The sequence below is a fragment of the Coprococcus sp. BIOML-A2 genome (assembly GCF_009875795.1).
GTDB classification, from domain to species: domain Bacteria; phylum Bacillota; class Clostridia; order Lachnospirales; family Lachnospiraceae; genus Coprococcus; species Coprococcus aceti.
Genome location: NZ_WWSI01000003.1, coordinates 115,343 through 230,685 on the forward strand (window position 1 = coordinate 115,343; position 115,343 = coordinate 230,685).

Annotated in this window: 91 protein-coding genes and 3 tRNA genes (2 of these 94 running past the window's edge); 9 read left to right on the plus strand and 85 right to left on the minus strand. The window is 44.6% G+C overall.

Annotation, left to right across the window (positions count from 1 at the left end):
• On the minus strand, positions 1-1,044 hold the 5' portion of the coding sequence (locus tag GT575_RS07535) for a DAK2 domain-containing protein (RefSeq protein WP_161171812.1). Its footprint begins 648 nt before the window's first position; only the first 1,044 of its 1,692 coding nucleotides appear in the window; the start codon lies at positions 1,042-1,044; the stop codon falls past the left edge of the window.
• Between the two features lie 18 nt (positions 1,045-1,062).
• The gene (locus GT575_RS07540; RefSeq protein WP_015534873.1) at positions 1,063-1,422 is read right to left on the minus strand and encodes an Asp23/Gls24 family envelope stress response protein; all 360 of its coding nucleotides are present in this window, start codon (positions 1,420-1,422) and stop codon (positions 1,063-1,065) included.
• A 224-nt stretch (positions 1,423-1,646) separates the two neighbouring features.
• Between GT575_RS07540 and rpmB the strand changes: the two genes are divergently transcribed.
• On the plus strand, positions 1,647-1,832 hold the full coding sequence (rpmB, locus tag GT575_RS07545) for a 50S ribosomal protein L28 (RefSeq protein WP_015534872.1): 186 nt from the start codon (positions 1,647-1,649) through the stop codon (positions 1,830-1,832).
• Between the two features lie 320 nt (positions 1,833-2,152).
• Here the strand turns inward: rpmB and GT575_RS07550 are convergent, their stop codons facing one another.
• The 6 genes from GT575_RS07550 to GT575_RS07575 form a co-directional block, all read right to left on the minus strand.
• Positions 2,153-2,569 (minus strand): GerW family sporulation protein, encoded by a 417-nt coding sequence (locus GT575_RS07550; protein WP_015534871.1) that lies wholly within the window; start codon positions 2,567-2,569, stop codon positions 2,153-2,155.
• Between the two features lies 1 nt (position 2,570).
• Positions 2,571-3,467, minus strand: coding sequence for a DUF2953 domain-containing protein (locus GT575_RS07555; protein WP_117549020.1), 897 nt, complete (start codon positions 3,465-3,467; stop codon positions 2,571-2,573).
• A gap of 32 nt (positions 3,468-3,499) precedes the next feature.
• Positions 3,500-3,823: a hypothetical protein gene (locus GT575_RS07560; protein ID WP_015534869.1), complete on the minus strand. Its 324-nt coding sequence runs from the start codon at positions 3,821-3,823 to the stop codon at positions 3,500-3,502.
• 24 nt (positions 3,824-3,847) lie between these two features.
• Positions 3,848-5,275 (minus strand): hypothetical protein, encoded by a 1,428-nt coding sequence (locus tag GT575_RS07565; RefSeq protein ID WP_055273441.1) that lies wholly within the window; start codon positions 5,273-5,275, stop codon positions 3,848-3,850.
• 47 nt (positions 5,276-5,322) lie between these two features.
• Positions 5,323-6,168: a hypothetical protein gene (locus GT575_RS07570; RefSeq protein WP_022216549.1), complete on the minus strand. Its 846-nt coding sequence runs from the start codon at positions 6,166-6,168 to the stop codon at positions 5,323-5,325.
• A gap of 173 nt (positions 6,169-6,341) precedes the next feature.
• Positions 6,342-6,677 carry a LysM peptidoglycan-binding domain-containing protein gene (locus GT575_RS07575; protein WP_055144578.1) on the minus strand — a complete coding sequence of 112 codons (336 nt, stop codon included), beginning with the start codon at positions 6,675-6,677 and terminating at the stop codon, positions 6,342-6,344.
• 214 nt (positions 6,678-6,891) lie between these two features.
• Here GT575_RS07575 and GT575_RS07580 point away from each other — a divergent pair, with 214 nt between their 5' ends.
• Positions 6,892-11,112, plus strand: a complete 4,221-nt coding sequence (locus tag GT575_RS07580; RefSeq protein WP_161171813.1) for a 2-hydroxyacyl-CoA dehydratase — start codon at positions 6,892-6,894, stop codon at positions 11,110-11,112.
• Positions 11,113-11,217: 105 nt separating this feature from the next.
• On the opposite strand, the gene GT575_RS07585 is transcribed toward GT575_RS07580, so the two are convergent.
• The 6 genes from GT575_RS07585 to GT575_RS07610 form a co-directional block, all read right to left on the minus strand.
• On the minus strand, positions 11,218-12,582 hold the full coding sequence (locus GT575_RS07585; protein ID WP_161171814.1) for an AAA family ATPase: 1,365 nt from the start codon (positions 12,580-12,582) through the stop codon (positions 11,218-11,220).
• 174 nt (positions 12,583-12,756) lie between these two features.
• Complete coding sequence (locus tag GT575_RS07590; RefSeq protein WP_161171815.1) at positions 12,757-14,355, minus strand: hypothetical protein; 1,599 nt, start codon at positions 14,353-14,355, stop codon at positions 12,757-12,759.
• Between the two features lie 3 nt (positions 14,356-14,358).
• Positions 14,359-15,468 (minus strand): hypothetical protein, encoded by a 1,110-nt coding sequence (locus tag GT575_RS07595; protein WP_161171816.1) that lies wholly within the window; start codon positions 15,466-15,468, stop codon positions 14,359-14,361.
• Between the two features lie 89 nt (positions 15,469-15,557).
• Positions 15,558-16,508 carry a DUF1848 domain-containing protein gene (locus GT575_RS07600; RefSeq protein ID WP_022216556.1) on the minus strand — a complete coding sequence of 317 codons (951 nt, stop codon included), beginning with the start codon at positions 16,506-16,508 and terminating at the stop codon, positions 15,558-15,560.
• On the minus strand, positions 16,505-18,124 hold the full coding sequence (locus tag GT575_RS07605; RefSeq protein ID WP_161171817.1) for a hypothetical protein: 1,620 nt from the start codon (positions 18,122-18,124) through the stop codon (positions 16,505-16,507). Before GT575_RS07605 ends, GT575_RS07600 begins: the two co-directional genes overlap by 4 nt.
• Before the next feature lie 102 nt (positions 18,125-18,226).
• Positions 18,227-19,276, minus strand: coding sequence for a hypothetical protein (locus tag GT575_RS07610; protein WP_161171818.1), 1,050 nt, complete (start codon positions 19,274-19,276; stop codon positions 18,227-18,229).
• Between the two features lie 387 nt (positions 19,277-19,663).
• Between GT575_RS07610 and GT575_RS07615 the strand changes: the two genes are divergently transcribed.
• Together GT575_RS07615 and GT575_RS07620 are read left to right on the plus strand one after the other, a co-directional pair.
• Complete coding sequence (locus GT575_RS07615; RefSeq protein WP_161171819.1) at positions 19,664-20,137, plus strand: RNA polymerase sigma factor; 474 nt, start codon at positions 19,664-19,666, stop codon at positions 20,135-20,137.
• A gap of 3 nt (positions 20,138-20,140) precedes the next feature.
• Positions 20,141-20,905: a hypothetical protein gene (locus tag GT575_RS07620; RefSeq protein WP_055273460.1), complete on the plus strand. Its 765-nt coding sequence runs from the start codon at positions 20,141-20,143 to the stop codon at positions 20,903-20,905.
• A gap of 243 nt (positions 20,906-21,148) precedes the next feature.
• Here the strand turns inward: GT575_RS07620 and hisF are convergent, their stop codons facing one another.
• The 36 genes from hisF to GT575_RS07800 all read right to left on the minus strand — a co-directional run bounded on the left by hisF (position 21,149) and on the right by GT575_RS07800 (position 66,099).
• Entirely contained in the window at positions 21,149-21,910 is a 762-nt protein-coding gene (gene hisF / locus GT575_RS07625) for an imidazole glycerol phosphate synthase subunit HisF (RefSeq protein WP_004851206.1), read from the minus strand.
• Positions 21,911-21,913: 3 nt separating this feature from the next.
• On the minus strand, positions 21,914-22,525 hold the full coding sequence (hisH, locus tag GT575_RS07630) for an imidazole glycerol phosphate synthase subunit HisH (RefSeq protein WP_117549448.1): 612 nt from the start codon (positions 22,523-22,525) through the stop codon (positions 21,914-21,916).
• A 79-nt stretch (positions 22,526-22,604) separates the two neighbouring features.
• The gene (locus GT575_RS07635) at positions 22,605-22,868 is read right to left on the minus strand and encodes a Txe/YoeB family addiction module toxin (RefSeq protein WP_022216562.1); all 264 of its coding nucleotides are present in this window, start codon (positions 22,866-22,868) and stop codon (positions 22,605-22,607) included.
• Positions 22,861-23,127: a type II toxin-antitoxin system Phd/YefM family antitoxin gene (locus GT575_RS07640; RefSeq protein WP_117549034.1), complete on the minus strand. Its 267-nt coding sequence runs from the start codon at positions 23,125-23,127 to the stop codon at positions 22,861-22,863. The genes GT575_RS07635 and GT575_RS07640 overlap by 8 nt, the downstream gene beginning before the upstream one ends.
• Before the next feature lie 130 nt (positions 23,128-23,257).
• On the minus strand, positions 23,258-25,534 hold the full coding sequence (locus GT575_RS07645) for a DNA gyrase/topoisomerase IV subunit A (RefSeq protein WP_117549035.1): 2,277 nt from the start codon (positions 25,532-25,534) through the stop codon (positions 23,258-23,260).
• A 63-nt stretch (positions 25,535-25,597) separates the two neighbouring features.
• Positions 25,598-27,499 (minus strand): DNA gyrase/topoisomerase IV subunit B, encoded by a 1,902-nt coding sequence (locus GT575_RS07650; RefSeq protein ID WP_055273466.1) that lies wholly within the window; start codon positions 27,497-27,499, stop codon positions 25,598-25,600.
• A 101-nt stretch (positions 27,500-27,600) separates the two neighbouring features.
• Complete coding sequence (locus GT575_RS07655; protein ID WP_161171820.1) at positions 27,601-29,211, minus strand: sensor histidine kinase; 1,611 nt, start codon at positions 29,209-29,211, stop codon at positions 27,601-27,603.
• Complete coding sequence (locus GT575_RS07660; RefSeq protein WP_022216567.1) at positions 29,211-29,888, minus strand: response regulator transcription factor; 678 nt, start codon at positions 29,886-29,888, stop codon at positions 29,211-29,213. Before GT575_RS07660 ends, GT575_RS07655 begins: the two co-directional genes overlap by 1 nt.
• 165 nt (positions 29,889-30,053) lie before the next feature.
• Entirely contained in the window at positions 30,054-30,698 is a 645-nt protein-coding gene (locus tag GT575_RS07665; RefSeq protein WP_055144623.1) for a hypothetical protein, read from the minus strand.
• Between the two features lie 138 nt (positions 30,699-30,836).
• On the minus strand, positions 30,837-31,562 hold the full coding sequence (gene trmD, locus GT575_RS07670) for a tRNA (guanosine(37)-N1)-methyltransferase TrmD (RefSeq protein ID WP_015534852.1): 726 nt from the start codon (positions 31,560-31,562) through the stop codon (positions 30,837-30,839).
• Between the two features lie 49 nt (positions 31,563-31,611).
• Positions 31,612-32,154 (minus strand): ribosome maturation factor RimM, encoded by a 543-nt coding sequence (rimM, locus tag GT575_RS07675; RefSeq protein WP_015534851.1) that lies wholly within the window; start codon positions 32,152-32,154, stop codon positions 31,612-31,614.
• 168 nt (positions 32,155-32,322) lie between these two features.
• The gene (locus GT575_RS07680) at positions 32,323-32,550 is read right to left on the minus strand and encodes a KH domain-containing protein (RefSeq protein ID WP_004851223.1); all 228 of its coding nucleotides are present in this window, start codon (positions 32,548-32,550) and stop codon (positions 32,323-32,325) included.
• A gap of 102 nt (positions 32,551-32,652) precedes the next feature.
• Positions 32,653-32,898 carry a 30S ribosomal protein S16 gene (rpsP, locus tag GT575_RS07685; protein WP_004851225.1) on the minus strand — a complete coding sequence of 82 codons (246 nt, stop codon included), beginning with the start codon at positions 32,896-32,898 and terminating at the stop codon, positions 32,653-32,655.
• 25 nt (positions 32,899-32,923) lie between these two features.
• The gene (gene ffh, locus GT575_RS07690) at positions 32,924-34,270 is read right to left on the minus strand and encodes a signal recognition particle protein (RefSeq protein WP_117549039.1); all 1,347 of its coding nucleotides are present in this window, start codon (positions 34,268-34,270) and stop codon (positions 32,924-32,926) included.
• Between the two features lie 30 nt (positions 34,271-34,300).
• On the minus strand, positions 34,301-34,657 hold the full coding sequence (ylxM, locus tag GT575_RS07695) for a YlxM family DNA-binding protein (protein ID WP_022059475.1): 357 nt from the start codon (positions 34,655-34,657) through the stop codon (positions 34,301-34,303).
• 199 nt (positions 34,658-34,856) lie between these two features.
• Positions 34,857-35,102 carry a hypothetical protein gene (locus GT575_RS07700; protein ID WP_330577036.1) on the minus strand — a complete coding sequence of 82 codons (246 nt, stop codon included), beginning with the start codon at positions 35,100-35,102 and terminating at the stop codon, positions 34,857-34,859.
• Between the two features lie 77 nt (positions 35,103-35,179).
• A complete protein-coding gene (locus GT575_RS07705) occupies positions 35,180-40,621 on the minus strand; it encodes a DUF4132 domain-containing protein (RefSeq protein ID WP_161171821.1) in 5,442 nt (1,813 codons plus the stop codon).
• A gap of 21 nt (positions 40,622-40,642) precedes the next feature.
• The gene (locus tag GT575_RS07710) at positions 40,643-41,056 is read right to left on the minus strand and encodes a hypothetical protein (RefSeq protein WP_161171822.1); all 414 of its coding nucleotides are present in this window, start codon (positions 41,054-41,056) and stop codon (positions 40,643-40,645) included.
• A gap of 112 nt (positions 41,057-41,168) precedes the next feature.
• Positions 41,169-44,549: a DEAD/DEAH box helicase family protein gene (locus tag GT575_RS07715; RefSeq protein WP_161171823.1), complete on the minus strand. Its 3,381-nt coding sequence runs from the start codon at positions 44,547-44,549 to the stop codon at positions 41,169-41,171.
• The gene (locus GT575_RS07720; protein ID WP_082419779.1) at positions 44,542-45,714 is read right to left on the minus strand and encodes a restriction endonuclease subunit S; all 1,173 of its coding nucleotides are present in this window, start codon (positions 45,712-45,714) and stop codon (positions 44,542-44,544) included. The genes GT575_RS07715 and GT575_RS07720 overlap by 8 nt, the downstream gene beginning before the upstream one ends.
• Before the next feature lie 357 nt (positions 45,715-46,071).
• Positions 46,072-47,040 carry a site-specific tyrosine recombinase/integron integrase gene (gene xerA / locus GT575_RS07725; protein WP_055222503.1) on the minus strand — a complete coding sequence of 323 codons (969 nt, stop codon included), beginning with the start codon at positions 47,038-47,040 and terminating at the stop codon, positions 46,072-46,074.
• Positions 47,041-47,137: 97 nt separating this feature from the next.
• Complete coding sequence (locus GT575_RS07730) at positions 47,138-48,232, minus strand: restriction endonuclease subunit S (RefSeq protein ID WP_070098464.1); 1,095 nt, start codon at positions 48,230-48,232, stop codon at positions 47,138-47,140.
• A 72-nt stretch (positions 48,233-48,304) separates the two neighbouring features.
• Positions 48,305-49,816, minus strand: a complete 1,512-nt coding sequence (locus GT575_RS07735) for a class I SAM-dependent DNA methyltransferase (RefSeq protein ID WP_161171825.1) — start codon at positions 49,814-49,816, stop codon at positions 48,305-48,307.
• Between the two features lie 162 nt (positions 49,817-49,978).
• The gene (locus GT575_RS07740) at positions 49,979-50,674 is read right to left on the minus strand and encodes a YczE/YyaS/YitT family protein (RefSeq protein WP_055273484.1); all 696 of its coding nucleotides are present in this window, start codon (positions 50,672-50,674) and stop codon (positions 49,979-49,981) included.
• Positions 50,671-51,132, minus strand: a complete 462-nt coding sequence (locus tag GT575_RS07745) for a MarR family winged helix-turn-helix transcriptional regulator (RefSeq protein WP_055273486.1) — start codon at positions 51,130-51,132, stop codon at positions 50,671-50,673. The genes GT575_RS07740 and GT575_RS07745 overlap by 4 nt, the downstream gene beginning before the upstream one ends.
• Positions 51,133-51,305: 173 nt before the next feature.
• Entirely contained in the window at positions 51,306-56,630 is a 5,325-nt protein-coding gene (locus tag GT575_RS07750) for a glycoside hydrolase family 9 protein (protein ID WP_161171826.1), read from the minus strand.
• Positions 56,631-56,764: 134 nt separating this feature from the next.
• Positions 56,765-57,736 (minus strand): bifunctional riboflavin kinase/FAD synthetase, encoded by a 972-nt coding sequence (locus GT575_RS07755; protein WP_055222495.1) that lies wholly within the window; start codon positions 57,734-57,736, stop codon positions 56,765-56,767.
• Positions 57,737-57,748: 12 nt separating this feature from the next.
• Entirely contained in the window at positions 57,749-58,651 is a 903-nt protein-coding gene (truB, locus tag GT575_RS07760) for a tRNA pseudouridine(55) synthase TruB (RefSeq protein WP_161171827.1), read from the minus strand.
• A gap of 84 nt (positions 58,652-58,735) precedes the next feature.
• A complete protein-coding gene (locus GT575_RS07765) occupies positions 58,736-59,683 on the minus strand; it encodes a DHH family phosphoesterase (protein WP_161171828.1) in 948 nt (315 codons plus the stop codon).
• A 33-nt stretch (positions 59,684-59,716) separates the two neighbouring features.
• Positions 59,717-60,130 carry a 30S ribosome-binding factor RbfA gene (gene rbfA, locus GT575_RS07770; protein WP_015534838.1) on the minus strand — a complete coding sequence of 138 codons (414 nt, stop codon included), beginning with the start codon at positions 60,128-60,130 and terminating at the stop codon, positions 59,717-59,719.
• Positions 60,131-60,138: 8 nt separating this feature from the next.
• Complete coding sequence (gene infB, locus GT575_RS07775) at positions 60,139-63,024, minus strand: translation initiation factor IF-2 (RefSeq protein ID WP_055222493.1); 2,886 nt, start codon at positions 63,022-63,024, stop codon at positions 60,139-60,141.
• Between the two features lie 3 nt (positions 63,025-63,027).
• Positions 63,028-63,357 carry a L7Ae/L30e/S12e/Gadd45 family ribosomal protein gene (locus tag GT575_RS07780; RefSeq protein WP_082418050.1) on the minus strand — a complete coding sequence of 110 codons (330 nt, stop codon included), beginning with the start codon at positions 63,355-63,357 and terminating at the stop codon, positions 63,028-63,030.
• Positions 63,341-63,610 carry an RNase P modulator RnpM gene (rnpM, locus tag GT575_RS07785; protein ID WP_055144672.1) on the minus strand — a complete coding sequence of 90 codons (270 nt, stop codon included), beginning with the start codon at positions 63,608-63,610 and terminating at the stop codon, positions 63,341-63,343. Before rnpM ends, GT575_RS07780 begins: the two co-directional genes overlap by 17 nt.
• A 49-nt stretch (positions 63,611-63,659) precedes the next feature.
• Entirely contained in the window at positions 63,660-64,841 is a 1,182-nt protein-coding gene (gene nusA / locus GT575_RS07790; RefSeq protein WP_055144675.1) for a transcription termination factor NusA, read from the minus strand.
• Between the two features lie 12 nt (positions 64,842-64,853).
• Complete coding sequence (rimP, locus tag GT575_RS07795; RefSeq protein WP_055144996.1) at positions 64,854-65,276, minus strand: ribosome maturation factor RimP; 423 nt, start codon at positions 65,274-65,276, stop codon at positions 64,854-64,856.
• A gap of 184 nt (positions 65,277-65,460) precedes the next feature.
• Positions 65,461-66,099, minus strand: a complete 639-nt coding sequence (locus GT575_RS07800; RefSeq protein ID WP_055280010.1) for a precorrin-2 dehydrogenase/sirohydrochlorin ferrochelatase family protein — start codon at positions 66,097-66,099, stop codon at positions 65,461-65,463.
• Between the two features lie 99 nt (positions 66,100-66,198).
• Between GT575_RS07800 and GT575_RS07805 the strand changes: the two genes are divergently transcribed.
• On the plus strand, positions 66,199-67,431 hold the full coding sequence (locus GT575_RS07805) for a peptidoglycan-binding domain-containing protein (RefSeq protein ID WP_015534835.1): 1,233 nt from the start codon (positions 66,199-66,201) through the stop codon (positions 67,429-67,431).
• Between the two features lie 66 nt (positions 67,432-67,497).
• On the opposite strand, the gene GT575_RS07810 is transcribed toward GT575_RS07805, so the two are convergent.
• The 13 genes from GT575_RS07810 to GT575_RS07870 all read right to left on the minus strand — a co-directional run bounded on the left by GT575_RS07810 (position 67,498) and on the right by GT575_RS07870 (position 81,705).
• Positions 67,498-67,569 (minus strand) — tRNA-Glu (locus tag GT575_RS07810).
• A 41-nt stretch (positions 67,570-67,610) separates the two neighbouring features.
• Positions 67,611-67,682 (minus strand) — tRNA-Glu (locus GT575_RS07815).
• Positions 67,683-67,723: 41 nt separating this feature from the next.
• Positions 67,724-67,795: transfer RNA gene (locus tag GT575_RS07820), tRNA-Glu, on the minus strand.
• A gap of 130 nt (positions 67,796-67,925) precedes the next feature.
• The gene (locus GT575_RS07825; protein WP_161171915.1) at positions 67,926-72,737 is read right to left on the minus strand and encodes a PolC-type DNA polymerase III; all 4,812 of its coding nucleotides are present in this window, start codon (positions 72,735-72,737) and stop codon (positions 67,926-67,928) included.
• Between the two features lie 47 nt (positions 72,738-72,784).
• Positions 72,785-73,834, minus strand: a complete 1,050-nt coding sequence (gene ispG, locus GT575_RS07830; protein ID WP_161171829.1) for a flavodoxin-dependent (E)-4-hydroxy-3-methylbut-2-enyl-diphosphate synthase — start codon at positions 73,832-73,834, stop codon at positions 72,785-72,787.
• A 58-nt stretch (positions 73,835-73,892) separates the two neighbouring features.
• Positions 73,893-74,990: a M50 family metallopeptidase gene (locus tag GT575_RS07835; RefSeq protein ID WP_055144682.1), complete on the minus strand. Its 1,098-nt coding sequence runs from the start codon at positions 74,988-74,990 to the stop codon at positions 73,893-73,895.
• Between the two features lies 1 nt (position 74,991).
• The gene (gene dxr / locus GT575_RS07840) at positions 74,992-76,134 is read right to left on the minus strand and encodes a 1-deoxy-D-xylulose-5-phosphate reductoisomerase (protein ID WP_117549061.1); all 1,143 of its coding nucleotides are present in this window, start codon (positions 76,132-76,134) and stop codon (positions 74,992-74,994) included.
• Positions 76,135-76,226: 92 nt separating this feature from the next.
• Positions 76,227-77,024, minus strand: coding sequence for a phosphatidate cytidylyltransferase (locus tag GT575_RS07845; protein WP_055224113.1), 798 nt, complete (start codon positions 77,022-77,024; stop codon positions 76,227-76,229).
• A gap of 21 nt (positions 77,025-77,045) precedes the next feature.
• The gene (locus tag GT575_RS07850) at positions 77,046-77,774 is read right to left on the minus strand and encodes an isoprenyl transferase (protein WP_055224115.1); all 729 of its coding nucleotides are present in this window, start codon (positions 77,772-77,774) and stop codon (positions 77,046-77,048) included.
• 45 nt (positions 77,775-77,819) lie between these two features.
• On the minus strand, positions 77,820-78,365 hold the full coding sequence (gene frr / locus GT575_RS07855; RefSeq protein ID WP_015534829.1) for a ribosome recycling factor: 546 nt from the start codon (positions 78,363-78,365) through the stop codon (positions 77,820-77,822).
• Positions 78,366-78,410: 45 nt separating this feature from the next.
• Positions 78,411-79,109, minus strand: coding sequence for a UMP kinase (gene pyrH, locus GT575_RS07860; RefSeq protein ID WP_055145001.1), 699 nt, complete (start codon positions 79,107-79,109; stop codon positions 78,411-78,413).
• Between the two features lie 250 nt (positions 79,110-79,359).
• A complete protein-coding gene (locus GT575_RS07865) occupies positions 79,360-80,772 on the minus strand; it encodes an LCP family protein (RefSeq protein ID WP_161171830.1) in 1,413 nt (470 codons plus the stop codon).
• Positions 80,773-80,892: 120 nt separating this feature from the next.
• Positions 80,893-81,705, minus strand: coding sequence for a Cof-type HAD-IIB family hydrolase (locus GT575_RS07870; protein WP_055224117.1), 813 nt, complete (start codon positions 81,703-81,705; stop codon positions 80,893-80,895).
• 122 nt (positions 81,706-81,827) lie between these two features.
• Between GT575_RS07870 and GT575_RS07875 the strand changes: the two genes are divergently transcribed.
• Positions 81,828-82,226 (plus strand): 23S rRNA (pseudouridine(1915)-N(3))-methyltransferase RlmH, encoded by a 399-nt coding sequence (locus GT575_RS07875; RefSeq protein WP_015534825.1) that lies wholly within the window; start codon positions 81,828-81,830, stop codon positions 82,224-82,226.
• Positions 82,227-82,232: 6 nt separating this feature from the next.
• Here GT575_RS07875 and GT575_RS07880 read toward each other — a convergent pair whose 3' ends face one another.
• Positions 82,233-82,688, minus strand: coding sequence for a 23S rRNA (pseudouridine(1915)-N(3))-methyltransferase RlmH (locus GT575_RS07880; protein WP_015534824.1), 456 nt, complete (start codon positions 82,686-82,688; stop codon positions 82,233-82,235).
• A 15-nt stretch (positions 82,689-82,703) separates the two neighbouring features.
• The gene (locus GT575_RS07885; RefSeq protein ID WP_055224119.1) at positions 82,704-84,152 is read right to left on the minus strand and encodes a hypothetical protein; all 1,449 of its coding nucleotides are present in this window, start codon (positions 84,150-84,152) and stop codon (positions 82,704-82,706) included.
• A 272-nt stretch (positions 84,153-84,424) separates the two neighbouring features.
• Between GT575_RS07885 and GT575_RS07890 the strand changes: the two genes are divergently transcribed.
• Positions 84,425-86,449, plus strand: coding sequence for a Na/Pi cotransporter family protein (locus tag GT575_RS07890; RefSeq protein ID WP_022216779.1), 2,025 nt, complete (start codon positions 84,425-84,427; stop codon positions 86,447-86,449).
• Positions 86,450-86,559: 110 nt separating this feature from the next.
• On the opposite strand, the gene GT575_RS07895 is transcribed toward GT575_RS07890, so the two are convergent.
• The 16 genes from GT575_RS07895 to glgA all read right to left on the minus strand — a co-directional run bounded on the left by GT575_RS07895 (position 86,560) and on the right by glgA (position 104,909).
• Positions 86,560-87,222: a thiamine diphosphokinase gene (locus tag GT575_RS07895; RefSeq protein ID WP_015534822.1), complete on the minus strand. Its 663-nt coding sequence runs from the start codon at positions 87,220-87,222 to the stop codon at positions 86,560-86,562.
• Between the two features lie 22 nt (positions 87,223-87,244).
• The gene (rpe, locus tag GT575_RS07900; protein WP_117549067.1) at positions 87,245-87,907 is read right to left on the minus strand and encodes a ribulose-phosphate 3-epimerase; all 663 of its coding nucleotides are present in this window, start codon (positions 87,905-87,907) and stop codon (positions 87,245-87,247) included.
• The gene (gene rsgA / locus GT575_RS07905) at positions 87,907-88,779 is read right to left on the minus strand and encodes a ribosome small subunit-dependent GTPase A (RefSeq protein WP_055224231.1); all 873 of its coding nucleotides are present in this window, start codon (positions 88,777-88,779) and stop codon (positions 87,907-87,909) included. The genes rpe and rsgA overlap by 1 nt, the downstream gene beginning before the upstream one ends.
• 14 nt (positions 88,780-88,793) lie before the next feature.
• On the minus strand, positions 88,794-91,004 hold the full coding sequence (gene pknB / locus GT575_RS07910; protein WP_161171831.1) for a Stk1 family PASTA domain-containing Ser/Thr kinase: 2,211 nt from the start codon (positions 91,002-91,004) through the stop codon (positions 88,794-88,796).
• Between the two features lie 6 nt (positions 91,005-91,010).
• On the minus strand, positions 91,011-91,745 hold the full coding sequence (locus GT575_RS07915) for a Stp1/IreP family PP2C-type Ser/Thr phosphatase (protein WP_015534819.1): 735 nt from the start codon (positions 91,743-91,745) through the stop codon (positions 91,011-91,013).
• An 83-nt stretch (positions 91,746-91,828) separates the two neighbouring features.
• Positions 91,829-92,905 (minus strand): 23S rRNA (adenine(2503)-C(2))-methyltransferase RlmN, encoded by a 1,077-nt coding sequence (rlmN, locus tag GT575_RS07920; protein ID WP_161171832.1) that lies wholly within the window; start codon positions 92,903-92,905, stop codon positions 91,829-91,831.
• Positions 92,906-92,935: 30 nt separating this feature from the next.
• Complete coding sequence (gene rsmB / locus GT575_RS07925; protein WP_161171833.1) at positions 92,936-94,273, minus strand: 16S rRNA (cytosine(967)-C(5))-methyltransferase RsmB; 1,338 nt, start codon at positions 94,271-94,273, stop codon at positions 92,936-92,938.
• A gap of 35 nt (positions 94,274-94,308) precedes the next feature.
• The gene (gene fmt, locus GT575_RS07930; RefSeq protein ID WP_022216784.1) at positions 94,309-95,235 is read right to left on the minus strand and encodes a methionyl-tRNA formyltransferase; all 927 of its coding nucleotides are present in this window, start codon (positions 95,233-95,235) and stop codon (positions 94,309-94,311) included.
• A 34-nt stretch (positions 95,236-95,269) separates the two neighbouring features.
• Positions 95,270-95,737 carry a peptide deformylase gene (gene def / locus GT575_RS07935; RefSeq protein WP_015534815.1) on the minus strand — a complete coding sequence of 156 codons (468 nt, stop codon included), beginning with the start codon at positions 95,735-95,737 and terminating at the stop codon, positions 95,270-95,272.
• A gap of 20 nt (positions 95,738-95,757) precedes the next feature.
• The gene (gene priA, locus GT575_RS07940) at positions 95,758-98,016 is read right to left on the minus strand and encodes a replication restart helicase PriA (protein ID WP_055224130.1); all 2,259 of its coding nucleotides are present in this window, start codon (positions 98,014-98,016) and stop codon (positions 95,758-95,760) included.
• A complete protein-coding gene (locus GT575_RS07945; RefSeq protein WP_161171834.1) occupies positions 97,985-99,538 on the minus strand; it encodes a UDP-N-acetylmuramoyl-L-alanyl-D-glutamate--2,6-diaminopimelate ligase in 1,554 nt (517 codons plus the stop codon). The genes priA and GT575_RS07945 overlap by 32 nt, the downstream gene beginning before the upstream one ends.
• Positions 99,539-99,675: 137 nt before the next feature.
• Positions 99,676-99,915, minus strand: a complete 240-nt coding sequence (gene rpoZ, locus GT575_RS07950; RefSeq protein WP_015534811.1) for a DNA-directed RNA polymerase subunit omega — start codon at positions 99,913-99,915, stop codon at positions 99,676-99,678.
• A gap of 77 nt (positions 99,916-99,992) precedes the next feature.
• Positions 99,993-100,631: a guanylate kinase gene (gmk, locus tag GT575_RS07955; RefSeq protein WP_015534810.1), complete on the minus strand. Its 639-nt coding sequence runs from the start codon at positions 100,629-100,631 to the stop codon at positions 99,993-99,995.
• 27 nt (positions 100,632-100,658) lie between these two features.
• Complete coding sequence (locus GT575_RS07960) at positions 100,659-101,537, minus strand: YicC/YloC family endoribonuclease (protein WP_015534809.1); 879 nt, start codon at positions 101,535-101,537, stop codon at positions 100,659-100,661.
• Positions 101,538-101,632: 95 nt separating this feature from the next.
• Complete coding sequence (locus GT575_RS07965) at positions 101,633-103,378, minus strand: Rqc2 family fibronectin-binding protein (RefSeq protein WP_117874328.1); 1,746 nt, start codon at positions 103,376-103,378, stop codon at positions 101,633-101,635.
• Between the two features lie 94 nt (positions 103,379-103,472).
• A complete protein-coding gene (gene glgA, locus GT575_RS07970) occupies positions 103,473-104,909 on the minus strand; it encodes a glycogen synthase GlgA (RefSeq protein ID WP_015534807.1) in 1,437 nt (478 codons plus the stop codon).
• Positions 104,910-105,091: 182 nt separating this feature from the next.
• Between glgA and GT575_RS07975 the strand changes: the two genes are divergently transcribed.
• Positions 105,092-105,589: a DUF5721 family protein gene (locus tag GT575_RS07975; RefSeq protein ID WP_055144706.1), complete on the plus strand. Its 498-nt coding sequence runs from the start codon at positions 105,092-105,094 to the stop codon at positions 105,587-105,589.
• A gap of 250 nt (positions 105,590-105,839) precedes the next feature.
• Positions 105,840-107,807 carry a molecular chaperone HtpG gene (gene htpG, locus GT575_RS07980; RefSeq protein ID WP_022216791.1) on the plus strand — a complete coding sequence of 656 codons (1,968 nt, stop codon included), beginning with the start codon at positions 105,840-105,842 and terminating at the stop codon, positions 107,805-107,807.
• Between the two features lie 122 nt (positions 107,808-107,929).
• Here the strand turns inward: htpG and GT575_RS07985 are convergent, their stop codons facing one another.
• From GT575_RS07985 to GT575_RS08000, 4 genes are all read right to left on the minus strand, one after another.
• Positions 107,930-108,802, minus strand: coding sequence for a methionyl aminopeptidase (locus tag GT575_RS07985; RefSeq protein ID WP_015534804.1), 873 nt, complete (start codon positions 108,800-108,802; stop codon positions 107,930-107,932).
• Positions 108,803-108,915: 113 nt separating this feature from the next.
• Positions 108,916-111,021 (minus strand): LTA synthase family protein, encoded by a 2,106-nt coding sequence (locus GT575_RS07990; RefSeq protein ID WP_161171835.1) that lies wholly within the window; start codon positions 111,019-111,021, stop codon positions 108,916-108,918.
• 113 nt (positions 111,022-111,134) lie between these two features.
• The gene (gene pyrE, locus GT575_RS07995; RefSeq protein ID WP_055224141.1) at positions 111,135-111,809 is read right to left on the minus strand and encodes an orotate phosphoribosyltransferase; all 675 of its coding nucleotides are present in this window, start codon (positions 111,807-111,809) and stop codon (positions 111,135-111,137) included.
• Between the two features lie 79 nt (positions 111,810-111,888).
• On the minus strand, positions 111,889-115,343 hold the 3' portion of the coding sequence (locus GT575_RS08000; RefSeq protein WP_161171836.1) for an EAL domain-containing protein. The gene runs 82 nt beyond the window's last position; the window shows 3,455 of its 3,537 coding nt (coding positions 83-3,537); its start codon lies off the right edge, out of view; the stop codon is at positions 111,889-111,891.

The window sequence follows — 115,343 nt, forward strand, 5'->3', positions numbered from 1 at the left end:
TCCATACTTCTTACGAGGCTCCTTATGCTCCTGCTTTCTGTGCTGCCTCTCTTCCTCCTGCTTCTCGGCCTCATCGCGCTCTGCCTGACCGATAACACGCTCATGATGCTCTATCCTCATGTTGTCTATCTTCATATTAGTAAGGTATCCAAGTGTAAGACCCTTTTCAAATGCCTGACCAGGATGGTTGGTATGCACATGTATCTTAACTATATCATCAAGAGATACACATACTATCGAGTCACCTATAGACTCGAGGAAGCTCTTCAGATCATCCTCCTCAGCCTCGCCATATGGCTTCTCAAGATTGATAATAAACTCTGTACAATATCCAAACTTTATATCCGCTGTGGATATGGAATCGTTGCCTGCGCCTGTGGATGTTCTTGCCACATTCACTGTTCCTGTGTTCTTGCTGAGTTCAACTGTAACTCTGCCCATGAGACAGTCGACAGCACCCTTGAGCACCACCATGAGTCCCTGTCCACCTGAATCGACCACGCCGGCTTCCTTCAGAACCGGAAGCATCTCAGGAGTGGAATCAAGAACGGCATCTCCATATTCAATAACCTCGTCACAGAACTGTGCAAGGGACATATCTGCATCAGCACACTCCCTTGCCTTGGACGCCACGCCCTTGGCAACTGTGAGAATCGTTCCCTCCTTAGGCTTCATGACAGCCTTATATGCAGTCTCCACAGCCTTCTGAAAAGCGTCTGCTATAACGTGAACATCTATGGTCCTTGCGTCCTGCACTTTCTTGCTGAAGCCTCTCAAAAGCTGTGACAAAATTACACCTGAGTTACCTCTGGCGCCTCTGAGCGAACCTGTGGACATGGCCTTTGCTATGGACTTCATATCATCAGGTGCCGCCTCAACCTCCTTCACTGCAGACAGGATTGTCAGCGTCATATTAGTTCCTGTATCTCCGTCAGGCACAGGGAACACATTAAGTTCATTGATATATTCCTTGTTCTTATCAAGATTATTGGCACCGGCAATAAATGCTTTCTTCAGTGCAAGCGCATCAATCGTATTACTCACTTTACTCTATCCTCCAAACTAATCAAGTACTTTAACATCTTCAACATAGACATTGATATGGCTGACCTTAAACGACGTAAAATCCTCTACCTTGTACTTTACCGACTGCATAAGATTGTCTGTGACAGCCTTTATACTAACGCCATAAGCAACAACTATGTGCAGCTCAATGACTATATCACCATTCTCATCAAAACGTACATTTACACCCTTAGAAACATTGTCTCTGCGGAGCTGCTTTACAATTCCGTCCTTGACACTGACTATTCCCATTCCTACTATTCCAAAACAGTCAAGGGCTGTAAGTCCTGCAACCTGTGCAACAACACTCTCATCTATACTTACTTTACCGTTATCGCTATTAATATATTCCTTCATACACGACTCCTTTCTAACAAAGTCACCAGTGTTCATCATATCTACCGACTTATAAACACAATTACTCATCAATTATAGCATAAATCTAATTTTATTCTATAGTATTTCTTCATTTCCAATAAAAAATAAATATTTTGCTTGCATATGGAAAAATAATCTGCTATTATATGTCTTGTTGTGAACTTAGGAAGAAAGTTAGTTTATTCATTGAAGGAGGTGCTATTATGGCAAAATGTTCAATTTGTGATAAAGGTGCTCATTTCGGTATCAAAGTGAGCCACTCTCATAGAAGAGCAAACAAGATGTGGAAGTCAAATGTTAAGTCTGTTAAGGCTGTAGTTGATGGTACACCAAAGAAGATCTATGTTTGTACATCTTGCTTAAGATCTGGTAAGGTCGAGCGTGCATAATATTTGCATAATATCACCGATTCAGTTCTGGTATAAATAAGAGTGATGGTCCTCAAGGATCATCACTCTTATTTTTTTATCTGCAGGAGAATATATAAGATAACAGCAATAATATAACGATTATGAGAAATTCCACAAATCCACTTATGAAATATCCTATAACCACTCCCACCGCTGTGAAGAAAAACGCAAATCCTGTGAATTTTTTCCAGATAAAAAATCACCACCATAATGATTTATTATCATTATATGTGGTGACTTTTTAATAATGCATTTCCCAACGCACTGAATCTTACTTATATTATATATTCTGATATTTATTATTCTGTGACAGATTCCTCTGACTGTGCGACATCATTTATCGCCTTGTCAACATTCTTCTCTTCCTCTGTCTTGTCCTTCTTGAACAGACCCACGATCTTATCTACGACCTCTGGGGCCATGTCTATGATCTTTGTTACGGCATCCTGGTTCTTGAGATTTACAAGTCTCGTATTTCCTCCTGAGACGACAAGAACAGCAGACGGGCTCATCTTTGCTCCGATTCCTCCGGCAGCTTTGTTGCCGTCCTGCTTATTGAACGCTCCGGCAGCCATACCAAAATTGACATCTACAAGAGGAATAATGATCGTGTCACCGACATACACAGGCTCTCCCACCACCGATTTCGATGATATAAAGCCATCCATTCCCTTAAACATAGAACCAAGTGTTCCCTCAATATTCATATTTGCCATATCAATTTCCTCCTGATATCTTTTTTAATCGAGCAATAGTTATCTTGACATTCTTGTTCCAGATCACCTTCAGCACGCTCCAGCCGATTGTTCCAAGTCTTATCCTGCCCTTCATGAACAGGTCTCCTTCCAGCCGGGCTTCAGAGAAATCCGGTGTTATATCTATATTATCATAGTATAGTGGGAAAAGCAGGCTCATATACCCCAGACGCTCACCTGTTGTTGCCGGGTCATCCGCACCATATATGATCTGCCCCTTAAGCTTTGTGGGCTTAAGATGCTTTAACACCTTTATCAGTTCAACCTTGAAAACTCTCATGGCTTCCTTTGTTCTGACATTGTGTACAAGCTTAGTATAGCCATCTTTTTTCTTTTTCAGACTGGCAAACTTCTCTGACAGATCTTTGAACTTCGATACAACCGTCTTTGCCATACTGTCTATCCTTCTGCCCAGCCTGATGAGCGGCCCCGGTACGGGCTCCTCAAATTCGCTGTCCTCAAGAAGAAACTGCCTGTCCTCCGGCTCCACCGATGGATAGTCTTCATATCCCGGACTGTCAGAAGCTTCTTCCTCTGTCTCAGCCCGACTGTATTCCCCGGGTTCAGAATATACCTCTTCTTCCGGCTCCGGTATGGCACTTTTTTCGCTGCCCATGATGGTTCCGCCAAACAGCCTCAGCCTGTACCGAAGGCCGTCCGAATCATACAAAACCTTAAAACACAGGACAAAACCAAGCCATCTGGCAGAGAACTTCGCAAATATGTCATCATCCTTCTTCACATACGCCCTGTATCTCACCGGCGCAAACAATACGAGAAGTGCAAGAAGCACTACCAGTCCCACCAGCGACAGGATAACTATGAGCAGTATCTTCAATATCAACCAAACAATATGCATGCTCCATCCCCTTAGACCCAGAGACTATCTGGTCACGATGCAAAAAATCTCTCCACATCAACATCCCCGGTCTTCTTATATATATCATCTATTATATCCCTGACAAGCAGTACAGCCTGGAATCTGCTTGGAGCTGCACCGACAATATGTATAGCATCGCCCATGTCAGTGTAGATCTTCTGCCTGAGTTCATTCAACTCATATATCTCCAGAATCCCATCTCCAAACAACGGAAGTGTGATAACGAACACTCCAGGCACATATTTTACTCTATGGAAGCGCCTTATTCCTCTGACCATCCTTATGATCTGCCGGTCCCGGGCTCCACCAACATAAAACTTATCATCAATGACCATATTCAATCACCTGTAATAAACAGTTTATTCTTCCATCATCTGCTTTATAACAATATAGTCCGCAAGAAGTTCACTTTTTTCCCTGCATCTCGAAAGAGATCCGTTTACATATTCCCTGATCTCATCAGTTGTGTTGAAGAAAACAGGTATGTTGGAGAGTATCTTTGCCATGATGGCTCTGTTGACTGTCATTGAGTTGGCAGCAAACAAATCTGCAAACTCATTTGTCAGCTTCTCCTTACATGCAGCTATATAATCAGTATCCACATTGAGTACGCCCATCACAGCTATATTGTCTATATCCACAAACATACTTCCCGAGAGAAGCTTATCCATAATCTCCAGATCTCTGTATGTATCCTGAAGCTCATTTGCGGCAATATCATCGGTGTAACCGGTTGAGATGTCATACACAGCGGACTCAAGCATTACCTTATGCTCTCCTGCCAGCTCCTGTTCTCCGACGATATCGTCAAGGAGTGCATATACATCCTCAAGATGCTCTCCGTCGTCAGCGACAGCCTTCTCTATGACAGTCATCGCTTTCTTACAGCTCTCAGATACGCCTTCCTTTGAATCCAGCGCAAGCATCATAACATAGAGATCGTTTACAAGCTCTATGATGAGCATATATTCAGTCACAACCGAATTCAGGAATGCTGCACTTCTGTCCAGCACATCAGTGAGCTTTCTGTAACCATCGTAATCAAGAGCAGTGTAATCACCGGCCTTTAAGACCTCAAGCGCCTCATGTAGTTCAGGGTACTCTGTCTCAAATCCCTCTGGAAGTCTTATGAGAGCAGTATTCTCGATCATCTCAATAAACTGGTCAAGAGACTCCTTCTCCACTCCATTATATATATCTAGCGTTTCTCCCAGAATGTCATAGAATCTGTTCTTTGTCATACGTATCGGGAGCTGTCCTATGATGGACTGCAGTTTGGAGTTGATGGCAACCTTGTCCTGATCTGCGAACACAAATCTGTATATCTCTTCTGCAAAGTCACTGACGCCCGCCTCATCGAGCTCCTTAAGCTCCTTCTGTATCTCCTCGTCAACATTCTCCGGATAACTGTATTCTTTCCTGTTTAAAATATACTCATACATCTCAAATGCATCCGTGTATGATGTGAGCACCTTCATCTTGGCTGTTATGGTGTTCCTGACATCCGAGATAAGCTTCATGTCAGCATCCTCGCACACCGTCTTATCTCCCACAACAAAGTCGCCTATCATCTTGTCGATCACAGCTTGGCACTGAGCGATATATGGATCATCAGGGACATCCCCATCCATATGCATGTCCTTGAGTGTCAGGTAATTCAAGGTGAATTTGTGGCATGCATATTCATAATTTGCTTTCGATGCCACCCCTGCAAACAGTGCAAGATTCCTGTCCAGATCCTTCTTTCTCTGTATATCGGTTATAAGCTTCTTCTCTTCATTATACATAATAAACTTCCTCTTTTATCTTCTTTATAAATCTTTGATCATATATCCTAGTTGTGTGTATGGGTAAACAGATGATCCTGACAATACTCCTTGTTACCTGTACACTTTGAGCAGTACCTGAACTGCAGATCAGGATAATCTTTGTCCGTTCTTCCACACACAACGCATCTGTGTCCGATATTCTCCTGTTTTGCTGTCCGCACCTGCCTGTTATAATTCCGCCGCCTCTTCATCTGCTTTGGCGAAAACTTTCTGAAGTTCTTCGTGCTCAGATAGAATATCACAAAGCTCACAAGTGACATGGCTATGTTCACTCTTCCCATAAATGTCTCATTGATGAAGTAATACGCTATAATGACGATATACAGTATCGAGAGATACTTCATCTTGATCGGTATGATCATGGCGTATAACACGCTCATGTCAGGATAGCATACCGCTATAGCAAGGAATATGGACATCAATATATAATATGTCGATGCATATGCGAAATAACCAGTCGAGCTCGCGTAATCATACCTTATGATATAGGTACAGAATATGTGTGCAAGCATTATACCGATCATGGTAAACAGCATGGAGCTGAACATGTACAGATTATAAAGGAATGTTCCGATAGTACGTTCCAGCAGAGATCCCAGACTGTAGTAAAATATCAGCATGATTATCGTGAATATATCGACACCGAATACCGGTGGTGTGATTATCCATGTGAAAAGTCTCCACACCTGTCCATGCATTACCGCCGCCGGATCAAGTGTCAACATGAACAGTATCTTTGGCTGGAACATGAACAACAGATATCCTATACCGTAGCCTATGATGAGGTATAATGTGAGGTTTCGAATGGAGTATCTGCCAAACTTCTTCTCGATCTTACTTATTATATTCATAGAAAAACTCCTGTCATACTTTTTTAAACTACACCTTTTGAATTATATAATATAAAAAATGAGTTTACAACAGTAGAATAATTAAGTTTTTCTAACCTGGCGGATAACAGCAAAATAGCTGCCAGCTATAAACCGGCAGCCAGGACAGATATCATACAGCCATGTGCATCCATCTACTTCTGAAAGTCCACATACTTTATCTCCATGTCCGCGGCAAGGGCCATCTTGTAGAGACCCGGATTGAATTTGAACAGATCATCCGGAGATACTCCGGTATTCTTAAGGACATCCTCAAATGTATCTCCATCCTGCACTGTATATATAAGAAAATCTTCCTCCATGATCACGGGAATACACACTTCATCCCCCGGCTGCATATTGTATACGTTGATGTACGGGTTTGCTGATATGATGTCGCTGAGCTTTACCTTGTATATCCTGGACAGCTTATACAGTGTGTCCCCTCTCTTCACTACATGGATAACTCCGTTACAGGTATCAAAATTCATAGCTTACCCCTGAAAGGCTTTTTTATAATATATTCACCTCCGATGATATAGTTACCTGCAAAAAACTTTTATTTTTACATTTTCTGGTAATGGTTAAGTTTTTATAAAGTCATTGTATTTTTTTAAACCCTACACTATAATAAAGTAGCTTTATCGGCAGAAATGTCGAAATCAAACACATTCAACACACAAAAGAAATTGGAAGGGTTGTTTTATGTACACATTAGGAATTGATATTGGATCAACAACAGTTAAGGTTGCTGTCCTTGACAAGGACAACAAGATACTTTTCTCCGATTACAAAAGACATTTTGCAAATATCAAAGAAACACTTAAAGATCTTGTACAGGAAGCAAAGGATGCCCTCGGCGAGAACGAGGTCAATCCATGTATAACCGGTTCAGGTGGACTGGCTCTCGCTCAGCTCATCGGTGTGCCATTTACACAGGAGGTAGTCTGTGTATCAGAGGCACTGCAGGACTATGCACCACAGACCGACGTTGCCATAGAGCTCGGCGGTGAGGATGCCAAGATCATATATTTTACAAACGGAATAGAGCAGCGTATGAATGGTGTCTGTGCCGGAGGTACAGGCTCATTCATCGACCAGATGGCTACACTTCTGCAGACCGATGCATCAGGTCTTAACGACTATGCAAAGGATTACGATACCATCTACCCTATCGCTGCAAGATGTGGTGTATTTGCCAAGACAGATATACAGCCACTCATCAACGAGGGAGCTACAAAGCCAAACCTGGCCGCTTCCATATTCCAGGCCGTTGTCAACCAGACTATATCCGGTCTTGCATGTGGTAAACCTATCAAGGGCAATGTTGCATTCCTGGGCGGTCCTCTTCACTTCCTCCCGGAGCTGAAGAATGCATTTATCAGAACTCTTAACCTGACAGGTGATGCCATCATAGATCCGGGACACTCACATCTGTTTGCAGCCGTAGGTGCCGCCATGAACTCCAAGCCTGAGGTATCCATGACACTTTCAGAGCTTATACATGCACTCTCACAGGAGCTCAACCTCTCCTCAGGTGTAGAGAGACTTGCGCCACTCTTTGAGAGCGATGAAGATTACGAGAAATTCAAGGCAGATCACAACAAGTACGCCGTAAAGCGCGGTGATCTCGCAACATATAAAGGAAACTGTTTCATCGGTGTCGATGCCGGTTCAACCACCACAAAGGTTGCACTTGTCGGTTCTGACGGTGAACTGCTCTACGACTTCTACAGCAGCAACAACGGAAGTCCACTTAACACCACCATCAGAGCTATAAAGGATATATACAGCAAGCTTCCTGAGGGCGCAGTGATCGCAGGCTCATGTTCTACTGGTTACGGTGAGGCTCTTATCAAGCAGGCTCTCTCTCTGGATTTCGGTGAGGTTGAGACAATAGCCCACTACACAGCCGCAGCATTCTTCGACCCTGAGGTCGACTGCATTCTTGATATCGGCGGTCAGGATATGAAGTGTATCAAGATCAAGAACGGCGTTGTAGATAACGTTATGCTGAACGAGGCCTGTTCATCAGGATGTGGATCATTCATAGAGACATTTGCGAAGTCACTGAACTATGACATAGCAGATTTTGCGCACATCGCCATCACAGCGAGAACACCTATAGACCTCGGTTCAAGATGTACCGTTTTCATGAATTCAAAGGTTAAGCAGGCGCAGAAGGAGGGCGCATCCGTGGCTGATATATCCGCCGGACTTGCCTACTCCGTCATCAAAAATGCCCTGCTCAAGGTTATAAAGCTCACGGATCCAAAGGATCTCGGAAAAAACATCGTGGTACAGGGTGGTACCTTCTACAACGATGCAGTTTTAAAGAGTTTTGAAGTCATATCAGGAAGAACAGCCATAAGACCTGACATCTCAGGTATCATGGGTGCTTTTGGTGCTGCCCTCATCGCTAGGAACAAGTACAAAGAGGGATTTGTCACGACTATGCTCCCTATCGAGGAGATAAGAAAGCTCACATATGAGAGCTCCATGACAAGATGTAAAGGATGTACAAACAACTGTCTCCTCACAATAAACAAATTCTCAAACGGCAAGAGGTTCATCACCGGAAACAGATGTGAGAAGGGTGTCGGTCTGAAGAAGAACGCAGACAACATTCCTAACCTCTTTGAATATAAGCTTGGAAGAATATTTGGCTATGAGTCACTTAAGCCTGAGGAGGCAAAGCGTGGCGTGATAGGTGTTCCTCGTGTACTCAACATGTACGAGAACTATCCTTTCTGGCACACATTCCTCACAAAGCTTGGATTCTCAGTTGTACTGTCTCCAAAGTCATCGAGAAACATATACAGCCTGGGTATCGAATCCATACCTAGTGAGTCAGAGTGTTACCCTGCCAAGATCTCACACGGACACGTTATGTGGCTGCTGAAAAATGGAATCAAGTCCATCTTCTACCCATGTGTACCATATGAAATGAACGAGACTCCTGAGGCAAACAATCACTACAACTGTCCTATCGTTGCTTCTTATGCAGAGAACATCAAGAACAACATGGAGGAACTCAAGGCTGACGACATAACATTCATCAGACCATTTGTGGCCCTGGACAACGAGGAAGCTCTCGTAAAACGTATGTACCGTGAGATGTCCAAGTACTATGATGTGACAATGGACGAGATTGGAAGCGCCATACATGCGGCGTACGCAGAGGCAGAGAAGGTCAAGGAGGATGTGCGTGCTAAGGGCGAAGAAACTCTCAGATACATTGATGAACACGATATGCTCGGCATAGTTCTGGCTGGTCGTCCATATCATCTGGACCCTGAGATCAACCATGGTCTCCCAGAGCTCATCAACTCATACAAGATTGCTGTATTTACCGAGGATTCAGTCGCACATCTTGGCAAGGTCGAGAGACCTCTTATTGTCTCCGACCAGTGGATGTACCACTCAAGACTGTACAAGGCAGCCAACTACGTCAAGACCTGTGACAACTTAGAGCTCATACAGCTCAACTCATTCGGCTGTGGTCTGGACGCTGTAACAACTGACTGTGTCAACGATATACTTACCAAGTCAGGCAAGATATACACTGTCCTCAAGATCGATGAGGTCAGCAACTTAGGTGCAGCAAGGATCAGAATCAGATCCCTCATAAGCGCGGTCAACTCAAGACATGAACAGCACTACAAGACATGTCCGTCAAGCAGTGCCATCAACAGAATAGAATTTACCAAGGAGATGAAGAAGGACTATACAGTTCTTGCACCTCAGATGTCTCCTATCCATTTCGATCTTCTTGCACCTGCATTCAAGTGCATGGGAATCAACATTGAGATCCTGCCGGATGCAACCAAGGAGACGATAGATGTTGGTCTGAAATATGTAAACAACGACGCATGTTATCCATCTCTGATCGTTGTCGGACAGATGATGAGCGCCATCACTTCAGGAAAGTACGATGTGAACAAGCTGGCTGTCATCATGAGCCAGACAGGAGGCGGATGCCGTGCAACAAACTATGTAGGATTTATCAGACGAGCCCTTTCCAAGGCAGGCTACGGTCAGATACCTGTAATAGCACTGTCTGCCCAGGGCTTTGAGAAGAACTCAGGCTTCAAGATAAACTACAAGGTAGTAAAACGTGCAATGCAGGCTCTGATATACGGTGATGTATTCATGAGATGTCTGTACAGGACAAGACCTTACGAGAAGGAAAAGGGTTCGGCAAATGCACTCCATGAGAAATGGAAGAAGGTTTGTCTGGAGAGCCTTACAAAGACCGGAAGCAACGCAGTATTCAAGAAGAATATACAGGGAATCGTCCACGACTTCGATACTCTTCCACTCCTTGATATCAAGAAGCCTAGAGTCGGAATTGTTGGAGAGATACTTGTAAAGTTCCTGCCATCAGCCAACAACCACTTAGTTGACCTGCTAGAAGCAGAGGGAGCAGAGGCTGTTATGCCAGATCTCCTGGACTTCTTCATGTACTGCTTCTACAACAACAATTACAACTATGAGTTCCTTGGCAAGACCAAGAAGGGAGCCATAGTCAGCAACACTGTTATAAAGGTTCTGGAATCCTTCAGAAAACCTGCAAGGGATGCTCTTGAAAAGAGTAAGCGATTCGAGGCTCCTGCCCATATCGAAAAGCTTGCCGCCTATGCAAGACCAATCGTATCCATAGGAAACCAGAACGGCGAGGGATGGTTCCTTACAGGTGAGATGATAGAGCTCATAAAGAGCGGTGCTCCGAACATCGTGTGCGCACAGCCATTTGCATGTCTTCCAAACCACATCGTGGGCAAGGGTGTTATCAAGCATCTGCGTGAGGCATATCCTGAGGCAAACATCGTGGCAGTCGACTATGATCCTGGTGCATCTGAGGTCAATCAGGTAAACAGAATCAAGCTCATGCTTGCAGCGGCAAATAAGAATATGAAGAAATAAAATATCTATATATAACAATTTAAACACATTAAAAAAGAACCTGAAGCAGTCAATATCTTACTGCTTCAGTTTTTTTTTATATTTTATTTATTTATGACTCAATGGTCAGGCTATGACATATTCCTTTCTGTCACAATTCTCGAAAAGCTCATAATCAAGTCTTCTCTGTATCTGTGAATGAATAAATCGAACTCCCATCCCATTCTCCGCAGCTTCCTTTGCCAGCTTATGTTTTGCTGTCTCTGACATCTTAAGCTTAACGCCATAGTAATCAGAAAGCTTTCTGACAGGACTTATTCTTTTGTCATTTAATATGGCGTAGAAGTCATCCTCAGTCATCTCCCTGAGCTGAACTATATTCCCTATGCGCCCCGCTATTTCACATCTCACATTTGCATACTGTACAAGATCTTCCTGAGTGAATGTACTCATGTATCCGTCAAATGACTCGTCAGACGATACTGCACCAAAACCTATAGCCCTGCTCTTATTCACAGCCACCGCCTTCGCTCTGACCATGGAATCGAAGGAACCCAGGAACACAAAACTTACATTTGATGTATCTATATCAAGAGCTGGTTCACTGTTCGACGGATTGCCATCAAAATGAACCATGTCCCCCTCCAGGACCTTCAGCAGTTCATTCTGGACTATGTAACTGTAATGCCTGTCGTCCGCATCCTCGAACATCTTGTCAGCCTCATCAAGGACAATGATAAGGTGGCCCATTTTATCCTGAGGCACCCCATCGAACAGATTTCTGACCTTTGTATTGCCCTTCCAGCCCGTGCCCGTCAGAGAGGTGGCATTGTGGATCACTATGTTCGGATATAGCTTTGCGAGCTGCCTGAATATCTCTGTCTTGCCACAGCCGGTAGGGCCTGCAAAGAGTACATTCTGCCTCCTGCCATTCACATGGTTCCAGAGGAGCATGGCAGCGGCGCGCTTTGCCTCCTTCTGGCCGTACACTCTGCGGTCAAGATATTCATATATCTTCGCCGGCGAGCTCAATATTCCTTTTGCATCAGTGCTTCTTTTATCAGACTGTGTCTTTGTTTTGGATGGATTATCGCTGTCTATCTCCTTGGAAGCAGCATATCCGGCTGTTCTTTCATTTCTATCCGCTGCTTTTGCATCACAGGGGATATGCTCTTTACTTGAACGCTCATAAGCACAAAGCAATGTCGCTGCCATGTCCTCCACGTCACTGTCGCTAAGTGTAAGATTCTCAAGTGCAGTAAAAAGCAGTTCACCAATCTGACCGCTTGGCCGATGCTGCCATACATCATTTAATTCATTTACTTTATCAAGCGCCTGGTAATACTCTTCGTCGGACATCTCATCAAAGTCCCCGGCCTTTGCTTTCTTTGTGAAATCTACTGCCGGATTTGCAATGCTTCTGTTTCTGTATCCATTTGATGTTGCTCTAAGTAATTCCTCGTAAAGTTCTCTCATATTGTCGATCTTCATATGCATTTTCTCCTTTCGTCTTGCTCCACGAAACAGCTCACTGTCTGTGCCACATGGGATATTCTTTATTTGATAAACACAGTATAACTACAGCAATATTTAAGCTCGTAAAATTTACGAAGAAAAGCCACCAATCTGTGCCAATACAGATTGATGGCCTATAAACCAATGCAGCTATTTTATTTTTGGGCTTTGAAATGTCATTCTCAGCCGTTTTTTTCTTTCTTTCTCCTCCTGTTCCCTGTCGAACGCTTCAAGCGTATCTCTTATATCTGACTCATCAACATCCCCATATAATGCAGAGTTTCCTGTCACTTCGCCAGATATATCTGCCACCTCTGCTTTTACATTGTCATAGCCTTTGAAATACTTAAGGAAAACCTCCGGACAGCCTGCCGGGGCATCCCCATTATACCGCCTGTACTCCTCCATAGAGTCAGCCTTATAATCATAATTTCTAAACCAACTCACCGCCTCTGACATACCAGGGAACACATTTTCATCAAAGGTGCCTTCCTGAAACGCCGAAAATTCAAATGCACTTCCGCCATCTGTTCCGTAGAAATATACCACGCCGAACTCACAGTTGCTGGCAAGTCTCACATCGGCATTCTCCGCAAACTGCCTTTTGCCTATTAGGAATATTCCGCCGCCTGTATCATTATCAATCCACATCGGCATAAAGACATTCTGATAAGCAGATGCTCTCTTATCCGAATTCAGTCTGTCGCGGACATTATCACACGCATTGTAATATTCATCCCATGTCGTATAACCGCCGGGGATTTCAACATAGCCTGTACCGCCAGAAAATGGATTATCCCCCACATATCTGAAATACGCATCCATTATGTCCATACTTTTATCCTTCTTGCGGGGCCTGCCTCCATTTGAAAAGCCTGCGTCATAAAGCAATGTATTCACATCAATGGTTAATATGTCTCTCTGCAGGTTCTCCGTGAGCTTATCAAGAAATTCTGTATCAAAGAACATATCCGCTGCCATGTCAAATCCTGCACGATCTGTCTTTCCAATCTGCCGCAGTTTTTCAAGCCTTACCGCAGCCCGCCCGCAGCCATCAAATACATCTTTCCCAAATGTTCTCTTACCAAATTCTATAAAATGCGACAGCGCTTTCTTGTCAGGAATATATTTGCTGCTTCCTGACCAGAATTCCAGCAATCTTCTGACGTATCCTGAGGCCGATATAATACCATAATAAAAATCCAGGTAAGACGACATGAGCTCCACATACGGATTCTTCTTCTCACCATCAAACTCGAATGAGTCGAGCAGTTCGGATGAGATATGTCTAAGACTCTCTATATCTGCATCTATACCTATAACTGACTCTGATGCCTGGCATTTGTCCATATACTTATCAAGCATCCTCAGTCTGCCTCCACACGACCTGTCCTCCGCATGCTTTACCGCTTCCAGCTCTGTTTCAAGTTCTGACCTCATCGCAAGTCTGGATGCTTCATCCAACCCCTCTGCCGCAAATGATATGCTGTCCAGCAGTTTCTGGAGGCTGTTTATCTTCTCCAATGAAGCTGAAAGGCTTTTATCAGAAAGCAGCGCTTTCACAAGGAAACGGACATACTTTTTTCTGCTTGCCGCAGTGTCTGCCAGACAGTAATATTCCTCCTTCAAGCAAAGTCTTAGATTGTTCTCTCTTTTAGTTTTTACATATCCGTATAAGAAAGAATTCTCCATATTCTCATGGTAATCACGTCCTATCCTGGCATAAAAATCTTCTCTGAAACCAGCCACTTCCTATGCCTCCTCCCGAAGCTTCTTTATCGCATCTATCTGCTTCTTTATACTGATGTATGCCCTTGCGCAATTATCTGCATCAGTATACAGAGTCATCCCACGTCTGCCAAGGAATACATCCAGCATGCCCTCCACCAGGATATCAAATATCGTAAGCGGATACCTGATATCCCTGGATTCATCCGTATAAAAAAGCTCACGGAGCTTCATATATCTGGCACAGAACCCTTCAGTGTCAGGAAATTCCTGCCTGAACCGCTTCTCGCTTTCATCCCATCTGACTGCCAGCTCATCGAAATATCTGTTAAGCTCTGCCATATCCGGATCTTCTTCAACATCCACATATTCACTAATAGCCTCTTCTATCTCTTCGTCGGTCATAGCATTATCTTCTGCCTCATCCAGAAACTCATCATACATCTGCATCTGTTCCTGACAGTACGTATCAAGTCCATCCTTCATGCTCTGGGTAAGGCTTTCTCCGATATCTTTCCCGGTAATCGACTCATATGCCATGCTTAATATTTCAAACAAACCAGATGCTCCTCTGACGCCAAAATAAGCCTCCCCCCAGAGCTCATCATATCTTTTCTCGATTGGTCTTACAGAAAACTCTCTCACTCTTTTTGCATGAAGGTAAAGCTGCTGAAATGAATCGGCATACGGTTCAGCATAGATCTGTTCAACCCACTCCATATCGCTTGTCATGAGCAGTATCATGCAATAGAGATAATCATGTATAAATTCTTTGAATCTTGTCGGCATACATGGAATTTTCTCTTCCGATGCTTTTTCTTCCGAAGCTTTTTCTTCTGTCGCTTTCATTTTGCAAAAGTCATCATCCGAAATCCCATTATCTTTTATCGTTTCGTCACTCTCTATCCACAGTCTGTTTCTTATACCATAGCTGTCCATGGATTTTACCAGCTCATTTACAAGCTTTTCCACAGCCGTAGCTTTTCCCATTTCTCCTCCTGCCAGAGCGCCTGACAGAAAAGCCGAAACCTTGTTGTCTCTTCCGCTTACAGCCTGATCCAGAGCCGATTCCAGCTCCCGAAACTTATTCTTGCGGAATTCTATATTTTTCCACTCTTTGTCCGATATTCTCAAAGCGATCACGACCTCTTCTTTCTATATAATAATAGGCAAATTCTCTATCAACCTAACTATTAAACTAATCTTTTGAAATGATTGCGAGATTAATCTACGTCATCAAACCTTAAGCTCATCTGCGTCTCCTTAAGGGATTTCACTTTGCGCTCTGTGATCTTGTCTAACTCACCAACAGTTCCGCACAGGAGAGGCGATCTTGGATCGTAGCATGCACAGTTTGATTTCACCGCAGCCTCAGAATAGTTGGCATAACAGTATCTGCAGCCGTTTAAACACGTGTTGTATGAGCCTATCTCCACGCTCTCCATACATCCACACTCCGGGCGCTGCACCTTATCCTTTGACACCTTTATATCACAGCCTATGATCTCCTCGATGAGCTTCTTATCTATGCAGCAGTTATGCTCAATTCCGCATTTTTCAAGGTCTATGACCTCCGCACATGTCGCAACCACCATACCGTGGCTCCTTGCTATGTCGGCGATGGTCTTTGCAAATGCCTCAAGCTCATCATGACTCATCTCATATCTGTCCACTGCTTCCATGTTCTTCTTGTTCTTGGCATATATGTCGACAAAGCTTATGACACACTTCTCAGTACATCCGTCAAGCGCCTCTGCGATCTGGGTAAATGCTTTTATGTGATACTCCGGCGTGTACTTGTGTGTTAATACGATAGGATCGTACCTCCATATGACGCGCTTTTTTCCAATCTTTGCCGAAAGCTGCCGGAAAGCCGGAATGAGCTTTTGCTTCTTATCCGGAAGATTAGCCTCCATGTCTTTGCCATATCCTGTCAGAGTAAACTGAAAGTAATATTTGTATGCCTCAAGCTCATCAAGTCTTGGAAGCATCGGTATCGGATTCTTTGTCCAGAACACAATGCAGTCCACCACATCCGGTGACAGATCAATCCTGCTTATCTGATGAGCGTTCATGGGATTCCTAACATACAGGAATCCCTCCTTTATTCTGTTGTAGAACCATTCCGAATAAAATGTCGGAATATCTGTTCTTCTGCTGGCACTAACTATCATAATTTTAAAATTCCCCTTGTATCTTCCATCGTTATCTGCTTCTTGATTCCTTCAAATTTGACATATCTTCCACAGATCATATTTGCAAATATCATTCTTCTCGCAAATGACTTGGCCATTATCCTGCCATCCTTGTCATAGAGTCCACAATTTTCGCCATTTGGAGTTATGCCATACCGCAGTCTTCCGTCAGCTTCCTCAAACTGCTCTATACAGCCATCGGCTATCAGTCCCTTAAAGATATTATCAATACTGAATACCTCCTGAAGCCCACGTACACTGTCAGGTACATATCCGGTCGTATCGGCAATAAGCTTGATAGCTTTTTCATGAACAGTCCACGGATACATATACATATTTTTTGCAAATTTATAAATATCCTGCGAGAATCCACTCCAGAATGTAAACCCTCTCATGGTTTCTTCAAGTATATCCAGGACTAGATTTTTATCGGTAAGTTCCCTGTTGTCAGCATTCCCTCTTGTTATCTTAAAAACCTGATAGCATATTCCATTTGTGCTGTCCATCGGATAATTGTGTATCTTATCACTGACATTTGTAAGCTCGTTCCATCTGTCTCTGTCGCATATCTTTTTACTGCCATAAAATATACTGTCAAATGAGTCATCATCGTCACGTCCAAAAAGCCATATCTTGTCCGGGGTATCCGGTGCCTCCACATAACTATGAAACTCGTCATATGTAAAATAACATCCTCTGTTACTCTCCGGGCTCTCACAGATTTCCAGATCGTGTCCATACCTCTGCTCACAGTGCATTGGCTGCAGCAACTCCACGTTCATTCCTCTCTCAATGAGACAGGTTCTAAGGTATGTTCCATAGCGGATATCATATGATTCATTCTGCTCTCTGCACACTCCATCGTCAGTTGGGACCTGTCTGTATGTGAATGCAACGTATACCGGCTTGTCCTTTATCCTTGAGTGTATTATGTGGGCAAATCTTGACATAGCCTGATATGTATTGTATAGCGACCTGTCCTCAACCTCATTGGGCACAGTGTGAATACATACCTCCTTCGTGGAATGAGGGAAGAAATAAATATCGCTTAGAGGTTCTCCTGGTCTGTTTTCCATATAACCCAGATACTCATTAAAGTCCGTGCATGATTTTATTTCATCCGCCGGCTCATGAAACAAATCTGGATGACCTGATCCTTTTTCATCATGTATACCAGATGTAATCTCATTGTATCTCACCATGTCCTGCTCCGGCATGTCAGCCGCTTCCGTGATCCTGTACGGCCAGCATACCGGGTCAATTCCGGTGTAATCAAGCTTACTTTCCGGTGCTTCGCCCAGCACTCTCGCTGCATAGGACATTCCCCAATAGTCAATACCTGTGCCACAGCCTATGCTTACCGCCTTTATACTTTCAGGGTTATTCATATCTGCAAATATATCTGCGTAGGCTCTTGAAAACTGGAATCCATATGCTCTTGCATACTTCATAACATATAATGCGGTTATATGCTCATCATCATAATCCGCAGTTCCCGAATCGAACATATCATGGAACTCTGTAACAAATCTGACTCTCTCCTCTTCGGAAAGTCCTTCTATGTAATTTTCTAATTCAGTATATACTCTTTTCATGTACTCTCTTAAATTTATAACCGACATGGCAGACTCCTTTCTCCTACATCATGTAAAGTATAATATATATTCACTTAATGTTTCAATAACATCATATAGTTATCATAGCCGGTTTTTTCTCTGTGCATTGAGATACGCAGTCTTCTCGGCTGCTTTTTCCAGATAAAGCTTCGATCTTTTTAGACTATCCATACTGCTGTATATCGACAGCCCATGATCCCACATGTACGTGTCAAGCATTCCCTCCACAGCTTTTCTCATCTGTGACAGATAACTATACGGCACCTCATAAGAATATATCATATCCAAAAAACTGGCAAAACAACTGCAAACCTTATCCGAATCTTCCATCTGGTCACACACAGAGACGATGGTTTTACTTTCATCCGCATCATGACCATCCTGTAAAAATCCCTCATCCACAAACTCGTCAGCATCCAGATTATCATATATCGGCTCCACAATATCAATATCATCAATATCGAAGTCATCCATATCACCCAAGTCTTCCACGTCCTCCATGTCCTCCATGTCATTCAGTTCTTCCATATCATTCGAATCCAAGTCTTCCAGCATTTCTTCTTCAATCTCCTGCATCCTTTTATAAACCTTATCGGACATCCAGTCAGGCTTATTGTCAGGATGCGAGTAGTCAAATGCAAACACACACCATGATATAATACCTGCATCACCTATCCAACCATCCACAATATACTCAAAAAGCAGCGTATCCTTATCATTATTTGATTCAAAATCAATACAGCCTGAGAGCAGATTATCAAATGAACCATTTGGAAGGTTATCCATCAGGAATCCGTATTGGGAAAAATCCAATAAAGACATTCTTATCGCAAGATACAGATACATTCTCACATATCTGCAAAAGCTCTTCTGTTCCGGGAGTGCATTTTCCGCTGTTATGTGCCCCAACCACATCTTGTACCTATATCCATATCGGTCCATGTCTTCCACGAGCTCTGTTATCAGCTTCTCCGCTTTTTTCTCATCAAATCTGCCATTCTCATCAGTCACCAGCGGTCTGATCAAATTACTTTTTCCACTTGCCTCACAGTCAAATTCCTTCATGAGCTTCCTGATATTTTCCTTATTATTTTTTAAGCTGCAATACTCTTTACAATTTTCAAATTTCATTTTCATGCCTCCTTGTTTTTGAACACCAGCCATGCAAAATTTGCCTTTATTGGTACTCACACATTGCTCTGCAATGTGTGATGTCGTCGATGCCATTTTAATATGTGACTTCGTCACATGGTCATCTCCTGGCAAATGGCAGGCGCTACATGTCAAGTTTTCATATAAAACTCGACACATCCTTTTTCTTATTATAGCTATGTAAATATTTGTCTCGTAATATTTACGACATGTTTTCAGATGATTATAAATGTTTGTGGATTTTTCCAAACCTGTGTGCTATTTTGATGTTCTGGATTGTTTTATATATGAGATCTCAAATGAGAGAATTGCGGAAATTCATTTCTCACGTATTCTCATATAAACAAACTACGGAGGTGATAAATCTTGAAACAGCAGCAGCTGCTGGAGTTATATGATACATACTCGAACAACGTATTCCGTCTCGCTATGAGCTTTTTAGGCAACACGGCGGACTCGGAGGACATTGTGCAGAGCGTATTTACAAAGCTAATAGAAAAGAAGCCCCACATATCAAAGGGAAAGGAGAAATCCTATCTTCTCACAATGACCGCAAACATGTGCAGGAATCATCTAAAATCCGCAGCGAACCGTCTAAGCAGCAGCTACGAGGAACTGAGCAGCGACTCTATCGTCAGCGGATTCAATATTGAAGAGCAATCCATGTACGAGGCTCTGGGGAAACTCCCTGACTCATACCGCACTGTTCTTTATCTGCACTACTATGAGGGATATACATTTGGAGAAATTGCAAAGATACTTCACCTGTCACCATCTGCAGTTTCAATGAGAGTATCCCGGGGACGAAAAGAATTAAAAGAAATATTGATGGAGGAATAACATATGACAAACAAAGACAAGATCAGCGATATTGATGATTTCCAAAACTCAAATACATATAACACGTCTGATGATTCTGATGACAGCAAATTTACAGACTTGTACACTAAAACTATGGATAATGTGACTATGTCCCAGGAAAACAAGGATGTTATACGCGCAAAGCTTGCTGAGCAGTCCCAGACTGGCAGATCTGGACGAAAGCTCATCCGCATAGGAAAGTATTCAGCCATTGCCGCCACTGTGTGCGCAGTCCTACTGTGCATCCCGGCGACAAGGACAACCGTCTCAGCAGCCATCGACTACATAAAGCAGACATTCCACCTGGCAAATGGCACCGAGGTGACATACGAGGAAAACAGCGAGGGAAACTCCATACAGTTCACAATATCTACAGATGATGTCAACGGTTACACGAAAGTTGAAAATGGTCGTCTCTACCTTGTTCTCGGAAATACAAAAAAAGATATCACCGACCAGTGCGGTCCTGACAAATATTTCCGTCATGAGATCAAGAATGCGGACGGCTCACACAGCGTCATCCTCATAGGCGGTACACCTGAGAGCTGCGGATGGGCAGAGCTCTTCTTTGACAAGAATGGGAAATATGTATTTAACAACATGAACGTTGAAGACTACAGCGACCCATGGCTTAATGACGCCCTGCATGCTGAGGGTGTTGACACAGGCAATCCTTACCTGGATGATGACCTTTCAGATACATCCGGCAGCGCCGCTGACGGAAATGCAACATATATCGAACAGTAATTTTTCCTAATAAGCCATATTAAAAAGCAAAAGATACAAAATTTTCCTAAACAAGCCTTTTTCGATCAAAAAGGGATAAATCATCAAATATTTACCTCATATTTCTCCCTTTTTGATAATTTAACCTTGTCTTAGGAAAATTTTGTATCTTTATTTCTTCTATCATATATATTTTTAGGAAAATAATCTCTGAATAGGTATCCATTCCGATCATTCTGTGTCGTGAGATTGATATAGAAATCGCTACAGTCTCATAGGGATTCCCTTATCCTGAAGGTATCTCTTCAGATCTCCTATCTCAAGCTCTTTATAGTGGAACAGCGAAGCCGCAAGAGCTGCATCAGCTCCGCCCTCTGTCAGGGCATCGTAGAAATGATCCTTAGTTCCTGCGCCGCCGGAAGCTATCACTGGAATATTCACATTGTCTGCTATGGTTCTGGTGAGTTCTATGTCATATCCCGCCTTTGTACCATCGCAGTCCATGCTGGTAAGCAATATCTCTCCCGCACCAAGCTCTGCGGCCTTCATGGCCCACTCAACTGCATCTATTCCACAGTCGATTCTGCCGCCGTGCTTGTATATGTTCCAGCCTGAACCATCATCACGTCTCTTGGCATCTATTGCTAAGACTACGCACTGGCTGCCAAACTTGTCAGCGGCATCAGCTATAAGCGTCGGATTGTCTATGGCTGCCGAGTTCACGGATATCTTGTCTGCGCCCTCACGGAGTATTGCCTTAAAGTCATCGACAGTTCTTATTCCGCCGCCGACTGTAAACGGAATGAAGATAGTCTCAGCAACTCTTCTTACCATGTCGACAACTATATTTCTCTGGTCTGATGAAGCTGTTATGTCAAGGAAAACAAGCTCATCAGCGCCCGCCTTGTCATACGCTGCACCGACGGCAACCGGATCCCCGGCATCTATAAGATTTACGAAATTTACGCCCTTTACAACTCGTCCGTTCTTCACATCAAGACAAGGTATTATTCTCTTTGTATGCATGTCCTACACCTCCAGCTCTATAAAATTCTTCAGTATCTTAAGTCCAACCTCTGAGCTCTTCTCAGGATGGAACTGACATGCAAATACATTGCCGTGCTCCACAGATGCATGAATCTGTGTTGAATAGAATGTGGACGCTGCCACATCCTCAGGATTCTTTGCCTTCAGATAATATGAATGAACAAAATAAACATATGGATTCTCAGGAAGCCCCTTAAAAAGTCTTGCCTTTGGATTTATCTCAAGGTTGTTCCATCCTATCTGTGGTATCTTAAGTCCCGGTGCATCCGGTATGCGGAGTATCTCACCATCAAGGATTCCAAGTCCTGTTGCCTCCGGCGACTCCTCGCTGGTCTTGAACAGAAGCTGAAGTCCAAGACATATCCCAAGAAACGGCTTGCCTGCATCCACAACATCATAGATGACATTCTCAAGGCCGTACTCCCTGATCTTTCCCATAGCGTCCCCAAAGCTTCCAACTCCAGGTAAGATAACCTTGTCACTCGCCATAATCACATCTCTGTCCCTTGTGATGACAGCCTCCTCGCCGAGATACTGGACTGCCTTCTCAACACTCTTTATGTTACCTGCGTCATAATCCAAAATTGAAATCATCTGTTTTGTCCTTTCATATCGAGTCTTTTCCATTATTGTACTCTTTCTTAATGTTGTCATAAGCCATATCTCACTTAGTCTATCTGTCACTATAATGATATTTGCAAGCAAGAATATATACATTAGTATCGTCAATCTTGTATATTATTCTGTCTTTATCATTTATTCGTCTACTCCAGAAGCCAGTCAGATTTCCAGTTAATGGTTCGGGTTTCCCAATGCCTTCATTTCCATTTCTGCATATATCTTCTATCAGACTATTTATTTTCTTTAGTGTCTTTCTGTCCTCCGTCTGCCAATAGACATAGTCTTTCCATCCATTATCAGTAAAGACTTTATTCATCGGCAGATACCTCCGTCAGATCATGAACAGCAAAATTTCCTTTCTCAAGCTGGGTCTTTGACTCCATAAGCCAGTCATAGTTTGCTTTGTTTCCCATCACATATACATTTTCCATCAGATTGTTATATGCCTCTTCTGAAAGCATAACAACATTTTTATTATCCTTACGGGTTACAATCATGGTTTCATAATCATCTGTAACTTTATCCATATACTTTTTCATATTGTCGCGTAAGTTTGTATAATTAACAGCTAACATAAGAACACCTCCTCAAATTCATGTACAGTTTTCTGTACTTATATTGTACTGTACAGAAAACCGTACGTCAAGTACCTGTATTATCTTATGCCTATGTTATAATAGATATTCTGCTCTCGCATGTAATTCTTTAGAACCTCAGCTTACTTCCCTTGCCGCCGCGCTTGCCCGGCTTAACTCTGGTAAAGATTATCTCGTTATCTCCAACCTTGAAGGTATCCTTTGTGCTTCCCACAAATACCGACTCAAGGACATCGTCACCCTCTAAGTTGATGAGCTTGACTCCCGCTGCGCCCTTGCCCTTCTCAGGAATCTCCGCTGCGTCAACTCTTATGTAATAGCCCTTCTCTGACTGTGCGATTATGAAGTCGCCCTCGGAGATTTTGCCGATATATATGATATCATCACCGACTTTTGAAGCATTTGCAGCACGCCTTGTGGTGTCAAATGCGGAGCCGTCAACAACCTTGGCAAGACCCTGCTTGCTGACGAACAGCAACTTGTCAGTCACAAAATGCTCTATGCAGTCCATGAACAGGATATTCTCGTCACCATTCATGTTGCAGAACTCGAACACCTGGATTCCCTTGTCGGCAAGACGTCCTATGAGGCTTCCTCCGCCCTTCTTGCTGGTGTTCTTCTTCGCCTGAAGCTTAATGATGTCTGCAACCTTGATCGTATACACCTGATTATTGTCAGCAAATACCGCTATCCTGTCAAGATTCTGACACTTAACCGCAAATCTGTAATCCTTCGTGATCTGGTCGATGTTCTTCTCGTATACATTTGCATCTACAACTTTGATGTAATAGAATCTGTCGAGAAGTACAGCCACATCTGTAGCCACGACCTCAGCCTTCTTCACAACAACAGTTCCATAGTTATGGATCTGAGTCCTTCTAGGTATGGCATACTTTGCCTTGATCTCAAGCATGTCATCTATCATCTGCTGCTTCATGGCATCCCTGGACTCCATAAGCCTTGTGTACTTCTTGATGAGCTTCTCAGCATCTGCCAGCTCTTTCTTTAAGGCATTGATCTCCAGACCAATGAGCTTCTGAAGTCTCATGGCAAGTATTGCATCCGCCTGCTTCTCTGTGAAGCACAAGAACTTTGCGTCCGCCTCTGAGCCCTTGAATCTGAACTTGATATTCGATGTATCACCGTGCATGAGGCACGCCTTGGCATCAGCAACCTTTGTACTTCCGCGGAGTATCTCTATGATCAGGTCTATGCAGTCAACCGCTGTGAGAAGTCCCATCTTGATCTCCCTGATCTCCTCCTGCTGTGCCAGAAGCTTTCTATACTTCGTGTCATACAGACCGTACTTGAAATCTGTGTATACCTTCAGTATCTTCTTGAGTCCCATGACCTCCGGCTTGCCGTTGTTGATGCAGTTGATATTCACGCCAAATGTATCCTCAAGGGCTGCCTTCTTATATAATATATTGATGATGTTCTGTATCTCCTCGTCAGAAGTTCCCTTCTTCACATCTATACACAGGCATTCACCGTTCTTGTCTCCTCTGTCCGCGATATCCACGACCGCTGGAAGCTCTCTGTTCCTGACAAGCTCTGCGACAGTATCAAGGAACTTGGCAGTGCCTCCGATCATTGTATATGGAAGCTCTGTGACACAGATACTCTTTCTTCCGTATCCGATATCCCTGACCTCTACCTTACCGCGCACCTTGATCTTGCCAAGTCCTGTGGCATACACATTATACAACTCCTCAGGTGTTGCATTGATGATTCCACCTGTGGCAAAATCCGGTCCCGGCATGAGCGCAAGCAGATCCTCAAGCTGTATCTCAGGATCATTCAGATATGCAACTGTGGCATCTATGACCTCACCGAGATTGTGTGTAGGAATATTTGTCGCCATACCTACTGCTATACCGGTTGAACCGCTCACCAGGATATTTGGCACCTGGAAAGGCAGGAAAGTCGGCTCTGTCTCCGTTCCGTCAAAGTTTGGTATGAACTGATCCTTGAAGAACGGAAGATCCTTCATGCACACATCCTCTGTGTACTTAGATATACGCGCCTCAGTGTATCGCATGGCAGCCGCACCGGAACCGTCCACCGCACCAAAGTTGCCGTGTGGATCAACAAGTGGTATCGGCAGCTTCCAGTTCTGTGCCATATTTACAAGTCCTTCATATATGGAACTGTCTCCGTGTGGATGATATTTACCCATTGTATCTCCGACTATTCTCGCACATTTTCTGTGTGGCTTGTCGGAGCCTGCAAGACCATCCAGTGAGTAAAGTATCCTTCTCTGGACAGGCTTTAATCCATCCCTTACATCCGGGAGCGCTCTCTCTGTTATAACCGACATGGAATAATCCACATAGGACTGTCCCATCTCGCTCTCATAATCTACATTTAATATCTTTTCCGACATGATCTATCCCTTTCATAATACAAACTGTGAAAACGCGCTGCTAAGCATTCCAAAATATCACTTTTATATATCTAGCACCGCATCCGCACTGTGTGTCTCTATGTACTCTCTTCTAGGCGCAACCTCAGTTCCCATGAGCGTCTGTGTGAGCTGATTTGCCTCAACACGGCTGTTCACTGATACCTGCTTTAAAAGTCTTGTCTCAGGGTTCATGGTCGTCTCATAGAGCTGGTCTGCATCCATCTCACCGAGTCCCTTGTATCTCTGGATCGTGAACTTGTTCGTGTGTGTCTTTCTGTACTTTGCAAGCTCATCATCTGAGTACAGATATTTGATGTTCTTGCCCTCGCCAACTCTGTAGAGAGGCGGAATAGCTATGTATATATGTCCCTCGCTGATAAGGTCAGGATAAAATCTATAAAAGAATGTAAGCAGAAGTGTCGCTATGTGGGCACCATCCACATCGGCATCAGTCATGATGATTATCTTGTCGTAATTCAGCTTGCTTATATCGAAATCATTGCCGTATCCCTGCATGAAGCCACAGCCAAATGCATTGATGAGTGCTTTGATCTCGGCATTCTCAAGCACCTTTGCAACAGGCTTCTTCTCCACGTTGAGTATCTTACCTCTAAGTGGAAGTATTGCCTGATACTTTCTGTTTCTCGCGGTCTTGGCTGAGCCTCCCGCCGAATCTCCCTCGACTATGAATATCTCGCATTTAGACGAATCTGAGGACTCCTGCTTTGCAAGCTTGCCATTTCCCTCAAATGAAAACTTGTTTATATTGATCTTGGACTTCTCAAGCGCCTTTCTCTTGGAGAGAGCCACCGCCCTGTCCACTATATCCTTCAGCACATCATAATTTCTGTCAAAATAAACTGTGAGCTGTTCCTTCACGATATCGTCGACGGCCTTTGACACGTCCGTGTTGGAAAGCTTTGTCTTAGTCTGTCCCTCGAACTGCGGATCCGGATGCTTCACGGATATGATAGCCTGCATGCCAGATCTTATATCTGCACCTGTCAGATTGGAATCCTTCTCTTTCAGAGTTCCAAGCTCATTTCTCGCATAATTATTGATAAGCTTGGCAAATGCTGACTTGAATCCTGTCACATGGGTTCCACCTTCAGGATTCGTGATATTGTTGGTAAATCCTATGATATTCTCCTCGCCGTCCTCCGTCATCAGAAATACGATATCTGCGGCGATTCCGTCCTTCTCCCCCGATATGGCGACAACCGGTGATGTATGTGTGAGTCCCTGGGATATATCCTCAACAAATGCTGCAAGTCCCCCTGGCTGATGGAACACTATAGGCTCCTCGCCATCCCTCTTGTTCTGGAATGTGATCGTAAGATTCGGATTCAGATATGCTGTCTCTTTAATCCTCTGCTTGATGGCGTCCGCCTTGAACTTTACTGTCTCAAATATTGTATCATCAGGATAGAGTGTTACCGTCGTACCTGTTCTCTTTTCCTTGAGTTTTGTCTTTGGAAGCATACCGTCAACAAGTTCAGTTGTCGGTATTCCCTTCTCGTATGTATCGTGATAAAGGTAGCCATCCCTGGCAACATCTACTATAAGCTTGTTAGACAGTGCATTTACAACTGCAGAACCTACTCCGTGAAGTCCGCCGCTTATCTTGTAGGTGGAGCTGTTAAACTTGCCACCTGCATGCAACACTGTGTATACAACACGCTCCGCAGGAATTCCCTCCTGCTCATGTATATCGACAGGAACGCCTCGTCCATCGTCAGACACGGTTGCCGAGCCATCCTCGTTGATGCTCACCCATATATTGTTGCAATACCCCGCCAGATGCTCATCCACCGAGTTGTCTATAAGCTCCTGTATGAGGTGGTTCAGTCCGCTTCGCCCTGTGTTGCCGATGTACATTCCCGGTCTCAGTCTTACCGGCTCAAGTCCCTTTAACACCTCAATGTTTTTTGCACTATATGACATAATCTTCTCCCATTTTATAAATATATTTGCAGATGCCAGAATCCAACAGAAAAAGGAAACCCTTAGAATTATAGCCTAAAAGTTTCCTCCTTGCAAAGTATTTATTGTTCTGACGTGTTATCTGCGCTATTCTCCGGTATCATTTCCGGTTCGCCATCATCCTGCTGTATGATATCAAGGTCGAAGTAGAATACCACTCCATTCTCCACATTGTAAACACCATAGTTCTTGTTGTGAGCCGCCATGGACGCCGCAACTATAGAAAGTCCAATACCGCTTCCACCATACTCTCTCGTCCTCGCTTTGTCCACCTTGTAGAACTTAATGAATACCTTATCAAGCTCATCGTCAGGAATGTTCGGTCCCTCATCATATACAAATACTCTCAAGTTGCCTGTGACGAGTCCATCCTCAGTCCTTCTCGGCTGATCATAGTCCTTATTCGCCGTCCACACTCTGACCTTGCCTCCATCGTTGCAGTAATGAAGTGCATTTGTAAAATAATTGGTGAATACCTGCTCTATCATGAACTCATCTGCATATACGTTGCACACATCATTCAGCTCATCCGCCAGCTCAACTTCCGCATGGTTCTGCTCCACCAGAATGGATGATGAATCCACTACATTCTTTATGAGTGCATCTATGTCAAATACCACAGGATGAACCCTGTCCACTCCAAATTCAAGCTCATTCAGATCAAGTAACTGTCTGACAAGCTTATTCATCTTGCCAGCTTCGTCCAGAATGACATCACAGTAAAACTCCTTGCTCTCATCATCCTCTATAACATTGTCCTTAAGGCCCTCGGCGTATCCCTGTATGAGTGCTATAGGAGTCTTGAGTTCATGGGACACATGGGACAGGAACTCCTTCCTCATCTCATCTATCTGTACCTTCTCATCAATATCCGTCTGCAGCTTAGCATTTGCCTGTTGAAGCTCTGTCAGCGTGTTCCTCAGCTGATATGACATCTCGTTCATACTGTCCGCCAGCTCACCAATCTCATCGTTGGATGCGTGATCCACCTTCACATCGAGATCAAGCTGTGCCATACGATTGGCAACCGACGCAAGATTCTTTATCGGCTTTGCAACCGCATTGCTTATAAAATAAACCATCACAAATCCAAGCAGTGCCACCACTGAGAACACCAATAAAAAGAACTTCAAAGATGTAACTATCGTTGAGTCCACACTGGAAATAGGTTTTCTGATGATGACAACAAAACCATTGTCAAGGAATCCGACAACGTCATAATAGCTGTTGCCTGTATTCCTGTCATTTGTGATCTGTATATCATATTTATCTGTCTTCTCAATCTGCTTTCTCTTTATCTTCGGATTGTCCGGATTCTTTCCACCGCTGTAATTAAAGTAGTCTGCTATAAATGACAGATTGTTATATACCGCGGCCTCCTCGTTCACCGTCGTGTACACATGCATATTCACACTGTCAAAGATAAATATCATCGCACCTGACTGATTGATCACATCATTCGCCAGCTCTTTACTGTCTATATCCTCATCCCGTCCGAACAGTTCATTGCAGGAATCGTATGTATCCAGCAGCATCTGTTCCATGCTGTGATAGAAATACTTCTTGATAAAAATCATGGTTATAGCACACGACATAACCACCATGATAAGTATGGTCGCAGCCAGAGACAACGTTATCTTGGTCCTGATCGATGTCCTTTTTGATTTCTTCATCACTCTACCTCGAATTTATAGCCCATTCCCCATATAGTCTTGATATATTCGCCCTTATCTCCCATCTTGCTTCTGAGCTTCTTGACATGCGTGTCTATGGTTCTGGCATCGCCAAAGTAATCATAGTTCCATACATTGTTGAGTATCTTTTCTCTCGACAATGCCACGCCCTTGTTCGTGATAAAATACTGAAGCAGCTCGAACTCCTTGAAGCTGAGCTCAACCGGCTTGCCATCTATCGTCACCACATGAGCCGACAGATTCATCTCAATACCTCCGGCTACAAGCTTCTCATCTGAAGCGGCATCCGTTGTTCTTCTGAGTATCGCTGCAACTCTGGCAACAAGTATCTTGGGACTGAACGGCTTCGTTATGTACTCATCTACTCCCAGATCAAAGCCCTGGAGCTCATCGCGCTCATCTGCCTTCGCGGTAAGCATGATAACCGGAACCTGTGAGAACTTTCTTATCTCCTTAAGAGTCTCCCATCCGTCCATCTTAGGCATCATGACATCAAGTATTACAAGAGATATATTCTTGTCATTCATGAATATATCCAGGGCCTGTTCACCATCTCCGGCCTCAAGAACCATATACCCCTCTCTTGTGAGGAAGTCCTTGACAAGCTTCCTCATTCTGCTCTCATCATCAACCATAAGAACCTTTATTGAATCCATATCGTACCTCCACATATAGAATAATATCCAATTTATCTCAATATAACATTGATATTTGTAAAAAATGTGAACTGAGCATATTTTTTACAGTATACCACAGCAAAAAAGCAGTGAACACACTCATGTATCCACTGCTTTTCAAAATATTCTTCTATATCTTAAATACTACTGCGCTGCCTCTGTTGTCTCAACCTCATCTGTCATGGCCTCGCTTGGATCTATAGCCTCTGTGTTGGCCTCTGTTGTGCTTCCTGCCTCACTGGTTGCAGTTGTTGCTATCTCGCCGTTCAACGTTACATTCTCCTTCTGGGCAAGTGCATATACCGCGTCATTGTATGCTGTATACTTGCTCTGGGCGTCTGAGAGAAGCTTCTGTGCCTCTGTCTGGATGTCCTTGTTCTTATCCTTAACAGCAGCCTCAACCTTCTGCATAGCCTCATACTGTGCATTCATGGCATCATAATACTGATCCTTGAGCGCCTTCACCTCGTCGGTCTTGACTTCTATAGCCTGTATGTCGTCAAGAAATGTCTTATAATTTGGAAGCAGATTGTCTGTCAAATCCTTGAGCAGAGCATCTGTATCAACAGCAGTTCCCTCAGCAAAATATGAGTTGAACTTCTTCATGATCTCCGCTTCCTCTGTATCCATCTTAGGGATATCCGTTCCAACAAACTTGATGAACTCATCCTTCACCTCTGATGCAGCCTCTGTGGTTGCCGTCGTCTCGTCTGCCTTCTTGTTTCCACATCCTGTAAATGAGAATGCAAGAACCATAGCCATCATAGTCATAAGTAATCTGCGTTTCATAATCTTTTGTCTCCTTGTTCTTCCTTGTATTTGTGTATGCCCTGCAGTCGCGTCTCCACAAGGTTATGGCAGAATTCGAATAACCTCGAATTCTGCCATCTCTTAGTATACCACCTTAAGACCACAGGTGGCAACCTGCTATTTTCTTCGTTTCTTTTTCTCCTTAGGAGGATTCTCGATCATATACTTCTCGTACATGTCCGGCCTATGCTCCTTCGTCCTGGTGATAGACTGTTCAAGTCGCCACTCATTTATGAGCTTATGGTTGCCCGAAAGCAGTACATCCGGGACCTTCTTCCCCATGAATTCAGGAGGTCTGGTATACTGCGGATACTCAAGCAGATTATTATAAAAAGTCTCTATCTCAGCACTGTCCTCGTTATTCAGAACCCCTGGAACAAGACGAGACACAGCATCCACGATAGCCATGGCTGGAAGTTCTCCGCCAGTCAGCACAAAATCGCCTATGGACATATAGTCATCGACTATCATCTCAAGGACCCTCTCATCTATTCCCTCGTAATGGCCACACAGAAGAACTATGTCCTCCTTCTCCGAGAGCTCCTGTGCAATACCCTGATTGAAGGTTCTTCCCTGCGGAGTCATATATATGACCCATGGTTTTCTGCCAAGCTTCTCCACCAGTGCCGTGTATGCATCATACACAGGCTGCGCCTGCATGACCATGCCTGCGCCTCCCCCATATGGGTAATCATCCACATGATTGTGTTTATCCTGGGTGTAATCTCTTATATTTATAGCTTCTATATGAAGTTTTCCCGACTCTATGGCCCTTCCCGTGATACTCGTTGAAAGTCCATTCATAACCATCTCGGGGAAAAGTGTCAAAATATAAAAATTCATAGTCCGCTCCTAGTATATGTTCATCATCTCACCAAACGTCTGTATGCGATCAATCCTCGTCATCTGAATCATCTGCTTCTACCATCTCAAATGTTCTGACCTTAACCTTCTTATTCTCTGTGTCAACATCGAACACGAAATCCGGTACTACAGGTATTAGGATCTCGCTGCCATCATCCTTCTTAACGACAAATACATCATTTGCCGGAGTCTCCAGCACGTCGTCAAGGATTCCTATGTGCTCGTCATTCTGATCATATACATCAGCGTCAAGGACATCACAGATGAAGAACTCTCCATCCATGAGAGGAACTGCATCCTCCCTGTCAACAAGTATGTCATAGTTCTTAAAACGCTCTATATCATTTATGTTATCGTATTCTTTGAACTTAAGAATAACCATATTTTTCAAAAATTTGCAAGATGTACAATTAACCTCCAAAGTCTCTCTGCCATTTGACAGATAGCACTTCTTCAAGGTCTTGAAACGATCATTGTCATCCGTTGTCGGATATACCTTAACCTCGCCCTTTATACCATGGCTTGAGGTTATCACTCCTACTCTGAGTCTGTCTTCTGTGTTGTGTTCCATGCTATCTCCTATATAAATATGGTAGCACGCTGAGGCGCGCGTAGGTCATCAGGCCTACGCCTGTGACATATAATATAAGGGGGAGTATAAACTCCCCCTCTTAACTCGGTAATAAAATCCTCTGTCATATGAAGATTAAGAAATACCACTTATCCTGCCTATGCAGTTCTACTTAATATCAACGACAACCTTCTTATCACCCTTTGAAGCAGCTGCCTTGACAACTGTACGGATGGATTTGGCTATTCTGCCCTGCTTGCCGATTACCTTACCCATGTCTTCTGGTGCAACTGTAAGGTCTATCTTTATTATGCCGTCTTCTTCAGTCTCGGTTACAGCTATCTGCTCAGGATGATCTACTAGGGACTTTGCAATGATTTCTACTAAATCTTTCATCTCTATACCTCCCAAATGGAACACCAGCCATGCAAAATCGACTTCGTCGATGGCTGGCGCTGCATATCAGCTTTTCATAGAAAAGCTGATACATCCGTAAAATTACTTCTCGATACCTGCCTGCTTTAATAACTTTGCAACTGACTCAGTTGGCTGTGCTCCAGTAGCTAACCACTTCTTAGCAGCCTCCTCGTCAATCTTTACTACTGATGGCTCCTGGTTAGGATCATATGTTCCGATCTCCTCGATGAATCTACCATCTCTTGGTGATCTTGAATCTGCTACGATCACTCTGTAGAAAGGATGCTTCTTATAACCCATTCTTCTTAATCTAATCTTTACTGCCATTGTTCTTGTTCCTCCTAAATATTAATTATCTTAAGCCAAAAGGCATTTTAAAACCACCGCGTCTTCTCTTTCCGCCCATCATGCCTGACATCTGCTTCATCATCTTCTTAGACTGTTCAAACTGTTTAAGGAAGCGATTCACATCTGCTATCTGGACACCTGCTCCATCTGCGATACGTTTCTTTCTTGACGGCGATATCGGATCCTGGAGTGAACGCTCTCTCGGTGTCATGGACTGAATGATTGCTTTTGGTGTTTTAGCAGCGTTCTCATCTATCTCAACATTCTTCATCTGACTTGCCATGCCTGGCATCATCGAAAGGATCTCCTGCATGCCACCCATCTGCTCGAGCTGAGCCATCTGATCAAGAAAATCGTTGAAATCAAAACTTGCTTTGCGGAACTTCTGTTCCATCTCCTTTGCCTTCTCCTCATCGATAGCCGACTGGGCTTTCTCTATGAGCGACTCAACATCACCCATGCCGAGGATTCGGCTTGCCATACGATCCGGATAAAATGGTTCCAGATCTGTAAGCTTTTCTCCCATACCTGAGTACAGGATCGGCTTGCCTGTGACTGCCTTGATCGACAGTGCGGCACCGCCTCTGGTATCACCATCCAGCTTTGTGAGGATGACACCATCTATACCTATCTTGTCATTGAACGTTGTCGCTACATTGACTGCATCCTGACCTGTCATGGAATCCACAGTCAGTATGGTGTAGGCAATGTCCAGATTCTCCTTTATCTCTGCAAGCTCGTTCATCATGTCCTCATCAACATGAAGACGTCCTGCGGTGTCAAGGAACACCAGATTGATATTGTTCTTGGCTGCATGCTGTACTGCCGCCTTCGCAATATCCAGTGGCTTGTTGTTGTCTCCCATGGCAAACACAGGAACTCCAACCTTCTCACCATTCACCTGCAGCTGCTTTATAGCCGCCGGTCTGTATACATCACATGCCACAAGAAGTGGCTTCTTGCCTTTGTTCTTGAACTGATACGCAAGCTTTGCCGCCGTGGTGGTCTTACCTGCTCCCTGAAGTCCACACATCATGATGATCGTGATCTCATTGGATGGTCTGAGCTTGATCTCTGTCATCTCAGAGCCCATGAGCTTATCCATCTCTTCCTTAACGATCTTGATGACCATGTGTCCAGGATTCAGACCCTTGAGAACTTCCTCTCCTACAGCTCTGTCACTCACCGACTTGACAAATGACTTGACAACTTTGAAGTTAACGTCGGCCTCAAGAAGTGCTCTTTTAACTTCCTTCATAGCCTCCTTGACATCATCTTCTGTAAGTACGCCCTTGCTTCTCAGCTTCTTAAATACGTTCTGCAGTTTATCTGATAAACTGTCAAATGCCATAGACATTCTCCCTTCTGATATTATCTATCATCAGAAATCTTCGAGTATCTTATCTGAATAATTCACTATATCTTCAATTCTGCCCGCAAGCCGTTCATCCGAGTTCATCGCCTTGAGCTCATCCGCACATTCCTTGATCTTCTGAACCTGTTCCTGTGCCTTCATGAACTTATGTACCAGCATAAGCTTCTCCTCATACTCCTCGAGAATCTTGTCACAGCGCCTTACCATATCATATACGCCCTGTCTGCTTATGTTGTTGAGTCTCGCTATCTCTGAGTAAGACATGTCATTGTTCACAACATCCTCGTACACGCTCTTCTGATGCTCTGTGAGCAGCTCACCATAAAAATCATATAACATAGACTGTCTGACTATCTTCTCCATAACAAACTCTCCGTAACGCACTTGCATGTAAAGTGTTTTTGCTTTACCATGGGCTATTCTAATACAGGCAGGGTAGGTTGTCAAGTGTTTTTTCTTGACAAAGTGAATTATATTTATATTTGTAGCAAATCCTCCGTCTTACAACACAAAACCCTGTATGTTTGTTATATCGCTACAGCGATAGTTTTACAAACTGTATTCAATATATCTTCTTCACATCATCCACCCGGTAAAGTCTCTTAAAATTCTCCAGATCCTTCTCCGACTGTATCACCATCACACCCACAAAGTTCCCGTCCTCTCTGCTCATGAATCCAGCTACCTGTTCTCCGGTGCAGATAGAACATCTGATGACAGCCTCGTGTTTTGCCTCATCATAGGGGAACAACTCTGCGTTACCCTTGTGTTTTAACTTTAATTTTGAAATAAATCTTTTTCCAGTCACTATATCCACCTCTATACATACCTTGCAAATAACTGACAAGATACATTCTGAACCATCATCTTATCATTGTGCTGACACTACGCCTCGATCTGTCCCAGTATATATGGATCCTTGATCTTATTGTCCTCGGCAAAGAACAGTATCTTCGTGAGCACCTCCGATGTCTTTGGATCGTCATCCACAAATGGCAGGAATATTCTGCCTCGCCTCTGCGAATGCACAGGAAGTACATTTATCATAGGGCCTGCCTCCTGATGCACCACTCCGCTTCCAAGGTGGACTGTGTAATTGGCACGCTTGCCCTCTATCACTGCATGGTTCTTTGTAAATGTGACATTTGTCAGTCTGAAAAGTGGCATGGTGAATTCTGCTATCGCCTTTCGCATCTCAACAGTTGAGTGTGAAGTCTCAGGATCCACGCCTCCGGCATGTGCCACGGAAACCGCCATGTCCACATCCCTCATGACCTCAGAGAATATGATATCCGGGATGTCCTTGATCCGCATCTCCTTGCCAGTCTTTCTATCAGAGAACACCACCCATTCGAGTGTCGGCGATTCTATATCTGCAGGTGAGAACCAGTCTGCAAGAGCGTAGATCTGCGCTACTATATTCTCCTTGTAGTACACCTTCTGAAGTCCATCCTCTATATCAGCCACCCAGTGTCTTGACTTCAGGCAGCCGAGTGTCTTCTTCGGCTGGATCTGATTGCCCGCGTATCTGAGAGAATGTTCCATGTTCATCTCCTCTTCGGTCTTCACATAGAGTTCTCTGAACACCTGCTTGAACGGCTGAACGATCTTGTTGTCAAATACATATTTCTGTATATCATGCCATTTGCCAGCCATGTACATGTGGAATGGATGTGCTACTGTGAGCTTTGTGTCATCTGACAGCTTTATATTTTCACCAAACACATTCAATCCATCCTCAGTCGCAAATCCCAACACAACATTCTTGCTATCATCAAGTTCATTTGCCCCTGACATAATACTGTCAGCCGTACTATCCAGATCTGCCTTCACACCGTCAGGCTCCGCCACCTTAAACACCAGCGCAGCCACCATGTCATGTATAACAGGATTCTCCAGCATGCCCCTGATCTCAGCCCAGGTGTATTCCTCCTGGCTCTCCATCGCATCCTCAAGCATCGCCTTTGTACGCCTTGACTGCTCCGCCATCTGCTTCTTGGCATCCATCAGAGCCAATACATACTCATCCTTCTTGATCTTTGCCGGAACGGACTTTAACTGTTTGCCGTTCTTCTCACAGATGACAGCGCATTTGCCGCCGTCCTCCATCTCAAGCCATACGGTCACTTCTCCGATCTCATGCGGCCGAAAATATTCTGTCATGCCCTGAACTACAAGGCTTTCCATACGTAGGGTAAGTCTCGTCACGTCCTGATATCCGGCATTGATTGCCATATTGCGCATAGCTGTAGAAACTGCTGCCGCCTCGCTGGCTCTCCTCTGTGCTCCGAACTGCTTGCTCTCCTTCTTGAACTTCTGAAGGAACATGTACCTGTCCTTTATCTGCTCCTCATTCTCTATCGGCAAGATTCCCACCGCCATGAGCAGATCTTTGTTTCTCTTTGCCTCGATCTCAGCCATCAGCTCGGACTCATTGTATTTGCCAAGTGCCGCATCCGCGTATTTTCTCGCCCTGGTATGCTTTGCACCGTCCGAAATGTATTTCGCCGCCTTGTATATGAGCTGGAAACGTTTGTCACCCAACCTTTCATAGACTTCGGTAAACCACGTCCTGTCAAATGCGCCGTAGTTCAGCTCATCCACCTCAAGCGGTGTAAATCTCGCTATCATAGCCTTTCTCTTGTCATCAAATGACTCGTTCATGTGCGCCATGAAGTAATAGCATCCCGCAGTAAATCCATCCCATCCAAGATACTCTCCAACTATATCTATCCACTCTGGAGAATACATAGCTGCCTCTATAAGCCTGGCATCACTTATATCCGTACCTGTAAGATAGGCCTTCAAAGTCTCCGCGCTGTCATTTACATCAGGCACACATGCCTGAAGAAGATGCGACATACTATTCCTCTTGCTGACCTTCTGACGGTTATAGTAATAACCAGTATTGAAATACGTTGATCTCTCCAGGGTCTCCTTGCCGAGGGCTGACAGTATCCTGACAAAATACTCCGCACCGAATATTCTTGTAAGCCCGTATATATATGGAGAGAATTCTGTCTCCGTGTCTCCCCTTGTGAGCTCTGCAGAAAGCACAAGCTCGGACATATCAGTGTACAGCTTCTTAACTATATCCAGCCTTTTCTCGTCCGTCTCCGAGAACTCTCCTTCCGGACTGTGAAGAAGTATCTGCCTCACACTCCTCAGTCTTTCACGCTCCGTATATCCCCACTCATAGCCTCTGGTCTGCACCTTCCTGTTGCGCTCAGTTATAAAACGCATCACGTCAGATACACATTTGAGGCTCCTATCCAGGGAATTCCCCTCAAATGCCATCTTGTACATATAATCCCTGGATATAATACCACGGCTGTATGCGGCAATATAGTTCAGGAGACCAGGAACCGGCATGACACTTCCTGTGTGTACCCAGTAATATGAATTTCTATCATTTACAACGTCTGAAGGTATATTAAAGTTATGACACTTTGCAAGGGCATAGTTGTATGGGAACAAATGCCTGAAATTCTCTTCATTCTGCCTTGCCTCGTCAGAATCCTCTTTTACGTCCAATATATCGCTGTCACCATCGATTGCAAGCCACCTTGTTATTATCATGATCTGCTCATTTGTGAGCACACTTCTGTGATATACCTTTGAATCATCACCAGATATACTGCTGCCACCTTTATTCCCGCCAAATGTATATATGAGCTCATCGTTTCTTCCAAGCAGATAGTCTGCTGCCACAACGGCAAGTCTCATCTTGTCACTATCCATCACATATCTTCTATACAGGAATCCTATTACAGCTCTGACAATGGCAAGATATCCGAATGCCGGACATTCTTCTATATATATATTTCCAAACATATCCGCCATAAAACTCTCGCAGTACTTCTTGAAATCCTGTTTGTCACTGTTGTAGCCATTCAGATACACGTATAGCTGCATGCACATATACGGAGTCTGAATATTTTTCTCGTAGAAATCTACCCACAATTCCTCACATGCCACCTTGTCACAGCTCACATATATGTTCCCACCTGCCTCACCAAGCAGGCCGATCTCTCCGTCAGCCATCTCATACTCATCATTTTTGTGCTCATCCACAAATGCATCAAATTTTCTTAATATATTTATAACTTCTGAATCAGATGTCGTGTCTTTCTTTTTAGGCACAATCTTTGATTTGAGTTTTGCAAATGCACCCTCGCTCTTGGCAGTCCTGCACACATTATCATTTGCAATCCCGCTTTCAGGGAAATACTTTTTGTACAGCTCAAGGCACTCAGCCAGATAACTCTTGTCAAATACCGGCTCATAGTCCGCATTTACATCATAAAGTCCATACCCCTCATCTGCACCAGCCCGGTCTGTGCCAACATTTTTAATCTCACGTATAAGAATCTGCTCCTTAGTTGTAACACTGGATCTTCCATTCGCAGACTCCCTCTGCATAGCGTCTATATGACCAACACAATCTGCAAAAAGTTTCTGCCTGTTCTCATCATTTTTGAGCTGGAGCAGCAGGTCAAGTCCCGCTGTTCTCTTCTCCTCCTTGGAATCTGCGAGAAGTCTTCCGATGAGATCATCCATGTCATCACCATCAAGCTTATATAATATAGACAGTACAGTCTCCCTTATGTCTGACTTCTTGTACTTGAGCATATTCTCAAGCTGTACATAATTCTCCGGCGAAAGCTTCATATCCTTAACGATCATCGCCGCCTTGTTTCTGGTATATGTCTCCTTGTCGGCAACCGCATCCACCAGTATGGCACGCTGTCTGTCATTTGCCGGCTGCCTTACAAGCAGAAGCAAAAGCGCATCTCTGCTATACCTTGCGGAATCTATCTCAGGAACCATCTCCGCTATGTAAGTGATCTTGTCCTCATCCCTGAGAGCGCTTGCGCAGACCGCAAGTCTCATGATGATTGCGGATCTGTCCAGATATTCGGCATTCCATGGAAATACACACGGATCAAACTCAAGCCTTTTCTTCGGCATGCGCTCAAGTATGCCCATGAGGATATCGTACATCTCATGACATTCTTTCCTGCTGTCAAAATATTTGTCCACCTCGGCAAATGTCATTTTCTTAAGTTCATTGTTGTACGATCTGCCGTCTTTATATATGAGACTATTCATATAAGGCTGGTAATCCGACATAAAGCTTGGCATGATGACCGCCATGGTGTCCATCTCGTCTGGGAATCTCTTGATAAATTCCTTTGCAACGCTGTGTGTGTACACCTTTCCCAGACTCATTGCCCTGATATATGTGCCAAATACCAGTCTTTGGTGTCTGCTGCCATCAAGCGCCAGCTTGTTCATCACATGGCATGCCTCATCCACATCAAAGAAACCATAGCTCCACAGCGCAAGATAGATCTGCATGGCATCCTCGCCGGATAAAGCTTCACGCCTTGCATTTTCATCATTCAGATATGTATCTATAAGAAGCAGCTGCTTCTTCTGTATACGGTCAAGCTTGCTCTCCTCGTCAGTCACAAGTCCTGTCCAGGTGGCTACAGCCCTCATGACTGATGAGAATCTCAGAAGATCATTCTCCTTTATCACATGGAACAGAGTCATAAATGCACCTGCCGTTCCATAATCCATATTCTCACATATCGCCTGCCTAAGCCCCTCCTGAAGCTTTGCTGCAACGAGCAGCTTGCCTACAGCCTCATGGAGCCTTGTGTTGGAGCTCATATATATTCCCCTGAGGATATTGGTCGTGAGCCTTGTCTGCGCACTCTCACCGAACATGATGTCCATGAGCACTTCCTCAAGCTCTGCATTCCCCCTGTCGAGCTCCGCCTGTATCCAATATTCAGATACTATTCTATACCCATTGCTGTTGCCATCCCTGTAATAGCACAATATATCCTGCGGCAATTTCTCCCTGTAGAGAGATACTATGTCGCATCCGTATATCCCCATGGAGTGATATTCATTCATGATCCTGAAATATCTGTCAAGAAATGCCCCATACCTCTTCGTACGCATGGTTCTTCTGTAATAATATTGGCTTGTCTGCCACTTGATTATGCTGTCTATAGAAGTGTAGAAATCCTCCATCAGATGATCCGGCACCCACCCTGGCAAATGCTTCAGCTCCCTCCTGAAGAATTCAGAAGGAACATTCTTTTCATTCTCAAGAAATGTCTCAAGTCTCTTGCCGATCGTTGACTCTTTTACATCTCCATAGTAATTATCCATCTCCTTAAGAAGCTTCTGCGCATCCGCACTGTAGCTCTTTCTGAGCTTCGTGGAATTCTCGTCAAATGCCTCTCTCACTTCATCTGCGATCTTCTTCTGCTCCTCAAGCTCAAACCTTGTCTTCTTGTCCACCGCCATTGTAACCCCTTTCTTTATGTTCTACCACATTCTGCCCGCCAGCATTGTGAGGCGGATAAATGTGATCTCATCCCCTTCGTTAAACTTCTCTTCCCTGTCCAGCTCCGTTAATTCATCCATACCGCGGAACACTCTGAACAGCCCATCCTCAAATCCTTGAATGGCTGTCTTCACTGCTTCATCCACATCCGGTTTCTTCTCCCCATAGACGATCCCGAACGCTATCTTTCCTATTCTTCCCATATCATCGATCTGTTCATCTGTCAGCACTGCATCGCCGCGATCCATGCGGGATATGTACTGTGCCACGCAGATCTTTACTGTCTCTGTTATGAGTTCTCTAAGTGTGCCCGGTACATTTGCGTATTCAAACGGGACCTTGTGCACTGTGTTCTTCCGCTTGCCGAGCTGTTTTATGTTCATGTATAAAGTCATGTGATTCCCCCGAAATCTTGTTATATGTATATTCACATTGTGCAGAAATTGCACATACTGAAATAAATGTTCAACTTGTGCAAAAATTGCATATATTGAATAATAGTGTCTGCTAAGCCACATTAGCATTTGCATTTATCTGATCTATTACTTTCTTTATGCCCATCCATACAGACGCGTTAAATATATCCGTTATACTTCCCCTGTCTGTAAATGGCGACTCCATCAGCACTGACATATCCTTTATCATTCCATTGTGTACCACATACTCAACTATCTGATTGACAAAGTATATCTGCCTGCTGTCATAATTTGTTTCATTCAGATATTCACTAAACGCCTCCTTTGCAGCGTTCATATCAAGCCCTACTATCTCACGGACAAATTCACCAAGAGGCTTGTCACCGATCTCACCCTCATAATCCTTTCTCGTTCCAATCTCATTCCAAAGGATATCCTCAAGTGCCTTCACATCCCCAGTAGTAAGGGGCTTATTTGTCTTGAGTTTTGCAATTACAATATTATCCTGATGCTGTTTTATATAGAATTCAGCCTTTGCTTTATAATTCTTCAGATCATCGTTCTCAAGTTCTGATTCATGCCAGTCAGTAGATAGGATATCATCATCAAAGTTAGTGTCGTATGTTTGTACTGTGCTTTTTATAAAGCTCATGATATCCCTAAGTCCTGTCCTTATCTCTTCGAACTCTATAATTCCAGCACCATCTACATAGCTATCCGACAATACTTTATCTATGATTTCTTTTCTGCGATCAATCTCATCAATATGTTTTCCTATAAGTCTTGAAAGTGCATTAGCCCTTTTTATAAGATCTCTCTTTGCTCTCTCGTCATTCTTTCCCACCACATGTGCAAGCTCCAAGCCATATATAAGCGCATCAAATCTCAAAGCACTCGGCTCATCACCATCTGCCATAATATAAGGCGATACTTCTTCCTTTACGACATTGACATCAGGGAACGTTATACTCTGGTAGTTTACTTCATCCGAGTATTTATCCAGATATCTCAGATGCTGCTTTACTATAAAATTATCCCTGTTATCCCTCGACAATCTCTGCACTTCACTGCTCATGTCAGATATCAGTTTTTCCAAGAAGAAATTCACCCTGTCGTCCCTATCAGTAAGTGACTGCAGCTTATACGCTATCTCAAATCTTCTCTGGAATATCGCACCCTGTATAGGCATCACATTTACAGCCTCTTTGCCCTTTTTCTTTACCCTGAAGAACTCAAAGTTACTACAGAAATCAAATATATAGAACAATTTTTTATCTTTGCCGTCCAGCAGTCCTTCGCAAAGTCTGGTTCCCCTTCCTATCATCTGCCAGAATTTTGCCTTACTCATTACCTTCTTGAAAAATACCAGATTGAGTATCTCTGGAACATCTATTCCCGTATCAAGCATGTCAACTGATATGGCTATCTGCGGCAGTTTCTTAGGATCCGAAAAATCATCTATTGCTTTCTGCGCAAATTTTGTCTGATTATCTATAACTTCCGCGTACCCAACAAGATGCGGATATTCCTCATTGAAAACCTCAAATATCTTCTCTGCGTGAGTATGATTCTTTGCAAATATTATTGTTTTTCCTATCTTCTGCCCGTAATCTATCTTGATTCCCTTATCCATAAATACACGTAAGACTTTTCTTATTGTATCCTTGTTGAATAACCAGGAATTAAGCGCAGCGGACTCTATCTTATCCGGTACATCCCCAGACTCTGTCACAAATGTTTTCTCATACTCTTCCTTATCTGCGTCCGAAAGTTCTTCATATACAATTCCCTCATCAAGGAACTTTACCTTGCTCTCAATTGTCATATAATCAACAAGATATTCATCCTCAACAGCCTGTGCAAGATCATAGCCATATGTAGGAACTCCATTTGCAAGTTCAAATACATCATAAGTATTCTTGTCCACTTCATCCTTCGGTGTCGCCGTAAGTCCCACAAGCGGTGCATCAAAATAAGTGAATATATCTTTATACTTGTTATATATTGACCTGTGCGCCTCATCACATATGATAAGATCAAAATGTCCACAGGTAAATATTCTTCCATCCTTGTCACTCGCACTGTCAACGCATCCGATCATGGTCTGGTATGTGGAAAATACACATCTTGCATTATAATTATTCTTCTCCTCCACCAGATTCGTGCAGGACAAATCAGGTAGCATATTCACAAAACTACGCTTAGCCTGCGTGACAAGTGAATTTCTATCTGCCAGAAATAGAATATTCTTCACCCATCCGGCATTTATCAGTATCTTACAAAGTGCTATCACCGTTCGTGTCTTACCAGAACCTGTAGCCATGACAAGTAATGCTTTTCTTCTGTTCTTCTGATCAAATGCATCGCACACGGCTTTTATTGCCGCTTCCTGGTAATAACGTCCGGCAATTGCCTTATCCACTGTTACATTTCTGAGACTTGTCCTCATGGACCTCAGATTAAACCACTTCTCCAGATCCCTCTTGGAGTAAATGCACGAACACTTTCTCTCTGGATATTGTCCATCAATAATATGTGTCTCAAACCCATTTGTAAGGAAGATAACAGGTCTTCTGCCATACTTTCTCTCAATGCTGTCAGCATACTCCTTCGCCTGATATCTGCCTGCCTCAACTCCGACACATGTCTTCTTCGCCTCTATAATAGCAAGTGGTCTCTGTGTATCATCATAAAGCACATAGTCCACCCGTCCATTTCCTGACCTGCTAGGAACACCATCAACTTCAACTTCATCGATCCAGTCTGATCCCTGTACCCATCCTGCGTCCTCAAGCATAGCATCTATATAGAGTTTCCTTGTCTCGAACTCAGATATATCAAGCGGATGCTGCTTATAACGCTTCCTCTGTACCTGACTGCGTGCAGATAACTTCTCCTTGAGATCTGCATTTTCCTCAGCCAATGTCTTTAGATCTATCTTATGTCTTTCAATCTCTTCCTGATTCTGACGAATCAACTCTTCCTGTTCTTTGAGCTGGCTCTTTGCATTCTCAGCATTCTCCCTAGATTTCTTGGCATTTTCACGTCTGTTCAATATGGCATTTCTATCAAATTCTCTCTGCTCATATCCCCGTACATAACAACATGAAATAAAGTCCATAAATATATGCAGATTTTCCAGGCAAAGCATAGCCTCGTCAAATCCCTGGCGCCTGTTATTGTGAGCCACACTGTTGCCTTTTCTTCGTATATAATCCAATCGTCTCCACAGGTCATTTCCCACATAATCTCTGAAGTCCTCTGAATTCAATAAACTGTGAAGATTATCCTGATACGGCGTTTCAAGTGAAGTCTCAACTGAATAAATCCATTTTATTGCAAACTCCATAGCCCTGCGGCAATTGAGTATACACATATCAGGATCTATAAGAATTATTCTCTCAGCCGATATTGCAACCCCAGCAAATGCGGCAAATCTTGGTTCATCCCTTAAGAAGTCGAAATTATTCATGTCTTTCTACCTCCTCCCCTTTGTCTTGTCGGTATATTATAAACACATTATATAGGTAAGTAATCAATTGTTCCAGTAGTTTGATGAGCGAGAGCAATTTTGATTTGTCGACTTGACAAACAAATTTAACATACTCATTAACCATATCAGTTGGTGGACAAATTATCGGGAAATCTTCAATATGTTCCTTATTCAATTGTCTCTTATCAATTCCACCTACACAAACACCTCTAATCAAATCAACGTACTCTGGTGAAACAAGTATCCTTAACACAAACATATTGCTTACCCCAGGCTTTAATCTAATGAAATATACATGTCCATTCACATTAGCCATATCATCTTCACCCAAATATAGTGCCGCTCTCCCAAGAGAACTATTCTCTGTATTTATTCGTCCAGTCTTTGTCATAAGGATATCACCATGCTTTAAGCTACTTCTCTTCATATTTGCATGAGTTTTTGCATCAATATAAGCAATATCTTCCATTTCCAAGCGATTCTTCCAAACATTCTGACTTCTGAAAAATGCAATACCTTCTTTGACATAATTCTCAGATCCACCTTTAGGTGTATTACCACTATTTATCTGAACCGATAAATCCTTCAATTTCTTAACGGGCCATTTTTTAGGATTAGCAACAGCATCCCCAAACATCTCTACAAATCGGGCTTTGATAAGCTTGTCTAATAACTGCAATTCTAAAAATCTTTGTTCTTTTATCTTTACAATTCTATTCAGCTCATCAACAATATGCTTTTGATCTTCTATGCTCCTTGAGGGAATCTGCATCTTGCGCATAGCAGCCTGTGTTAATTTTTGCCTTGTTGCTCCATTAACCATTCCATCAACATTATAAAACATAAGTGAATAACACAAATAATCCACGTCTAATCCGATCTTAGGCTTTAAAACATGAGCATGGTTATTGATCCAGCATTTTCCTGAAACTCTATATGCAATAGGTTTTTCTTTTGAGCCAAAGTTACCACCATCTTCTGCAAGTAATACAAGTTCATCATCAAAAATATAATCAGCGACATGGTCTTGAATACCATTTGCCCCATAATAAGGATAATCTCCCTCTTCCCTGTCAGATGCTGTAATTGGCACTCTCATTGAATCAAGTATTTCACAGCAATCTTCAATGTACATCATATCCATATCTTTATTTCTACAAATTCGACACTTTAATAAATATAGTTTGTGCTTGTGCTTACAACGGAACTTTTTATAGCCATCATCAGCTTATGCATTACTTGCTTTGCTCTTGGTTATGCCGTTGGCTCTAAGAGCAATGATAAGAAATAAGACAAAAAAGTAACCGCCCGGTCCTGACAAAACTTGGCGGTTACTTTTTTGTAATCATCATATCAGGGCTAACCGTCTATCGGTAGCACCTTTTGATATTATATTAGCATCCAACCGCTTTCATGTCAAACATATATTCGATTGTCATTTACTCATACAAATACGAATTTGAGGTTTGTGAATCATAAATATATATCCACAACAAATACATCACGCAATATACCGTCTATGCGATACCTTTACATTATTTTGATTAACTATCGCATACTGCATAGTCGTATCTATCTGTGAGTGTCCCAATATCTTCTGTACCTGCTCTATCGGCATTCCTTTATCTATAGCTCTGGTTGCCATTGTCCTTCTAAATTTATGTGGATGTATCTTGTCTATATTCAATTTTCTTCCCAGTTCTCTAACTCTTATCTCAACTCCACTTATCTTTAATCTTGCATGTGGCGCATCAAGAGTGACAAATAAAGCCGGATTATCATCAGTCCTGCTCTCTATATATTCTTGCAAATGCAGCTTTGCCTTTGCATCGAAATAAACTCTTCTTTCTTTATCACCTTTACCGAATACTATGCATTCCCGTTCTTCAAAATCAATATCCGATATATTTAAACCTACCAGCTCGCCTACTCGTATACCAGTCGAATACAAAAGGTCAATCATGGCAAGATCCCTGACGCACGTACAATTATCACGAAGTTTTTCAATCATTTCATCAGTTATAGTTTCTTTAACCGGCTGTTTCGTCTTAATTTTATGTATTCGTCTCATAGGACTTTTCAATATGTAGTCCTCTTCTTCAAGCCAGCTAAAAAAGCTCGACATATTTCTCCGGACATTGTCTACAGTTACTTTGCTGCAATTATTAACCTTCTGATAATCAACAAGATACCCTCTTATCTCGTCAGTTGTTATCTTTCTGATAGGCGTTTCAATACTACCAAGCATATGTTCAATAGTAACACGATAATACTGTAAAGTTCTTTCAGAACATCCCTCAATCTGCTTTGCGTCAATAAACATTTTCAAATATTCTACATTAGGAATTTCTTCTGTCTTTGCTTCGTTTTCTGCCAAATGTTTAAGTAACGTCTCCTGTAATTTCTTCATCTGAGATATATTCAGATAATCTGCCATCTCGTTAAGTATCTTGACTAATTTTTCTTCCATGTTCGTATTCTCCTTCCAGATTCTACCAACATCCTTCACCAGTCAAACCTTATTTAATTCTTATTTCTATACTTTAAGAAACATATGCTATAAATTATTATCCAAAATATTTCTGCATTAAACTATCAAACAATATCTGTGCCTCATCAAGAGCCTTTTGCACAACAACTTTTGATTTGTCGACTTGCTCACTAAATAATGAGTATTTTAATTGAAGTTCTATAGGTGGTACAATTGTAGGCAATCCCCTTAATTGACTCATATTTATACTTGCTATACCTGTCGTTTGTTTTGCTGCTCTTAAAAAATAGGTCTTTGCTTGTGAACTCTGTAAATATGCAGCAAAATATCGTGGCAATATTTGCGTTTCATCTAATCGTACTCTAAATATATGATTCTGATGGATACAATCTTTCGGTGGCAAAGATATAATAGCTCCTCTTCCTAATTTATCTGGATCTCCCCCCTCAGTCATTAAGACATCATCTGGCAATAATTTATACTGAATTATTTCATCTTCTGTTGCTAATATTGTTTTAACAGTTGTCCAATCTATATATCCGTCTTTTACGTTTGAAACAGCCATATATGGCACTTCTCGCAATTCCCCACATTTTGTTTTTCTTCCTTTAGTTATTCCTGAAACAATATCTGCAATTTCTTCCAATTTAACTTTATTATATTCTATTTCGTTTTCAAACATCTCTACAAATCGGGCTTTGATAAGTCCATCTAAAAAAGCCATTTGAGTATTTCTCATATCTAAACATTTTTTTGAAGACTTTAAAATTTTAACTATTTTTTTCTGTTTCTCAATTGATGGTAACTCAATTACTGCATCACTAAGATTACATATCTTTATATATTTTATAACCCCTCCTATAGCTTGTTTCCTTAATTCCTCAATATATGTTTCTAAAAAATAATACAAATATGGCAAATATAATTTTTCGACATTGTTATTCTCTATTATATAGGTTCGCTGATAAGCATCAAATTTTCCGTTGTAATACTTAACATTTAAATCGCCATTTCCAGCAACTAATACACACTCACAATCATATGAATATGTTGATATTCTTAAAGGCTCTTTTGAACAAGTAAAAAACGGATATTGACCATCCATTGAAGCTGCATTGGCATCAAGCTTACCCGTTCGTATTTTCGTCAAATCACCTATCCTAACTTTCATCTTCCATTGATCTACAAATACGAATTTGCTAAAGTCGAGTTTGTTTTCCCCTTTCCTAATATTTTCAATCAATTACTGGTTATCATCAGCCAGCAATTTCTCAAGTTCATCCATTTCCTGACTTATCTGTCTCTCCAAATCTCTTATATTTGCCATTATCTCAGATGTAGGCGGATACTCTACCGGTGTATACTCTACTTCCTTGTACTTATTGATGCTGAGGTCGTAAGCATTGTCCACTATCTCTTCCTTTGACACAAAGAATGACTTGTCCGTTCGCTTTCTGTCATTTTCTTTGTCAAGATGCGCAAATCTCTCTATTATGTCAGGTATATCGTTATCATTTACCGGTGTTCGCTTATCGTCCAGACTGTATCCGTCTGCCGTCATATCATAGAACCAAACTTTGTCTGTTCCGCCATGATCTGTCTTTGTAAATATCAGTATCGCAGTTGACACTCCCGCATATGGCTTAAACACTCCTGATGGCATGGATATGACCGCCTGCAGTTTCTGATTTTCCACTATTTCTTTACGGATTGCCTTATGTGCTACAGATGAGCCAAATAGCACTCCATCCGGAACTATACATGCACATCTGCCGCCTACCTGCAATATCCTTATGAACAATGTAAGGAACAGCAATTCTGTCTTCTTTGTCTTGCACATCTTGAGAAGATCTGCTGAAACTGATTCAGCATCCAGACTTCCCTTGAACGGTGGATTTGCAAGAACAAGTGTATATTTATTCTTATCACTATTCTGATCTGATAAGCTGTCTCTATATTCAATACATGGATTATCTATACCATGTGTCATCATATTCATAGCACCTATACGAAGCATCGTTCTATCCATATCATATCCATAGAACATATGATTCATATAGTGATCTCTATTTGCTTTGTTATAAAAGATGTCTTCTTTCTTCTTTTCTCTGAGGTACTCCCCTGACGCAACAAGGAAACCGGATGTTCCACACGCAGGATCACATATCATCTCGTCTGCTGCCGGATCCATCATCTCAACCATCATACGGATGATGTGTCTCGGCGTCCTGAACTGACCGTTTCTTCCAGACTGTGCTATCTTTGAAAGCAAATATTCATATACATCGCCTCTCACGTCAACTGACTGGATTTCATTCATCAATTTATATATCTCATCCAGCGAATCAACAACCTTCGAAAGAAGAATCGGTGTCGGAAGCTTGAATATGGCATCATCCATATATTTTGAATATGCGCTGTTCTTGTCACTATGAAGATTTTTTATAAATGGGAAAACCCATTCCTGCATGACACTGTACATTTTCTCAGCAGGAAAATCCCTGAATACAGACCATTTGAGTTGCTTTCCGTCAATGTTTCTGTCTCCTATCTTCACCTCATCAGCAAATATACTGCTAAACGGAAGCCCTAGCATCTCGCATTCCTTTGCCTTTTTGTTGTCCACATCATCAAGATCATGGATAAACATAAGATATGTTATCTGCTCTATAACCTCAAGTGGATTGACAAGTCCACCCGCGGCAAATATGTCCCATAAACTGTCTATTTTATTCTTCAAATCCCCTGTTATCATTTGTATTCTCCTTTGCACATACAACAAACCAAAATTTGTATGGCTAAATTATACACCACGTAATATCAAAAGCAAACAAATAAAACTCACCAGGCTAGCCATTTATGAAGGGAAAATATCAGATATGGAACACCTTGTCCCCTGGAACATACACATCTCTTGCTACTTCGTTCCGTCAATTCTCTCCCTGAGAACTTCCTTCTCAGTGTATGTGTGCTTTCCAAGAAGTTTGTCTCGTTTTCCGCCAAATACCTTATTTAACTTACCCAGATTGAATCCAACAAGGAATGCGGCAATAACCGTACCGGCTCCCACACTTCCAAGACTATGTATGCAGATCAGACATGTTACGACCGACACAGCCACCATAGAACAGTCAAATCCGATCTTTACCTTTGAAAATTCAATGTGTGTGACCTCTGATACAGCCTGCATGACACCCTCTCCGGCAAGCGGAATAAGATTGGCCGGCAGATAGAAAAAGATTCCAACCGCTATGAATACAGTACTCACAAGCATAAGCACAATTCTCATCGCTATATTATCAGTGCTCGGCAGAAATGTAGCCAGGTAATTGCAGAATGTTGTAAAATATCCGAACACGATTCCCACGACCACCTGAAGCAGATTGATCGGCTTGAACCGCTTCCTGAGTAATAGGATCTGTATAAGCACAAGTGCCGCATGGAATATGATCGTAGCCTTTCCCATCTCTATTCCCCATACACAGGTCATGGTATATGGTATGGAACTCACCGGCGACACACCGAGATTGGATTTTACCGACAGTGCAATTCCTATAGTCATAATAAACAATCCAACGAAATACATTGGAATTCTTACCTTCATGTTCTTCATCTCTTACGTTCCTCTTTTCTGTTGTCTTTTTCGCTGCCCTTCATATTATCGTACACCCTTACAAGAAGTGACTGCAATTCTTCCGTCTCTTCCGTTGTAAATCCCCTCAGCGCCACAGATTCAACTAAGTCAAACTTCTTATTGAGCATCTCCACATACTCTCTGCCCTTATCTGTCAAATACACGTACAGGGATCTTCTGTCCCCTGACTTTGTACTTCTCTGTATATATCCTTTATTCTCCATGCCACTCAACACAGCGGTTATCGATGCCGGCTCTATATGACATCCCGCTGCAATATCCTTCTGGCACGCCCCATCATGATCCTTCAGATAGTCCAGCACCTTGGGCTGTCCCATGGTGAGCTCTGTATCCTTTATCTGACTCAGCAATGCCTTCTGCACCATGAAATGATCCGCCATCAGCAGATAATGTATGGATTTTGTATGTTCGTCCATATGGATTCTCCTCTCCAGATAGTTATAATTCTAATTATTAGAACACTAACGATATTATACACATATTTTTACCCATGTCAAATCGAACTTCGGTCACCCCCATACGCACAAAAAAGATCCGGGATCATATGAACCACCCCGGATCTCCAATTATTCTTTATTTTATTGAGCCTTTATTTCTTTATGACTGCTTTCTTTGACACTCCTCTTTTCAGAAGGATTGTCTTATAGCTCTTAAGCTTCTTCGACGGAACCTTGACGGTCATCTTGGCGTATGTCCCTGTAAATGCACCAGATCCAACTGTTTTTCCTGTCATCTGTGTATTCTTTATCACTACTGTCCTGAGCTTCTTACATCCATAGAACGCCTTGGCACCTATAGTCTTGACGTTTTTGCCCAAGGTCACCTTTGTAACCTTTACATTCTTCTTGAACGCCGCTTTTCCTATCGCTGTGACCTTAAATGTCTTGCCACCAAGCTTTATAGTGTCAGGAACCACAACTGTCTTGGTCTTCTTGACAACAGATACGAGAGTTACCGTTCCCTTGCCATTCAGGGATGCATTTGTGATCTTGTACTTGTAATTTCCATTTGCATAGATCTTGCCAACAGCCGCAGTTATGTCAAAATACTTTGTCTGTGTTCCACTGTAATTACCGATTCCCATTATCACAACTTTTGCCTTGCCAAAGTCTTTATTTGACGAATATGTAACTCTGTAATCCTTGCCCGCTGTGAGTGTCCGCTTACCGCTAGTCACCTTCACCGCTGGTGTTATAGCCTTGCCTGTATATACAGCCGACTTTGTGATTGTCACAGAGGCTTTACTTATCGCCTGCTTGTTTATTGCAAATGTAAGAGTCTTTGAGCCCTTATATCTGCCCTGACCTTTGACAACTGCCTTTGCTGTACCGGAATTGGTATTGTTGCTATATGAAACTATATAGTCAGTTCCCGCATCAAGTGTTCTTCCACGTGATACAACCTTTACGGCCGGTCTTATCGCTGCGCCTGTATATGTAGTCTTGTACGAAGCATTTCCAGTTGCCGCAAATATAATATTTGCATCAACGCTTATATCCACAACTATCCATGTCCATACAGCCTTAAATGTTATATCCTCTGATACAGCGCCGTATACAGAATCAGCATTATAGCTTGTTCCTGCTTCATCCTGCCATGCCAGCACATATCCAGCCCTCGATGTCTTGTAATCAGTACCATCAGACATGATGATATTTATTTTCGACAGATCAAGAGTTGATCCCTTGTTTACAGATGACGCATACAACTGGCTGCCATTCTCATCTGTGAACACAACCTTTACCATGGTTACACTGTCGCCCTTGCTGTCTACCGGATCCTTGGAATAAATTGGATCTCCACCTATTGACACATCGCCATCAACAATGATCGTTCCATCATCTGACTTTACGCCAAATGAATTTCCACCGGTTGATCCGGATACATCCGCCGTAACACTTCCACCAACCAGTTTGATAGAATTGTCTGCTGAGATTACCGACTCCCCATCGCCAAGTCCTGATGACTTTGCATCAACAGAGCCTCCTGTGATCTCCACATCCGATGCCGATATTGCCGAAGATACAGAATCTATGCTGTTGCTTCCACCTGCTATCTTCACAGTTCCCGCAGATTCGATTCCCTTACCATCGGACTTTATCTGTATGTTGTCTATCTCAAGATTTCCATCTGTCTTGATCGCAGACGCACCCGGGGTTGTCGCTGATATCTTGGAAGATGTATCCTTTCCAGATACCTTTACATCCGCTGCGTTACTGTTATCGCTGACGCATGTTATACCATCAGCAATCTTATTTTCTCCGCTTACATTTATGACAAATGTTCCAGAATTGCCCGGACGAACCGTGATCTTCTTTACAGTAGCATTGTCCACGGTTATTCCGCTTGCATTTCCGGTATCAACAATTACATCCTCACCATTTCCTGTGATCGTGTAATCCTTATTCTCGGTAAATGAAACTGATATGATTCCACCAGACTGTGATACCTTTACAGTTGGATTTTCCTCACTGTCTGTGAATGCTCCAACATATCTGCTGTCATTCAGTCTTCCGATGTCAATTACGAAAGGATCTGATAAAGGTGTAGTCACCTCAAGTGCCTGGCTGATCTGACCAGCCTTGACATTTGCAGTTTCTTTTACCCTGCCATATACATAATATGTAGTAAATTCCTTGAGTCCGGTAAACTGAGCACCATTCTGCCATGTAAGCTTTGATTCAACCATATTCTTATCGCCTGATATTGCATACTCAATCTCGCCTGCTGCTCCTGACACCTGACCGCTGACGGCCACCGAATCAGATGTTACTGAAGTTTTTGTCAGAGTGACAACTGCGGTATTTTCTCCCTTTGCCACTGTCGCCTTGAGAGTTATGCTCGCTGAGCCGTTTGCCGTTGATATTACCAGTGTATCGCTGTAGCTTCCGGCACCAAGTCCATTTACCGGTTTTACAACTACTGTTGTTTTCTGACCTGCAGAAATCTGACCTGCCGGTGATGAAACGATCTGGAATGCCGTTCCATCCTTAAGCTCGGCCTTTACATCTGAAAGGGTTGTCTCCCCGGAGTTTGTCAGTTCTATTGCTGCCTGATCAGCATTCGAATAGCCATATACGAGGTCTGTCCATGCCTTGTCAGCACTGCTGCATGACAGCTTTCCAGGAGTGCGCACTTTGACAACACACGCCGCCTTTATTCCCGAGCCATCCTTAGCCATAGCTGTGATAGTCGCCGTTCCGGCTGCGAGGGCTGTTATCTTGCCATTCTGTACGGATACCTTAGCCTTGTCTGAACTTGACCACACAAGGGATGTATCTTTTGCATCAGCAGGTGTTATCGTTGCCTTGATCTCATCACTGTCGCCCACATTAAGTGTTATGTATGTCTTGTCAAATGAGATTCCTGTAACCTTTACGGCTGGTGTCTCTGACGGAGTCTCTGTGTCTTTCTCAGACGTTGAACCCGTTGTTGAGCCAGTTGAGCCCGTCGATCCGGTTGAGCCAGTTGAAGGATCCTTCGTGTCGTCCTCTGTTGTCATGCCTCCACCTGATTCCCCGCTTATCGTCCTGAGCTCTGACGACACTTCACTCTTTGGAGCTACCTTCTGTACTGCCTTCTCCTCATCTGTTCCGCTGTTCTTCACATACAGATAAAGTCCTGCTGCTGCACCCACAAGGCTTGCATTATAATCCAGTGCAACCTCATTCTGATTATAATCCTCAGAACTATCTACATAGGCAGAACTTGATGACGCAGGTCCACCAACCAGTGCCCCAACAAGTACATGAGCCTGCTTTGTAGTTGCATTTCCCGATACAGAACCCTGATATCCACTGGCAGCTCTATGATGCGGATATTTAGCTGAGTACTTATTGTAACCAACAACGAAACATTTTGATCCTGCATTGTTGCCCAATATGTATTTCATCTGTCCATTCGCCCATGCTGAATAATCATTTTTGTTATACATCTTATCATATATAAGACCTGTCATCTGATGTGCTGTATTGTATCTGGCAGATCCCCAATCATTTATAAGACAATAGTTATTATCACCTGTTTTTGTATTGTTTGATATAAGACTTGTCTGATTATCAATAAATATACTCTTCTTGCTGGAATTTGGACTATAGAGAAGTGCCGCTGCACCTACATTATCCCATGACAAAGCCCAATTTGGATTCTGGATTCCACTGCTGTTATACTTAGTTACATATATTTCCTTACCCGTTGCTTTATACAAGAGCGCCGCAGCCAGAGCATAATCATCCTCCCATGACTTTGACGGATAGAATGAATACGCAGGACCTGAACTCTTCATCTTGGCCTTGGTGTCAGCATATGTAAAAAGTTTCTCTGCATATGAGAGTGCCGTCTTATCTTTATAATTAATATAGTAAGCAGCCAAAGCCGCAGCGGTCTCAGATACAATGTCTGTACATGTATCTGAATCAGATGTGAATGTGACCTGGCCACTTCTTGATGACTGCTTCTCAGGAGCCCCCCAGTAACCATGATCCACTCCACCGTCACCGACCTGATAACAAAAAGCCTGAACCGAGCCATCACTTCCAAGGACTGTGCATCTCTTGAAATAATCAACGAATCTGTCCATGATCCTCTTATAGTGTGCCTCTGTAGCAGTATCCGCAAATGCCTCAGCAAACTCCATGTGCGCAAGTCCTAGAACTGTAGCCGAATATGCCTGTGGCAAACCAAACTTGGCATGATCTCCCGCATCATGGTATCCACCGCTGACATCCACAGTCTTTCCATTATATGTTGTTTTTGCATCCTCAGTATGGCAGTTTGATCTCCAAGAAAACTCACTCTTTGCAGATACATCACTTCCGCACATATTCGCATCATAAAGATACAGTGACTCCTGAAGAAGCTTCGCATAGTTGTACTCAACATCCGTATTGATCTCACCTGTGTTGTCCCCGGCTCCGCCAGATGATGATGAAAGTGAACCGATAAATGAGTCAAATGCACCTGACTGTGAGCTGTAGTACACCTTGACACCTGTTATAGACACACCGTTTGCCGTACCTGTGTAGCCAAGCTTTGAATAGCTCACGCTCGAACCTGCATTTACTGCACCTGACTTCTTGGATGTGTTTGGATATATGTACAGCTTTCCATCACTGAATACACCCTTGAGGGCTGACCAGCTGCTGTAATCCTTAACTGCAGTTACAGAGCCACTCACATCAGCCACCGCTATCCAGTCTGCTATGTATGAATTGCTCTTGTTATTTATCGTTATCTCTGTCTCGTAGTAGCCGTCTCCCTTGGCTGTTCCATCTCCATCAGCAAGACTTGCGGTTACGCTTGAACTTGTGTTTCCAATTGAATCAAGGTCCGCACTGCCTGATCCGCTGTCGCCTGAACCGCCTGACTCCCCTGATGAACCACCAGAGGTGCTCTTTGTTCCTGAGAGGACCGCTGACACGATCCTGAATTTGATCGTGCTGTTTTCCTGAAGATTGGCAACCTGTATTCCAAATGCCACCTTCTCCGTGCTTGTTGTGCTGATAGATGACAGATCAAGTACGGTCTCAAACTGACCGGTCTTGGACAGATCGATCCACTTGTCATTATTTGACCATGAAGATCCATATGACGCAAATGGCATAACTCCCGCATTCTGTCCACTTGCAGCGGTAAATGTGTCAACCGCATATGTGATCTTGAGCGTCTTATATCCCGCATCCGCAATAGCCTTCATGGATGCCAGATCTGATGAAGGCGAAAATCTGATCTCCGCCTTTCCATAATCACCCCACTCATCTGTTGCCGCAGTCACCGTCTTCCAGCCGGTGTCCGGTTTCAGATCCAGCGTGATGCTCTCCGCCTTAGCTGTGATCTCCGGCCAGGTTATACTGCCGATGATCATGCATAAGGTGAGAACATATGCCAGGATCCTGCTCGCTGCTTTCTTTCTCATTTTACTTTTCCTCCTTGTACTTCCTTTTTCCTCCTAAAAAATACCCTATTATTAAAAATATAGCACAGAAAACATCTTCATGCGACCCAATAATCCGTCATTATTTATGCGCATAATTACCAATGTTTTCTGTGCTATTTTACTAATACTTTATTAGCAAGTATTCTTTTTGAAGTTTCTATGTCATTTGCCATCTGGGCCTTGAGCTCATCCAGGCTTCCAAATTTCTTCTCACCTCGGATCTGCTCGATAAGCTCCACCTTGATGACCTGTCCATATATGTTCCTGTCAAAGTCGAAGATATTCGTCTCTATGGTGATATTTCCCTTGTCGTTGACTGTAGGATTGTCTCCTATGTTGGTGATTCCCATATAGACTCTGAAAGGATCCTCATGTCCCGTATGCTTCCCCCGGATTATACTGATCCTTGAAGCATACACACCAGCCGGCGGGTACAGCTTGCGCTCCTCCGGCAGCATATTCGCAGTCGGTATTCCTATTGTCCTTCCAAGCTGTTTACCGGACACCACTTCACCTGTCATACTGTACGGTCTGCCGAGCATCGGAATGACCGACCTCACATCTCCCTCAGAAATATTCTTCCTGATGACAGTTGAGCTGACCACCTCGTCATCCTGTTCCAGCTTGTCTATGACTATGACCTTATATCCATACTCGTCCGCATAGCTTCTGAGGGTATCCACATCGCCCTTTCTGTCTCTGCCGAATCTGTAATCGCTTCCAACCACGACATATCCGGCCCGCATCATGTCCACCAGAACATCTCTGATGAACGCCTTCGGCTCTGTAGCTGCAAATGCATCGTCAAACGGATATTCAACCAGGACGTCAACTCCGGTATCCGATACCACCTGTGCCTTCTCGTCAGATGTGTATATGGTCTTCATATTGCTCACATCAAACACATGATTCTCCCTCATGTCAAATGTGAACACAACGCCCATATATCCCTGTCTCTGAAGCTTCAACACCTGCTCTATCAACAGCATGTGTCCCTGATGGATACCATCAAACTTGCCCAGGGCAACCGCCGTGCGCTCTGTGCTATTCAGTTTTACCTTCTTCGTGTCCTTTATATGAATCATAACTGTCTGTCCTTAATTACTCACCGGAAACATCTTAAATGGCACATACTGCCTCTTCTCATCGCTGTATTCATACAGTGCCGCAAATCTTCCATTCTCATCGAACACCTTGACATAGGTATCCCTGTGTATCTTATTCTCGGCAAATGCATCCGCACTGAGCTTATTTCCATTTGCCAGAAGCTTAACACCCTTCTCAGCTATATGAAGCTCCGGTATATTCGGCATGAGCTTATCCGTTGTTAATATATGCTGCATGAGTGTCCCGTCATCCCTTGCCTTCTCCACCTCATCAAGCGTCAGACTTTCTTCTATAGTAAAGCCCTTCACCTCGGTTCTGACAAGCTTCTCCATCACCGCACCGCAGCCAAGCTTCTCTCCTATATCCCTGCACAGGCTTCTGATATATGTTCCCTTGGAACAGCTCACATCGAATGTCACCCTCGGAAGTTCTACCGACTGTATGGTGATACCATGTATCGTGACCAGTCTCGGCTCTCTCTGTATAACCTGTCCGGCTCTCGCCAGCTCATAGAGCTTCTTACCATTTACCTTGATGGCTGAATACATAGGCGGGATCTGCATGTAATCGCCTACAAAACTCATCACCGCAGCCCTGACTGTCTTCTCATCAGGATATACATCTGTCACGTCTGTCATGACTCCTGTCACGTCTTCGGTGTCGCTGGTCTTTCCGAGAAGCATGGTACATGTGTATGTCTTGTTCTTCTCAGTGAGCAGATCGCACATCTTCGTAGCACTTCCCAGACACACAAGAAGAACTCCCTCCGCCATGGGATCGAGAGTTCCGGTATGACCTATCTTTTTCTGTTTTAATATACCACGGAGCTTTGCCACCACATCAAATGACGTGAACCCCTGCTCCTTATATATATTGATAAATCCATCTATCATAACTATTTCAAATCCAATCCAAAGTCTTTTACATCAGTCCGCTGTATCAGTACCTGTTCCAGATCACATCTTTTCTGCAATTTATCAGCCAAGCTGTTTCTCTATATCCGCAACTATCTCCGCAACTATCTTTTCCGGATCACCTGACATATTGCATCCCGCAGCCTTCACATGGCCGCCACCGCCGTGGCTGCACGCGATCTCACTCACGTTCACGATATCATTTGCCCTGAGGGATATCTTGTAATTATCCTCACCAGCCTGATACATGAAGAAAGCAACCTCAGTACCTGATGTCAGTCTGAGCTGATCCACGATTCCATCCGTATCCATCTTGCTGGCACCAAATCTGTCAAAGTCCTCCTTTGTCAGAAGTGTATGGGTTATCTTTCCATCTGCAAACTGCTTCATGTTGAGAAGCGCATAGCCCAGAAGCTTGTTCTGTATGAGCGTCTTCTTGTAGAAGGTCTCATCTATGACAAAGCTTGGTCTTGCCCCCTTCTCTATCAGGATTCCCGCTATAGTCATGGCTGCCCTTGTTGTATTGCTGTGCTTAAACACTCCCGTATCGTGGACTATTCCGGTATACAGGCACTCTGCACACTTCTGATTGATCTTATCAGCGTCAAGGAGCTTGAATATAGCTTCCGCAGCGGAGCACGCATCACTTTCCACATAGCACACATCACCAAAGCCCTTATTGGACACATGGTGGTCTATACACAAGGTTCTCTTCGCAGTCTCATAATATCTGACAAATGGTGTGAATCTGTCCATATCTCCGCAGTCAAGCGACATAAACAGATCATAGGTCTCATCATCTGCCTCATGCTTCACCTTGTCAGCACCGCCCATGAACATAAACACATCAGAGAATTCCTGAAGATATACCTGAACCCTCTTGTCAGGGTAATTGCTTGTAATATAGTTGTACATTCCAAGTGTAGAACCTATACAGTCACCATCAGGATTGATATGTCCTGTTATGGCTATGCTGTCCGCGTTCTCTATCTCCCTTATAAGATCGTTCATGATATACCTCCTTTTTTATTCTCATATTATATCCTACTCTTCAAACTCATCTTCACTCTCTGAGTTTTCATCTGTACTCTCATCAGCATCTCCATGCTTTCCGAGAGCCTCATCTATCTTGTGGGACATGCTGACACCGTATTCTATGGACTGGTCCATGATAAATGTTATCTCCGGTGTATTGCGCAGATTTACAGAATGAGCAAGCTCTCTTCTGATATATCCCATTGCACTGTTCAGCCCTGCAAATGTGGAATCAACAGCATCCTGGTCACCCAGGACACTGATATATGCCTTACAGAACTTGAGATCAGGTGTGACAACCACATCAACAACCGAAGTCATAGGTGATATTCTTGGATCCTTGATCTCACGGCTGATGATCCTGCTGAGTTCTCTCTGAACCTCACCATTGATCCTGTTATTCTTTACACTGTTTTTTCTCATATCTATTACTACTTTCTAGGCACCTCTACCATCTCGTATGCCTCTATCTGATCTTCCTCTGCAACGTCCTGGAAGTTCTCGAATACCATACCACACTCAAAGCCGGACTTAACTTCCTTGACATCATCCTTGAATCTCTTGAGTGAAGCAAGTTTTCCTTCAAATATAAGATTGCCCTCTCTGGTGATCCTTACGCTACAGTTTCTGTTGATTGTTCCGTCGAGAACATATGAACCGGCAATGACACCGATACCAGAAGCCTTGTATGTCTGTCTGATCTCTGCGTGTCCGATGACCTTCTCCTCATATATAGGATCAAGCATACCCTTCATTGCTGAATCAATATCCTCTATTGCATTGTAGATGACTCTGTACAGACGAACATCTACACCCTCGCTGTCAGCCATATCCTTTGCTCTCGCATCCGGTCTGATATTGAAACCGATTACGATGGCATTTGATGCTGATGCAAGAATTATATCTGACTCATTGATAGCACCTACACCTGCATGTATGCACTTGATAACGACCTCGTCATTTGAGAGCTTTAAAAGGCTCTGCTTAACGGCCTCAACTGAACCCTGTACATCCGCCTTGATGATGATCTTGAGCTCCTTGAGGTTGCCGGCCTGAATCTGGCTGTACAGATCGTCAAGTGACATTCTCTGCTTTGTATCTGCAAGAAGTTTCTCCTTACCCTGTGAGATATATGTCTCGGATATGGTTCTTGCTTCCTTCTCATTGTCAACTGCCATGAATATCTCACCTGCATCAGGAACTGTGTTGAGGCCCTGGATCTGTACAGGTGTTGATGGAAGAGCCTCTGTAACTCTCTCACCTCTTGAGTTGGTCATGGCACGTACCTTACCATGTGACGCTCCGACAGCGATGTAATCTCCAACATGGAGTGTTCCCTTCTGTACAAGCATTGTTGCAACAGGTCCACGTCCCTTGTCAAGCTCAGCCTCGATGACGATACCTCTTGCCTTTCTGTTAGGATTTGCCTTAAGTTCAAGCACATCCGCTGTGAGGAGGATCATCTCAAGGAGATTGTCAATACCTTCCTTAGTATGTGCAGATACAGGACAGAATATTGTTGAACCACCCCAATCCTCTGGGATAAGCTCATACTCTGTAAGCTCCTGCTTAACTCTCTCTATATTGGCACTTTCCTTATCGATCTTGTTGATCGCTACTATGATCTCAATCCCAGCAGCCTTTGCATGGTTGATAGCCTCGATAGTCTGTGGCATTACTCCATCATCGGCAGCTACAACAAGGATAGCGATATCTGTACTCTGTGCACCACGCATACGCATTGCTGTGAACGCCTCATGTCCAGGAGTATCAAGGAATGTTATAGTCTGGCCATTTACATCGACAACAGATGCACCGATCGCCTGTGTGATTCCACCAGCCTCGCCCGATGTAACCTTTGTCTGTCTGATCGCATCAAGGAGTGATGTCTTACCGTGATCAACGTGTCCCATAACGCAGACTACTGGAGGTCTTGGAACCATGTCCTTCTCGTCCTCTTCGTCCTCCTTCAGGAGTTCCTCGATCACATCTACCTTCTCCTCTTCCTCAGCTATACAGTTGTACTCAAGTGCGATCTCTGAAGCCTCGTCAAATGGAAGCTCTGAGTTCACATTGACCATCTTACCTGCGAGGAACAACTTCTTGATAAGTGCTGTTACAGGAGTCTTTACCGCATCAGCCAGCTCCTTGAGTGTTACAACCTCAGGAAGTGTGATGGTTCTGATTGCATCCGGATCCTCCTGTGGTGCCTGCTGCTTCTTCTGTGGCTTGTTCTTCACATTCTTCGCAAGTCTGCTGATATCAGCCTCGACCTCCTCAGGTGATCTTCTGTTGCCCTTACGTGGCTTGTTCTTATCTCTGTTGTAGTTATCTCTGTTCTGGCTCTTTAAATCCTTACCCGGCATCTCCTTCGCATCGAAGTCCTTGCGGTCTCTCTTGAATGGTGCTCTCTTCTGAGCTGGGCTGTCATCCTCGTCATCCTTGCCAAATGGCATATTGATACGGTTGCTGAAACGGTTGCCACCATCTCTGTTAAAGCCTCTTCCGCCCTGGTTTCTATCGCCATTGCCGAAGCGTCCGCCACCCTGGTTTCTGTCTCCGTCTCTGTTAAACCTTGGTCTGTCACCCTGGCCGTCCCTGTTAAATCTTGGTCTGTCACCCTGGTTTCTATCACCATCTCTGTTAAACCTTGGTCTGTCATTCTGGCCGTCTCTGTTAAATCTTGGTCTGTCACCCTGGTTTCTGTCGCCATCTCTGTTAAACCTTGGTCTGTCGCCCTGACCGTCTCTGCCTACTCTTGGTCTGTCACTCTGATTTCTGTCGCCCTGGCCATCTCTGCCGAATCTTGGTCTGTCACCCTGATTTCTGTCGCCCTGGTTCCTGTCGTTGCTGAATCTGGCTCTGTCTGAACCGCCCTGTCTGTCGTTGTTAAATCTGACTCTGTTACCGTTGTTATTCATCTTGCCGCCGTTTCTGTCCTCCCTGGCAAATCTTACATGATTGCCAGAACCCTGTCTGGCTGCTGAATTGTCATCCCTTGAAGGATTCTGCTTCTGCGCGTCCGCCTTTGGCGCTGCAGCAGGCTTTGCTGTCTCAGGCTTTGGCTGCTCTGTCTTAGGCGCTGCCTTTGGAGCCTCCTGCTTTGGTGTTGCAGGCTTTGGGGTCTCAGCCTTTGGAGCCTCGGCCTTTGGCGCAGTCTTTGCTCCAAACTTAGCTTTAATTATTCCAACCATCGAATCGTCCAGATTGGACATATGACTCTTGATCTCTATTCCCTTTGCGCCAAGTGTATCTATGATATCTTTATTTGAAATGTTTAACTGTTTTGATAATTCGTGTACTCTGATTTTAGCCAAATGTTACACCTCCATGTTTTCATTTACATTCATGTACTTTATGATCTGATTCCCGAATCCCTCGTCAAGTATCGCAATGGATGTTCTCATCTCATTGCCACTGTACTTGCCAAGCTCATCCTTTGTCCCGTACTCATAATAAGGAATCCCATAATAATTACATTTCTGGTCGAAAAGTTTCTTCGTATTGTCAGAGGCGTCCTTCGCCACAATGACCACGTACGCGCTCTGATTCTTAACTGCTTTCTCTACTGAGAAATTGCCACTGCACAGCCTTCTGGCTCTGGCACACAGAGAAATTAACGAGTAGATCTTGTTATTCTTCAATGTCACGCAGCTCCTTGTCTAATTGTTCATACACCTCAGCAGGTATGCTGACCTTGAAAGCCTTCTCAAGTGCTTTGCTTCCAACCGCCTTCTTAAGGCACTCGGATTTCTTGCATATATAAGCGCCTCTTCCGTTGAGCTTGCCGGTTGCATCAACTGCGAACTGCCCGTCATTGCTTCGGACTATCCTTATCAGCTCACTCTTCGGCATCATCTCACGGCATCCAAGGCATTGCCTCAGAGGTACCTTCTTTGCCATCTCATCACTCCCTATTCTCTATCATGTGCCACTACATCAATGCAAATGATTACTCTTCGTCGTTTGTGTCTACTGTTTCATCTATGTCAAATGAAGCAGCATCGGCATCTTTATCTTCGCTTACTTCATCATAATATTCATCTTCGTTATAAGGATCAAAGTTCTCATCCTCTGGCTGCTCATCAAAGTAACCCATCTCCTCGGCCTTTGAATGGCTCTTAATATCGATCTTGTATCCTGTCAGCTTGGCTGCAAGGCGGGCATTCTGACCCTTCTTACCGATTGCAAGTGAAAGCTGTGTATCAGGTACTACGACAAATGCTGTCTTCTCATCAAGATCAACTGATACGTCCTCAACATCTGAAGGACTGAGCGCATTGTAAATAAACTCAGCAGGGTTCTCACTCCAAGGAATGATGTCGATCTTTTCACCGTTCAGATCTGCAACGACAGCATTTACTCTGTCACCATTGATTCCTACGCATGCTCCAACTGCATCGACGTTCTCATCGTTTGACCATACTGCGATCTTAGATCTTGATCCTGCCTCTCTGCAGAAGCTCTTGATCTCAACTGTTCCGTCTGCGATCTCTGTTACTTCCTTCTCAAAAAGTCTCTTGACGAGCTCTGGATGAGTTCTTGATACAGTGATCCTTGGTCCTCTGTTTGTCTTCTTGACCTCTGTGATATAAAGCTTTATTCTGTCGCCTCTCTCGTAGCTCTCTCCCTCGATCATCTCTGACGGCTTTAAGAGTGCCTCTGTCTTGTCATCAAGGCTCACATTCACGCTGTCTCCAACCTGTCTCTGAACGATTCCTGTTACGATATCCTTCTCCTTCATATGGAAGTGATCGTATATAGCTGCTCTCTCATTCTCATTGATAGCCTGAACGATGACATTTCTCGCACGCTGGGCTGCTATTCTTCCAAAGTTCTTAGTTGTGATCTCTATATTTACTGTATCACCTATCTCGTACTTGCTGCTTATCATCTTGGCCTGCTCCAGTGTTATCTGGCATGCAGGATTCTCAACTTCCTCAACAACCTCTTTGGCTGCATATACATGGCACTCACCAGTCTCTCTGTCCAGTGAAACTGTAATGTTCTCGTCTGTATTGAAATCCTTCTTGCAGGCTGTCTTGAGTGATCTCTCTATAGCCTCAAGCAGAACATCCTTGCTAATGTTTCTCTCCTTCTCAAGCTGATTCAATGCTTCAATGATCTCTGACACCTTTTTATCCTCCTAATATATAAATGCTAATCGTATCATGGAAATATCTTTTCTCGTTATCGTTATCTCTGTCTCATCCTCAAGCTCAATGGTGACTGTATTCTCATCATATGCCTTGAGCACACCCTCGAATTCCTTTGCACCATTCACCTTGGCAAATGTCTTGATCTCCACGACCTTACCTATGCTTCTCTTGAAATCCTTCTCTTTCTTCAGTGGTCTCGTAAGCCCCGGTGAGCTGACCTCCAGTATATAGGCATCTCCTATATAATCATCCTGGTCAAGCAGGTCTCCAAGTGCTCTGTTCACTATCTCGCAATCACCGATCGTGATGCCACCTTCCTTGTCCGCATACACTCTGAGGTAATAATCACTGCCTTCCTTGACGTACTCCACATCAACAAGCTCCAGATTGTTCGCCTCAATGATCGGCATCACAAGTGCCTCCGTCTTTGCTTCAATATCCGCTCTCTTCGTAAATACGACCACCTTTCTGTAAAATATTATCCCCACAACAATTGAGAGTGGGCCAAGGCCCACTCTCATGCTGTAATCTATAACAATCTCACTTATTGTATCATAATTATCAAATAATTCAAGTACAAATATTAACAAATATTTATGCGTTTCTTCTGGCTGCGTCCTCACGGTAATATTTGTCAAGCACCTTGTTCGCCTTCTTGTCGTCAAGAACGCATTTGTTGGACAGTGCAACCTTGACGAGTTCATCCAGTGCTTCCTCCCTAAGTGCCGTGCTCTTGATGTTGACATTTGCAAGCTCTGTGTACGCTCCCATCTTTCTTGTGAGCGTCTCGTACTCCTCTGGAAGCATCCTGTCTATCATATTCCTGATCTGCTTGGATACCGCCTGGCTGTTGCCGCCTGTTGTGACTCCCACCACAAGATCTCCGCGGACGATAACGCCTGGAAACAGGAAGCTGCTGAGCTCCTTGTTATCAGCCACATTTACCATGATGCCCCTGTCATTACAATATGTACCTATCTTGGCATTGATCTCCGGGCGCCTGGTTGCCGCCACAACAATGTCTGCATTCTGCAGTATGTCAAGTGCCACGTTGCTCTCATGTACATTTATTCCCTTTATCGCTTTTATATCATCGCACACCTTCGGCGCAATGACCGCTATCTTCGCTCCGAAATACAGCAGCGAATTGATCTTTCTAAGTGCTGCCTTACCTCCACCTACAACTATTACTTTCTTGCCCTCAAGATCGATGTACATTGGAAAGTATGCCATATCTTATCTCCTCCGAATATTCTATAAATCTAGTCATATACTTACTGTGAAAGCTGCTTAAAAAACTTTCACAGCAAATTATAAATGAGGAATTAAGAAATGGCAATTACAAATAACGTTGGCTCACTAAAAATTCAGATAACGAACAACAATTTCTTTCCCGTCGAGGGTGCTTCCGTATACATAAGCCCTACGGGAATGCCCGATTCCACCTCAGAGGAATTTATCACCGATGAAAATGGTATCGTCATCGATGAAGAGCTTCCCGCCCCCGATGTCGCCTACAGTCTGGAGCCTGGCGAAAACCAGCCATACTCGGAATACAACGTGCTTGTGAACGCTCCCGGATACAACGAGCGCTTCATCTCCGGGGTTCAGATATTCTCCGGTGAGAACGGGATCCAGAACATAGAGCTGACACCATCCGATGGAAGCGATACGAACCCTACCGTTCTCGACGCCCACACCCTCTGGGAGCAGTATCCACCCAAGATCGCCGAGGACATGATAAAGCCGGTGAATCCATCAGGCGGCATAGTGTTGAGCCGCGTCGTTGTACCTGAGACCATAGTTGTCCATGACGGCGCCCCGGCGGACTCCACCGCCAGGGACTACTATGTTCCATATAAGGATTACATAAAGAATGTTGCCTGCAACGAGATATATTCCACCTGGCCTGATGCAGCCATCCGCGCAAATGTACTTGCGATACAGTCATTTACCCTTAATAGGGTCTATACCGAGTGGTACAGGGGAAAAGGATACGACTTTACTATCACGAGCAATACCGCGTTCGACCAGAAGTGGGTCTACAATGCAACCATATTTGAAAATGTCTCCCAGATCGTCGATGAGATGTTCGCCAACTATCTCTCAAAGCCCAACGTTACACAGCCACTGTTCACCCAATACTGCGACGGCAGACGTGTATCCTGTCCGGGCTGGATGACACAGTGGGGGTCAAAATCCCTGGCAGACGACGGTCTTACCGCCATCCAGATTCTCAGATACTATTACGGGGATACAATATACATCAACACCTCGGAGACTATATCCGGTATACCTTCTTCTTATCCGGGCTACGAGCTGACCATCGGCTCAAGCGGTGACAAGGTCTCCCAGCTCCAGAGACAGCTCGCCAGGATCGCACTCAACTATCCTGCCATCGGTACCGTAACCGTCGACGGCGTATATGGTCAGAACACCGCTGATGCTGTGAGAAAGTTCCAGCAGATATTCAATCTTCCGGTTACCGGAGTCACCGACTATAAAACGTGGTATAAAATTTCACAGATATATGTGGGAGTTACGAAGATTGCGGAGAATGTGTAGCACCGCTTCACACACTATGGCATGAAAACACAAAAAAGCTGAAATCTTAATGATTTCAGCTTTTAGCAGTTCGTAGGGGAATCGAACCCCTGTTTTCGCCGTGAGAGGGCGACGTCTTAGCCGCTTGACCAACGAACCATAGGTCTTATTATCTAATTATTGAATCTTTCGATTCTTAGCAGTTCGTAGGGGAATCGAACCCCTGTTTTCGCCGTGAGAGGGCGACGTCTTAGCCGCTTGACCAACGAACCATAGGTCTTATTATCTAATTATTGAATCTTTCGATTTTTAGCAGTTCGTAGGGGAATCGAACCCCTGTTTTCGCCGTGAGAGGGCGACGTCTTAGCCGCTTGACCAACGAACCATAAGTGCTTGTATCCTGCCGCTTCGCTTGCGACCTGTTTAATATAACAGAAACGAAAGCAGAATGCAAGCACTTTTTTTATAAAATTGCAAACTTTTTTCAGATTATTGACTTAATTTGTTCCGCCAGCCTACATAAAGTCAAACAGCGAAAGCTGATTTGTCTCCGGCATTCCGTCCAGGATGCCCAGCTCACTCATCTTCTCGATGGTTCCCTTGCCGATCTTTGCACGCTCATTGATCTCCTCCTTGGAGAGGAACGGCCCCTTCTGGGCGGCATCGTAGAGCTGCTGTGCAGCCTTCTCTCCCATTCCTTCTATGGATGCGAAGGATGGCATGATCTTGCCGTCTATTATCTGGAACCTGTCAGCCTTTGCCTTGTATATATCTATTGGAACAAAGTCGTAGCCTCTTGCGTACATCTCGAGAACTATCTTCAGATCCTTGAGCTTGCCCTCGTCCTTGGCTGATCTCTTGTTCTTGTCCACCTTGCTTATCTCATTGATATGGAAGAGAACTCTCTCCTTGCCAAAGCACATCATCTCATAGCTGAAGTCATCAGCTCTGATACTGAAGAATGCTGTATAGTATTCAAGCGGATAATTGACCTTGAACCAGGCAATTCTCCACGCCATCATGACATAGGCCGCCGCATGGGCCTTCGGGAACATGTACTTGATCTTCTGACATGACCATACGTACCAGTCCGGTACTCCGTGGGCAGCCATCTCCGCCTTCCAGTCATCCCATTTGTCACATTTGCCCTTGGCCACTATTCCCTTACGAACCTTCTCCATGATGTTGAAGGCAAGTCCGGCATCAAGTCCCATGTGTATCAGATAAACCATAATATCGTCACGACAACAAATGGCTGTCGATATGGTACACTTGCCCGACTTGATGAGCTCCTGCGCGTTGCCCAGCCATACATCGGTTCCATGCGCCAGACCCGCTATTCGCACAAGATCTGAGAAACATGTCGGCTTGGCATCTATAAGCATCTGCATAGCAAAGTCTGTTCCGAACTCCGGCACCCCCAGGCTTCCAAGAGGTATCCCATTGATATCCTCCGGTGTGATCCCCAGCGACTTTGTGCTGTGAAACAATTCCATGACATCCTTGTCATCAAGTCTTATCTTTGTGGCATCAAGTCCCGTCAGATCCTCCAGACGCCTTATCATAGTCGGATCATCATGGCCGAGAATATCAAGCTTCAGCAGGTTATGATCGATTGAATGGTACTCAAAGTGCGATGTGATAATATCCGACGTCACATCATTTGCCGGGTGCTGTATAGGTGTAAATGAATATATCTCCTCATGTCTCGGAAGGACTATCATACCACCCGGATGCTGCCCCGTGGTTCTCCTGACACCGGTACATCCCAGGGCCAGACGCTCCATCTCGCATCTTCTCTTTGTGACCGTTGCATTCTCCTCAGCGTACTTCTTCGCGGCCTTCTCATCCATTCCGGACGCCTTGGCCTCCGCCATGAGATCCTCCTTGGAGTGATCCTTGAAGTAATTATACACATAACCAAATGCTGTCTTTTCCGCAACACCACCTACGGTTCCCGCCTTGAATGCCTTGCCCTTGCCGAAGAGTACCTCGGTGTATGCATGTGCCTTCGACTGATACTCACCCGAGAAGTTCAGATCGATATCAGGCTCCTTGTCTCCGTTGAATCCAAGGAATGTCTCGAATGGTATATCGTGTCCTTCCTTTATAAGCGGTGTTCCACAATTCGGACAGTCTCTGTCCGGCATATCACATCCGCTCATTCCCGAATACGACTTTACAAGCTCTGAATCAAAATCCACAAAGTGGCATTTCGGACAGATATAGTGAGCCGACAGCGGATTTACCTCCGTGATACCGGCCATTGTTGCGACAAATGAAGATCCAACCGAACCTCGGGAACCAACCAGATATCCGTGGTCATTGGAATCCCACACAAGCTTCTGTGCGATGATGTACATAACCGCAAATCCATTTGAAATGATGGAGTGCAGCTCCCTGTCAAGTCTCTCCTGAACCTGAGGTGGCAGGTCTGGGCCATATATCTCATGTGCCTTGGTATAACATATATCCGTAAGTGTCTGATCCGAATTCTCGATGATAGGAGGCGCCTTGTCCGGTCTGACCGGCTCTATCCTCTCTATCATGTCCGCTATCATATTCGTGTTTGTGATGACGACCTCCTTGGCCTTGTCACTTCCAAGATACTGGAACTCTGCCAGCATCTCCTCCGTGGTACGGAAATACAGCGGTGGCTGCATATCAGCATCGTCAAAGCCCTTGCTCTTCATGATGATCGCCCTGTATATATAATCCTCAGGATCAAGGAAATGCACATCACAGGTTGCGACCACTGGCTTGTTGAACATCTCTCCGAGCTCCACGATCCTCTTGTTGTATCCGATCAGATCGTCCATGGTCTTTGGATTCCTTGTATCCCTCGTCATGAATTCATTGTTGCCAAGCGGCTGTATCTCAAGGTAGTCAAACCAGTTGACCAGTCTCACTATCTCCTCATCCGACGCATCATCAACTATGGCACGGAACAGCTCTCCCGCCTCACAGGCAGAGCCTATTATCAGACCCTCTCTGTATTTGTTGATGAGACTCATCGGCATACGCGGCCTTCGCGCAAAATATGTCAGATGAGACTCAGATATGAGCCTGTACAAATTGACTCTTCCTATCTCGTTCTTTGCCAGGATGATTCCGTGATATGTCTTATCCTTCTTGATCGCATCAGGTGAGGTGCTTCCAAGGACATTTAGATCATCCATGGTCTTAACATCTCTCTCCTTCAGCATGTCGAGCAGCTTGAAGAATACTTTCGCCGTGGCCTCCGCATCGTCTATGGCTCTGTGGTGATGCGCATTCACGACTTTGAGTTCCTTACACACTCTGTCCAGAGTAAATTTTCCGAGCTCCGGCAGCAGTATATGGCTGAGCGTCATGGTATCCAGAACCGTGTTGTCGAACTTAAGTCCAAGCTCCTCCGCATTCATTCTCACAAATCCCGTATCAAATGACGCATTGTGGGCAACCACGATATCGTCACCGCAGAACTCCACAAATCTCGGCACGATCACATCGAACATCGGCGCATCCTTTACCATATCATCATTGATGGATGTAAGCTGTTCTATCTGGTATGGGATAGGCACACCCGGATTTATAAATTCCGAGAATGTATCTACGACCTCTCCGTCCTTCACCTTGACCGCACCGATCTCTATGATCTTGTTGTGCTTCTTGGAAAGTCCCGTTGTCTCTATATCAAATACCACGTATTCCGAATCAAGGCTCTGATTCCTTGAGTTCTTGACCAGATCCTTCAGGTCATCGACAAAGTAACCCTCGACACCATATATGATCTTGAAATCTTTTCTGAGTCCCTTTGTATGGTTTGCTATAGGGAAAGCCTGAACAACACCGTGATCCGTGATCGCTATGGCAGGGTGTCCCCAGTCGCTGGCACGCTTCACGATGGTCTCTATATCGACCACGCTGTCCATCTCGCTCATCTTGGTATGCATGTGAAGCTCGACACGCTTCTCAGGATATGTATCCATACGAGGTACACGGAAGTCCTGAATGTGCTTCATACCGAGCACTCGGCATATCATAACCTCCTTGGCATACGAGTCGAACTCGGCAAGGCCCTTCATCCTATAGAACTTACCCTTCTGTATCTCCTCGCGGTAGACCTCCATATCCTCAGGACTGCAGAACATCTTGAAGCCTATGGTGTCTGTGAAATCTGTTATATATCCCGTCAGTATGATCTTGCCATTTCGGAGCTCTCTCTCCTCAGTGCTCATGATCTGTCCGTGGATGACGACCTCTCCGATACCATCGTTGATGCTGGATATCTCAAGCAGCTTGCCCTCCACATCTCTTCCTATGAACACCTCTGGATCATCTGAATATCTTCGCCTTCTTCCGAACTTCTCCTTTTCACCGCCATTTTTCTGGCCTGAATCGCCGCCGGAGGATGCAGGAGCAGCCTTCTTCTCATCAGGCTTGTGTCCCTCGCTCTTCTTATCTTCCTTCTTCGACACTCCGAGCTTATCCTTGTCCACGGCCTTTCCATCCACGATGATGTCGCCATGATCCCTGAGGTTGTTCAATATGGCATCTATCTTCTGCTGCTCAACAAGTGCACTGGCTCTCCTCAGCTTCTCCTTGTCCGCCTCACTGTACTCAAATGCAACATTGACATTCAGGTCAAATCTCTCCTGGAACATCTCCTCCATATACGCCTTTATTTTCTCAGCGTGTATATGCGCTATCTTACTGTCCTCTATAGCTATGGTTATCGCGTCTCCGTCACAGTACAGTTCTCCTATCGATCTGGATATAAGCCTGTAGCCCACATTGCTGAATGATCTTATATCGTAGAGTATGCTGTCCTGATATGCTTTGACTATTGCTTCGAGATTGTACTGTGTAGAAAGTGTATAGTGTTCCCGTATCTGGACCGTATACCTTTTATTGCCAAATACAAACTTACGGATACACTCCTCCGCCTTTTCTATATTCGGTCTGCTTATTATATGTCTCGATCTTATGTCAACCTGCAGGATATTTTTACTGTCATATATCGTGACTTTTGTCACATACACCTCGGTGAACAGACCTGCAAGCTCCTTAGTCATCTCCACTCCGGGGAACACCGTCATGAAGAGCTCCGCCTGCCCATTTCCGGCATCTGAAACCGCCGTTGCAGAGCCATCACTGACCACGTCTTCGTCCTCGGCATCCTCCTCCATATCATCTGCGATATGCCAGTCCGAGTCGTGAACATCCGCCTGGGTGTACGATGCGCTCTCCTGCTGCATATCAGCATACATCTGGCTCTCATACATCTCCTGTTCAGCCATCTGGGCTTCATAATCCATCTGAGTCTGCATCTCATCGGCATACATCTGATCTATATTCTCTTGTTCCCAAATACGATCTTCGTTGTTCAATCCTATTCACTCCAATTATCTAACTCGCGCTTCAGCGCCGGTATAAATTCATCCTCACTGAGTTTGCCAACTATCTCACCCTTTTTGATGAGCAGTCCGCAGCCCTTGCCTCCTGCAATACCAAGGTCTGCCTCCTTGGCCTCTCCCGGGCCGTTCACCACACACCCCATAACTGCGACTTTAATATTGAGATGGTCATAGTCTGACACAAGCTTTTCAACCTTGTTTGCAAGTCCGATAAGGTCAATCTCAGTACGTCCACAGGTCGGACATGACACAAGCTCTACTCCGCCCTTTCTGAGTCCAAGAGCCTTGAGAATAAGCTTTGCCGACAGGATCTCATCCACCGGATCTCCTGTCAGGGACACTCTTATCGTATCGCCTATTCCCTCATGGAGTATGATTCCAAGTCCCACCGATGATTTGATATTTCCTCTTGTGACAGTTCCTGACTCCGTGATTCCCACATGCAGAGGGTAATCTGTCTTGTCCGCGATGAGCTCATGGGCTCTCACGCACATCATAACATCAGACGACTTGATGCTTATGACTATGTTGTGATAGTCAAACTCCTCGATCATGCGCACCTTGTCAAGAGCACTCTCAACTATTCCCTCTGCGGTCACTCCGCCGTACTTCTCCACGAGATTCTTCTCCAGAGAACCACTGTTTACACCGACCCTTATAGGAATATTTCTCTTTCTGGCAGCCTCGACTACCTTTGCCAGTTTCTCCTGTCCTCCGATATTTCCCGGATTTATCCTGATCTTGTCCACACCATTTTCTATGGCCTTTATGGCAAGCCTGTAGTCAAAATGTATGTCGCCCACAAGCGGAATGTGGATCTGTTTCTTTATAGCCGGGATTGCATCTGCTGCAGCCTCATCGTTTATCGTACATCTGATTATGTCACATCCGGCCTTCTCAAGCTGGAGTATCTGTGCAACCGTAGCCTCCACATCGCTCGTCTTTGTGTTGGTCATGGACTGTATAAGTATCGGATTGCCTCCGCCTATAACCCTGTCACCTATGTGGATCTCTCTTGTCTTCATATATACTCACAGCGCCAGTACATAAGCACTGGCGCCTTTCCTCCTTCTTTAATTGTCTTTAACTGAAAAATACATTCTTTATATCATTGAACAATATTACGACCATGAGGATCATGACCAGCACAAATCCCACAAATGTGACTATGTTTTCCTTGTCCTTCGGAACCTTCCGCCTGGTTATAAGCTCGATCAGCAGGAACAGGAAACGTCCTCCGTCAAGTCCCGGTATCGGAAGCATATTCATGATTCCAAGGTTGGCCGAGAGAAGCACTATATAGTTCATCCAGTTAAGGAGAACCGTAAGGACATCGACCTTTGCAGCCTCATTGAACGTATCGTTCATGGACTTTGCCACACCCACAGGGCCGGACACCTCATCTGAGCTGACCTGTCTGGTGACTATGAGCTTAAGGCTCAGGAACGTGGCCTTGACCCAGTATCTAACCTCATAGGCAGAATACTTCATCAGCTCGCCAAAATTCTGTGGCAAGACATAACCGCAGCTTACGATTCCCACCTTATAACCTGCACTTGTCTCCACCGGATATACAGTCGTATCGTACACCGTGCCATCCTTCTTCTGCATCTTGAGGTCTATAGGAGAACCGTCCCCGTATATCTCAAGATATATCTGGAGCTCCCTGAAGTTCTTGATCTTGCTTCCGCCGATCTCAAGGACGGTATCTCCATCCTCTATCCCGGCCTGCTCCGCAGGATAAACTCCATTGAACTCCTTGACAACATCCGCATACTCGCTTTCCTTCGCCATCTCGCTGTCGTACACCCTGCCGATAGTCGCAGGATCTGTACCACAGAAGTGGATTATGACCGCTGAAAAGATAAATGCTATAACTATGTTCATGAACGGACCGGCAAGAACCTCCGCCATACGCACCCATATGGACTTCTTTTCAAATGCGTTCTCGTCATCCTCATGACCTTCCTCGCCTTCGCTTAGCAGCATACAATAACCGCCCAGAGGTATGAGTCTCAGTGAATACTGTGTATCCTTCTTGGTAAACGAGAAGAGCTTTGGGCCAAGTCCCATGGAAAACTCAATTACCGATATATGATTGATCTTTGCGACAATAAAATGTCCAAGCTCATGAAAAAATATTATCACACCAAATACTAGAATTATGAGAATTATGTTCAATCTACCACCTGCTTTCTACAAAATCATATACCCAGCGCTCAGTGTCAAGTATCTGTGACACGTCAGGGTTTTCTATAACTGTATGACTCGCCATACACTCCTCTATTATCCTGTATATATCGAGGAAGCGTATCTTCCTGTCAAGGAATTTTGCCACTGCGCACTCATTTGCCGCATTGAATACAGTCGGCATTGAACCGCCATCTGCTATGGCAGAATACGCATACTTTAATCCCTTAAATGTATCCATGTCCGGCTTCTCAAGAAGAATCGAGTTCATAGTCCAGAAGTCCAGTCTGTCACCGGCCATGTATCTTCTCTCCGGATAACACAAAGCGTACTGTATCGGAAGCTTCATGTCCGGAGTTCCAAGCTGTGCTATGACTGCGCCATCCCTGTACTCAACCATCGAGTGGATTATGCTCTGTGGCTGGACTACCACCTGGATATTCTCCGGCTTCACATCAAAGAGCCACTTTGCCTCTATAACCTCAAGTCCCTTGTTGACCATGGTTGCTGAATCTATTGTTATCTTTCTTCCCATACTCCAGTTTGGATGCTTGAGCGCATCCTCCACCTGAACATTCTCAAGAAATGCGGTATCCTTTCCCCTGAAAGGCCCACCTGACGCTGTGAGCAGTATCTTCTCCACATCGCCGTGCACATTTCCCTGAAGGGACTGGAATATAGCGGAATGTTCGCTGTCAACAGGCAGTATCGCTACATTCTTCTCCGCCGCCAGCGGCATGATGATATGTCCCGCTGTCACCAGAGTCTCTTTATTGGCAAGTGCTATGTCCTTTCCCGCATTTATGGCTGCTATAGTCGGTCTTATTCCGATCATGCCAACTATTGCCGTGACAAGGATGTCTGATGACGAAAGCTCTGCTATCTCTATCAATCCGTCCATGCCCGCAACAACTCTTATGTCAGTGTCCGCAAGGCACTCTCTGAGTCTCGCAGCATTCTCTTCGCTCCATATTCCCACAACCTCAGGCGAAAACTCCCTCGCCTGTTTTTCCAGGAGCTCTATATTACTTCCGGCGGCAAGCGCCACTATATTCAGATCTTCCTGAACCCTAACTATCTCAAGGGTCTGTGTTCCAATTGAACCTGTAGAGCCAATTATCGCTACATTCTTCATGTTATCCTCCTGTATCCGGATTTACCGGATCATCTATCCGAATATAATAGGCAGTATCCAGTGAACCCACTGGGCACTGCCCATCATGTATCCTACAGCAGATATACAAGCAGATAATAAATTATCGGTGCTGTAAATATTATGCTGTCAAATCTGTCCAATATTCCTCCGTGACCCGGAATCAGCTTTCCGTAGTCCTTGATGTCGTTATTTCTCTTTATCGCAGATGCTGCCAGATCTCCAATAACCGCCGGAAGTGCACCGACAGCGCCGACAACTGCAAAAAGTAATGGCGCATAGTTCATGGTGTCTACATACTTATCAAACAGTATGCCAAACACTGCTCCGAATACACCTGCTCCAACGATACCGCCGATAAGACCCTCTATGCTCTTCTTAGGGCTGAGCACAGGTGCCATCTTGTGCTTTCCGAGGGCTCTTCCCACGAAGTAAGCACATGTATCATTTATCCATGAGCTGACAAATATCAGCAGGACAAGTACCAGTCCATGCTCCATGTTTCTTATGAGATATACAAATGACAGCATGACACTTACATAGAAGAAATCCATAAATGCCGCCATGATCTGTTTATCGCTGTATGTTGGGAATGTCAGCACATACACAGCAAGCATAACCAATAAATATACGACCATCATAGGAACAATAATGTCCATACGATCCAGGTATATGGCTATATAATACAGAACTGTCGCCAGGTAACACACGATTCCCGGAGTCTTCTTGTTCACTCCGTATACTCTGAGCAGCTCCATATTGCCCACAAGGGATACCAGAGCCATAAGGCCGCATGTTACTATCCCTCCAAAATATAATGTGATGGCCAGTATCACTACCAGAACCGCACCACTTATCACTCTCTGTTTCATTAACTAATATCCTCCGGATAACTATTTTGCATCTCCGAATCTTCTCTCTCTCTTATTGTAGTACCTCACGGCTTCTATCAGAGAATCCATGTCAAAATCAGGCCACAGTGTATCTGTGAAATAAAACTCAGAATATGCAAGCTGCCATGGGAGGAAGTTGGATGTTCTCTCCTCACCGCTTGTCCTTATTAGCAGATCAGGATCAGGCACACCCTTTGTGTCGAGATATTCCGCAAACAGGCTCTCGTCAATGTCATCCGCACTGATCTTTCCCGCATCGGCATCCTTCATGATCTTCTTCACCGCCCTGACAATCTCATCACGTCCACCGTAGTTTATCGCTATATGGAACTGAAGTCCTGTATTCCCCGCAGTCTCCCTCTCCAGCTCATCCATCTTCTGAACTATATCCTCCGGGAGGCCCTCTCGCTTACCTATGAGGTTAACCTTCATGTTGGAGTTGTTAGATCTCTCTATACTGTCAACCAGGTACTTTCTGAAAAGATTCATGATACCTGTGACTTCCTCAACAGACCTCTTCCAGTTCTCCGTGGAAAAAGCATACACTGTAAGATACTTTATTCCAAGCTTATCGCAATTTTCACATATAGCCTCTAGAGCCTTCGCACCCTCTGCGTGTCCATAGTTTCTGGGAAGAAATCTCTTCTTTGCCCATCTGCCATTTCCATCCATGATCACAGCCACGTGCTCCGGCACATTAAGTAATTCTCCGTTAATTTCTCTCTTCATATTCTCTCCGCATTCCATTTGAGGGATACATCATATCCATGATTATTATACTGTCATGATCTCCTTGGATTTTGACTCAACAGCCTTGTCGATCTGACCAACGTACTTATCTGTGAGCTTCTGGATCTTGTCCTCGTTGTCCTTGAGCTCGTCCTCGCTTATGTCTCCGTTCTTCTCCATCTTCTTGATGGCATCGTTGGCATCACGTCTGATGTTTCTTATAGCGACCTTTGCGCCCTCACCCTTCTTCTTGATATCCTTGACGAGCTCTTTTCTTCTGTCCTCTGTGAGCTCTGGGAAGTTGAGGATGATGTTTCTTCCATCGTTGTTAGGTGTGATTCCAAGATCAGAATTCATGATAGCCTTCTCTATCTCCTTGACAAGTGATGGCTCCCATGGTGCGATGACCAGTGTTCTGGCCTCTGGAACAGTTATATTTGCAAGCTGCTGCATAGGTGTTGGAACTCCATAATACTCAACCTTGATCTTGTTGAGGATGTTAGGGTTCGCTCTTCCTGCTCTGATTGTAGCATACTCAGCCTCAAGATTCTCAACTGACTTCTGCATCTTCTCTTCGTACTGTGTTAACATGATTCATTCCTCCTGGATTATATATTTTTCTTATTATTTTCCCTTTTATTCCGCATTCACATATGTTCCGGTGAAACCGCCTGTAACGGCTTTCACTATGCTGTTCTCATCATTCAGGCCAAACAGCATCATAGGCATCTTGTTCTCCATGGCAAGAACTGCTGAGGCAAGATCTATTACTCCGAGCTTGTTGTCTACTATATCGCTCATCTTCATGCTGTCATACTTCTTAGCGTTCGGATTGGTCTTAGGATCACTGTCATATACTCCATCGATGGCCTTACCTGAAAGAATGACATCTGCCTGAACCTCTATTGCCATAAGCACTGTCGCCATATCTGTTGAGAAATATGGATGGCCGATTCCACCTGCAAAAAATACGACATCTCCCTGCTCCATATATGCGATTGCCTTGTCCTTGTCAAAAAGCTCAGTCATATTACCACATACAAATGGTGTCATGATGTGTGTCTTTATTCCGCAGCTTCTGAAGCTGTCCGCTGTGTAGATACAGTTCATGACAGTTGCCAGCATTCCTATGGAATCCGCCTTAACTCTGTCCATGTTGTCTGAGGTTCTTCCTCTCCAGAAGTTTCCTCCTCCTATTACTACACATACCTGTATTCCCTTGTCTACTATCTGCTTTACCTGATTGGACACATCTCTGACTGTCTCCTCGTCAAAACCATGTTTCTTATCACCGGCAAGAGCTTCACCGCTCATCTTGAGCAGAATTCTGTCCATCTTCATATCGCGATCCATCCTTTGTGTTCATATTTTATTATTCATATTATATATCGTCATATCCTGGCATGATAACCCATGCAGACATCTGCCTGACGACCTGATTCATTATAGCACATACCCTTTACATTTCAAAGTAAAAAAGAAAGGCACATATCACTGTGTACACGTGCATATGATATGTGCCTTGCTGTTATGCTTATTTCTGTTATATGTCACCCGACATCCTGCTTTCAGATCCCAGATATCATCAATAGCCATCAGAATAATCTGACTCCGTCGATACAATGGAATCCACATCATCCTGAACTGTAAATGTATCAAGATCGAGCTGATTCTCACAGCCTGAATCATTGATGATGTTGTAGCTTATATTCTGTACGGTAGCTGACGGTGTATAATTCATGTCGTCGAACAGGAATCTGTGAAGTGCTGTGGCATTCGTTGCGAGATCACAGGCAACGACATAGCTCACCTCATCCATGGTAGGACTGGCGATGGTAAACGGGAATCCTGTTGTAGTAGACAGCTTGTAGTTGAAGCAGGATTTTGCCATATCAATGATCTCTTCCTCTGTAAGGCTTGATGCAACATCATCCACAACCACGTTGATACAATCAAGCAGCTTGGAGATTCCTGCTGTCTTTGCCGCCTCTATCATCTTGGAGATAACTGTTCTCTGTCTCCATGTTCTTGTTATATCACCCTCATCTGTACTTCTGATTCTGGAGTAGGCTGTAGCCTGCACACCGTTCAGATGAACGACACCTGTGTCATATACATAATCTGAATAAATACCATTTACACCCATCTGCTCGTCAATACACTGGTTGAGCTTATAAAGCTCCTCCTCCTTCAGCTCTATATCAATTCCACCCAGGGCATCGATGGCTTCTGTGAGGGCTGTGAAATTGACTGCAACGTAATCTGTTATATTCAGGTCAAGGTTCTTATTTATCATATTGACAGCGCCCTGTGCTCCGCCGTATGCGTATGCATGAGCCGCCTTCTCGTATGACTGGCTGTCATTACAGAGCTCAAGGTAAGTATCTCTGTACAGTGAGAGAAGCTTGACCTCCTGTGTATCATTGTTGATGCTGCAGATGATTATACTGTCTGAACGCACTCCTTCGTCAACCATGCCTGCATCTCTGGTATCTATACCAAACAATGCGATGTTGGTGTATCCTGTCATCTTCTTGACTGTTTCTTCATCCAGATCCTCATTTATATGAGTGTCCTTCAGCTCTTTGTACTGCATCTTGTTATATGTGTTGTTGATGTACGCCTTCACAAACAGAACGCCTATGACTATGGCTGCAACAACCTCGATTGCAAGTATGATTCCCCATACTCTGTTCTTTTTCTTTCTCTTCTGATCCTTCATATCCTGCTCTTCTTCCGCATATTCATCTTCATAATATTCATCATCCGATGTATAAGCTTCCTCTTCTGATGCCGCATCCTCTTCATCGTCTGCGCCCGGTCCAAATGCGCTGTCGGAATAATCATCCTTTGCAATACCGGTTCTGCCATGATCATCTGAATAATCGTCGGTATCGTCATCGTAATCATCTTCATCGTCAAAAAGCATCTCTCCGGCATATCTGCCCTTAACACGCTTCATATCATCGTCATCATGACCACTCATTTTATTTCCCATATTTTTCTCCTAAATATCGAATGTATCTGTCAAAATTTAACTCATATAGCAATACATTCTACTACAAATATCTCATCAATTCAACGGGATACACATAATTCACACATTTTTTATACTTGATCAGTCAGCCAGGATAAACTTGTCCACCACCGGCACAAGTCCGTCCTCGTCATTTGACAATGTTATATAATCGGCATGTTCCTTCACTATGTCCTGTGCATTTGCCATGGCGACTCCCACCCCGGCATACTCTATCATCGTGAGGTCATTATATCCGTCACCGCACGCCACAAGATCCTTTCTGTCCATATCAAGGACCTCAAGAAGCTTCTCAAGGGATGTTGCCTTGTGAACATTTGGCGGCATGATCTCCACAAAATATGGCTCCGAGCGGAATATATTAAGCTGATCACCGAACTTTTCTGCAAGCTCCTGCTCTATCTTCTCCGCCTTGTCAGGATCTGCGGTAAGAAGACATTTGTTGAGAGGAAAATCGATATATTCCCTGAAGTTATCTATCCTCATGATCTCCATATGATTGATACTTGCCTCAAATGTCATGTATCCGTCTATATCAGTTCCGGTTATAACTCGGTCTCCATCGTATGTCACCATTCCGCAGCCCGCTTTCAGACAGTAATCATATATATCCCTCACCACATCATTGTCAAGCACAGCCTGATATACCACCTCGCCGGTACTGTAATCGACGATCCTTCCGCCGTTGAAAGCAAGCACATATCCGCCAAATCTGTCAAGCTCTATGGTGTCTGCTATCTTCCTTATTCCAGGCAGTGGACGTCCCGATGCTATCGCAACGATATGCCCCTTCTCCTGTGCCTCTATTATTTTCTCCAGCGTTGCCGGAGTAATATCCTTCTGAGTATTTGTCAGCGTTCCGTCAATATCAAGTGCCAGTAATTTTTTACTCATTTTATCCTCCATAATGTTATAACATAATTTGCTATATATTTTCTCCTTGATGCTATATAATGTCAGAGTTAGGATGCCGTTACGCCATCCTGCCGCCCATTTCTGACTTTAGGAGAAATCACATGGATATAAACATATACGTTAATCAGAAAAAAATCAACCCTTTGTATCAGAAAGCCATCGCCGAGTACGTCAAGAGACTTTCTCCATACTGTACTCTGTCTATAGTATGTGTTGCAGGGAAAATTAAATGCACCTCAGGGAAAAACACCACAAACTACTGCATATCCGGCTCCGATACCATCTCATCTGAGGACTACGCAGCCCGCATCAACAGTCTGACTTCAAGCGGTACCTCAAAGATAAACTTCTACATAGGGTACGATGAATCACTCACAGCTGATATGGAAAATTTCTCTCTCTGTTCAGTACAGCCGTCCGCCGAGATGACTGCCCTCCTGCTGTCCGAGCAGACCTACAGGGCATACACTATCCTGAACAACATAACCTACCACAAATAATCCCTGTCAGCTCCGGCTTATGATCGCAAGCTGCTCCGCCAGCGTCACCCTTATGAGCTGATGCGGAAATGTCATATCCGACACGCTCATCCTGTAATCAGCCCTCCTCACTATATCTGCAGCAAGTCCAAGAGATCCCCCTATCACAAATGTAACCGTGTCATGTCCGCGCTCCGATGCCCTGCGGACCTGATCGGCAAGTCCTTCCGTGGTCGTCTTCTTTCCTTCTATACACAGTGCGATAACATAGTCGTCTCTCCCGATCACATGTCTCAGCCTGTCCGCCTCGGCCTCAATGATCATGGCATTTACCTTGTCGCCAGCCTTCTGAGGTATCCTCTCGTCAGGAACCTCGCATATCTCCAGACGCCCTCTCTTGTCGATCTCCTTCTTATATTCATTTAACATCTGCGTAAAATGCTGTTCCTTTATCCTGCCGACGCAGGCAATCCTGTATATCATATGAACTCCTTCAGATCAGGCCTGATCAGCCCTCATCCTGTCAAATATCTTCAGTTCTTCCTCTGTATTTTTCTGCGTGCACACACTTACTCCAATGGTGAACAGCAGACTCACTGCAAATCCAACCACGTCACCGCTGATACCCGAGTATGCCGCCAGGCTGCCTCCGTTCACAAACGGGAGATATTTCCACATAACAAATGTGAGTATTCCTGCTATTATTCCGGCATACATGCCTTTTCCGGTCGCATGCCTGTACGTCAGTGTACAGAAAAGAGGAGCCGCAAGTGCCGCCGCACACAATCCCCAGTTTTCGGCGATCATATGCTCTCTGTTGAATTCAACAAACTCTGCCACCAGGAAAATGCAGCATCCGGTCAGCACAACAACACCTATATCTATAAGAAGCTTTGCGATTCCACCGGCTCTTGAGATTGCCGGAACAAGCCCTCTTATATGTTCGCATATATTTCTCATGAACGATTCCAGCATTACGACAACCGCCGCTATAAACACCATAAGCGCGGCAAATCTGAACACATACGCATAGGTTCCCGTTCCAAGCAGCTTCTTGAGCATCAGGTTGTACACCTGGAATGAGTTCATATTTGCCCATGCCTTCTCAGGATAGAGCACCGGTACGACCAGAAGTGCCAGTATACAGCTTGAAAGTATTGTGAACCCTTCAAAGATTACAGCCCATATTCTTCCGACATCGAGCTCCTTGTTATCCCGGATATTTAAGACACCCTTGTACATCAGCGGCATGGCTATACATCCAAGTCCTACTCCCGTCATGGATATCGCACTTCCTATATCCACTGTTTTGCCATCGTAATACAGTATATTCAGATAAATGCTGGTTCCCCCTGCAAGCCTTGATCTCCTGTAATTGTCAAGTATCTCCCTCGCATCCATCCTGTAAAATACCAGTCCGATCATCGTCAGACATACGATTATAACCATTATGAACACTATTGTCTTGATTATTCCCATCAGCTTATTGTCAACCAGTATGGTGGCAAGGATGAGAAATGACACTATGATGGCAAGGCTTATGCTCTCCGGCATGTCCATAAAATAGGCGACAACCGATACGATAACCTTGAGAACAGACACCAGTATCAGGCCAAGCGTCACTATCCATATGACGGACACCAGATCTTTCAACTTCCATGACCCATATCTTGCTGCGAACAGCTCCGGAGCATTGTGTATCTTTTTAGGGGATATCTCAGCATACGAATTCATACGCTTTGACAGAAATATCCATCCGACAACATTGCCCACGAACAATCCCATGGCCACAAGGCACTGTCCTGCACCATGTATTACTATATTAATAGGCAGCAGAAATATGACCCACAATATTACATCATTGGCGCATACCTGCCCTGCGGTGGACACACCGCCACAGTTCTGCCTTTTGATTCCAAATACTCTCTTATCACTAAAAACAGACATGTATCAGCCACTCCATTCTTTTATCTGAATCTTCGTTATCATTTTTATATAATATACCCTGCTCATTCTACCACAGTTGAAGTTTTGCCGCCACCATCATATTTATTGTGACATTTGCCGAAATGTTACCATCAATTGCATTATTTTTTCAATAGTACAAAAACTAGTGATGTGTTATAATTTGAATCGTATGGGCTTTTACATATTTATTACATATTTTTTACCTGTCAGAAACACAGGTAAAATTCATTTTACTCAGGAGGGCTATAATTTTGGATTTATTTTCTATTTTAACATTGCTCGGAGGCGTAGGTTTATTTCTGTTCGGAATGAATCTCATGGGTGCCTCGCTGAAGAATCTCGCCGGTGGCAGTCTGGAAAAGGTTCTTGAGAAACTTACAACCGGAAAAAATCAGTTCACGGGAACTATCAAGGGGTTTACACTCGGTACAGCCGTAACAGCCATCATTCAGAGTTCGGCAGCAACGACCATCATGCTCATCGGCTTTGTAAATGCCGGAATCATGAAGCTTGGGCAGGCCATACCTGTCGTGTTTGGTGCCAACATCGGTAGTACCGCGACCGCACAGATCCTTCGTCTTGGAGATCTTGCGGAGACTAATATTCTTCTTAAACTTTTAAAACCGTCATCATTTGCTCCTATCCTTATATGTATAGGTGCATTTATCATACTATTTACAAATAACAACAAGAAACGTGATATTGCAAGTATTCTTGTTGGTCTTGGAATCCTCTTCCTCGGCATGAATACCATGGAGGGTGTATTTGCGCCACTTAAGGAATCAGAGAGCTTCCAGAATCTGTTCACATCGTTTAATAACCCATTACTTGGTATTTTAATAGGACTTGTGCTCACAGCCATCATACAGAGTTCATCTGCATCAGTAGGTATACTCCAGGCCATTTCGTCCACAGGCGTCGTTACATACGGAACAGCCATTCCTATCATTATCGGTCAGAACATCGGTAAGTGTATGACCATTATCCTCGGGGGAATCGGTGCGAACAAGAAGGCAAAGAGAGTTTCTCTCTCATATCTTCTCTTTAACATATTCGGAGCTGTGTTCTTTGTTATTGTCATATACGGACTTCAGCTTTTCATAGACATGCCTTTCATGGACAAGGTCGTAAACCGCGGTAACATTGCAAACGTCCACTTCCTGTTCAACTTTATCATAAGCCTGATACTTCTGCCATTCTCCAATCAGGTGGCAAAACTTACAGGAAAGATCATCAGGGACGACGAGGAGTCCAAGATCGACAAAGAGCTCGCCACACTGGATCCGAGACTTATCGCTACCCCTTCCATCGCTATTTCACAGGCAAGAAATGTCATGTTTGCCATGGCTGACTGCATAAGAGAGAACTTTGCAATAGCATGCAGACTCATCAGTGATTTCAATGAAGAAGATGCCGCCAAACTCGAGGAGAATGAGGATTTCATAGACAAATGTGAGAGCTCACTCAACAACTTCCTCCTCAAGGTAACATCACAGAACAACATGTCCAGATCCGAACGACTTGATGTGTCTGAGCTTCTGAACAGTCTGAGTGATATGGAAAGGATTGGTGACCACTGTGAGAATCTTCTCGTTGTATCGAGAAATATAATAGATCAGAAGATAAACTTCTCAGATCAGGGAATGAATGAGATCCAGACAGCGCTCAAGGCGACTAACAATATTATTGATATGACTCTGAACGCCTTCAAGGAGGACGATCTTCAGGCAATATCAAGAATAGAGCCACTTGCACAGACCATCAGCGAGATAACAGAGCTTATAAAGGATCACCACGTTGTGAGACTTCAGATGGGCGAATGTGGTATCCCTGGAGGATTTGCACTGGTTGACATTCTCACAAGTCTTGACAGGATCGGAAGCCACTGTAAGAACATCGGCCTTCACATTGCCAAGAAGATCAGGGGTATCCATATGGACGAGATGCACGGACACATCTACATCACCGGATACAAGACATCTGAGGAATACAAGGCTCTGTATGCATATTATTCATCCATGTATGCCGATCCGATAACAGAAGGCTTTGATGCCAGCATCCGCGAACTCCGTGAGTTAACAACACCTGATGAACCTGATAACAAAGCTAAGGTTTCCGGCGACGAGCAAAAGAATGAGTCAAAGAACGACCAGAAGTCCGACCAGAAGAAAAAGTCATCAGCAAAAAACAAAGTAGCCGACAGGCACGAAAAGATAAAAGAAAAGATAAACGAGAAATATCCTGAAAAGGGTAAAAAGAACTCCAAGAAAAAGTAAAGGAATATAACAAACTGCTATGTGAAAAAGCTCTGCACAGATAATACACTGTGCAGAGCTTTTTCGTTATATTTATATTGTAGTTTATATGCCTGGTCTTTTAAACCATATCAGTCACGGCTGTAATTGACGATCATATAGCCATCTTCTATCTCTATCCTTGCATCCTCCGATACAACCCGGTTGCTCACTCCAAGGCTGTCTCCTATCTCAAATGTACGATTCTCCACGTTGTATTCAAACCCTGTAAGTGTTACCCCCGTGACGCATCCACCGTACGGTATAAAAGATATATAATCGTATCCCTCCAGCCGGCTTATTCCGGCACTGGAATTTATCATGGTTATTACATTATGGTCATCCTCTATATACGCATTTACGCCTTTATCCGCACATTCCTTGAGTAGCCCTATGTTTGCCATTGTGTGATCAAGTCTTGTTCCTGTGGCCCCCGATATATAAATATCCGTAGCACCTTCCTCCATGGCATGCATGATGGCTACATGAGTATCCGTGAAGTCCTTGTGTGTGTCAAGATCAACAAACTGTATGGAGTGCATCTTTTTAGCCATCTTCCTGTACACGCCCACAGTCACCTTGCTGGCTGAATCGAAGTCACCCACGATCACATCCGGTACTATTCCTATCTTATTGCAGGTCTCTATACCCTTGTCCACAGCTATCACTCTGCTGCTTTCAAGGTGTCTGTCCATGATTTCCTGAAGTGAATACAGATCAACTCTGCCTCCGGATATTATAATATAACTCTTCATATCACTATTTGCCCTTTATTATCTATGCCTCATATTTCTCAAATACTTTGAGAAAGCTGCAGCTGTTCTCATAAGCATCACCGCCGAATACCGCAGAACCGGCAACTATGACATTTGCACCGGCTTCTATGACGTCACCCACATTCTTCAAATTGACTCCACCATCCACCTCTATATTGAGCTCAAGGCCTCTGTCATCTGCCATTTTTCTGACCTCAGCCACCTTTCTGAGTGCTGAAGGAATGAATGACTGTCCGCCGAATCCCGGATTGACACTCATAACAAGTACCATATCCAAATCGTCTATCACATAGTCAAGCACTGATACAGGAGTTGCCGGATTGAGTGCCACTCCGGCCTTCATTCCAAGCTCATGTATCCTGGCAACGGTTCTGTGCAGATGCTTACAGCTCTCTGCATGTACGGTTACCCAGTCAGCACCTGCCTTCTTGAAATCCTCAAGATATCTGTCCGGCTCCTCTATCATGAGATGCACGTCAAATATCATGTTCGTCTCTTTTCTGAGACACTTTATGACAGGCGCACCAAATGATATGTTCGGAACAAACGCACCGTCCATAACGTCAAGGTGCAGCGCAGGAACTTTCGCTCTGTCAAGCTCTGCAATGCCGTCCGCAATATGTGCAAAATCAACTGACAATAATGAAGGTGAAAGAATTATCATTACCATTTCCTCTTTTCTTTTAAGTCGTTATATATCATTACATAATCTTCGTATCTTATACGGCTTATCTCTCCGTCCGCAACCGCCTGCTTTACCAGACAATCCGGCTCACTGACATGATTGCACATGTTGAATCTGCACTTTCCCGTATATGCCGCAATATCCGGGAAATACTCCTTGAGATCCTCCGCCTCTATGGAATCAACATAGAGCGATGAAAAGCCCGGTGTGTCCATAATATATGTCCTGCCGCCAATGTGCATGAGCTCAGAATGTCTCGTGGTGTGCTTGCCACGCTTTATCTTGTCACTTATAGCGCCTGTCTGGGCCTCCGCCTCTGGCTTGATCGCATTGAGAGTAGACGACTTGCCGACTCCCGATGGCCCCGCAAACACCGTTGTGCGGTCTTTTATGATCTCCCTGAGCCTGTCTATGCCCTCGCCTTCCCTGGCGCTTATAAAGATTGTCTCATACCCGCTCTTGCTGTATGATCTGCAAGCCTCCATATTGTCCGGCGAAAGATCCGTCTTGTTAAAACAAATGATAGTCTCAACACCGCTTTTCTCCATGCTGACAAGGAATCTGTCAAGCAGGTTAAAGTTCGGCTCAGGCTCGCTCACGGCAAATATTATGATCGTCTGATCCACATTTGCCACAGCAGGTCTTATTAAAGAGTTAAATCTAGGCAATATCTCAACGATATTACCTAGATTGTTCTCAGGATCAAGTATCTCTATATTCACATTATCTCCGACAAGGGGCTTGATCTTTTTGTTTCTGAAGATGCCCTTCGCCTTACATTCGTACAAATGTCCATCCTCGGCGTCTATATAATAGAATCCACCGATTCCTTTGATTATCTTTCCTGATATGATCTCTGCCACTACTAATTACTCTCCTGTGTAAATGTAGCGGACAAACCGCCCGTGTTAAAGCTTGATGTGACATCTATTCCCTCTGAATCCGTGATGGTCACAGAGAATGATCCCTGGTTGCTCTCAAGTCCTGTAGGACCCTCAACTCCATCTATATTGATAGGGAAGTCTCCTGCACCAGCCTTGCCGCTGTATACAGAGAATGTCTGTCTGCCTATTGTGTATGAGATGTCAACTGTCACACTTCCAAATGTATCAAAATCAAACTCTATATTCGATATTGAACCGCTGAAAGATACAGAGTATGTAACCTTCTGAGGCCCCTTACTGACAACATATGACACGGTAGTTCCCTCGTCAACCTCAGTGTTGACCTCAGGATCCTGTGATATTACCTGGCCTTCCTTCACATCATCGCTGTACTCATAGCTTGGATTGCCTACCAGGTTGACCTCCTGAAGCTTATCTGCTGCATCTGCCTCAGACATACCCTTGAGGTTAGGAACTGCGATCTTCTTCGTCTCCTTACCGTTACTGATGATTATCTTGACTGTTGAGCCCTCCTCAACCTCTGTTCCGGCAACAGGATCTGAGGATATTACATGATCCTTCTCAACATTATCATCGTACGCATAGCCATGTGTTACCTTAAGTCCTGCCTCCTCGAGCAATGTTGTGGCCTGACTGTCCTCATATCCGAGAACATTCGGCACCTTGGTCTTTTCCTTGCCAGATGACACGTAAATAGTTATCTGTGTATCCTTTGTTATGGATGTTCCATCATCTATACTCTGTGATATTACATAGCCCTTCTCAACTGTGGCATCTGTCTTCTCCACAAATGTATAGTTGGTGAAGCCATTCTTCTTCATCTGCTCCTCAGCCGCAGTCTTATACAGACCTACTACATTGACCATAGGTACTGTCTCCTGTGCAGTTGTGTCGTTCGATCCCTCTATGGTTATGACATCGGTGCTTTCCTCCGTCTTACCCTTACCGCCCAGAATATTCCAGCCGGCTATCTTGCCTATGAGAAGTATGGCAAGTATGGCAAGAACCACCGCGATGGCAATACTTGATACCATGATTATCTTCTTAAGTCTTGGATCAAGCTCCTCTTCTCCATCGTATTCCTGCTCCTGTTCTCCATCATCTGCCACTGACTCGTCCGTATCATCCTCTTCATCGTCGTCATCTGGGAACAGATCGTCGAACTGTGACGGCGGCATAACTGGCACGTTAGCCTTGATCTCTGACGTTCTCGGACTTACAGGTGGAACCTCCGTAGTATCTGCCTTATCGACCTGTCTTCCGGTCTTGATCATCTCCATCTCCTGCTTTGTCATCTCAATGGTAGGGGATGTAGGAACGCTGGTCTTAGGCACTACTATACAATCTATATTAGGATTCTCTTTTACTCTGTTGAGATCAGCTATAAGCGCATTTGCTGTGAGATATCGTCTCTCCGGCTTCTTCTGTGTACACTTTCTTATGATCTTCTCAAGGCTTGTAGGTATATCCGGGTAATACTCCCTAGGTGATACCATCTCGCCCTGAATGTGCATCAGCGCTATAGCCACATTGTTCTCGCCTTCAAATGGAACATGTCCTGTGAGCATCTCATACATGGTGATACCGAGTGAATAAATATCACTTCTCTCATCTGAGAATCCGCCCCTTGCCTGCTCCGGTGATATGTAGTGAACACTGCCCATCGCATTTGTCGTGGTCGTGCTTGACGATGCGGCTCTTGCGATTCCGAAATCAGTAACCTTCAGCGTGCCGTTGTTCGACATGATGATGTTCTGAGGCTTTATATCTCTGTGTATCGTGTGATGCTCATGGGCTGCCTGAAGTCCCTGGGCTATCTGTATGGCAAAATCAATCGCCTGCATAGGCTCTATTCTACCGTGGGCCTGTATATATTCCTTGAGGGTGGTTCCCTCCACAAGCTCCATTACTATATAATATATTCCGTTGTCCTCACCGACATCGTATACATTCACAATATTAGGATGTGACAGCCCCGCCGCAGACTGGGCCTCAATCCTGAACTTTGTAACAAAATTAACGTCTGAGCTGAACTCAGGCTTAAGCACCTTTATGGCAACATATCTGTTTAACACATGACATTTTGCCTTATATACCTCTGACATACCGCCAGATCCAACCAATTCTATGATCTCATAACGACCGCTGAGCATCGTTCCCGGATTTAACATACCAATTTATTCCTCCCAATCTATCGCAGCTACAACGGCAGATATATTGTCCTTGCCGCCGTAGTAATTCGCTCTCTCCACCAGCTTCTCACCGACTGTCTTAAGATCATCCGACTCTGATACAATGTCCCGAATCTCGTCGTCCTCTATCATGTTCGACAAACCATCAGAACATAGAAGGATCTTATCATCCGCTGAAAGTTCTACTTCAAAGAAATCCGGAACCACATCATCACCTATTCCAAGTGCTCGGGTTATAATGTTCTTCTCTGGATGATTCCGTCCCTTATTCCTGTCGAGCTGACCATTCCTTATCAGCTCCTCAACCAATGAGTGATCAAGTGTGACCTGTCTTATCTCATTGTTAACTATATATAATCTGCTGTCACCTATATTCGCGACATACATGATTCCATCATCGATCACTGCAGCTACAAATGTCGTTCCCATACCTGCGTAATCCTCCGGATTGCTGAGCGCAAGCTTATACACCTTGTCATTGGCATATATTATCGCCCTCTTGAGCAGCGATACAGGATTGCTTATCTCGCTTTCACTTATATATTCAACTGCGGCTTCAATCGCCGTTCTGGATGCAACGTCCCCGGCCTTATGACCGCCCATGCCATCCGCAACTATGTACAGATTGCTGATAGCCCCTATTGGCTCATCTGTATAAAATATGCTGTCCTGATTCATGGAACGCTTTTTTCCAACATCTGTTATTCCAAATGATTTCATATATTCTCTCCATCAGCCTAAAATATTATCTGATACGCCACCTTGCCTATTTTAGCACAACACATAAAAAAGAACAAGACGAACTATTTATCCGTCTTGTTCTCCTCCTCATATTTACGGCGGAGCTGTCCGCACGCTGCGTCTATGTCACGCCCCATGCTTCTTCGCACTGTAGCTGTTATCTGGTTTCTCTCCAGAATATTTTTGAAATTCTCAATGGCGCTGTTATCCGCCCTCTCGTAATCCCTCTCCTTGATCGGATTTACAGGGATGAGGTTCACATGGCAGTTTCTTCCCCTTATGAGACACGCCAGCTCGCATGCCTTCTCAGGGCTGTCATTCTGCCCTTTTACAAGAGAATACTCAAATGTTATCCTCCTGCCCGTCCTGTCAAAGTAATAATCACAGGCGTCCAGAACCTCTGCAATGCTGTATCTGTTGGCTATCGGCATGAGTGCCCTTCTGTCCTCGTCATTTGGCGCGTGAAGCGACAATGCAAATGTAATGGAAAGCTCCATATCCGCAAGCCTCTTTATCTCAGGCACTAAACCGCAGCTCGACACTGTGACATTTCTCTGGCTTATGTTCAGTCCATTCTCGTCCGTCAGCATCTCTATGAACCTGACAAGATTGTCAAAGTTATCCAGCGGCTCTCCTGTTCCCATCACGACCACATTTGACACACGCTCACCTGTTATCTTCTGGATGCTGTATATCTGTGACAGCATCTCGGACGCTGTGAGATTCCTCACCAGCCCGCCTATGGTCGATGCACAGAACCTGCAGCCCATACGGCAGCCCACCTGGGATGATATGCACACGGAATTGCCATGCTTGTACTTCATGAGCACGCTCTCTATGACATTCCCATCATGGAGTCTGAACAGGAATTTATTTGTGCCGTCATCCTCTGAAATGAGTCTGGTGACAACGCTCACACCATATATTCCATATTCATTCATCTTCTCTCTGAGGCTTTTCGGCAGATTGGTCATCTCCTCCGTTCCGTCCGCAAGCTTCACATGAAACCACTGATATATCTGCTTCGCCCTGAATGCCGGCTGACCGGCACCGGTGACCCAGTTCCTGAGTTCTTCCATATTCATTGATTTCAGATCCGGCTGTCTAATATCCTTATCTTCTCTACCCTTTACTTCCATACTCTGTCCAATCTTTTATACATGTTCTATCTATTTTGTACGCACGAACTTCGATATGAAAAATCCATCACACTCATCTACTCCCTGTAACAGAGTTACATATCCTTTATCGCCGCCGTGCCCCGGTACGATCTCATCTATACTCACAGTCTCAAAATCATGATTTTCCACAAACCACTTAACATTGTTCTGATTCTCCCTGCTGTCTATAGTACATGTCGAATACACCAGTGTTCCACCCGTTTTCACATATCTGGATACAGTGTCAAGAATATCCCTTTGAAGCTGTGCCAGCTCGTCTATGCTGTCACCTGTCACATTGTACTTGATATCGTTCTTCCTGCCCATTATGCCAAGTCCCGAACACGGAAGGTCTGCTATTACCACATCAGCCTTTCCGACAAGGTTCTCATCAAGTTCTCTCGCATCCCATGCCTCGACAGTGACATTTGTCAGTCCAAGTCTGTCCACGTTCTCCTCTATGAGCTCCGTCTTGTTCTCGGTGAGATCCCTTGAGATAACCCTTCCTGTCTGTCCCGCAAGACTTGCGGCATACATGGTTTTGCCGCCCGGTGCTGCACACACATCCACCACCAGATCTCCATTCTGTATACCTGCTGCCCTTACAGCCAGACACGAACTCTGATCCTGTACAACAAATTCTCCATCCATGAATCCTGGGATCCTTCTGACATAATCATATCCCTTTATAAGAAGTGATGTGTCATTCAGGCTTCCTCGCACTGTCTCTATTCCAGCGGTCTCCAGCTTCCTCTCGACTTCATCAACGCTTATCCTGTCTGTATTCACCCTTATGGATGTCGGACGCATTTCGTAGCTGCTTCCGAGTATTCTGTCCACCGTTTCGCTGTCATAGTCCTGCAGCAGTATCTCCACAAGCTCCACAGGAACTGAATATTCAACCGAATAGTATTCCAAAGGTGATGTGTTCTTATCAGGGTATTTTATACCATCCCTGCTTCTTGCGATATTTCTGAGAACTCCGTTGACAAAGCCTCTGAGGCTTCCAAATCCATGATCCACCGCCAGCTTCACCGACAGGTTGCAGGCAGCCGAATCCGGAACAGAGTCCATAAAGAACAGCTCGTAAGTTCCCATCCTGAGGACGCATCTTATGAGCGGCTTGCACTTGTTCACCTTTGTTTTGGAGAACTGGTTTATTATGTAGTCCAGCTTTATCCTCTGCTCTGTGACTCCCTCGACCATTCTCGTGATGTACGCCCTGTCCTGTTTGCTCATGAACTGGTTGGCGCGGAGTGCCGTTCCAAGTGCTATATTTGAAAATGTATGATTTTTCTCTATGTCCAGTAATGTGGTCAGAACCACCTCTCGAGTCTTTGTATCCATTCTACCTCTGTCCATTCTTCATCAGATATATTTGATTAGATGTGCTCTCCGGCTGTGAGTTTATTGCCCGCAAGGAACGCCGCCGCATCCATAGGCTTCTTGCCCTCAGGCTGTAATCTTGTTATCTGGAGTGCATCCTGTCCACACGCTATGGCAAATGTCTTCTTGGTCACCATGGTTATCTCACCCGGTGCAATGCCATCCTCACGGCTCACTACCTTTGCCCCATATATCTTGACATTCTTGCCGCCTATCCTTGTGTATGCACAAGGCCATGGCTGAAGGCCTCTCACAAGTCTCTCTATCTTCTCTGCCGGCTCACTGAAATCTATATCTCCCATACCCTTGTTCAACATGGAAGCGTAACAGCTCAGGCTGTCATCCTGAGGTGTCCGGACCGCAGTTCCATTCTCAAGCTTTTCAAGGGTTGACAGTATAAGCTGCGCACCGCTTGCCGCAAGCTTGTCCGTCAATGTCTCTCCAGTGTCATCGTCACCGATAGACACAATCGAATGTTCTATCATATCTCCGGTATCAAGTCCCTTTGCCATGTACATGGTGGTGACTCCGGTCTCCTTCTCGCCGTCAATGATCGCCCACTCGATAGGCGCCGCACCGCGGTACTTCGGGAGCAGCGATGCATGGATATTGACACATCCGTACTTCGGAATATTGAGTATGCTCTCAGGGAGTATCTGGCCATATGCTGCCACAACTATCACATCAGGTGCATACTCTCTGATGATGTCCACGTTCTCCTGCTCACGGAGCTTCACCGGCTGATATACCGGAATATCATATTCCATTGCCTGTACCTTCACCGGTGTCGGTTGAAGCTTTTTGCTCCTTCCCTTTGCCTTGTCCGGCTGCGTAAAGCATGCCACAACGTCATGTCCCGCTTCCACTATGGATACAAGTGCGTGCACGGCAAAATCAGGGGTTCCCATATATATAACTCTCATCTGCATGTCCTCCTTGTTATAGGTTAAGTATCTCTTAATTCTGCTCTACCTCGTGAAGGCCATCCTCGACAAGATCCTTGTAGAGCTTTCCGTCAAGATGATCAAGCTCGTGGCAGATAGCTCTCGCCAGAAGTCCCTCTCCCTCGACTGTAAACTCCTCCATATTCTCGTCAAATGCCTTGCATATTACATGCATAGGTCTTGTAACTGTTCCAAATTTTCCAGGAAGGCTGAGGCATCCCTCCTCACCTGTCTGCTCTCCGTCTGATTCTGTTATCACAGGATTTATAAGACAGAGTGGATTGTCATCGCCGACATCAATAACAACTATCCTCTTGAGGATTCCAACCTGAGGTGCGGCAAGTCCAACTCCATTTGCCTCATACATGGTATCAAACATGTCATCTATGAGTGTAAGTGTTCTGTCATCCATCTTCTCAACCGGTCTGCACACCTTTCTGAGTATGTCATCTCCGTCATATCTTATATTTCTTATCGCCATGTCCACAAATCTCCTTTTCACTAATACATATTTACCGGATTCAGGTCAAAGAATACGCTCACATCGTTCTCTCCGTTCTCCTTAAGCCATTCCTCGACATAATCCTTGACATCCACCAGCATCCTGTAATCCCGGTGTTTTATATACAACACCCGCCTGTACACATCCTTTATCTTTGATATGGCCGGTTCCGAAGGACCGATCACCGACAGATGTCCTGCATTTATATATTTTCCCCTTATAAGAGAATACATCCTATCCATTATATTGGCAAGCTGTTCTTCGTCCATGCCCGCGCCCATTATGACCATCATATTCCACTCCGGCGGATACCTCATGAGTGATCTGTACGCCTCCTCGATATCGTAGAATGCCCTGTAATCCTGGGACGCTGCCGCAGTTATGGCGTAGTTGTCCGGCTTGTAGGTCTGTATCACAACCTTTCCGGGCACATCACCCCTTCCGGCTCTTCCCGCAGCCTGGGTCAGCAGGTCAAATGTCCTCTCACCGGCTCTGTAGTCTCCGCTGAACAGTGTGAGATCCGCCAGCAGCACACCCACAAGTGTCACTCTGGAAAAGTCATGTCCCTTGACTATCATCTGGGTTCCTATGAGTATGTCCGCATCGCCTCTTCCGAAGCTCTCAAGTATCTGCTCATGAGAATTCTTCTTCGAGGTCGTATCCCTGTCCATCCTTAAGGTCCTGGCCTCCGGGAACAACCTGCGTACCTCCTGCTCGACCTTCTCGGTTCCGACTCCATAGCCTCCTATGAGCTTTGAACCGCACGCCGGACATTTGTCCGGCTCCGGCATTCTGAATCCGCAGTAGTGGCACACAAGCACGCCCTTCTGTGTATTATTTCCAGAGTGCAGTGCCATGGACACGTCACAGTGCGGGCATTTCACTGCCTCTCCGCAGCTCCTGCAGGATACAAAGCTGTTATATCCCCGCTTGTTGATGAACAGCATGATCTGTTCCCGCTTGCTGAGCCTGTCCGCTATATCATTTGCAAGCTCGTCGCTTATTATGGATCTGTTGCCCCGGTGGAGTTCATCCCTGAGATCTACTATGCTTGTCTCTGCCATGGCTCTGCCCTCAACACGGCTGTCCATGGTCCACAGCCTGTACTCACCCGCCAGTGCACGCTTGTAGCTCTCCACAGAAGGAGTTGCGGAACCGAGTATGACACTCGCCCCCTCAAGCCTTGCACGTTCTATGGCAGTCTCCCTTGCGTGATATTTTGGCGGGCTGTCACTCTTATAGCTGCTCTCATGTTCCTCATCTATTATTATAAGTCCCAGCTTCTCAAATGGGGTAAACAGCGCAGACCTCGGGCCTATCACCACATCCACATCGCCCTTCCTTGCGCGCTCAAACTGATCATACTTCTCCCCGCTGCTGAGCTTTGAGTTGACCATGGTCACACGGTTACCAAAGTATCTGGAGAAATATGTCAGTGTCTGATACGTGAGTGCTATCTCAGGTATCAGCACGATCGCCTGTCTGCCCGCGCGGACGACTTCACGGATACACCTCACATACACCTCAGTCTTGCCGCTTCCCGTCACGCCATGAAGAAGATATGTCCTGTGTATACCCTGATCTGCATCACTTACGAAATCATCGACTATCCTCTGCTGGTCACTGTTAAGCTCTATATCAGGAGCCTCAAATGCCTGCTGCCTCACCGCGTCAGACACCACATCCCGGTATCTGCTGTCCTCAACGATACGAACGACACCTTCGTCCTCCATGGCCTTAACCGCCTGATGTGACACATTCAAAGTCCCGGTGGCCTCCGTCATTGGGAGCTCAGGTCTCACCATAAGCTCGCGGAGGAGCCTGAGCTTTGCCCTGGCATTCTTCTTCATATATCTGTATTCCCATGTGTCCACATCCTCGCATGAAAGGACAACATATCTGACCACCACGGACTTAACCGTTTTTTTCACCGGCATCACCGTCTGGATGGCATTTATCATGGTGGAGCCGTAGTTCTCCTTTATCCACGCCGCAAGGGCAAGGAGCCTTCCCGGAGCTGCCACGCCGTCCTCGCACAGAGAATCTATAGACTTTATCCTGCTCTCATCATATTCCGTGGAATCCGATATCCCTATGACATAGCCTTTTCTCAGATTATTTCCCTTGCCAAATGGAATGTTGACCTGACTTCCTATCTGTATCCTGCCGGCAATATCGTCAGGAATAGCATATTGAAATGTTCTGTCTATCGCCTCATGGGATATATCAATTATCACATCTGCGTACAATCCCCGCATTTTTCTCCTCCAATATCTGCCGTATCATTTCTCTCTCGTCCATTTGTGTCCTGCGTCCCTCTATATCCTGATATGTCTCATGGCCTTTGCCGGCCAGAAGGACTATATCATCCCTGTCCGAAATCTCCAGAGCGTATCTTATAGCATCCAGACGGCTGCATATCTTTACATATTCTCCTCCGCCCTCGAGAACCCCGGTCTCAATATCCGTCATTATCGCCTCCGGGGATTCAAACCTCGGGTTATCACTTGTTATGACCGTCATATCCGCCAGCCTGCCCGACACAAATCCCATGCCTTTTCGGCGCCCGGCTGATCTGTTGCCGCCGCATCCGAACAGACATATAAGCCTCTTCGGCCTGTACTGTCTGAGGGTGGTCAGTACATTTTCCAGGCTCACGGCATTGTGGGCATAATCGATGAATATCCTTGCGTATCCCGGGATCTCCACCGGCTCGAGTCTGCCCCTCACCTTCATATCCGACTGCGAATCCTGCATTACCTCCATCGGTATCCCGATGATCCCGCAAGTGGTTACCGCAGCAAGAGAATTGTACACATTGAACTCTCCCGGTATGCCAACAGTCATGTAAGTGCTCTCCCCGTCCGTTCTCTCACACTCATAGCCTATCCCCATAACTCTATGGAGAATTAGCCTGTGTATTGCTCCCGCCATACACACATCGCCATCCCCGGCTGCAGTGTGATTCCTCACACCATAATATACCACTTCAGCCCCTGCATTCACAGCCTCGGCAGCAATACACCCAGAATACATGTCATCTGCATTTATCACCGCAGTCTTACACTTTGAGAACAGGCTTCTCTTCCATCTCCCATACTCGGCAAATGTGCGGTGTTCATTCCGCCCAATGTGATCCGGAGCAAGATTTGTATATACGCATATATCAAATTCTACCCCTGACACACGGCCGTGCATAAGCCCCTGTGACGATACCTCCATGACGCAGTATTCCGCACCATTTGCCACCATGTCTGCAAGCTTGCGATGGAGATATATCGTTCCCGGAGTGGTATTCACAGATGGTATCTTCCGGATACAGTCATCAATCTCTATGGTTCCCACAAGACCGGTTCTACGCCCCCATCTGTCCAGCATAGACTTTATCATACATGCGACCGTGGTCTTTCCCTTTGTCCCGGTCACACCTATAACCTTCATACTTCGTGACGGAAAATTCCAGAAATTATTACATATCATTCCTATACCGTGGCGATAGTCATACAGTCTCACGATCAGTACACAATCGGTATCCCCCCAGCGTCCGGCTGACCGCTCCGCAGGTATGCCGATATCATCTGTCACGACTATACACGCTGCGCCCCTTGCCACGGCATCATCTATATAGCGATGTCCATCTGTTCTCGCACCTCTCCGACACACAAAAAGAGTTCCCTGTGTGACATCTCTGGAATCATCTGCCAGATCCGTAATCTGACAGTCAATGTCCCCTGCCAGGATCTCATAGACCGTGCCTTTTAGAACATCTGACGCCCTCATGATACACCTCCCGTCGACATATTCCTGTTTATTTAGAATATGCCACATCCGGCACAGTTGTGTATCAGAAAAATAGGAGGCTGTGCTAAAAGCTCCAACCTCCATTCTTCTCACTTACCGCTATATATTCCGGTCTGTTAATCCTCGTCTGCTCCGACGATCTTTACCTTTCCATGGTAAACTTCATCTACAGCGATGGATAATGGCTTCTTCTTTGGGTCTGCTGCCACCATAGGCTCCTGACCATCAATGATCTCTCTTGCTCTCTTTGCTGTTGCAAGAACGATTGAATATCTGCTGTTTACTACAGGCTGCTCACCTGGCTCAACCTCTGCATTTACTACTGACATTAAGTCTGTGTATGATGGATGTAACATAATATTATATCCCCTTTCTTATATGATTATTGAAATATTCTTCTAAACTGCTGTCCACTGTTATCCAGTCTAATTTATCAGAGTTTCTTTATCTCTGCAAGCTCTTCTTTTATTCCGGCTATATATCCAAGCTGATTATCTCTTCTGCAGCCATAGCTTCTGATGACTGAATCCACGGTGTGTATACACTCGTCCAGATCATCGTTGACTATGATGTAGTCGTACTTGTCCATGTCCTCAGCTTCCTCTGTGGCCTTTCGGAGTCTCTTGATTATGGTCTCCTCCGACTCTGTTCCTCTTCCTGCCAGTCTGCTCTTAAGCTCGCTTATGCTTGGAGCTGATATAAATATGAGAAGCGCATCAGGGAACTGCTTCTTGACATTGAGTGCGCCCATGACCTCTATCTCGAGTATGACGTCCTTGCCATCAGCAAGCTTCTCCTCAACATACTTCTTTGGAGTTCCATAATAATTCTCTACATACTGTGTCCACTCGATAAATCCGCCGTAGTCAATGAGATTCTCAAAATCCTTGCGATCCATGAAATAATACTCTCTTCCATCGACCTCACCCTCTCTCGGTGATCTTGTCGTCGCCGACACTGAAAGGTTATATCCAAAATCCGACACAAGTCTCTTGACAACTGTGCCCTTTCCAACTCCTGAAAAACCGGATATGACTATGAGCGATCCACGTTTTGTATTCTTATCTGCCATCATCATTACCTCTAAATATTATGTATTCTATTCCAGATTCTGTATCTGCTCTCTGACCTTCTCTATGTCAGTCTTGAGCTGTATCGCCTTGTCTGACACATCAAGTGAATTGGCCTTTGAAAGTATCGTGTTCGCCTCTCTGTTCATCTCCTGTGCGATGAAGTCCAGCTTCCTGCCAACGCTTCCGCCATCCTCCAGAATCTTCTTCGTGCTGCTGATATGACTCTTAAGCCTTACAGTCTCCTCGTCCACACATATCTTGTCCGCATATATAACGACCTCTGTGGCGATCCTGTTCTCATCTATAACAGGATTGTCAAGAACCTCTATGATCTTGTCCGTGAGCTTGCGTCTATACTCCTCCACAAGTTCAGGTGATATCTCCTCTATATAATCAACGGCAGCTCTCATTCCGTCAAGCTTGTCGATCATGTCCTTCTTAAGGTTCTCTCCCTCTGTTATCCTCGACTGCACGAACATCTTCGCAGCCTCGTCAAGGGATGTCTCTATTATCTTCCACAGCTCATCCTGGTCGACCGCCTGCTCCTCAACCGTGAACACGTCAGGGAAGCCTCCAAGCTGTGCAGGTGTTATGCTGTTCTCAATTCCAAAATCCTTGGACATCTCCTCGAAATATCCCATGTACTTCTCGGCAACGTCCTTGTTGTACTTCAGCTTGACATTGTCATCCGAGAAATCCTCGTATGTGATGAACACGTCAACCTTTCCTCTCTCAATATATTTTTTGAGATATGTTCTTATGTTTGTCTCAAAGAAGCTTATCTTCTTCGGGAGCTTTATATTGATGTCGCAGAATCTGTGATTGACTGACTTCATCTCTACAACTATCTTGTATGCATCAGTCACCCTCTCGCTGCGGCCAAATCCTGTCATGCTTTTTACCATATCTGTCTCCTAATATTCCCAGGTTATATGTTGTTTTCAATTACCTGATAACAGATAATATATTATACTTCACACCTGTTTAAAAATCAAATTATTTATTGTACTTCCTCTATTCCCGCAATCCTCGGCTCTGCAATCATCGAGTAATTCGTATGATATATTACAAATCCAGGCTTTGCCCCCGCAGGCTTTTTGATATTTCTGCGCTCGGTATAGTCTATCTCCACCTTCGGTGCCGTCCTTCCAGACGAATAATACGCTGCAAGTCTTGCCGCCTCCTCATATGTAGAATCAGGAAGTTCTCCCGCACCCTCAAGTCTCACGATGACATGGGAACCCGGCATCTTCTTAGCATGGAACCACATATCCCCACCATTTGCGAATTTAAATGTGAGCTCATCGTTCTGGATATTATTCTTGCCCACATACATATGGAATCCATCGCTGGATATGTAGTGCAGCGGTTTTGACTTTGCCTTTTTCCTGTCGCCCTTGCGTCCGTAATGTCCCTTTACATATCCGCAGGCTACGAGCTCCTCCTTGACCTGTGCCAGTGAATTCTCATCTATCGCCATATCAAGGAACGTCTGTACCGACTGAAGATGCTCCAGCTCACTCTTCGTCTCGACAGTGAGCTGTGTAAGTGCCTCATAAGTCCTCTTGAGCTTGTTGTATCTCGCAAAATATCTCTTGGAGTTGTCCATAACAGATATGGTCTTGTCAAGCGGGATCTTTATCATCTCGTTAGTATAGTAGTTGAGAGCCTCAAAACTGTCCGCTCCCTGTTCTATATTGTAACCATATGTGTTGATCAGTTCTCCGTACACACGGTACTTTTCCCTGGATTCAGTGTCCTTTAACTGAGCGAGCTGCAGGTCGTACTTCTTGCTCGTTCTCTCAATGGCATTCGAGACGATCTTTCTAAGATCCGATGACTTCTGTCTTATCCTTGTGACCGCACTCTTTCTGTAGAAATACTCATCAAGCACCTTTGAAATGTCGTCCCTTGATTCTATGGCCTTGTCGCTGTACATCGACAGATGCACCGACGAGAACTCCACTGGAGTGTAACCGTCCAGTATGATCTCAGGAGTATAGTTCCCGTTCCTTATATCAGATACTATCCCGGCAAATTCATCATAAAGCCTTGCGACATCCGCCTCGCTCATGCTGTCCACAGGCATGTTGCCGTCAAGTCCTGCCCTGTAGGTTATCTCACTCGCCACAACCGGTGAAAATCCGGTTATGTTCTGGTATATCGCCTTTATGATATTCGTAGGGCTCGAGCTCACACGCTCTATGAAGTCCCCGCGCTCTATCTCAAGCGGGGATACCTTTCCTCCCGCCGGAGGATACTCATAAGTCCTGCCCGGAAGAACCTCCCTCACTGAGCTCACCATATGGGATATATGCTTTATGCTGTCGATGATGACATTCTCATCCGTGGCAAATATGATATTGCTGTGCTTACCCATGATCTCTATGATGAGTTTCTTTCTCTTTAGATCTCCAAGCTCGTCCAGATGCTCGATGACCATGACAACTATTCTCTCAAAGCCCGGCTGATACACATCAACTATCCTTCCGTTGTTGATATGCTTCCTGAGGAGCATACAGAAATTCGGCGCTGTCATAGGATTCTCCTTGGCGGACTGCTGAAAGTATATAAGCGGGAGGCTTGCATCCGCAGACATGAGCAACCTGTAATTCTCCCTGTTATTCTTTATTACTATGTTGAGCTCGTCCTTCTCCGGCTGATATATCTTATATATCCTTCCGTCGATGAGTTTCTCCTTCATGTCTCTTACCACATTGGATATCACTATTCCGTCAAACGCCATATCTGTCTCTCCTATATCCCTGAAAAAAGGCAGAAAATGCAAATTCATTCTCTGCCTCTTCCATATCTACTACCACATTACTGCTATCCTGATCCTACAGTGAATTGTAGAGATCCTTATATATATTCGCCGAGTTATACCATGAGTAATCCTGTCTCATGCCACGCTCCTGGATTCCATACCATGCCTCTTTGTTGTTATAGTACACTTCCTTTGCATAGTTTATGGCATTGAGGAGCTCATATGCATCATAATTAGCAAATGAGAATCCTGTTCCTGTACCCTCGAACTGATTATAAGCCTCAACAGTATCTGCAAGACCACCTGTCTCTCTTACTACTGGAACTGTGCCATATCTGAGTGCCATGAGCTGTGTGAGTCCACATGGCTCAAATCTTGAAGGCACGAGCATCACATCGCAGCCTGCATACATCTTATGAGATCTCTCATCTGAATAATAGATGTTCGCTGATACCTTTGCAGGATGTATTCCCTGATAATACTTGAACATGTTCTCGTACTTGCCGTCACCGGTTCCGAGGACGATGAACTGTACTCCGTCACAGCATATATCGTTCATGATCCTGTCAACCAGATCAAGACCCTTCTGGTCTGTGAGTCTGGATATGATTCCTATTACAAACTGATTCTCATCCTGAGGAAGTCCACATTCCTTCTGCAGTTCGATCTTGTTGATCTTCTTGAGCTGTCTGAAGTTATCCACGCTGTAGTTCTTATATACCTGTGGATCTGTTGCAGGATTCCATACCTCGTAATCTATACCGTTGACAATGCCCCAGAGTGACTGCCATCTGGCACTTAAGAGCCCGTCAAGTCCCTCTCCATAATATGGAGTCTGTATCTCCTTGGCATATGTGTTACTTACCGTTGTTATCTTATCTGCATATACAAGTCCGCCCTTAAGCATGGAAGCATCCTTCTGGATCTCCAGCTTGTCCGGTGTAAATACATAATCAGGGAGTCCTGAATACTCCTGAATGGTCTTTATATCCCACTTGCCCTGGAACTGGAGATTATGAATAGTCATAACAGACTTCATGCTTGTATAGAACATATCTCCTGCAAACAGAGTCTTGAGATATACAGGCACAAGTCCTGCCTGCCAGTCATGACAGTGAAGTATATCCGGCTGGAAACCGATCGATGGAAGGATCGAAAGCGCTGCCTTTGAGAAATAACAGAACTTCTCGATATCCCACTTTACATCACCATAAGGTGTAAATCCGTTAAAGTAATACTCGTTATCTATGAAATATACCTTGACACCCTCATACTCCAGATACATAACGCCAACATAATCATTCTTGTAACCGATGTCCATATAAAAATGCGTTATATACTGCATCTTCTCCCTGTACTTGTTCGGAATACAGAGATAATTCGGCATGATGACTCTCACATCATACTCGTTCTTATCAAATATCTTTGGCAGTGTTCCAACTACATCCGCAAGACCACCCGTCTTTATAAATGGCACACACTCTGATGCTATATATGCAACCTTCTTCATCAAATAAACCCTCCATAACATTTAGACATTAAATCCTTGTACATTATATCACACGGGTATCCATAATTCAATAAATCAGTGTATCTATATTGTTGCATTTGCCACATTCCGCTGATATACTTTTAGCATGCAGCCGCACGCAGATACGGCTGGATCACAATCCAGAAAACAGGAGATTTTCAATGTTAGACATCACCATCACCGAGACCAGGGACTTCGTGAAGAAGCTTCTGATGGACAATACATTTGACCGTTTTCTCGCCATGGAGGCATTTGTAAAAAGCGGGATAACATACAGCTTTGACGGAAGGGTAAACAAGGATTTCTATGACAAGGAGGAGCTGGAGCTCATGGCTTCCACATCCTACGCCTCATGGGAGTCCATAAAACCACATGTATATAATGTTATAAGAGGAAAGAAGCTGCCACTGAGCTTCAAGATAGTGCTCGTGCTCTCCCAGCCGGACATCATGGATATGCTTGAGAAGAACCATCTCACCATACCTGTATCTGATGTGGCAAATCTCACCTTGAACGTCTACTATGACGGCATGAGCATACAACTCACATCCATGGCGACCCAGAACATATTCACCATGGATAAGACCCTTGAGCATGTGTGGGATGCGGAGATCAGGGATTTCCTGAAGACTGCCGGAATATATTTCACCGAAAGCTGATTTTTTGAAGAAATTTAATATGATTTTTGAAGATCCGGCACCTCATCTGATGCCGGATTTTTTTACGCGCCGTCCCTGTTAGCACTCATTTTGTCTGAGTGCTAATTTTTTCTTGACTTTAGTTCCCAGCTGATTTATCATACCTTTTAGCCTGATGTGTCAGTGTACATTTCTATTAAGATTGAACACAGATCGGGGATGACACATCTTTCATTGAAAACCATTATATTTTAAGGAGATGTATACAATTATGAAGAACGGAAATTTATCGATCAACAGTGAAAACATTTTCCCTGTCATCAAGAAGTGGCTGTATTCAGACCACGATATATTTGTCAGGGAGCTTATATCAAACGGCTGTGATGCCGTGACAAAGCTTAAGAAGCTGTCTCTTATGGGCGAATTTGACGAGCCGGATGAGCCATATCGTATAGATGTGACCACAAGTGCCAACGACAAGACCATCACATTTACCGATAACGGTATCGGTATGACTGAGGAGGAGGTTGAGAAATATATCAACCAGATTGCTTTCTCAGGAGCCGAGGCATTCCTTGAGCAGTACAAGGACAAGGCAACAGAGGAACAGATCATCGGTCACTTCGGACTGGGCTTCTACTCCGCATTCATGGTTGCCGACAAGGTCACCATCGAGACAAAGTCATACAAGGACGGCGAGGACGCTGTATACTGGGAGTGCAAGGACGGCCTTGAATACTCCATGAAGAAGTGCATTAAGGCTGACCGAGGTACTACCATCACCCTTTATCTGAACGAGGACAGCTATGAATTTGCAAATGAATACAGGATCAAGGAGGTCATCGACAAGTATTGTTCGTTCATGCCTGTTGAGATCTACTACACAAACGCAGACGAGCCACAGGAAGATCCTAAGGATGCTACTGTAGACGTGGATGCAAAGGAAGTCAGCGACACAGCAGATAATGCTGAGGGCAGCACTGACAGCAAGGGCCCAGACGCAGACGATACAAAGACCGAGGAGAAGAAGCCTGAAGCTCCTAAGCCACTCAACACCACTACCCCACTGTGGGCAAAGCATCCAAACGACTGCACCGACGAGGAATACAAGGAGTTCTACAGAAAGGTATTCCACGACTACAAGGAGCCTCTGTTCTGGATACACCTGAACATGGACTACCCATTCAACCTGAAAGGTATCCTGTACTTCCCTAAGATCAATACACAGTATGACAACCTTGAGGGAACGATCAAGCTGTACAACAACCAGGTATTCGTCGCCGACAATATCAAGGAAGTAATTCCTGAGTTCCTCATGCTCTTAAAGGGATGTATCGACTGTCCTGATCTTCCACTGAACGTATCACGTAGTGCGCTTCAGAATGACGGATTTGTCAAGAAGATCTCAGACTACATCACCAAGAAGGTTGCAGACAAGCTGTCCGGCATGTACAAGACACACAGAGAGGACTACGAGAAGTACTGGGATGACATCAACCCATTTATCAAGTTTGGTTGTCTGAAGGATCTCAAGTTCCTCGACAAGATGAAGGACTTCTGTATATACAAGAATCTCGAGGGCAAATATATAACTCTCCCTGAGTATCTTGAGGCTGGAAAGGAAAAGTATGAGAACAAGGTATTCTATGTAACCGATGAGCAGGCTCAGTCACAGTACATCAATATGTTCAAGGCTGAGGGCATGGACGCGCTGATCATGACACAGACCATCGACAGCCCATTCATCACACTGCTTGAGCAGAAGAATGAGAATGTTCACTTCTACAGAATAGACGCTGAGCTCTCTGACAACTTTGTCGGCGAGGAGCTCTCCGAGGAGACTGCAAAGGAATACAAGGATAAGCTCACAGCTACATTTGAGAAGGCTCTCGACATGAAGAACCTGAATGTAAAGGTTGAATCCCTGAAGGATGAGAATACATCTTCTATCCTCACCCAGCCTGAGGAGACAAGACGTATGCAGGAAATGATGAAGATGTACGGCATGGCCGGTATGGATCCATCAATGTTCGGTCAGGGCGAGGGAGAGACACTCATCCTGAACAGCAACAACAAGCTTGTTAAATACGTTCTGGACAACCCTGACAGCGACAACACAGCTACGATCTGCTGCCAGTTATATGATCTGGCCGTACTTGCCAACCGTCCACTGTCAGCAGAGGCAATGACCAAGTTCATCGCAAGAAGCAACGAGATCCTTGGAATACTTACAAAGTAATATAATCTGTCTGCCGGTTTACGGCAGCAGATCCTAATGGATAACTAACACAACAAAAAGCAGCAGCCCGATATGTCTTTGATAACATATCAGGCTGCTGCTCTTTTATTCTATTCCACTCCCTAGTGGGCAAGTATCTCCACTCCATGCTCTGTCATAACCAGTGTGTACTCCCACTGTGCCGATGGTGAGCCATCCTCCGTGTAGATAGTCCAGCCGTCATCTGCATCCTGATATACATCAGGGCCGCCCATGTTGATCATAGGTTCAATGGTAAACACCATTCCCGGAGCAAGCACATAATCCTTGCCAGGCTGTCCTATATGACTTACATAAGGCTCCTCATGAATTGCAAGACCTACTCCATGGCCGCCTATCTCACGGACAACCGAATAGCCCTGCTCCTGTGCAAATTTGTTGATGGCATATCCTATATCTCCTATGGTCACATATGGCTTGCTGCACACCTCAACACCTATATCAAGAGCCTTCTTTGTATCCTCTACAAGCTTCTTCCATGCGGGATCAACATTTCCCAGCATGAACATTCTTGATGAGTCTCCGAAATATCCCTTGTACTCTGTTGTACAGTCGATATTAACTATATCTCCATCCTGGAGAATAATGTCATCACTTGGAATGCCGTGGCATACCACATCATTTACCGATATACACACACTCTTAGGATATCCCTCATATCCAAGACATGCAGGAATAGCGTCTATGGACTTTGTATAGTTATAGATAAGGTCATCCAGCTCTCTGGTAGACACTCCTATCTTGACAAATGGAGTTATGTAGTCGAGCACAGATGTGTTGACCTTTGAAGCCTCCCTGATTCCCTCGATCTGCTCTGCGTTCTTGATCATCGCATGTGTAGGGATCTTGAATCCTCTGTTCTTCATATCCTCAAGCTTATCGTCAAGAGCCAGGTGACAGGTCTTGTATTTCTTACCACTTCCGCACCAGCACATATCATTTCTACCAAGTTTCATAATTAACCTCTTTCTTTATTGCATAATATTTTCATTACATACCTATGGTATTAGCCACAAATACTATAATACGTTTTTGAGAATAATTCCACATTTTAATATGATAAATATTGTCAATTATCCTCGTCTATCCCCAGATACCTGGCAACATATGTATAATACCCCGACTCTGTTATGTTGTCAGCTGCTGTAAATTTATCCGCGACATATAGCTGCATCGCAATGAAACTGTCATCCGATACCTCCGCACCCGTGTGGGATGTCAGCGTGTCCGTGACTGCGTTATATTCAAATGCATCCGTTATAAAGCTTCTGTCCGGGAACAGCACCAGTCCTGTACTGTCTGACAGGATATCCCTTCCTATGATGAGCCTCGAATCATAATCCACTCCCATGAGATTGAGCATGGTCGGCAGGATATCTATACTGCTGCACACCTTGTCAACTCTCACCGGCTTCTCCATCGACGCCGACCATATGACAAGTCTGCTCCTGTACGCCTCAAGACTGTTTCCAAAGTTCTCCCCTGCCAGTTCATCCACAACGTCCATATTGTCATACGGTACATGATCCCCCGCCAGGACGATAACAGTATTGTCCAGCAGCCCCTTCTTCTCAAGTCTCTTCATCATATATTCAAGCATCTTTTCCATTTCGTACTGGGATGCCAGATATGCCTTTGTAGTATCCAGGACATAGTTAAGATCACTGACCACAGCCTTGTTCTTATCCGCCATGGCATTTGCCGCACCGTATCCATATGGCACATGACCGCTGACCGTCAGGTAGTACAGATGGAACGGCTGCGTCTCTGTATACTTGTCAAATGTCTCCTCCATCATGACAAGATCCGACTGAGGCCACATGTCCTGCCCGTTCTCGTCAGTCTGGTACTCAAGCCCATTACCGCTGGCTATCCACTCGTATCCCAGCGCCGGATGGGTGATATTCCTGTCATAATATGTATAGTCGTTGTCATGGAATCCGTAACAGCTATAGCCGAGTCTCTTGAGCGTATTCGCCATGGAAAACAGCATGCCATTCTCATTGTCGGCAGCCCTGCACATACTGAGGTATGAACCGTTCTTAGTCGGGCTTCCCATCAGGTTTGCATACTCTCCGCCTAATGTTGAACCGTACCATAGCGGCTGATAGTAATTTTCAAAGACAAAGCCCTCGTCCGCAAGTTTTGACAGTGTAGGGAACAGACCGGAATCAAGCGCATAGCCTGAGAACCCCTCCGCAGTTATCCATATGACATTATAGCCCTCGAACATACCTGTATATTCATTCTTATTTGTCGGGGGTATATTTGCAAAATATTCGCTGAGCGATGAAACCGCATCATTTCCCGCAAGGTCATTTATGGCATCAAAATCCAGATCCAGGACATTCGGGGATGTGTCGATCACAACCTCCTCTGTGGTCGCTTCCGCGACATCCACCGTCTCGGTGGTAATCTCCTGCATCGTTGTGCTCTCTGTGGAGGCAAGTGAGTCGATATCGACCTCACCACCCGAGGCAAAGTTTATCCTGCTCTGTGCTGAGCTCTTGCCTGCGATACCCTCTCTGACATCCACCACAAAACTCTCCATGACGCCGAGCTTTTCAATAGAGAGATCAACCGATGTATATTCCTTGTATAAATTGTACGGACTGTACACATCCGAGTCCACAGCCCACATCACAAACAGTGTTGTGGCATACACCAGAGCTGTTCCGGCGGCACCTATGAGGTTCACCCACCACCTTCTCCTGTCAAATGCCATAAATGTCCATATGCACACGATCATTATGAGCACCGGGACAGCCAGAAGAATAACGTCCACTATCTGTGCCTTTATATTGGATATGACCGTGTCCGCATTGTCCACAGCCTGATTGCCGAATTTTATGGTTCCAATAACAGACAGATAGTTGTTGAAGACCGAATGATATACGTACTGGGCGATGAAGATCACACCCGTAAACAACGTGAACAGCGTTGCAAGTATCTTATTGATGACCGGCGGAAAAAATCCTGTCAGCACGCCGAACACACCTCCAGCCACCACCGCAAATGCTATTATAGCGGCTATGTTTCCATCATCCAGGCTGAAATTCATGCCGTGAAACAGCAATTCATAATACAGGATCAACACAGTGAACAGTATCCACCCCGACCATTTTCTGAAATATTCCCTTACATCCCCAAACATCGCCTTAAAAAACTTTATCATACGTTGAAATCTCCCATATAAACAAAAAAAAATAAAGATATGGCCCTTAACTCCATATCTTTATTTTATATAATATTTTAAGACTTTTTACAATATTTTAAGATATATTATATCTACTTTACACCGTACTGATCGTAGTAAGCGTCGATAGCGGCCTTAAGGGTGTCATCTATGATAACTCTTCCCTTATACTCTCTGTTGTAAAGATGCTCCACTACCTCTGCCATTGTTACGATAGCTGTTGTCTTGATTCCGTAGTTCTCCTCGATCTCTGTCAGCGCACTCTTCTCGCCCTGGCCTCTCTCCATTCTGTCTACTGAAACCACAAGACCCATGACATCCACGTCGCCCTGTGCCTTGATGATAGGAAGTGTCTCCTGAATAGATGTTCCGGCTGTTGTGACATCCTCGATGATGACAACCTTATCGCCATCCTCTATAGGACTTCCAAGGAGTATTCCCTTGTCGCCGTGATCCTTTACCTCTTTTCTGTTTGAGCAATACTTGATGTCCTCATCGTACATCTCTGCTATGGACATAGTTGTCGCAACTGTGAGAGGTATTCCCTTGTATGCAGGACCAAATAACACATCAAAGTCCAGACCAAACTCTGCATTTATAGCCTCAGCATAATACTCGCCAAGTCTCTTGAGCTGAGCACCTGTTCTGTAAAAGCCTGTATTGACAAAAAATGGTGTCTTTCTTCCACTCTTTGTAACGAAATCTCCAAACTTGAGTACGTTACAGTCAATCATAAATTCGATAAATTCCTTCTTGTACTGTTCCATGTCTCTGCGAATCCTCCTGTTTTCAGGCTTTTTTGCCCTTTTTCTTACACATACTACCATAATCCATATAAAGATTCAATTATTTATTGGTGTACGGCTGTGATATGCCTCTTTCCCTGCACATCTCCACATACTTTTCTTTCTCCAGCGGCCTGCTGCACAGATACCCCTGTATACAAGCCAGTCCCATGCTGCTGAGCGCATCCGCCTGATCCTCGGTCTCCACACCCTCAGCTATACAGAACATTCCCAGTTCATTGCACATGTTTATGAGATGACACATAACCGTGTGATCCACCGGATTGACAGTTATGTCATTTATCATGCTCTTGTCGAACTTGATAATGTCAAATCCCATATGGGCAAGCATGGCGACATTTGAGTATTTTGTTCCAAAATCGTCCATCGCGATCCTGAAGCCCAGTTCATGTATATTGTTCGAAATGTTCACCAGAGTATCATGCTCCTGCTCACTGACCGACTCCGTTATCTCTATCTCGACCACATCATGCGGTATTCCATACCTGTCAACCACTGCTGCTATCTGCTTGGCCACATTGCTCTCTATAAGCGACATTCTGGAAAAGTTACAGGATACCGGGATGTATGGCATTCCCTCTTCATGCCATTTTGCCAGATCTCTGCACACATTCTCAAGCACGTAAAAATCCACATATTTTACAGTTCTGCTCTTCTCAAGCCTGTCGATAACATCCGCCAAGTCATCATTTCCGGAATATCTTACAAGGGCCTCTGCCCCGCATATCTTTCCTGACGGATACAGCATCTTCGGCTGATAAAGGACATAGAACAGTCCTTCCTCAAGCTCCTTCTTCACCATATCCTTTTTCAGCGTATTCCACTTCACCGAATGACAGTCCTGCTGTTCATACCACCGCTGCTTCTCGGAATACAGGAGATTTGCCGCATGATCCTCCATCCTGCGGACATCAATATTGCAATCTGTCCAGACATAGCCACAGCATGCCGTGAACTCACCGTAGAGCAGATTTTCCCTGAGTCTTGAAGCGTATACATTGAACTTCAACTGCTCAATATTCTCACATATGATGATAAAGCTGTCATAGCCCATGCGGAACACCCTGTCGTCCGGGAACGTCTTCCTTATCCTTCCGACAAACTGCAGAATCACATCGTCCGCATAATCCGGTCCGAACATCTCCGCGATGCCCCGTATCTCATTGATATCCACAGCAACCAGTCCCAGACTGCTCAGATTCTTTCTGCTTCTTATATAGTCTATGTAACTGTTCCTGTTAAAGCATTTTGTCTGCTTATCATGGGTGAACTCAAACTGCTGGTCCTCCTTCAGATGTCTCTGATATATCTCACTTCCGATAAAGGCAGCAAAGTTCTTCATGAGTCTTATGTTTCCATTGTGCTTCTCCGGATTGAACACAAATACCCTGCCGAGCAGTTCATCTTCCACTATGATCGGAACCGCATACAGTGACCATATCCTGCTGTCACTCAGCATCCGTGCAAATCCTGTTTCAGGATTCCTTAACGGATGGGAACGGTTCACTATGAGAACCTCGTCCCTGAGGACTTCCTTCTCCAGTTCATCCCTCATTTTCTGTGTGACAAGAGCCTTCAGACCATCCTCTATCGACTCCTCGTCTGATGATTTCCAGTAATAAAGCTCCCCTGTGCCATCCTGTCCATACTCCACAAGGCAGGCGTTCTTGGAATTGTAGAAAGTTCCCATCACCTCGAGCAGACTGGTATATTTCTCCTCACTGCTCTGCTTTGAAGTTATATTCGCCATGAAATTGACAAGGGCATCCTCTATGTCATAGCTGTCCGCCAGAACCTGTGTTGTCTTATCTATGTCAGACACGTCAACTGCAATCTCAAGCCGGCTCTTTCTTCCGTGCCAGTCAACTATCTTATCCTTCACCACATACAGTCCCTTTGCCTTGCTGTTGTAGTGATTCCATACATAACTCTGTCCGGGAACCAGTATCTCATTAGAACAAAATGGGCACTGGTCATCACCGCCCTGGGTTATCTCAAAGCACTTTTTACCCTTGTAAGAATCGTCGTTCTCCGCAATTCCAAGGCTTCTCTTCGCCGCCTTGTTGAGGAAATACATCTCGTGGGTCTTCATGTCCGCAACATATGCTATATGAGATATCTCATCCAGCATAAGACCTTCGTCATCATTGTAGGCATATCCGCTGTGATGCGAATCACATGAATGCATATCCGCTGAGTCGGCATAGTCACAGTAACGGTTCTTGCCGCCCCTCTTTGCTGCGTACAACGCCTGATCCGACTCACTGTATAGAAGGTCAAAATCTATACCACCCTCTATCCTGTGGATACTTATTCCCATCGACATAGTATGCGGCAGACTGCAATTGATCGTGGTGAGTCTGGTCTGTATATTCTCAGCCAGCTTATACACGTCCTCTCTTCTGTCGACTATCGGGATAAACAGTGCAAATTCATCGCCGCCCAGTCGTCCTGAGAATCCTCCGGCTGCCGACGCAACCTCCTCCAGCGTCACTGCAACATCACACAGAAGATCATCTCCCGCATAATGTCCAAATGCGTCATTTATATGCTTAAAGTCATCTATATCCATAATATAAAAAGCGCACAGTTCACCCGAGAAAGACTCTAGCATATCCGTAATCTTGTGCTGAAATGTGACATGATTGTAAAGTCCCGTCAGAGAATCCCTCTCCGCCCTGAGCTGAAGCTCCTGACTTCTTATCTTCTCATCGTTTATGGAGTAATATTTTCCGAATATCTTGCAAACCTTTTTCTTGGAGTCCCTGAGAGGAACAAAGAGCACTCTGTACCACTCACATTTGCCTCCGCCATTCAGATCAAGGCGCAGATCACCCATCAGCCTGTCACAGCTATCCGCATCCGCATCAAGGATCTTTCTGAACATGCCGGTCACGGCGTCTCTGTCGTCAGCGTGGACTATCCTGTTAGTGTCGATGCCCTTATAGAAATTCTCATATTTCATGGTGGTGACCATCTCGCCATCCACGACCTTCTCATTTATCAGAGTATCCGTCAGGACATCGTACACGATTATGGACTCTCCGCTTCCCTGAAGTATCAGCCTGAGCATCTCAGACTGCGCCTTGTTCTCCAGCTCCGCCTCCATCTTGCTTGTCACATCGATAAACACCGCACACAATGCGATGATTCCATTTTTTATGGACATGACAGAAAGACAGACCTGTATCCAGAAATATCCACCGGTATTCACGTCCGTAAAGCGGATGTCACGCACCGTGGTCTTGTTACTCGTTATGGTCTCCAGGATCTGCTTCTTAAGCACAGACCGATCCTCTGGAATGGCCAGCATCACGTAGTCACTGGCATATCCACTCATCTGATCCTCGGTCACATTGAACAGCTTGTAAAAGCTTTTGCTCATGTACCTGACAGCCGGCTTATTCCCGTGAAGTTCAAATATACCCACGCCGCCTGCCAGATTGTCCAGAGCCTTCTCCAGCATCCTTGCATGGTCAGATATCTCCTCGCTGA

Coding starts and splice junctions, on each gene's coding strand:
- GT575_RS07540 (WP_015534873.1), bottom strand. CDS start 1,422: ATGAAGGAATATATTAATAGCGATAACGGTAAAGTAAGTATAGATGAG.
- rpmB (WP_015534872.1), top strand. CDS start 1,647: ATGGCAAAATGTTCAATTTGTGATAAAGGTGCTCATTTCGGTATCAAA.
- GT575_RS07550 (WP_015534871.1), bottom strand. CDS start 2,569: ATGGCAAATATGAATATTGAGGGAACACTTGGTTCTATGTTTAAGGGA.
- GT575_RS07555 (WP_117549020.1), bottom strand. CDS start 3,467: ATGCATATTGTTTGGTTGATATTGAAGATACTGCTCATAGTTATCCTG.
- GT575_RS07560 (WP_015534869.1), bottom strand. CDS start 3,823: ATGGTCATTGATGATAAGTTTTATGTTGGTGGAGCCCGGGACCGGCAG.
- GT575_RS07565 (WP_055273441.1), bottom strand. CDS start 5,275: ATGTATAATGAAGAGAAGAAGCTTATAACCGATATACAGAGAAAGAAG.
- GT575_RS07570 (WP_022216549.1), bottom strand. CDS start 6,168: ATGAATATAATAAGTAAGATCGAGAAGAAGTTTGGCAGATACTCCATT.
- GT575_RS07575 (WP_055144578.1), bottom strand. CDS start 6,677: ATGAATTTTGATACCTGTAACGGAGTTATCCATGTAGTGAAGAGAGGG.
- GT575_RS07580 (WP_161171813.1), top strand. CDS start 6,892: ATGTACACATTAGGAATTGATATTGGATCAACAACAGTTAAGGTTGCT.
- GT575_RS07585 (WP_161171814.1), bottom strand. CDS start 12,582: ATGAAGATCGACAATATGAGAGAACTTTACGAGGAATTACTTAGAGCA.
- GT575_RS07600 (WP_022216556.1), bottom strand. CDS start 16,508: ATGATAGTTAGTGCCAGCAGAAGAACAGATATTCCGACATTTTATTCG.
- GT575_RS07605 (WP_161171817.1), bottom strand. CDS start 18,124: ATGAAAAGAGTATATACTGAATTAGAAAATTACATAGAAGGACTTTCC.
- GT575_RS07610 (WP_161171818.1), bottom strand. CDS start 19,276: ATGAAATTTGAAAATTGTAAAGAGTATTGCAGCTTAAAAAATAATAAG.
- GT575_RS07620 (WP_055273460.1), top strand. CDS start 20,141: ATGACAAACAAAGACAAGATCAGCGATATTGATGATTTCCAAAACTCA.
- hisF (WP_004851206.1), bottom strand. CDS start 21,910: ATGCATACAAAGAGAATAATACCTTGTCTTGATGTGAAGAACGGACGA.
- hisH (WP_117549448.1), bottom strand. CDS start 22,525: ATGATTTCAATTTTGGATTATGACGCAGGTAACATAAAGAGTGTTGAG.
- GT575_RS07635 (WP_022216562.1), bottom strand. CDS start 22,868: ATGAATAAAGTCTTTACTGATAATGGATGGAAAGACTATGTCTATTGG.
- GT575_RS07640 (WP_117549034.1), bottom strand. CDS start 23,127: ATGTTAGCTGTTAATTATACAAACTTACGCGACAATATGAAAAAGTAT.
- GT575_RS07645 (WP_117549035.1), bottom strand. CDS start 25,534: ATGTCGGAAAAGATATTAAATGTAGATTATGAGAGCGAGATGGGACAG.
- GT575_RS07650 (WP_055273466.1), bottom strand. CDS start 27,499: ATGTCATATAGTGCAAAAAACATTGAGGTGTTAAAGGGACTTGAGCCG.
- GT575_RS07655 (WP_161171820.1), bottom strand. CDS start 29,211: ATGAAGAAATCAAAAAGGACATCGATCAGGACCAAGATAACGTTGTCT.
- GT575_RS07660 (WP_022216567.1), bottom strand. CDS start 29,888: ATGGATTCAATAAAGGTTCTTATGGTTGATGATGAGAGCAGAATGAGG.
- GT575_RS07665 (WP_055144623.1), bottom strand. CDS start 30,698: ATGAAACGCAGATTACTTATGACTATGATGGCTATGGTTCTTGCATTC.
- trmD (WP_015534852.1), bottom strand. CDS start 31,562: ATGAATTTTTATATTTTGACACTTTTCCCCGAGATGGTTATGAATGGA.
- rimM (WP_015534851.1), bottom strand. CDS start 32,154: ATGGAACACAACACAGAAGACAGACTCAGAGTAGGAGTGATAACCTCA.
- GT575_RS07680 (WP_004851223.1), bottom strand. CDS start 32,550: ATGAAAGATTTAGTAGAAATCATTGCAAAGTCCCTAGTAGATCATCCT.
- rpsP (WP_004851225.1), bottom strand. CDS start 32,898: ATGGCAGTAAAGATTAGATTAAGAAGAATGGGTTATAAGAAGCATCCT.
- ffh (WP_117549039.1), bottom strand. CDS start 34,270: ATGGCATTTGACAGTTTATCAGATAAACTGCAGAACGTATTTAAGAAG.
- ylxM (WP_022059475.1), bottom strand. CDS start 34,657: ATGGAGAAGATAGTCAGACAGTCTATGTTATATGATTTTTATGGTGAG.
- GT575_RS07705 (WP_161171821.1), bottom strand. CDS start 40,621: ATGGCGGTGGACAAGAAGACAAGGTTTGAGCTTGAGGAGCAGAAGAAG.
- GT575_RS07710 (WP_161171822.1), bottom strand. CDS start 41,056: ATGACTTTATACATGAACATAAAACAGCTCGGCAAGCGGAAGAACACA.
- GT575_RS07715 (WP_161171823.1), bottom strand. CDS start 44,549: ATGAATAATTTCGACTTCTTAAGGGATGAACCAAGATTTGCCGCATTT.
- GT575_RS07720 (WP_082419779.1), bottom strand. CDS start 45,714: ATGGATATGATGTACATTGAAGATTGCTGTGAAATACTTGATTCAATG.
- xerA (WP_055222503.1), bottom strand. CDS start 47,040: ATGGAAGAAAAATTAGTCAAGATACTTAACGAGATGGCAGATTATCTG.
- GT575_RS07730 (WP_070098464.1), bottom strand. CDS start 48,232: ATGAAAGTTAGGATAGGTGATTTGACGAAAATACGAACGGGTAAGCTT.
- GT575_RS07735 (WP_161171825.1), bottom strand. CDS start 49,816: ATGATAACAGGGGATTTGAAGAATAAAATAGACAGTTTATGGGACATA.
- GT575_RS07740 (WP_055273484.1), bottom strand. CDS start 50,674: ATGAAGAACATGAAGGTAAGAATTCCAATGTATTTCGTTGGATTGTTT.
- GT575_RS07745 (WP_055273486.1), bottom strand. CDS start 51,132: ATGGACGAACATACAAAATCCATACATTATCTGCTGATGGCGGATCAT.
- GT575_RS07750 (WP_161171826.1), bottom strand. CDS start 56,630: ATGAGAAAGAAAGCAGCGAGCAGGATCCTGGCATATGTTCTCACCTTA.
- GT575_RS07755 (WP_055222495.1), bottom strand. CDS start 57,736: ATGATTCATATAAAGGACACGAAGAAGGTAAAACTGAATAGCACAGAG.
- truB (WP_161171827.1), bottom strand. CDS start 58,651: ATGATAGATGGATTTATCAATATATATAAGGAGCAGGGGTTCACGTCA.
- GT575_RS07765 (WP_161171828.1), bottom strand. CDS start 59,683: ATGAACGATCTTATAAGGGAGATAGAGAACGCGGACAGCATAGCCATA.
- rbfA (WP_015534838.1), bottom strand. CDS start 60,130: ATGAGAAAAAACAGTGTAAAGAATAACAGGATCAATGGTGAGGTTCAG.
- rnpM (WP_055144672.1), bottom strand. CDS start 63,610: ATGGCAAAGAAGGTACCTCTGAGGCAATGCCTTGGATGCCGTGAGATG.
- rimP (WP_055144996.1), bottom strand. CDS start 65,276: ATGCCGATCATTGAGGCGAACAATCTGGAGCTTGTTGATGTGGAGTAC.
- GT575_RS07800 (WP_055280010.1), bottom strand. CDS start 66,099: ATGGCATACTTTCCAATGTACATCGATCTTGAGGGCAAGAAAGTAATA.
- GT575_RS07805 (WP_015534835.1), top strand. CDS start 66,199: ATGGCAATTACAAATAACGTTGGCTCACTAAAAATTCAGATAACGAAC.
- GT575_RS07825 (WP_161171915.1), bottom strand. CDS start 72,737: ATGTATGCCGATGAGATGCAGACTCAGATGGATTATGAAGCCCAGATG.
- ispG (WP_161171829.1), bottom strand. CDS start 73,834: ATGAAGACAAGAGAGATCCACATAGGTGACAGGGTTATAGGCGGAGGC.
- dxr (WP_117549061.1), bottom strand. CDS start 76,134: ATGAAGAATGTAGCGATAATTGGCTCTACAGGTTCAATTGGAACACAG.
- GT575_RS07845 (WP_055224113.1), bottom strand. CDS start 77,024: ATGAAACAGAGAGTGATAAGTGGTGCGGTTCTGGTAGTGATACTGGCC.
- GT575_RS07850 (WP_055224115.1), bottom strand. CDS start 77,774: ATGAAGAGAGAAATTAACGGAGAATTACTTAATGTGCCGGAGCACGTG.
- frr (WP_015534829.1), bottom strand. CDS start 78,365: ATGTTAACACAGTACGAAGAGAAGATGCAGAAGTCAGTTGAGAATCTT.
- pyrH (WP_055145001.1), bottom strand. CDS start 79,109: ATGGACAGAATTCTGCTCAAGATGAGCGGTGAAGCTCTTGCCGGTGAT.
- GT575_RS07865 (WP_161171830.1), bottom strand. CDS start 80,772: ATGGGAAATAAAATGAGTGGTCATGATGACGATGATATGAAGCGTGTT.
- GT575_RS07870 (WP_055224117.1), bottom strand. CDS start 81,705: ATGAGTAAAAAATTACTGGCACTTGATATTGACGGAACGCTGACAAAT.
- GT575_RS07875 (WP_015534825.1), top strand. CDS start 81,828: ATGGATATAAACATATACGTTAATCAGAAAAAAATCAACCCTTTGTAT.
- GT575_RS07880 (WP_015534824.1), bottom strand. CDS start 82,688: ATGATATACAGGATTGCCTGCGTCGGCAGGATAAAGGAACAGCATTTT.
- GT575_RS07885 (WP_055224119.1), bottom strand. CDS start 84,152: ATGTCTGTTTTTAGTGATAAGAGAGTATTTGGAATCAAAAGGCAGAAC.
- GT575_RS07895 (WP_015534822.1), bottom strand. CDS start 87,222: ATGAAGAGTTATATTATAATATCCGGAGGCAGAGTTGATCTGTATTCA.
- rpe (WP_117549067.1), bottom strand. CDS start 87,907: ATGATAATTCTTTCACCTTCATTATTGTCAGTTGATTTTGCACATATT.
- pknB (WP_161171831.1), bottom strand. CDS start 91,004: ATGTTAAATCCGGGAACGATGCTCAGCGGTCGTTATGAGATCATAGAA.
- GT575_RS07915 (WP_015534819.1), bottom strand. CDS start 91,745: ATGAAATCATTTGGAATAACAGATGTTGGAAAAAAGCGTTCCATGAAT.
- rlmN (WP_161171832.1), bottom strand. CDS start 92,905: ATGGAAGTAAAGGGTAGAGAAGATAAGGATATTAGACAGCCGGATCTG.
- rsmB (WP_161171833.1), bottom strand. CDS start 94,273: ATGGATACAAAGACTCGAGAGGTGGTTCTGACCACATTACTGGACATA.
- fmt (WP_022216784.1), bottom strand. CDS start 95,235: ATGAGAGTTATATATATGGGAACCCCTGATTTTGCCGTGCACGCACTT.
- def (WP_015534815.1), bottom strand. CDS start 95,737: ATGGCGATAAGAAATATAAGATATGACGGAGATGACATACTCAGAAAG.
- priA (WP_055224130.1), bottom strand. CDS start 98,016: ATGCGGGGATTGTACGCAGATGTGATAATTGATATATCCCATGAGGCG.
- GT575_RS07945 (WP_161171834.1), bottom strand. CDS start 99,538: ATGAGGGCGTCAGATGTTCTAAAAGGCACGGTCTATGAGATCCTGGCA.
- rpoZ (WP_015534811.1), bottom strand. CDS start 99,915: ATGTTACATCCATCATACACAGACTTAATGTCAGTAGTAAATGCAGAG.
- gmk (WP_015534810.1), bottom strand. CDS start 100,631: ATGGCAGATAAGAATACAAAACGTGGATCGCTCATAGTCATATCCGGT.
- GT575_RS07960 (WP_015534809.1), bottom strand. CDS start 101,537: ATGGTAAAAAGCATGACAGGATTTGGCCGCAGCGAGAGGGTGACTGAT.
- GT575_RS07965 (WP_117874328.1), bottom strand. CDS start 103,378: ATGGCGTTTGACGGAATAGTGATATCCAATGTGGTAAGAGACATGAAG.
- glgA (WP_015534807.1), bottom strand. CDS start 104,909: ATGAAGAAGGTTGCATATATAGCATCAGAGTGTGTGCCATTTATAAAG.
- GT575_RS07975 (WP_055144706.1), top strand. CDS start 105,092: ATGTTAGACATCACCATCACCGAGACCAGGGACTTCGTGAAGAAGCTT.
- htpG (WP_022216791.1), top strand. CDS start 105,840: ATGAAGAACGGAAATTTATCGATCAACAGTGAAAACATTTTCCCTGTC.
- GT575_RS07985 (WP_015534804.1), bottom strand. CDS start 108,802: ATGAAACTTGGTAGAAATGATATGTGCTGGTGCGGAAGTGGTAAGAAA.
- GT575_RS07990 (WP_161171835.1), bottom strand. CDS start 111,021: ATGATAAAGTTTTTTAAGGCGATGTTTGGGGATGTAAGGGAATATTTC.
- pyrE (WP_055224141.1), bottom strand. CDS start 111,809: ATGGAACAGTACAAGAAGGAATTTATCGAATTTATGATTGACTGTAAC.